The organism is Paracoccaceae bacterium (assembly GCA_012103375.1).
Taxonomy (GTDB): domain Bacteria; phylum Pseudomonadota; class Alphaproteobacteria; order Rhodobacterales; family Rhodobacteraceae; genus WLWX01.
The window spans coordinates 672,501-785,834 of the sequence record WLWX01000001.1 but is presented as its reverse complement, the minus strand read 5'-3'; the positions used below and the strand labels follow the sequence as shown (position 1 = coordinate 785,834).

Annotated in this window: 109 protein-coding genes, 4 tRNA genes, 2 rRNA genes, 1 other RNA gene and 9 pseudogenes (2 of these 125 running past the window's edge); 71 read left to right on the top strand and 54 right to left on the bottom strand. The window is 60.7% G+C overall.

Annotation, left to right across the window (positions count from 1 at the left end; all coding sequences use genetic code 11):
• Together GKR99_04095 and GKR99_04090 are read right to left on the bottom strand one after the other, a co-directional pair.
• Positions 1–443: the 5' portion of an IS6 family transposase gene (locus GKR99_04095; GenBank protein ID NKB26768.1), read on the bottom strand. The gene continues 256 nt to the left of window position 1, outside the view; the window shows 443 of its 699 coding nt (coding positions 1–443); the start codon lies at positions 441–443; its stop codon lies off the left edge, out of view.
• An 840-nt stretch (positions 444–1,283) separates the two neighbouring features.
• Positions 1,284–1,373 (bottom strand) — tRNA-Ser (locus tag GKR99_04090).
• 269 nt (positions 1,374–1,642) lie between these two features.
• Here GKR99_04090 and GKR99_04085 point away from each other — a divergent pair.
• The 7 genes from GKR99_04085 (at position 1,643) to GKR99_04055 (ending at position 8,249) form a co-directional block, all read left to right on the top strand.
• Positions 1,643–2,476: an SPOR domain-containing protein gene (locus tag GKR99_04085; GenBank protein NKB26767.1), complete on the top strand. Its 834-nt coding sequence runs from the start codon at positions 1,643–1,645 to the stop codon at positions 2,474–2,476.
• 28 nt (positions 2,477–2,504) lie between these two features.
• Entirely contained in the window at positions 2,505–3,665 is a 1,161-nt protein-coding gene (locus GKR99_04080; protein NKB26766.1) for a D-alanyl-D-alanine carboxypeptidase, read from the top strand.
• On the top strand, positions 3,665–4,291 hold the full coding sequence (gene tmk, locus GKR99_04075) for a dTMP kinase (protein ID NKB26765.1): 627 nt from the start codon (positions 3,665–3,667) through the stop codon (positions 4,289–4,291). Before GKR99_04080 ends, tmk begins: the two co-directional genes overlap by 1 nt.
• A complete protein-coding gene (locus GKR99_04070) occupies positions 4,291–5,424 on the top strand; it encodes a DNA polymerase III subunit delta' (protein ID NKB26764.1) in 1,134 nt (377 codons plus the stop codon). Before tmk ends, GKR99_04070 begins: the two co-directional genes overlap by 1 nt.
• 456 nt (positions 5,425–5,880) lie before the next feature.
• Positions 5,881–6,687: a YchF/TatD family DNA exonuclease gene (locus tag GKR99_04065; GenBank protein ID NKB26763.1), complete on the top strand. Its 807-nt coding sequence runs from the start codon at positions 5,881–5,883 to the stop codon at positions 6,685–6,687.
• Positions 6,687–7,484, top strand: a complete 798-nt coding sequence (locus GKR99_04060; GenBank protein ID NKB26762.1) for an MBL fold metallo-hydrolase — start codon at positions 6,687–6,689, stop codon at positions 7,482–7,484. Before GKR99_04065 ends, GKR99_04060 begins: the two co-directional genes overlap by 1 nt.
• A gap of 3 nt (positions 7,485–7,487) precedes the next feature.
• Complete coding sequence (locus GKR99_04055) at positions 7,488–8,249, top strand: AEC family transporter (GenBank protein NKB26761.1); 762 nt, start codon at positions 7,488–7,490, stop codon at positions 8,247–8,249.
• Positions 8,250–8,376: 127 nt separating this feature from the next.
• Here GKR99_04055 and GKR99_04050 read toward each other — a convergent pair whose 3' ends face one another.
• From GKR99_04050 to GKR99_04030, 5 genes are all read right to left on the bottom strand, one after another.
• Positions 8,377–9,312, bottom strand: a complete 936-nt coding sequence (locus tag GKR99_04050) for an ABC transporter permease subunit (protein NKB26760.1) — start codon at positions 9,310–9,312, stop codon at positions 8,377–8,379.
• Positions 9,313–9,315: 3 nt separating this feature from the next.
• On the bottom strand, positions 9,316–10,611 hold the full coding sequence (locus tag GKR99_04045) for an ABC transporter permease subunit (GenBank protein ID NKB26759.1): 1,296 nt from the start codon (positions 10,609–10,611) through the stop codon (positions 9,316–9,318).
• Between the two features lie 101 nt (positions 10,612–10,712).
• Complete coding sequence (locus tag GKR99_04040) at positions 10,713–11,801, bottom strand: extracellular solute-binding protein (GenBank protein ID NKB26758.1); 1,089 nt, start codon at positions 11,799–11,801, stop codon at positions 10,713–10,715.
• A gap of 53 nt (positions 11,802–11,854) precedes the next feature.
• Positions 11,855–12,949 (bottom strand): polyamine ABC transporter ATP-binding protein, encoded by a 1,095-nt coding sequence (gene potA, locus GKR99_04035; protein ID NKB26757.1) that lies wholly within the window; start codon positions 12,947–12,949, stop codon positions 11,855–11,857.
• A gap of 161 nt (positions 12,950–13,110) precedes the next feature.
• The gene (locus tag GKR99_04030; protein ID NKB26756.1) at positions 13,111–14,622 is read right to left on the bottom strand and encodes an altronate dehydratase; all 1,512 of its coding nucleotides are present in this window, start codon (positions 14,620–14,622) and stop codon (positions 13,111–13,113) included.
• Positions 14,623–14,724: 102 nt separating this feature from the next.
• Here GKR99_04030 and GKR99_04025 point away from each other — a divergent pair, with 102 nt between their 5' ends.
• A complete protein-coding gene (locus tag GKR99_04025) occupies positions 14,725–16,512 on the top strand; it encodes a dihydroxy-acid dehydratase (GenBank protein NKB26755.1) in 1,788 nt (595 codons plus the stop codon).
• Between the two features lie 13 nt (positions 16,513–16,525).
• The gene (locus tag GKR99_04020; protein ID NKB26754.1) at positions 16,526–17,371 is read left to right on the top strand and encodes a 2-hydroxyhepta-2,4-diene-1,7-dioate isomerase; all 846 of its coding nucleotides are present in this window, start codon (positions 16,526–16,528) and stop codon (positions 17,369–17,371) included.
• A 369-nt stretch (positions 17,372–17,740) separates the two neighbouring features.
• Here GKR99_04020 and GKR99_04015 read toward each other — a convergent pair.
• Positions 17,741–17,827: transfer RNA gene (locus GKR99_04015), tRNA-Leu, on the bottom strand.
• Positions 17,828–17,943: 116 nt separating this feature from the next.
• On the opposite strand from GKR99_04015, the gene lipB reads away from it, so the two are divergent.
• On the top strand, positions 17,944–18,594 hold the full coding sequence (gene lipB / locus GKR99_04010; protein ID NKB26753.1) for a lipoyl(octanoyl) transferase LipB: 651 nt from the start codon (positions 17,944–17,946) through the stop codon (positions 18,592–18,594).
• A gap of 46 nt (positions 18,595–18,640) precedes the next feature.
• Here the strand turns inward: lipB and GKR99_04005 are convergent, their stop codons facing one another.
• The 4 genes from GKR99_04005 to GKR99_03990 all read right to left on the bottom strand — a co-directional run bounded on the left by GKR99_04005 (position 18,641) and on the right by GKR99_03990 (position 22,792).
• Positions 18,641–20,077, bottom strand: a complete 1,437-nt coding sequence (locus tag GKR99_04005; protein ID NKB26752.1) for a YdiU family protein — start codon at positions 20,075–20,077, stop codon at positions 18,641–18,643.
• 97 nt (positions 20,078–20,174) lie between these two features.
• Positions 20,175–20,621 carry a GNAT family N-acetyltransferase gene (locus tag GKR99_04000; protein ID NKB26751.1) on the bottom strand — a complete coding sequence of 149 codons (447 nt, stop codon included), beginning with the start codon at positions 20,619–20,621 and terminating at the stop codon, positions 20,175–20,177.
• A complete protein-coding gene (locus GKR99_03995) occupies positions 20,618–21,556 on the bottom strand; it encodes a nucleoside hydrolase (GenBank protein NKB26750.1) in 939 nt (312 codons plus the stop codon). Before GKR99_03995 ends, GKR99_04000 begins: the two co-directional genes overlap by 4 nt.
• A 237-nt stretch (positions 21,557–21,793) precedes the next feature.
• A complete protein-coding gene (locus GKR99_03990) occupies positions 21,794–22,792 on the bottom strand; it encodes an extracellular solute-binding protein (protein NKB26749.1) in 999 nt (332 codons plus the stop codon).
• A gap of 290 nt (positions 22,793–23,082) precedes the next feature.
• Between GKR99_03990 and GKR99_03985 the strand changes: the two genes are divergently transcribed.
• The 5 genes and pseudogenes from GKR99_03985 (at position 23,083) to GKR99_03965 (ending at position 27,863) form a co-directional block, all read left to right on the top strand.
• Positions 23,083–24,984, top strand: coding sequence for a cytochrome c oxidase subunit I (locus GKR99_03985; GenBank protein NKB26748.1), 1,902 nt, complete (start codon positions 23,083–23,085; stop codon positions 24,982–24,984).
• 11 nt (positions 24,985–24,995) lie between these two features.
• On the top strand, positions 24,996–25,541 hold the full coding sequence (locus GKR99_03980; GenBank protein ID NKB26747.1) for a DUF2244 domain-containing protein: 546 nt from the start codon (positions 24,996–24,998) through the stop codon (positions 25,539–25,541).
• Positions 25,542–25,584: 43 nt separating this feature from the next.
• Positions 25,585–25,776 (top strand): annotated as a pseudogene (locus GKR99_03975) (alpha/beta fold hydrolase).
• 70 nt (positions 25,777–25,846) lie between these two features.
• Complete coding sequence (locus GKR99_03970; protein ID NKB26746.1) at positions 25,847–27,217, top strand: transposase; 1,371 nt, start codon at positions 25,847–25,849, stop codon at positions 27,215–27,217.
• A 76-nt stretch (positions 27,218–27,293) separates the two neighbouring features.
• On the top strand, positions 27,294–27,863 hold the full coding sequence (locus GKR99_03965; protein NKB26745.1) for an alpha/beta fold hydrolase: 570 nt from the start codon (positions 27,294–27,296) through the stop codon (positions 27,861–27,863).
• 523 nt (positions 27,864–28,386) lie between these two features.
• Here the strand turns inward: GKR99_03965 and GKR99_03960 are convergent.
• The 6 genes from GKR99_03960 to lepA form a co-directional block, all read right to left on the bottom strand.
• Positions 28,387–28,578: a hypothetical protein gene (locus GKR99_03960; protein NKB26744.1), complete on the bottom strand. Its 192-nt coding sequence runs from the start codon at positions 28,576–28,578 to the stop codon at positions 28,387–28,389.
• A 978-nt stretch (positions 28,579–29,556) separates the two neighbouring features.
• Positions 29,557–30,515, bottom strand: a protein-coding gene (locus tag GKR99_03955) for an IS630 family transposase (GenBank protein NKB26743.1) whose coding sequence is annotated in 2 segments (ribosomal slippage) — positions 29,557–30,171 and positions 30,174–30,515 — 957 coding nt in all. Because the reading frame shifts where the segments join, the coding sequence is not laid out codon by codon here.
• A 393-nt stretch (positions 30,516–30,908) separates the two neighbouring features.
• On the bottom strand, positions 30,909–31,805 hold the full coding sequence (locus GKR99_03950) for an IS3 family transposase (protein NKB26742.1): 897 nt from the start codon (positions 31,803–31,805) through the stop codon (positions 30,909–30,911).
• On the bottom strand, positions 31,751–32,038 hold the full coding sequence (locus GKR99_03945; GenBank protein ID NKB26741.1) for a transposase: 288 nt from the start codon (positions 32,036–32,038) through the stop codon (positions 31,751–31,753). Before GKR99_03945 ends, GKR99_03950 begins: the two co-directional genes overlap by 55 nt.
• Positions 32,039–32,458: 420 nt before the next feature.
• Positions 32,459–33,417 (bottom strand): IS630 family transposase gene (locus GKR99_03940; GenBank protein ID NKB26740.1). Its coding sequence is split into 2 segments (ribosomal slippage): positions 32,459–33,073 and positions 33,076–33,417, totalling 957 coding nucleotides; the frame shifts between segments, so codons are not numbered across the junction.
• Between the two features lie 333 nt (positions 33,418–33,750).
• A complete protein-coding gene (gene lepA, locus GKR99_03935) occupies positions 33,751–35,550 on the bottom strand; it encodes an elongation factor 4 (protein ID NKB26739.1) in 1,800 nt (599 codons plus the stop codon).
• 88 nt (positions 35,551–35,638) lie between these two features.
• On the opposite strand from lepA, the gene GKR99_03930 reads away from it, so the two are divergent.
• The 4 genes and pseudogenes from GKR99_03930 to GKR99_03915 all read left to right on the top strand — a co-directional run bounded on the left by GKR99_03930 (position 35,639) and on the right by GKR99_03915 (position 37,255).
• Complete coding sequence (locus GKR99_03930; protein ID NKB26738.1) at positions 35,639–35,887, top strand: chromosome partitioning protein ParB; 249 nt, start codon at positions 35,639–35,641, stop codon at positions 35,885–35,887.
• 67 nt (positions 35,888–35,954) lie between these two features.
• Positions 35,955–36,242 carry a transposase gene (locus GKR99_03925; GenBank protein NKB26737.1) on the top strand — a complete coding sequence of 96 codons (288 nt, stop codon included), beginning with the start codon at positions 35,955–35,957 and terminating at the stop codon, positions 36,240–36,242.
• Entirely contained in the window at positions 36,188–37,084 is an 897-nt protein-coding gene (locus GKR99_03920) for an IS3 family transposase (GenBank protein ID NKB26736.1), read from the top strand. The genes GKR99_03925 and GKR99_03920 overlap by 55 nt, the downstream gene beginning before the upstream one ends.
• Before the next feature lie 21 nt (positions 37,085–37,105).
• A pseudogene (locus tag GKR99_03915) lies at positions 37,106–37,255 on the top strand (ornithine carbamoyltransferase).
• 95 nt (positions 37,256–37,350) lie between these two features.
• Here the strand turns inward: GKR99_03915 and GKR99_03910 are convergent.
• The gene (locus GKR99_03910) at positions 37,351–37,536 is read right to left on the bottom strand and encodes a hypothetical protein (protein NKB26735.1); all 186 of its coding nucleotides are present in this window, start codon (positions 37,534–37,536) and stop codon (positions 37,351–37,353) included.
• Between GKR99_03910 and GKR99_03905 the strand changes: the two are divergent.
• From GKR99_03905 to GKR99_03880, 6 genes and pseudogenes are all read left to right on the top strand, one after another.
• Positions 37,472–38,047, top strand: a pseudogene (locus tag GKR99_03905) (ornithine carbamoyltransferase). The gene GKR99_03910 and the pseudogene GKR99_03905 sit on opposite strands and share 65 nt — an antisense overlap.
• A gap of 122 nt (positions 38,048–38,169) precedes the next feature.
• On the top strand, positions 38,170–38,760 hold the full coding sequence (locus tag GKR99_03900; protein ID NKB26734.1) for a hypothetical protein: 591 nt from the start codon (positions 38,170–38,172) through the stop codon (positions 38,758–38,760).
• Between the two features lie 118 nt (positions 38,761–38,878).
• On the top strand, positions 38,879–39,166 hold the full coding sequence (locus GKR99_03895; GenBank protein ID NKB26733.1) for a transposase: 288 nt from the start codon (positions 38,879–38,881) through the stop codon (positions 39,164–39,166).
• A 3-nt stretch (positions 39,167–39,169) separates the two neighbouring features.
• The gene (locus tag GKR99_03890) at positions 39,170–40,009 is read left to right on the top strand and encodes an IS3 family transposase (protein ID NKB26732.1); all 840 of its coding nucleotides are present in this window, start codon (positions 39,170–39,172) and stop codon (positions 40,007–40,009) included.
• 125 nt (positions 40,010–40,134) lie between these two features.
• Positions 40,135–41,093, top strand: a pseudogene (locus GKR99_03885) (IS630 family transposase).
• Between the two features lie 46 nt (positions 41,094–41,139).
• Positions 41,140–41,448, top strand: coding sequence for a hypothetical protein (locus GKR99_03880; protein ID NKB26731.1), 309 nt, complete (start codon positions 41,140–41,142; stop codon positions 41,446–41,448).
• 27 nt (positions 41,449–41,475) lie between these two features.
• Here the strand turns inward: GKR99_03880 and GKR99_03875 are convergent, their stop codons facing one another.
• A complete protein-coding gene (locus GKR99_03875; GenBank protein ID NKB26730.1) occupies positions 41,476–41,754 on the bottom strand; it encodes a DUF1467 family protein in 279 nt (92 codons plus the stop codon).
• A complete protein-coding gene (mce, locus tag GKR99_03870; protein NKB26729.1) occupies positions 41,754–42,158 on the bottom strand; it encodes a methylmalonyl-CoA epimerase in 405 nt (134 codons plus the stop codon). Before mce ends, GKR99_03875 begins: the two co-directional genes overlap by 1 nt.
• A gap of 153 nt (positions 42,159–42,311) precedes the next feature.
• On the opposite strand from mce, the gene GKR99_03865 reads away from it, so the two are divergent.
• The gene (locus GKR99_03865; protein ID NKB26728.1) at positions 42,312–43,034 is read left to right on the top strand and encodes a response regulator; all 723 of its coding nucleotides are present in this window, start codon (positions 42,312–42,314) and stop codon (positions 43,032–43,034) included.
• Positions 43,035–43,499: 465 nt separating this feature from the next.
• Here GKR99_03865 and GKR99_03860 read toward each other — a convergent pair whose 3' ends face one another.
• Positions 43,500–44,219 (bottom strand): GNAT family N-acetyltransferase, encoded by a 720-nt coding sequence (locus tag GKR99_03860; protein NKB26727.1) that lies wholly within the window; start codon positions 44,217–44,219, stop codon positions 43,500–43,502.
• Positions 44,220–44,407: 188 nt separating this feature from the next.
• Between GKR99_03860 and GKR99_03855 the strand changes: the two genes are divergently transcribed.
• Positions 44,408–44,587, top strand: a complete 180-nt coding sequence (locus GKR99_03855; GenBank protein NKB26726.1) for a hypothetical protein — start codon at positions 44,408–44,410, stop codon at positions 44,585–44,587.
• A gap of 360 nt (positions 44,588–44,947) precedes the next feature.
• Here GKR99_03855 and aspS read toward each other — a convergent pair whose 3' ends face one another.
• Positions 44,948–46,723: an aspartate--tRNA ligase gene (aspS, locus tag GKR99_03850; protein NKB26725.1), complete on the bottom strand. Its 1,776-nt coding sequence runs from the start codon at positions 46,721–46,723 to the stop codon at positions 44,948–44,950.
• A gap of 253 nt (positions 46,724–46,976) precedes the next feature.
• On the opposite strand from aspS, the gene GKR99_03845 reads away from it, so the two are divergent.
• The 4 genes and pseudogenes from GKR99_03845 to GKR99_03830 all read left to right on the top strand — a co-directional run bounded on the left by GKR99_03845 (position 46,977) and on the right by GKR99_03830 (position 52,339).
• The gene (locus tag GKR99_03845; GenBank protein NKB26724.1) at positions 46,977–48,209 is read left to right on the top strand and encodes a methyltransferase domain-containing protein; all 1,233 of its coding nucleotides are present in this window, start codon (positions 46,977–46,979) and stop codon (positions 48,207–48,209) included.
• Between the two features lie 93 nt (positions 48,210–48,302).
• A complete protein-coding gene (locus GKR99_03840; protein ID NKB26723.1) occupies positions 48,303–49,568 on the top strand; it encodes a DUF2029 domain-containing protein in 1,266 nt (421 codons plus the stop codon).
• A 117-nt stretch (positions 49,569–49,685) separates the two neighbouring features.
• Positions 49,686–50,876, top strand: a pseudogene (gene carB / locus GKR99_03835) (carbamoyl-phosphate synthase large subunit).
• A 77-nt stretch (positions 50,877–50,953) separates the two neighbouring features.
• Positions 50,954–52,339, top strand: a complete 1,386-nt coding sequence (locus GKR99_03830) for an IS1182 family transposase (protein NKB26722.1) — start codon at positions 50,954–50,956, stop codon at positions 52,337–52,339.
• A gap of 151 nt (positions 52,340–52,490) precedes the next feature.
• On the opposite strand, the gene GKR99_03825 is transcribed toward GKR99_03830, so the two are convergent.
• Positions 52,491–53,447: a CoA ester lyase gene (locus GKR99_03825; protein ID NKB26721.1), complete on the bottom strand. Its 957-nt coding sequence runs from the start codon at positions 53,445–53,447 to the stop codon at positions 52,491–52,493.
• An 81-nt stretch (positions 53,448–53,528) separates the two neighbouring features.
• Here GKR99_03825 and GKR99_03820 point away from each other — a divergent pair, with 81 nt between their 5' ends.
• The 4 genes from GKR99_03820 (at position 53,529) to GKR99_03805 (ending at position 57,477) form a co-directional block, all read left to right on the top strand.
• Positions 53,529–54,347, top strand: coding sequence for a sugar phosphate isomerase/epimerase (locus GKR99_03820; protein ID NKB26720.1), 819 nt, complete (start codon positions 53,529–53,531; stop codon positions 54,345–54,347).
• Positions 54,348–54,544: 197 nt separating this feature from the next.
• Positions 54,545–55,546 (top strand): DUF1611 domain-containing protein, encoded by a 1,002-nt coding sequence (locus GKR99_03815; GenBank protein ID NKB26719.1) that lies wholly within the window; start codon positions 54,545–54,547, stop codon positions 55,544–55,546.
• Positions 55,543–56,508: a dipeptide epimerase gene (locus tag GKR99_03810; protein NKB26718.1), complete on the top strand. Its 966-nt coding sequence runs from the start codon at positions 55,543–55,545 to the stop codon at positions 56,506–56,508. The genes GKR99_03815 and GKR99_03810 overlap by 4 nt, the downstream gene beginning before the upstream one ends.
• Before the next feature lie 123 nt (positions 56,509–56,631).
• Positions 56,632–57,477, top strand: a complete 846-nt coding sequence (locus GKR99_03805; GenBank protein NKB26717.1) for a D-amino-acid transaminase — start codon at positions 56,632–56,634, stop codon at positions 57,475–57,477.
• Positions 57,478–57,753: 276 nt separating this feature from the next.
• On the opposite strand, the gene GKR99_03800 is transcribed toward GKR99_03805, so the two are convergent.
• Both GKR99_03800 and GKR99_03795 read right to left on the bottom strand, forming a co-directional pair.
• Positions 57,754–58,050 (bottom strand): DUF1244 domain-containing protein, encoded by a 297-nt coding sequence (locus GKR99_03800; protein NKB26716.1) that lies wholly within the window; start codon positions 58,048–58,050, stop codon positions 57,754–57,756.
• A gap of 1 nt (position 58,051) precedes the next feature.
• Entirely contained in the window at positions 58,052–58,807 is a 756-nt protein-coding gene (locus GKR99_03795; GenBank protein NKB26715.1) for an N-formylglutamate amidohydrolase, read from the bottom strand.
• 113 nt (positions 58,808–58,920) lie between these two features.
• Between GKR99_03795 and pyk the strand changes: the two genes are divergently transcribed.
• The 4 genes from pyk to rplT all read left to right on the top strand — a co-directional run bounded on the left by pyk (position 58,921) and on the right by rplT (position 61,327).
• Entirely contained in the window at positions 58,921–60,366 is a 1,446-nt protein-coding gene (gene pyk, locus GKR99_03790; protein ID NKB26714.1) for a pyruvate kinase, read from the top strand.
• 39 nt (positions 60,367–60,405) lie between these two features.
• Positions 60,406–60,630 (top strand): hypothetical protein, encoded by a 225-nt coding sequence (locus tag GKR99_03785; protein ID NKB26713.1) that lies wholly within the window; start codon positions 60,406–60,408, stop codon positions 60,628–60,630.
• A 115-nt stretch (positions 60,631–60,745) separates the two neighbouring features.
• Positions 60,746–60,946, top strand: a complete 201-nt coding sequence (rpmI, locus tag GKR99_03780; GenBank protein ID NKB26712.1) for a 50S ribosomal protein L35 — start codon at positions 60,746–60,748, stop codon at positions 60,944–60,946.
• 15 nt (positions 60,947–60,961) lie between these two features.
• Positions 60,962–61,327, top strand: a complete 366-nt coding sequence (gene rplT, locus GKR99_03775) for a 50S ribosomal protein L20 (GenBank protein NKB26711.1) — start codon at positions 60,962–60,964, stop codon at positions 61,325–61,327.
• Positions 61,328–61,826: 499 nt separating this feature from the next.
• Here rplT and GKR99_03770 read toward each other — a convergent pair whose 3' ends face one another.
• Entirely contained in the window at positions 61,827–61,988 is a 162-nt protein-coding gene (locus tag GKR99_03770) for a hypothetical protein (GenBank protein NKB26710.1), read from the bottom strand.
• 172 nt (positions 61,989–62,160) lie between these two features.
• On the opposite strand from GKR99_03770, the gene GKR99_03765 reads away from it, so the two are divergent.
• Entirely contained in the window at positions 62,161–62,298 is a 138-nt protein-coding gene (locus GKR99_03765; protein NKB26709.1) for a hypothetical protein, read from the top strand.
• Positions 62,299–62,363: 65 nt separating this feature from the next.
• On the opposite strand, the gene GKR99_03760 is transcribed toward GKR99_03765, so the two are convergent.
• Complete coding sequence (locus tag GKR99_03760; GenBank protein NKB26708.1) at positions 62,364–63,539, bottom strand: hypothetical protein; 1,176 nt, start codon at positions 63,537–63,539, stop codon at positions 62,364–62,366.
• A 59-nt stretch (positions 63,540–63,598) separates the two neighbouring features.
• On the opposite strand from GKR99_03760, the gene pheS reads away from it, so the two are divergent.
• The 5 genes and pseudogenes from pheS (at position 63,599) to mscL (ending at position 69,206) form a co-directional block, all read left to right on the top strand.
• Positions 63,599–64,666 carry a phenylalanine--tRNA ligase subunit alpha gene (pheS, locus tag GKR99_03755; protein ID NKB26707.1) on the top strand — a complete coding sequence of 356 codons (1,068 nt, stop codon included), beginning with the start codon at positions 63,599–63,601 and terminating at the stop codon, positions 64,664–64,666.
• A gap of 233 nt (positions 64,667–64,899) precedes the next feature.
• Positions 64,900–65,295, top strand: a pseudogene (locus tag GKR99_03750) (hypothetical protein).
• Between the two features lie 446 nt (positions 65,296–65,741).
• Positions 65,742–68,141, top strand: coding sequence for a phenylalanine--tRNA ligase subunit beta (locus tag GKR99_03745; protein NKB26706.1), 2,400 nt, complete (start codon positions 65,742–65,744; stop codon positions 68,139–68,141).
• A 75-nt stretch (positions 68,142–68,216) separates the two neighbouring features.
• Positions 68,217–68,660 carry a YtoQ family protein gene (locus tag GKR99_03740; GenBank protein ID NKB26705.1) on the top strand — a complete coding sequence of 148 codons (444 nt, stop codon included), beginning with the start codon at positions 68,217–68,219 and terminating at the stop codon, positions 68,658–68,660.
• Positions 68,661–68,777: 117 nt separating this feature from the next.
• On the top strand, positions 68,778–69,206 hold the full coding sequence (gene mscL, locus GKR99_03735; protein ID NKB26704.1) for a large conductance mechanosensitive channel protein MscL: 429 nt from the start codon (positions 68,778–68,780) through the stop codon (positions 69,204–69,206).
• 16 nt (positions 69,207–69,222) lie between these two features.
• Here mscL and GKR99_03730 read toward each other — a convergent pair whose 3' ends face one another.
• Positions 69,223–69,510 (bottom strand): hypothetical protein, encoded by a 288-nt coding sequence (locus GKR99_03730; GenBank protein ID NKB26703.1) that lies wholly within the window; start codon positions 69,508–69,510, stop codon positions 69,223–69,225.
• 90 nt (positions 69,511–69,600) lie between these two features.
• Between GKR99_03730 and GKR99_03725 the strand changes: the two are divergent.
• Positions 69,601–70,156 (top strand): annotated as a pseudogene (locus GKR99_03725) (redoxin domain-containing protein).
• Positions 70,157–70,173: 17 nt separating this feature from the next.
• Here GKR99_03725 and GKR99_03720 read toward each other — a convergent pair.
• Entirely contained in the window at positions 70,174–71,067 is an 894-nt protein-coding gene (locus GKR99_03720) for a hypothetical protein (GenBank protein NKB26702.1), read from the bottom strand.
• A 137-nt stretch (positions 71,068–71,204) separates the two neighbouring features.
• The gene (gene ald / locus GKR99_03715; GenBank protein NKB26701.1) at positions 71,205–72,323 is read right to left on the bottom strand and encodes an alanine dehydrogenase; all 1,119 of its coding nucleotides are present in this window, start codon (positions 72,321–72,323) and stop codon (positions 71,205–71,207) included.
• A gap of 142 nt (positions 72,324–72,465) precedes the next feature.
• On the opposite strand from ald, the gene GKR99_03710 reads away from it, so the two are divergent.
• The 3 genes from GKR99_03710 to GKR99_03700 all read left to right on the top strand — a co-directional run bounded on the left by GKR99_03710 (position 72,466) and on the right by GKR99_03700 (position 74,100).
• Positions 72,466–72,924 (top strand): winged helix-turn-helix transcriptional regulator, encoded by a 459-nt coding sequence (locus tag GKR99_03710; protein ID NKB26700.1) that lies wholly within the window; start codon positions 72,466–72,468, stop codon positions 72,922–72,924.
• Between the two features lie 80 nt (positions 72,925–73,004).
• On the top strand, positions 73,005–73,505 hold the full coding sequence (locus GKR99_03705) for a copper chaperone PCu(A)C (GenBank protein NKB26699.1): 501 nt from the start codon (positions 73,005–73,007) through the stop codon (positions 73,503–73,505).
• The gene (locus GKR99_03700) at positions 73,483–74,100 is read left to right on the top strand and encodes an SCO family protein (GenBank protein ID NKB26698.1); all 618 of its coding nucleotides are present in this window, start codon (positions 73,483–73,485) and stop codon (positions 74,098–74,100) included. Before GKR99_03705 ends, GKR99_03700 begins: the two co-directional genes overlap by 23 nt.
• Positions 74,101–74,290: 190 nt before the next feature.
• On the opposite strand, the pseudogene rpsU reads toward GKR99_03700, so the two are convergent.
• Positions 74,291–74,509, bottom strand: a pseudogene (gene rpsU, locus GKR99_03695) (30S ribosomal protein S21).
• A 229-nt stretch (positions 74,510–74,738) separates the two neighbouring features.
• On the bottom strand, positions 74,739–75,995 hold the full coding sequence (locus GKR99_03690) for a hypothetical protein (protein NKB26697.1): 1,257 nt from the start codon (positions 75,993–75,995) through the stop codon (positions 74,739–74,741).
• A 163-nt stretch (positions 75,996–76,158) separates the two neighbouring features.
• On the opposite strand from GKR99_03690, the gene GKR99_03685 reads away from it, so the two are divergent.
• Positions 76,159–76,845 (top strand): COQ9 family protein, encoded by a 687-nt coding sequence (locus GKR99_03685; GenBank protein NKB26696.1) that lies wholly within the window; start codon positions 76,159–76,161, stop codon positions 76,843–76,845.
• On the top strand, positions 76,842–77,822 hold the full coding sequence (locus GKR99_03680; GenBank protein ID NKB26695.1) for a zinc-binding dehydrogenase: 981 nt from the start codon (positions 76,842–76,844) through the stop codon (positions 77,820–77,822). The genes GKR99_03685 and GKR99_03680 overlap by 4 nt, the downstream gene beginning before the upstream one ends.
• A gap of 42 nt (positions 77,823–77,864) precedes the next feature.
• On the opposite strand, the gene GKR99_03675 is transcribed toward GKR99_03680, so the two are convergent.
• On the bottom strand, positions 77,865–78,230 hold the full coding sequence (locus GKR99_03675) for a DUF202 domain-containing protein (GenBank protein ID NKB26694.1): 366 nt from the start codon (positions 78,228–78,230) through the stop codon (positions 77,865–77,867).
• Positions 78,231–78,368: 138 nt separating this feature from the next.
• On the opposite strand from GKR99_03675, the gene GKR99_03670 reads away from it, so the two are divergent.
• The 3 genes from GKR99_03670 to GKR99_03660 are packed head-to-tail and all read left to right on the top strand — an operon-like array spanning position 78,369 to position 79,297.
• Positions 78,369–78,899 carry a protein phosphatase gene (locus GKR99_03670; GenBank protein NKB26693.1) on the top strand — a complete coding sequence of 177 codons (531 nt, stop codon included), beginning with the start codon at positions 78,369–78,371 and terminating at the stop codon, positions 78,897–78,899.
• On the top strand, positions 78,896–79,063 hold the full coding sequence (locus tag GKR99_03665) for a hypothetical protein (GenBank protein ID NKB26692.1): 168 nt from the start codon (positions 78,896–78,898) through the stop codon (positions 79,061–79,063). The genes GKR99_03670 and GKR99_03665 overlap by 4 nt, the downstream gene beginning before the upstream one ends.
• Before the next feature lie 24 nt (positions 79,064–79,087).
• The gene (locus GKR99_03660; protein ID NKB26691.1) at positions 79,088–79,297 is read left to right on the top strand and encodes a hypothetical protein; all 210 of its coding nucleotides are present in this window, start codon (positions 79,088–79,090) and stop codon (positions 79,295–79,297) included.
• Positions 79,298–79,299: 2 nt separating this feature from the next.
• Here GKR99_03660 and rsgA read toward each other — a convergent pair whose 3' ends face one another.
• Both rsgA and ffs read right to left on the bottom strand, forming a co-directional pair.
• Entirely contained in the window at positions 79,300–80,328 is a 1,029-nt protein-coding gene (gene rsgA / locus GKR99_03655) for a ribosome small subunit-dependent GTPase A (GenBank protein ID NKB26690.1), read from the bottom strand.
• 171 nt (positions 80,329–80,499) lie between these two features.
• Positions 80,500–80,598, bottom strand: an RNA gene (gene ffs, locus GKR99_03650) — signal recognition particle sRNA small type.
• A gap of 304 nt (positions 80,599–80,902) precedes the next feature.
• Between ffs and GKR99_03645 the strand changes: the two are divergent.
• Positions 80,903–81,861, top strand: a pseudogene (locus GKR99_03645) (IS630 family transposase).
• A 27-nt stretch (positions 81,862–81,888) separates the two neighbouring features.
• Positions 81,889–82,701, top strand: a complete 813-nt coding sequence (locus tag GKR99_03640) for a peptidase T4 (GenBank protein ID NKB26689.1) — start codon at positions 81,889–81,891, stop codon at positions 82,699–82,701.
• Positions 82,702–83,038: 337 nt separating this feature from the next.
• Here GKR99_03640 and GKR99_03635 read toward each other — a convergent pair whose 3' ends face one another.
• Positions 83,039–83,836, bottom strand: a complete 798-nt coding sequence (locus tag GKR99_03635; GenBank protein ID NKB26688.1) for an alpha/beta hydrolase fold domain-containing protein — start codon at positions 83,834–83,836, stop codon at positions 83,039–83,041.
• An 86-nt stretch (positions 83,837–83,922) separates the two neighbouring features.
• On the opposite strand from GKR99_03635, the gene GKR99_03630 reads away from it, so the two are divergent.
• Together GKR99_03630 and GKR99_03625 are read left to right on the top strand one after the other, a co-directional pair.
• Positions 83,923–85,398 (top strand): succinate-semialdehyde dehydrogenase, encoded by a 1,476-nt coding sequence (locus GKR99_03630; protein NKB26687.1) that lies wholly within the window; start codon positions 83,923–83,925, stop codon positions 85,396–85,398.
• A gap of 5 nt (positions 85,399–85,403) precedes the next feature.
• Positions 85,404–86,459: a zinc-binding dehydrogenase gene (locus GKR99_03625; protein ID NKB26686.1), complete on the top strand. Its 1,056-nt coding sequence runs from the start codon at positions 85,404–85,406 to the stop codon at positions 86,457–86,459.
• A gap of 107 nt (positions 86,460–86,566) precedes the next feature.
• Here GKR99_03625 and GKR99_03620 read toward each other — a convergent pair whose 3' ends face one another.
• Genes GKR99_03620 through GKR99_03600 form a run of 5 tightly spaced genes read right to left on the bottom strand, consistent with a single transcriptional unit; the run spans position 86,567 to position 89,963 of the window.
• A complete protein-coding gene (locus GKR99_03620) occupies positions 86,567–87,307 on the bottom strand; it encodes a hypothetical protein (GenBank protein NKB26685.1) in 741 nt (246 codons plus the stop codon).
• Positions 87,304–88,332: a hypothetical protein gene (locus tag GKR99_03615; protein ID NKB26684.1), complete on the bottom strand. Its 1,029-nt coding sequence runs from the start codon at positions 88,330–88,332 to the stop codon at positions 87,304–87,306. Before GKR99_03615 ends, GKR99_03620 begins: the two co-directional genes overlap by 4 nt.
• Positions 88,329–88,532, bottom strand: coding sequence for a DUF1737 domain-containing protein (locus GKR99_03610; GenBank protein NKB26683.1), 204 nt, complete (start codon positions 88,530–88,532; stop codon positions 88,329–88,331). Before GKR99_03610 ends, GKR99_03615 begins: the two co-directional genes overlap by 4 nt.
• A gap of 4 nt (positions 88,533–88,536) precedes the next feature.
• Positions 88,537–89,097, bottom strand: a complete 561-nt coding sequence (locus GKR99_03605) for a hypothetical protein (protein NKB26682.1) — start codon at positions 89,095–89,097, stop codon at positions 88,537–88,539.
• Positions 89,094–89,963, bottom strand: a complete 870-nt coding sequence (locus GKR99_03600; protein NKB26681.1) for a CoA ester lyase — start codon at positions 89,961–89,963, stop codon at positions 89,094–89,096. The genes GKR99_03605 and GKR99_03600 overlap by 4 nt, the downstream gene beginning before the upstream one ends.
• A 177-nt stretch (positions 89,964–90,140) precedes the next feature.
• Between GKR99_03600 and GKR99_03595 the strand changes: the two genes are divergently transcribed.
• From GKR99_03595 to lpdA, 9 genes are all read left to right on the top strand, one after another.
• Positions 90,141–90,464: a hypothetical protein gene (locus GKR99_03595; protein ID NKB26680.1), complete on the top strand. Its 324-nt coding sequence runs from the start codon at positions 90,141–90,143 to the stop codon at positions 90,462–90,464.
• 139 nt (positions 90,465–90,603) lie between these two features.
• Positions 90,604–91,566, top strand: a complete 963-nt coding sequence (gene mdh / locus GKR99_03590) for a malate dehydrogenase (GenBank protein ID NKB26679.1) — start codon at positions 90,604–90,606, stop codon at positions 91,564–91,566.
• Between the two features lie 9 nt (positions 91,567–91,575).
• On the top strand, positions 91,576–92,244 hold the full coding sequence (locus GKR99_03585) for a hypothetical protein (protein NKB26678.1): 669 nt from the start codon (positions 91,576–91,578) through the stop codon (positions 92,242–92,244).
• 160 nt (positions 92,245–92,404) lie between these two features.
• Positions 92,405–93,598, top strand: a complete 1,194-nt coding sequence (gene sucC, locus GKR99_03580; GenBank protein NKB26677.1) for an ADP-forming succinate--CoA ligase subunit beta — start codon at positions 92,405–92,407, stop codon at positions 93,596–93,598.
• Between the two features lie 70 nt (positions 93,599–93,668).
• Entirely contained in the window at positions 93,669–94,550 is an 882-nt protein-coding gene (sucD, locus tag GKR99_03575; GenBank protein ID NKB26676.1) for a succinate--CoA ligase subunit alpha, read from the top strand.
• 208 nt (positions 94,551–94,758) lie between these two features.
• A complete protein-coding gene (locus GKR99_03570) occupies positions 94,759–95,274 on the top strand; it encodes a hypothetical protein (GenBank protein ID NKB26675.1) in 516 nt (171 codons plus the stop codon).
• A gap of 9 nt (positions 95,275–95,283) precedes the next feature.
• The gene (locus GKR99_03565; GenBank protein NKB26674.1) at positions 95,284–98,247 is read left to right on the top strand and encodes a 2-oxoglutarate dehydrogenase E1 component; all 2,964 of its coding nucleotides are present in this window, start codon (positions 95,284–95,286) and stop codon (positions 98,245–98,247) included.
• A gap of 13 nt (positions 98,248–98,260) precedes the next feature.
• Entirely contained in the window at positions 98,261–99,754 is a 1,494-nt protein-coding gene (gene odhB, locus GKR99_03560; protein ID NKB26673.1) for a 2-oxoglutarate dehydrogenase complex dihydrolipoyllysine-residue succinyltransferase, read from the top strand.
• A gap of 667 nt (positions 99,755–100,421) precedes the next feature.
• Entirely contained in the window at positions 100,422–101,810 is a 1,389-nt protein-coding gene (gene lpdA, locus GKR99_03555) for a dihydrolipoyl dehydrogenase (protein NKB26672.1), read from the top strand.
• Here lpdA and GKR99_03550 read toward each other — a convergent pair.
• The 3 genes from GKR99_03550 to GKR99_03540 are packed head-to-tail and all read right to left on the bottom strand — an operon-like array spanning position 101,801 to position 103,658.
• Positions 101,801–102,292, bottom strand: coding sequence for a GNAT family N-acetyltransferase (locus GKR99_03550; GenBank protein NKB26671.1), 492 nt, complete (start codon positions 102,290–102,292; stop codon positions 101,801–101,803). The genes lpdA and GKR99_03550 overlap by 10 nt on opposite strands.
• Positions 102,289–102,936 (bottom strand): FCD domain-containing protein, encoded by a 648-nt coding sequence (locus tag GKR99_03545; GenBank protein ID NKB26670.1) that lies wholly within the window; start codon positions 102,934–102,936, stop codon positions 102,289–102,291. The genes GKR99_03550 and GKR99_03545 overlap by 4 nt, the downstream gene beginning before the upstream one ends.
• A 32-nt stretch (positions 102,937–102,968) precedes the next feature.
• Positions 102,969–103,658 (bottom strand): DUF45 domain-containing protein, encoded by a 690-nt coding sequence (locus GKR99_03540; protein NKB26669.1) that lies wholly within the window; start codon positions 103,656–103,658, stop codon positions 102,969–102,971.
• 108 nt (positions 103,659–103,766) lie between these two features.
• On the opposite strand from GKR99_03540, the gene GKR99_03535 reads away from it, so the two are divergent.
• The 4 genes from GKR99_03535 (at position 103,767) to GKR99_03520 (ending at position 106,235) form a co-directional block, all read left to right on the top strand.
• Entirely contained in the window at positions 103,767–104,105 is a 339-nt protein-coding gene (locus GKR99_03535) for a TIGR02300 family protein (protein NKB26668.1), read from the top strand.
• A gap of 96 nt (positions 104,106–104,201) precedes the next feature.
• A tRNA-Ala gene (locus GKR99_03530) sits at positions 104,202–104,277 on the top strand.
• Between the two features lie 271 nt (positions 104,278–104,548).
• Positions 104,549–105,412: an MBL fold metallo-hydrolase gene (locus GKR99_03525; protein NKB26667.1), complete on the top strand. Its 864-nt coding sequence runs from the start codon at positions 104,549–104,551 to the stop codon at positions 105,410–105,412.
• Between the two features lie 28 nt (positions 105,413–105,440).
• The gene (locus GKR99_03520) at positions 105,441–106,235 is read left to right on the top strand and encodes a DUF2189 domain-containing protein (protein ID NKB26666.1); all 795 of its coding nucleotides are present in this window, start codon (positions 105,441–105,443) and stop codon (positions 106,233–106,235) included.
• Positions 106,236–106,367: 132 nt separating this feature from the next.
• On the opposite strand, the gene GKR99_03515 is transcribed toward GKR99_03520, so the two are convergent.
• From GKR99_03515 to GKR99_03475, 9 genes are all read right to left on the bottom strand, one after another.
• A complete protein-coding gene (locus GKR99_03515; protein NKB26665.1) occupies positions 106,368–107,336 on the bottom strand; it encodes a 2-hydroxyacid dehydrogenase in 969 nt (322 codons plus the stop codon).
• A gap of 158 nt (positions 107,337–107,494) precedes the next feature.
• Positions 107,495–108,070 (bottom strand): hypothetical protein, encoded by a 576-nt coding sequence (locus GKR99_03510; protein NKB26664.1) that lies wholly within the window; start codon positions 108,068–108,070, stop codon positions 107,495–107,497.
• 104 nt (positions 108,071–108,174) lie between these two features.
• Positions 108,175–108,333 carry a hypothetical protein gene (locus tag GKR99_03505; protein NKB26663.1) on the bottom strand — a complete coding sequence of 53 codons (159 nt, stop codon included), beginning with the start codon at positions 108,331–108,333 and terminating at the stop codon, positions 108,175–108,177.
• 96 nt (positions 108,334–108,429) lie between these two features.
• Complete coding sequence (locus tag GKR99_03500; GenBank protein NKB26662.1) at positions 108,430–109,413, bottom strand: nucleoside-diphosphate sugar epimerase; 984 nt, start codon at positions 109,411–109,413, stop codon at positions 108,430–108,432.
• The gene (locus tag GKR99_03495) at positions 109,389–109,802 is read right to left on the bottom strand and encodes a glycosyltransferase (protein NKB26661.1); all 414 of its coding nucleotides are present in this window, start codon (positions 109,800–109,802) and stop codon (positions 109,389–109,391) included. The genes GKR99_03500 and GKR99_03495 overlap by 25 nt, the downstream gene beginning before the upstream one ends.
• 165 nt (positions 109,803–109,967) lie before the next feature.
• Positions 109,968–111,050 carry a glycosyltransferase gene (locus tag GKR99_03490; protein ID NKB26660.1) on the bottom strand — a complete coding sequence of 361 codons (1,083 nt, stop codon included), beginning with the start codon at positions 111,048–111,050 and terminating at the stop codon, positions 109,968–109,970.
• 52 nt (positions 111,051–111,102) lie between these two features.
• Positions 111,103–111,179, bottom strand: a tRNA-Met gene (locus tag GKR99_03485).
• A gap of 50 nt (positions 111,180–111,229) precedes the next feature.
• Positions 111,230–111,344: ribosomal RNA gene (gene rrf / locus GKR99_03480) — 5S ribosomal RNA — on the bottom strand.
• 119 nt (positions 111,345–111,463) lie between these two features.
• A 23S ribosomal RNA gene (locus GKR99_03475) occupies positions 111,464–113,334 on the bottom strand (it continues 971 nt past the right edge of the window).

Sequence of the window (113,334 nt, the reverse complement as noted above, 5' to 3'; positions counted from 1 at the left end):
TTCATTGCGGCGCCGTAGGAGCGGAGCATGTCGGTCACTATGATCTCTGGATTGCCGTAGCGCTTCATTGATTTCCTTAGGAGAATCAACGCTGCTTTGCGATCCCGCCGTTTTGTCACATAACTTTCCAGGACCTCGCCTTCGTGATCCACAGCCCGCCACAAGTAGTGCGTCTCGCCATTGATTTTCACGAAAACCTCATCAAGGTGCCACTGCCAGTTCGAATAAGACCGCATCCGACTGGCCCGCTTTCGGCGGATTTCAGCGGCGAACATCGGGCCAAATCTGTTCCACCAATGTCGAACTGTTTCGTGACTGATTTCGACGCCGCGCTCATCCAGCAGGTCCTCGACATTGCGAAGTGACAGCGGAAACCGAACGTACATCATCACAGCAAGTCGGATGATCTCGGGGCTGGTTTTGAAGTAACGAAATGGGCCGATTGTGTTGAAAAACTCCGTTTTAGGGCCTGAACGATGATTTTTCTTTCCATGCAGCCCGATCCTAAATTTTTGGCGCGGGGGTCGGCCCAAATCGCCTACATGCGCTCACGCGCAGCCATGCGCTGTCTCGTGGTCAAAGCTTTCCGACTATTTCGCTTCATAGGTTTTCGCAAGAAATCCGCGACGCTCTGATTTCGGAGTTTTTCAACACAATCGGCTGAGTTTTGTCATTCCGCGAGGCTACGAGACCAACCTGCCCGCCTCAAGCCAGTTTCTTCTGACAGTGCCTGTTCCGCCTATTGCCTGGCCGCGCAAGTGAAGTCTGGAACGGCACCTGAACCCAAATTTATTGAGACAGAGGCAGTCAAGATGTGGCGACAGATCAACTCGGAGTTTGTCGCAAACTACGCGGATGCGGGTCCCATGACCTCCCTGGAAGATCAAAAACGCCTCCTGAACTGGGTGTTTGGAATAGCACGAATACAACACGTCTTGCAGCCATAATCACACTTCCGGTGGGCAATTGCTGCATCAGCAAAGGTTCGACGTCGAATGGCGGTAATGCGGGTTGCGACCGCAGCATTTCGACTGCGGGTCCAAGCTCCGTATTGGGCCGAAAGTCTCAAAACGCCTTCAAGCCTTGGCATCCTTTGCGAATAAAAACATCCTCGATCTAATGGCAAAGCACCGGTGCGCTTCTTCCGACCCGGCGTGGATCTCTTTCCGCTCAGCAACCGACACCGTGATGGGTTAACCGCGAGCTTGTGGGGGACCTTGTGGGGGATAATTTTTATTGTTTCAAAAATTATGTATAATAAACATGTAGTTAAACCATAAATTTGGCGGAGGAGGTGGGATTCGAACCCACGGTACGCTTTCACGCACGCCGGTTTTCAAGACCGGTGCATTCGACCACTCTGCCACTCCTCCGAAGCGCCGGAACCTGCGTTGGCATGTTCCGCTCGGCTGGTCGGGTGCGGCTTTAGCGGGCCGCGCGGGAATTTGAAAGTGCAGAGTTTGCCTGCGGATTTGATCCCTGTGGGTTGGCCGTAGGCTGCGCATCGCGCGACAGACTCTTTTCATGCCCCCTCACAGCCGTTACAGTCCCGCGAACAGGGCGCCAAATCGGGGCGTGGATCAGGCAGCAACACCGCAAAGCGGTAACAGCGCGGTAACGTCTGCGCATCAAGGGGGCGGTTATGGGCGTAACGCTAACATTTCGGACAGTTCTGGTTCTGGGCGGGCTGTCTGTCCTGACGGCTTGCAGCGGCGATGGCCCGTTGGGGTTCAAGCTTCCGTTTGGTGGCGGCGAAAAGGCCGCCACGTCGACCACACTGGTCGAACGGGACGTTGAAGCGCCCGAGGTTTTTCAGGCATCCGACAATGGTCTGTGGGACGGGCGGCCCTCGCTGGGTGGCATCTGGGTGGCGCACCCGGACGTTTCCGATCCCGAGCGCGCGATCGTGCGCAACGAAGACAACGGAAAATTCGTGATCGGGGCGTTGTTCCGGCGCGAATCCGACAATCCCGGACCGACGATCCAGGTGTCATCGGAAGCAGCCGAGGCGCTGGGGATGCTGGCGGGGCAGCCTGCATCGCTGAATGTGACGGCCCTGCGCAAGGCCGAGGCCCCGGCCGAACCTGAGACTGACCCGGTTCTGAACGCGCCCGAAGATATCGCGGCAACCTCGCTTGACGACGCTGATGTTATTCCGGCGGCGGCAACCATTGCCGCAACACCCGCGCCGACGGCCCCCGCGGCCAGCCCGGCACCGGCCGCGACGGCGGCTTCTTCGACGCTGTCCAAGCCGTTCATCCAGGTCGCCTTGTTCCGCGATGAATCCAACGCGAACAATGCCGCTGCCGGTCTGCGCAGCGTCGGCGCCATTCCGGTTGTGCGGCGCGGCGTCAGCAACAAAAAGACCACTTGGCGAGTCCTTGTCGGCCCCGCACCGACATCCGATGACCGCGCCGCGATGCTGTCAAAGATCAAGGCGCTCGGCTATTCCGATGCCTATTTCGTGTCAGGCTGATCCCCAAAACTATCGGAGCTTGCTGCCCATGTTCCTGCGCCCCCTTGCCTTTCTGATCGTTGCCATCGGCGCGCTTCCCGTCGCGGCACAGACTTTCGAAACGGCGGCCAAGGCGGCCTATGTCTATGACGTGACAACGGACACAGAGCTGTTGGTCAAGAATGCAGACACGGCCTTGCCGCCTGCCTCGATGTCCAAACTGATGACGCTCAACATGCTGTTTGAGGCGTTGCGCGATGGCCGTGTCGAACTGACCACCCGGTTCGGGGTATCGGCGCGCGCCAAGGCGATGGGCGGCTCGACCATGTTCCTGAACGAGCGGGATCGCCCCACGGTCGAGGAGCTGATTCAAGGCATTGTCGTGCAATCAGGCAACGATGCCACCGTAGTGGTGGTCGAGGGGCTGGCCGGGTCCGAAGATGGGTTCGCGCAACAGATGACACAACGCGCCAAGGCGCTGGGGATGGCGAATTCGAACTTTGCCAATGCATCAGGCTGGCCGCATCCGAACCACCGGATGTCGGTGCGTGACCTTGGGATACTGGCCAAGCGGCTGATCACTGAATTCCCGGAATACTATGGCTATTTCGCCCAGACCGAGTTTCCATATGACGGACGGGCACCCAAGAACCGGTTTAATCGCAACCCATTGCTGAAACTTGGCATCGGGGCTGACGGATTGAAAACCGGTCACACCTCCGAAGCGGGCTATGGTCTGGTCGGTTCTGCCCGACAGGGCGAGCGGCGCGTGATCTTCGTCCTCAGCGGTTTGACCAGCGAGGCTGCGCGCGCCGACGAAAGTCAGCGGCTGGTCAACTGGGCGTTCCGGCAATTTGTCGAAAAGACCATCGTGAACGAAGGCAATCGCTTCGCCAATGTCCCGGTCTGGATGGGGGAACACAAAAGCGTCGGGCTGATCTCGGGCGAGGCGCTGACGCTTCTGCTGCCTGCCTTGGCACAGGACGGGATCGAGGCAAGTGTGACCTATGACAGCCCGGTCGAGGCGCCGGTGTCCAAGGGCCAGAAGCTGGGCGAGATGCTGATCAAACTTCCCGGTTTGCCTGACCGGCAGGTGCCGTTGGTGGCGCATCGCGCCGTGGCGCGCGGCGGGTTTGCACCGCGCCTGCGCACCGCTGCCGAGGTGCTGTTGCGCAACTATCTTGGGGATGCGGTTGCGGACCGGTTGTGATGGGCAACTGGCCCGGTCTGTTTATCACCCTCGAAGGTATCGACGGGTCCGGGAAATCCACTCAAAGCCGCCTGCTGGCCGACGCGCTGGACACGGCAGGGCATGACGTGGTCCAGACCCGTGAACCGGGTGGCGCGCCGGGCGCAGAGGAAATTCGCCGACTGCTGGTCGAAGGCGCGCCCGACCGCTGGTCGCCGAAAACCGAGATGCTGCTGTTCACTGCGGCGCGTCGCGATCACTGGGAAAAGACCATTCAACCCGCGCTGATGGCCGGGAAGATCGTGGTCTGTGACCGTTTCGCCGACAGCACGCGGGTCTATCAGGGGGCCACGCGCGGCGATTTGCGCGCCACTGTCGACGCATTGCACGCCCTTATGATCGGCGTCGAACCGGACCTGACCCTCGTCATCGACATGGACCCGCAACTTGCCTTGTCGCGCGGGCTGGCCCGCAAAAGCGGCGACGACCGGTTTGAGGATTTCGGCGCGGACTTCCAGATCGCCTTGCGCGATGGGTTTCGCGCATTGGTGACGCAGAATCCAGATCGCTGCCAGACTGTCGACGGCGGGCGTGATACGGCCCTGGTTGCTGCTGATATACTGGCAATTGTGAAGACGCGAACCTGATGTGCGCCGCACGCGCAACCCAGGTGGCCGAAGCCGAAGAGGTGCCCGAGGCTGACAAGCTGGACGGTGCACCGCATCCGCGTGACACGATGGACCTGCTGGGTCACGGCGCGCAACAGGCTGCATTTCTTGAGGCTGCCAAAGACGGAAGGCTCCACCACGCCTGGTTGCTGACCGGGCCGCGCGGTGTGGGCAAGGCGACCTTCGCCTGGCGCGCCGCCCGCTATCTGCGCGCCCTGCCCGCCCCCGGTGACATGCTGGCCGAACCAGCCCCTGCGGATATGGCCATGGCCGACGATCACCCCGTCGCGCGGCGCATTTCGGCCCTGTCCGACCCGGGCGTCTTCCTGCTTCGCCGCGCCTGGGATCAAAAACTCAAGCGGCTGAAGACGGTTATCACCGTCGACGAAGCCCGCCGCCTGACGCCCTTTTTCGGCATGGCGCTGGCCGACGGCGGGTACCGCGCCGTGATCGTCGACAGCGCGGATGAGATGAACCCCAACGCCGCCAACGCATTGCTAAAACTGCTGGAAGAACCGCCCGAACGCTGCGTGCTGTTCCTGATCAGCCACCGCCCCGCGCGCCTGTTGCCAACGATCCGGTCACGCTGTCGCACCCTGCGGTTCGATCCGCTGTCGCCCGAGAACCTGATCGCCGCTTTGGCCGCAACCGGCCACCAGGCGGACGACGCCCTGGCGGAACTGTCCGCAGGCTCGGTCGGAGAGGCGATCCGCCAGGCGCAAAATGACGGTACGGCGCTCTATGCCGGTTTGATCGGGTTGCTCGACACCGCACCTAACATGGACCGCACGCGCGCGCGTGCGCTGGCCGACGCCTGTGCAGGGCGCGGGTCCGAAGCGCGATATGATCTGATCCTGCGATTGATCGACCTGTTGCTGGCACGATTGGCCCGCGCTGGTGTCGGCATGGCGCTGCCCGAAGCCGCGCCGGGGGAACCGAGCGTTCTGGCGCGCCTGTCGCAATCGCCAGCGGCGGCGCGGCGATGGGCCGAGCTGGCCGAAACACTGGCTGAACGCGCCCGTCACGGACGCGCCGTGAACCTTGATCCCGCAGTTCTGGTGCTGGATTTGTTGTTGGCGATCAACGGCGTTGCGGGGGATGTGTTGCGATAGATGTTTCACCCTGGTTATCTGAATTGCTACCAGAATTGCGCGCGCCCGGTGCGCGCCAAAGGCGCAGGGCGCACGCCGGACCGGCCCCACCGGTCTGGCGTCGGTTCGAGGTGGGCGTTTCCGTCAGATTTGACGGCTAACCCGGCGCCATAAATCATGCCCACGCACCGTTGCTACGCCAACCCGCCGGTCCGCCGCGCGCCCTGCTTAGGACGGGATTTCGGTTTCGCGCATTGTCGTAGATTGAGTGGACGATACTTTGGGGGAAATCTCGTGTTTGGATCAAAGCACCGGTCGCGATGACGTAGTTTTTTTTTCTAACCTTGGCCCGGCATCACGCATGAAGGGCTTGCCCGGCTTTTGCGTCGCTCTGTGCCCCTCACTACACCGCCCAGCCATCCCAACCTTGACGCCCCCGCCCCCTTCCCGGATACGGATGTTCACCCAGTCAGGACGATATTTCCCGTGCCACCACTCATCACCGACAGCCATTGCCACCTCGATTTTCCGGATTTCGACGACGAACGCGCCGCCGTGGTCGCCCGCGCGGTCGAGGCTGGCGTGCACCGCATGGTCACAATCTGCACCCGCCTGAAAAACGAACCCGCCGTGCGCGCCATAGCCGAGGCACACGCCCCGGTCTTCTATGCCGCAGGCACGCACCCGATGTCGGTCGCCGATGAACCGATGGCCGAATTGGAGGGGCTGATCGCGCTGTCTGACCACCCGAAGTTTGTCGGGATCGGCGAAACCGGCCTGGATTACCACTACACCCGCGAAAGTGCCGCGGCGCAGCAAACTTCGCTGCGCATCCACATTGCCGCCGCGCGCCACACCGGCCTGCCGCTGATTATCCACGCACGGGACGCCGACGACGACATGGCGCGTATCCTGACTGAAGAATACCGCGCAGGCCCCTATTCCTGCGTCATGCACTGCTTTTCTTCGGGCGCGGAATTGGCGAAGGCGGCGCTCGACCTCGGGTTCTATCTTTCGATGTCCGGTATCGCCGCATTCCCGAAATCGCAGGATTTGCGCGACATCTTCGCCGCCGCCCCGCTGGACCGCATCCTGCTGGAAACCGACAGCCCCTACCTCGCCCCGCCACCGCATCGGGGCCGGCGCAATGAACCAGCCTATACCGCTCACACCGCCGCCGTCGCGGCCGAGGTCTTTGGGCTGCCTCTGCCCGACCTTGCCGCGGCGACCGAAGCCAATTTCGACCGCCTGTTTTCCAAAGCCGCCGATTGGAGCGCCGCCTGATGGCCCAATTGCGCTTTACCATCCTGGGCTGCGGGTCCAGCGCCGGGGTGCCGCGCATTGGCAACAACTGGGGCGATTGCGATCCGGCAAATCCGAAGAACGCCCGCCGCCGCTGTTCCTTGCTGATCGAGCGGATCGACGGCGACGGAACCACGCGCATCCTGATCGACAGTACCCCGGATGTGCGTCAACAACTGATTGACGCAGGCGTCGGCGCGCTGGATGGCGTCGTCTATACCCACCCCCATGCCGATCATATCCATGGTATCGACGATCTGCGGGTTGTCGTTCTGAACATGCAGCAACGCCTGCCGGTCTGGGCCGACGCCAATACCCGGGCCGAATTGCTGGCCCGGTTCGCCTATTGCTTTGCGCAACCCAAAGGGTCGGCCTATCCGCCGATCCTTGAAATGAACCTGCTGGACGGCCCGGTGACGATCAGCGGAGCGGGCGGCGCAGTAACGCTGACGCCATTCGCGGCCATCCACGGCCGGATCGAGGCGCTGGGGTTTCGCATAAACGATCTGGCCTACCTGCCGGATGTGTCCGAGATGACCGATGCAGCCTGGCAGGCGTGTCGCGATCTCGATTGCTGGATCATCGACGCCCTGCGCCGCACCCCACACCCCAGCCACACGCATCTTGCCCGAACGTTGGAATGGATCGACCACGCAGCGCCAAGGCGCGCAGTGCTGACCAACATGCACATCGACCTCGACTATGAAACAGTGCGCGCCGAAACCCCCGACAACGTCACCCCGGGTTTTGACGGGATGCAGGTCAGCTATGAAGTCTGACGGGTGAGCGCGCTGCTGACCGTGATCCTGCCGGTATTTCTGGTGGTCGGGGCCGGGTATCTTTGTGTCTGGCGCCAGTATTTTGCCCCCGCGGTGGTCGACGGGCTGATGAAGTTCACCCAAGGCTTCGCGATCCCCTGTCTGTTATTTCGTGCCATTGCCCGGATTGACCTGTCCAGCGGATTCGACCCGGCCCTTCTGGGCACTTTTTATGCAGGCGCACTCTGCGGTTTCATCGCCGGGATCCTTGGCGCGCGGCTGATCTTCAAACGTGATTGGGAGGCCGCGGTCGCCATCGGTTTTGCGTGCCTGTTCTCGAACTCGGTCCTGTTGGGGCTGCCGATCACCGAACAGGCCTTCGGCCCCGACGCGCTGGTTGGCAATTTTGCGATCGTCGCACTGCATGCGCCGTTCTGCTATGCCGTCGATCTGATCGCACGCGCCGCCCTGCCCGCCGCATTGTTCGGATTGGGAGGGATGCTTGTCCGTTACCGCCCCGAAGGCGACATGCGCACAATCCTGTTCATCTGCGCCGTGTCGCTGATCCTGCACCCGGCCATCGTCTTCGGCTTGGGCGTTACGGCCGGGCTTGACCGCGATGCCTTCCGCTCTGCCGTTCTGACTGCGGCAATGGCGCCCGGCGTCAACGCCTATGTTTTCTCGGACCTCTACGGCGCGGCGCGGCGCGTCGTCGCCTCATCCGTGCTGATCGCCACGGCGCTGACCGTGTTAACCGCCTGGGTTTGGCTGGCGTTGCTGCCCTAGGGGCTACCGCGCAATCCCTCATCTCTGCGCCGAAGGCTATGCTGCAACGGCGGCCACGTTACCGCAGCAGGCTCAGCGTGACGCAAGCGCCAATAACAGGAATGAAGCCGCAAGCTTCGCCGCCGATTTAGCCCGGTGACAACCCGCGCAGACGCTCGGACCGGCGCCGCAGAATCTCGATCGTTGCCAGCAGGAAGATCGAGAATACGACAAGTATCGTCGCCACCGACAGGATCGCCGGGCTGATCTGTTCGCGAATACCGTTCCACATCTGCCGTGGGATGGTCTGTTCATCAATCGCTCCGATGAACAGCACGGCCACAACCTCATCAAACGAGGTTACAAAGGCGAACAATGCGCCCGAGATGACGCCCGGCAGGATCAACGGCATCGTGACCTTGAAGAAAGTGGTGCGGGGGTTTGCCCCAAGGCTGGCCGCTGCGCGGGTCAGCGAATGGTCGAACCCGACAAGCGTCGCAGTGACCGTGATGATGACGAACGGAATGCCCAATGTGGCATGCGCCAGGATGATCCCGAGATATGGGATTTGCCAGCCAAACAGCTCCCACTTGGCGATTTGAATCGTCGAGTAGAAGAAGAACAGACCGGTGGCCGTAATGATGATCGGAACAATCATCGGCGAAATCATGATTGCCATTATCGTGCGGCGGAACGGCATCTCCGGTCTGGACAGGCCCAGCGCGGCCACGGTTCCCAGGATGGTCGACACGATGGTCGAAAATATTCCGATCACGATCGAGTTCTTTGCAGCGTTAACCCAGGCTGCATTGTTCCAGGCATCCGCCCACCAGCTGCCGTCACGCGGCCCATCGGGCGCCTGCATCCCAAAGGTCAGCAGCAGGTCGTACCAGCGCATGGAGTATCCATCCGGGTCCAGCGACAGCATCTTCTTGGTGAATGTGAAGAACGGCTCGGCATTGAACGACAACGGGATCACGATCAGGATCGGCGCAATCAGGAACAGGAATATCAGCGCGCAGATCACCAGGTAGATCTTGTGCCAGACCCGTTCGAGTGTTGAGGCGTGTTTGGGCAAGGCCATCGTCTATCCCAACTTCAGATTGTCTATGCCGATCAACCGGTCATAAAGCCAGTACAACAGCAGAATGCAGGCCAACAACAGCGCCGCCAGTGCCGCGGCAAGCGACCAGTTATGCGACTTCAGCATGTGGAAAGCGATGAAGTTGGTGATCATCTGACCGCTGGCCCCGCCGACAAGCGCCGGCGTGATATAATAACCGACCGCCAGAATGAACACGAGCAACCCCCCTGCCCCCATGCCCGGCACGGTCTGGGGCACGTAAATGCGGCGGAACGCGGTCCAGCTGGTCGCCCCCAGTGAACGCGCGGCACGCACATAACTGGGGTTGATCGGGCGCATCACCGAATAGAGCGGCAGTACCATAAAAGGCAGCAGAATATGCACCATCGCAATGATGGTGCCGGTCTGATTATAGATCATCTGAATACGGTTCTCATCCGCCAGAACACCGGTCGCAACCAGGGTATCATTGACCACACCCTGGCTTTGCAACAGCACGATCCAACTGGTGGTTCGCACCAGAAGGGACGTCCAGAACGGCAGCAACACGAATATCATCAGCAGGTTAGACTGTCGCAGTGGCAGCGTTGCCAGAAGATGTGCGATCGGATAGCCCAGAACCAGACAGGCAAGCGTGATGAACCCCGATAGCAACAGGGTTTTCACAAAATTCCCGACATAAAGCCGTCGGTTTTCCTCGACACGTACGATTTTCCCGTCAGCATCGCGGGTGCGATCCAGCGCTGCAAGATAGAAATTGGCGGTATAACCCGAAGACGCTCCGCGCATGACCTGCCATAGCAGAGGATCGGCCCAGTCCTTGTCAGCGTCCAATACCGCCTCTTTGAACGGGGCTTCCATCCGCCCTGCCTTGCGCGCCGTTGACGTGAATAACGAACGTGTTCCCGCAAGTTCATAGTTGATGCGCGTACCAACGTTGCCCTGCGCCTTGAGTTCGCGAAGAACCCGCAAATCACTGACCAGTGCCGCATAGGCATCTTCGTCAGGTTCGGTGCCTTGCGGATTGGCGTCAAACCAGCTGCGCAGATTGACCATGACCGGTGTTTTTTCGCCGGTTTGGATGTCTTCGTGGACCGAAAAGCGCGGGTCATCAATGGACCGCAGCAACATCTGTCCGATGGGCACTGCGAAAGTCACCAGAATGAATGCCAGCAGTGGCAGTACCAGCAGGAATGCCCGCCGTTTGGCGCGGACCTGGGCGGCCGCCAGCGCTGCCTTCAGCGGTTTGCCGTCTGCGGTCGTCAGGCGACCCGATGTATCGGCTGTGGCGTCACTCATCTGGCACGCGGCCCTCTTGTGTCAGTCGCAATTTGTCAGTTGCAAATCGTCGATTGCAAGTTCGGGGCGCGCCGGTTTCGGCGCGCCCCGTTATCAATGGCTTACTGCGCAAGCCAGGAGTTGAAGCGCTCGTTCAGCTCGGCATCACGATCCGCCCAGAACTCCAGCGAGGACGCCAGCGCGTTCAGCTGGTTCTCAGGGCTGGTCGGCAGGTGCGATGCCATCTCGGTCTCACCGTCGCCTTTGAAGATACCAACCAGAGGTGCCGACGATTTGCGCGGCGGGCCATAGCTGATCCATTCAGCAGCGGCCGCCAGAGGCTTGGTGCTGGTCGAGAACTTGATGAACTCCAACGCACCTTCAAGGTTCGGCGCACCCTTCGGGATCACCCATCCTTCCCACTCAAACACCTGACCATCCCACATCATCGCGAACGGCTGATCTTCGGCCATGGCAGCAGCGAAAATCCGACCGTTCCAGGCCATGGTCATTTCGACTTCGCCATCCGCCAGAAGCTGACCCGGCTGCGAACCCGCTTCCCACCAGACGGCGACATCCTTGACGGCGTCCAGCTTGGCAAATGCCCGGTCCACGCCTTCGTCGGTTTCAAGCATCGCATAGACATCACCGGCGGGGACACCGTCGGCCATCAATGCCATTTCCAACGTGGCTTTGGCGCCCTTCTTCAGGCCGCGCTTGCCGGGAAATTTCTCCAGGTCAAAGAAGTCGGCAATCGATTGCGGGCCACCATCGGGGAACTTCGTGGTGTCATAGGCGATGGCGGTGGCGAACACGTCGGTCGGGATCATGCAGTCGGTCAGAGTCCCGGCAATGAAATCGTCAACGGCGGGCGTGCCGTCGTCACCATCGGGCAATATCGAAGCGTCAATTTCTTCGACAAGTCCTTCGTCGCACAGGCGCACGGCGTCGGCGATTTCAACGCTGGCCACGTCGATTGTGACGTTACCGGCTTCAACCTGCGCCTTGATCGGGTTTGCAGGGTTGTCGGCATCTGCCGAGTTCACGGTGATCCCAGTCGCGGCGTTAAAGGGCTTGTGATAAGCCTCAACCTGGCTGTTGGTGTATGCGCCGCCCCAACCGATCACGGTGATCTCGTTGCTGTGGCTGGCCGCATGGGCTGAAACAGCCATACTGCTGAGGGCCGTGGACAAAATTAGCAGTTTTTTCATGTCATATTCTCCCTGGTTAGTCGTCATTGCCGAAGCTTCGGCGGGTCGTTTCGTCAGAGCGGGTTCAACGCGCGTGCGTCTTCAATCGCCCATGTCACTTGGGTTTTTTCACCGACAACAAGATGCTCATGCCCGGCGGAGTTTGGCACTTTGACCACGAAATCGTCATTGCCATGCATGTTCAACCGGCAGCGGATGTGATCGCCGAGGTAGATCAGTTCCTTCACATCTGCAGTTGTCGAGTTCCCGCCGCCTTTGCCGCCAACCGAAACACGTTCGGGCCGGATCGAGATCAGCGTCTCGGACCCTGCGTCGCCGCAGCTGACCGCCAGCGCCTGGCAGGTTTCGCCATTTGCCAGTTTCACGGTCGCCGTATCGCCGGATTTTGAGATGACCGTACCGGACAGTTTGTTATTTTCGCCGATGAACTGCGCAACGAAGCTGTTTTCGGGGCGTTCATACAGGTCTTCGGGCGGGGCGAGCTGTTGGATGCGGCCGTCATCAAACACTGCCACGCGGTCCGACATCGTCAGGGCTTCGGATTGATCGTGAGTCACATAGACCACTGTGATCCCAAGGCTTTCATGCAGATGCTTGATCTCATACTGCATGTGTTCGCGCAGTTGCTTGTCCAGCGCACCCAGCGGTTCGTCCATCAAGACCAGCTTGGGGTCAAAGACCAATGCACGCGCCAAGGCGATCCGCTGTTGCTGCCCACCGGACAGTTGTGCCGGACGGCGATTGCCGAATTCACCCATCTGCACCATATCCAGCGCGCGGGTGACTTTGGCTTCACGTTCGTCTTTGCCCATCCCGCGCACTTCCAGCGGAAAAGCGAGGTTTTCATTCACCGTCATATGCGGGAACAGGGCGTAGTTCTGGAACACCATGCCGATGCCGCGCTTGTGGGGCGGGATGTTGTTGATCTCGGCCCCGCCAAGGCGAATTTCGCCGTGGGTGGCGGTTTCAAACCCGGCCAGCATCATCAGACATGTCGTCTTGCCGGACCCCGACGGCCCAAGCATTGTTAGAAACTCGCCCTTTGGCATGGAAAGATTCAGGTCTTTGACGACCAGAACCTCGCCGTCATAACTTTTCTGGACGCGGTCAAATTCGACGAACGCGTCATCGGTATTGGTGTCTGCCAAACCGGGCTCCCTGATGTTGGCAGGTTGTCCTGCACTTCTGGATGAAACTTAAATCCAATGCTTGCCTGCAATGCAACAAATGAATCTGCCACTTGCTCTGCAGTTTCTCCCAAGTCTCGCGAATTCTGCCGACCGGTCGAATTGGCATCGCCACCAAATTGCTACATCACCGCACCGATCTGCCAGGGCACGAACTCATAGTCGCCCAGCCCCTGCGCTTCGGATTTCGTGACCCCGCCCGAGGCGACGCTCAGCAGCATCTGATAGATCTCGCGCCCTTTGTCTTCCAGCGACACGCCCCCGGTCAACATGTCACCTGCGTTGATGTCCATGTCTTCGGTCATGCGGGCGTACATTTCAGAGTTCGTCGCAACCTTAATCGTCGGCGCGGGCTTAGAGCCGAAGGCCGATCCGCGCCCGGTTGTGAACACCACCAGATTGCACCCCCCCGCAATCTGCCCCGTCACACTTGCCGGGTCATAGCCGGGGCTGTCCATGAAGGTGAAACCCTTCGCCCTCACCGGTTCGGCGTATTTGAATACCCCGGTCAGGGGCGAGGTTCCCCCCTTTGCTGCCGCGCCCAGCGATTTCTCTAATATCGTCGTCAGACCGCCCTTCTTGTTCCCGGGCGACGGGTTGTTGTCCATCGAGCCCTTGTTGCGTTCAGTGTAATCCTTCCACCAGTCGATCAGCCCGACCAGCCGGTCACCAACCGCCGCGTCCACAGCGCGGCGGGTCAGAAGATGCTCGGCCCCGTAAATCTCGGGCGTTTCGGCCAGAACGCCGGTGCCCCCCTGCGCCGTCAACAGATCGCAGGCGTGGCCCAGCGCCGGGTTCGCGGTGACCCCGCTCCAGGCGTCCGATCCGCCGCACTGCAGGGCAACCATCAGATCCGATGCCGGGCAAGGTTCGCGCTGCGCTTCGTTGGCCAGGGGCAGCATGGCGCGGACCTTCTCAATCCCCAGCTCCACCGTTCGGCGCAGACCGGCGACGCCTTGAATATTCATCGTCTGGAACAGCGGACCCTGCTTTAACCCATAAGCCTCAAGCAGCCAGTCGATCTGGTTCATCTCACACCCAAGGCCCACCATCAGCACGCCAGCGTGGTTCGGATGGCGTGCATAGCCCCACATCACGCGCTGCAGCGCTTCGAACCCGTCGCCGTCACCGGCCATGCCACAGCCTGTGCCGTGAACATATGCGACGACACCGTCGACGTTGGGATAGGCGGCCATCTCTTCGGGGCCGAAGGCATCGGCAATCCGGCGCGCGGCTGTCGCCGAACAATTCACCGAGGTGACAACCGCGATGTAATTGCGCGTTCCCACCCGTCCGCTTTCGCGCCGGAACCCCATGAAGGTATCGCGCTGATCCTCGGGCACCATCGCGACGGGGCGAAGATCGGTTGCGAATTCATACGCTGCCTCGGTCGCGCGAAACTCGACGTTATGCGTGTGCACATGTGCCCCCGCGGCAATCTCGGTCGAGGCCAGCCCGATGAACTGCGCGTATTTCGTGATCTGCTGGCCAGCGCCAATCGGTGCCGTTGCGATCTTGTGGCCGGATGGAATCAGCGTCTGGGTCAAAACGCCTTCGACCTGGTGACCAGCCTCCAGCGCCCGGGTCGCGGTCACGACGTTGTCACTGGAATCGAATCGAATGAAATCGGTCATGCAAACCTCCCTTTTTCCTACCAAAGCACCCTGACCTTGCGTTCACCTGCCACACCTCTGTACGAAGATCGCGGCAACGTCAAAATAGGATGCACCGCGCTCGTGACGCACAAGACCCCGAAACTTCGTTCGCAGCAATGGTTCATGAACCCGGACAACCCGGAAATGACGGCGCTTTATCTGGAACGCTATCTGAATTACGGGCTGACGCGCCCGGAATTGCAATCCGGCAAGCCGATCATCGGCAATGCCCAGACCGGCAGCGACCTGTCGCCCTGCAACCGGCATCATATCGAGCTGTCCAAAAGGGTGCGCGACGGGATTATTGCGGCCGGCGGAACAGCGATCGAATTTCCGGTGCATCCAATCCAGGAAACCGGCAAGCGTCCGACGGCGATGCTGGATCGCAATCTTGCCTATCTGGGTCTGGTCGAAGCCTTGTTCGGGTATCCGCTGGATGGCGTTGTGCTGAACATCGGGTGCGACAAGACGACCCCGGCTCTGCTGATGGCTGCCGCGACCGTGAATATCCCCGCCATCGCCCTGTCTGTCGGGCCAATGCTGAACGGCTGGTACAAGGGCGAACGCGCCGGTTCCGGCACTGTGGTCTGGAAAGCCCGCGAACAGCTGGCCGCCGGAGAGATTGACGACGAGGAGTTCATGGAGATCGCTGCCGCCTCGGCCCCGTCGGTCGGCTATTGCAATACCATGGGCACGGCGACGACGATGAACTCTCTGGCGGAAGCCCTGGGCATGCAGCTTCCCGGTTCTGCTGCGATCCCGGCCCCGTACCGCGAACGCGGGCAAATCAGCTATTGTACCGGGCAACGGATCGTCCAGATGGTGCACGACGACCTGAAGCCAACAGACATCATGACGCGTGAGGCGTTCGAGAATGCCATCGTCATCAACTCGGCCATCGGCGGGTCGACCAATGCGCCGATCCATCTGAACGGCATCGCCCGGCATCTGGGTGTGCCGCTGGACAACGACGACTGGCAGCGCATCGGGCACAAGGTTCCGCTGCTGGTGAACCTGCAACCGGCGGGCACTTACCTGGGCGAAGATTATCATCAGGCCGGTGGTGTCCCCGCCGTAATCGGAGAGCTTCTGGCCAATGGCCTGCTGCCACACCCGGATGCTGTCACCGCCAACGGCAAAACAATGGCCGAGAATTGCGCCACAAGCCGCAGCCTGAACCCGGACGTGATATTCACGGCATCCAGCCCATTGCTGCCGGACGCCGGATTCATCAACCTGTCCGGGAACCTGTTTGACTCGGCCATCATGAAGACCAGCGTGATTTCCGATGAATTCCGCGACCGGTATCTGACCAACTCAGAAGACCCCAATGCCTTCGAAGGCCGCGCCATCGTCTTTGACGGGCCCGAGGATTTTCATCACCGCATCGACGACGAAGCCCTGGGCATCGACGAACACTGCATCCTGATCATGCGTGGCGCTGGCCCCATCGGTTATCCCGGCGGGGCCGAGGTGGTGAACATGCGCCCGCCTGCCTATTTGCTCAAACGCGGTATCCACGCGCTGCCTTGTGTCGGCGACGGGCGGCAATCGGGAACCTCTGGGAGCCCGTCAATCCTCAATGCCTCGCCCGAGGCGGCGGATGGCGGCGGGCTGGCGCTGGTGCGCACAGGCGACAGGGTGCGCATCGACCTCAACACCTGCACCGCGAACATGCTGGTCGACGCAGATGAACTTGACCAGCGCCGCGCAGACCTGCCGGATCGCCCCTTCGCACCCGACAGCCACAGCCCCTGGCAAGAGCTGTTCCGAGAGAAAGTGCGCCCCTTCAGCGAGGGTATGACCCTGAAAGGGGCGGACGCCTACCAAGATATCGCGCACGGCCCGACCCCGCGAGACAACCACTAAAAAGGACGAAAAGATGAAACTCGTAAGATACGGCGACGCAGGATCCGAAAAGCCAGGCCTGATTGATGGCGACGGTCAGTTGCGCGACCTGTCGGGTCATGTCGATGACATCAACGGCGCGATGCTGAGCGAGGCATCGCTGGACCGTCTGCGGGCGCTGGACGTGAACACGCTGAAAATCGTGTCAGGCAGCCCCCGGTTCGGGGCCTGCGTCGGGGGCATCGGCAAATTCATGTGCATCGGCCTGAACTATTCCGACCACGCCGAAGAATCCGGCATGGAGGTTCCCGAACACCCCGTCCTGTTCATGAAGGCAAGCTCGGCCGTGGTTGGCGCGAATGACACCGTCTCGATCCCGCGCGGATCAATCAAATCGGACTGGGAGGTTGAATTGGGCGTCGTCATCGGGACGCCTGCCAAATACGTCTCAGAACAGGACGCATTGAACCATGTTGCCGGGTATTGCGTTATCAACGACCTGTCCGAGCGGGATTTTCAATTTCAGCTGAGCGGTCAGTGGGTCAAGGGAAAATCCTGCGACACATTCGGTCCGACCGGCCCCTGGCTGGTGACTCGGGACGAGGTTCCCGACGTGCAGAATCTGGATATGACGCTGGATGTCTCTGGCGTGCGTCGGCAGACGGGAAATACCAAAACCATGATCTTTTCGGTCGCGCATATCGTCAGCCACCTGAGCCAGCTGATGACGCTCCAACCCGGCGACGTGATCTCAACCGGGACACCACCGGGCGTCGGCCTGGGCCTGAAACCGCCGCAGTTCCTGAAAGTGGGCGATACGATGGAAGTCTGGATCGAAGGGCTGGGACGCCAGAAACAAACCGTGGTGATGGACGCCTGAACAGGAATCGACGCAACACGCCGGATGGGTCGAAACGCCCGGTGTGTTGCGCGAAACCCGCCGCGCCCGGTTCAGTTCTCGGGCATCCGCGAAGCAAGGTGTTTCGAATGTCGTCGTCGCGTTACTTCGGATAGCGACTTTGATGCGGGCGATTAGAATACCCTATAGCGGTTCGCGTTTTACTTGAGACATCGCATATCAGAAATCGCGTTCTAAATCAGCAACTTGCCGATTGAGAGGCGGAGAACTCTGATTCAGGTTAAACGCGAACTGCTTTAAAACAGCGGAATCTCTGGCCGTTTCTGGATACGACTGCCGCCCAGCGCCTTTATGTGAGGTTGGTCGTCGCTTTTCTTCGAAAAGTGAATTTGGTGCGGTCGGAGGGACTCGAACCCTCACTCCTGTTACAGAACAGCGACCTCAACGCTGCGCGTCTACCAATTCCGCCACGACCGCAAGACCCGGCAGGGTGCGGCGCGTATAGCGTGGGCGATTTGGCTTGTGAAGCGGATTTTGACAGTGCGCGCACCGCATGGGACAAGCCGCCTGATGACTGCCAGCAGGACCGCAAAATGGTAGAGTGGATCACCTCTGATAAACCCGTCGAATATGAAGCCGCCGTCGCCTGGATGGAGGCCCGCGCTGCCGACATCCGCGCGGGCACAGCGGACGAGGCGATCTGGCTGCTCGAACACCCGCCCCTTTACACGGCCGGAACCAGCGCGCGCCCGGAAGATCTGACCGCCCCGGACCGGTTCCCGGTTTTCGCCTCGGCGCGAGGCGGGCAATACACCTATCACGGGCCCGGGCAACGGGTTGCTTATGTCATGCTGGATGTCGCCGCACGCGGACGCGATGTGCGCGTATTTGTCCGAGCTCTGGAAGATTGGGTGATCGGCACACTCGCCGAATTCGGTGTCACCGCCGAACGCCGGGCGGGGCGCGTCGGCGTTTGGGTCAGCCGACCTCAAAACCCCCCCTTGCCCAACGGTGACCCACGCGAAGACAAGATTGCCGCCATCGGCATTCGCCTGCGCAAATGGGTCAGCTTTCACGGGGTTTCAATCAATGTGGATCCGGATCTGCAGCATTACGACGGCATAGTCCCCTGCGGCATCGCCGGGCATGGGGTGACCAGCCTGGTGGATCTGGGGCTGCCGGTTACGATGGCGGACGTGGATGTAGCACTGCAAGCCGCATTCACGAGGTGTTTTGATCCATAGCCGTCGCTGTCTGGCGCAACTGCTGATGTGGCGCTGAATTGCCCGATCACGTACCGCAGAAGGTCTGCGTAACCTCCTGATCGACTGTGGGCGGGCGCGCCAGATCGGCGGTGTCGGTCGTGTCATTATACGGCGTTGCCAGCGCCCGGGTCAGCCGTGCGAAAGGGGCCAGATCGCCGCGCAAACCGGCCTGAATGACCTCCTCAATGCGATGATTGCGCGGGATGATCGCCGGGTTTGCCGCGCGCATCGCCTCGGCACGGGCATCCGGGCCGCGTTCTTCACGCGCCAGCCGCGCCTGCCAGTCGGCGTGCCAGGTATCAAACGGGGCCGGATCGGCAAATGACAACCGCGCAGTTCCACCCGCCAACCCCCGGAAGACATTGGTGAAATCCGCACCGCCTTCGGTCATCGCCGCCAGCAACCCCTCGACCAGCGCCTCATCCCCATCCTCGGCCCGCTCCAACCCCAGCTTGGCGCGAAATTGCGTCAGCCAGGCATTCTGAAACAATGGCCCGAACCGATGCACGCTGGCGGTCGCAGCCTCAATCGCCGCGTCACGATCCCCCATCAGCGGCAACAGCGAGGTTGCCAACTGCGCCAGATTCCACGCGGCCACGGCGGGCTGCTGATTGTAGGCATACCGCCCGTGCTGGTCGATCGAACTGAACACCCGCGAGGGCGAAAAAATGTCCTGAAACGCGCAGGGCCCGTAATCAATCGTCTGCCCGCTTACCGCCATGTTGTCGGTGTTCATCACCCCGTGGATGAACCCCAGCGCCATCCACCCCGCCACCAGGCTGGCCTGAGCCGCCACAACCGCATCGAGCAATCCAAGCGGCCCGTCCGCATCAGGATAATGTCGCGCGATAACATGCTCCATCAGCGCCTGCAAAGCTTCGGTATCCCCGCGTGCGACGAAATACTGAAATGTCCCGACACGAATGTGGCTTGCTGCAACTCGGGTCAGAATGGCGCCGGGAAACCCGGCCTCTCGCTGGACGGTTTCGCCTGTCGCCACAGCGGCCAGCGCGCGGGTTGTCGGAATGGCATAGGCATGCATCGCCTCGGACACGATGTATTCACGCAGCACCTGCCCAAGCCAGGCGCGCCCGTCGCCCATGCGGCTGTAAGGCGTCCGCCCCGAGCCCTTTAACTGAACATCCACCCGCACGCCGCCTGACCCGATATGTTCGCCCAGAAGCACCGCGCGCCCGTCGCCCAATTGCGGCGACCAGCCGCCGAACTGATGCCCGGCATAGACCTGCGCCAGCGGATCACCCCCATCCGGCACCGCATTGCCCGCCAAAACAGCGACCCCGGCGTCCGAGCGCAATGCGTCCGTATCCAGCCCCAGATCCGCCGCCAACCCGTCGTTCAACGCCAGCAACTTCGGCGCGCGCACAGCCACCGGTGCCTGCCGCGTAAAAAACCGCGCTGGCAACCGGCCATAGCTGTTGTCAAAGGAAAACCCGAAATCCATCATTCAGATATGGCAACGCGCAGCCAATTTGCCCACCCCGGTGCCATCATTGACCCGGAAATATCCCCGCCGGAGGCATAATTCTCGTTCCCCACGCTCACAGCTTGCGCGTCATCAGCATATAGCGTTCGCGGTCCTCGAACTGCGCGCGGTTGTACATCCGCCGGATCGCCGTGTCGGCGCGGTCGACCTCCAGATGGATGGCCTTGATCCCATGTGCGCCCAGCGCTGCGGGCAATCGCGTCAGAATATCGGTGCCGATACCGCGCCCGCGCACGGCAGGGCGCACCCAGAATTCGTCCAGAAACGCATCCATCCCGCCAAATTCCACCGCCCAGCTAAGCGTCACGATGGCGTAACCCATCGGCGCACGATCTAGACCCACCAGATAGATCATCCCAAAGTGGGATCCTTCCAACAGCGGCTTCAATGCCTCTTCGCGGTCCATCGGATCGCTGGCGATGCCCATCTCGCGATGAAACGCCTCGACCATCGGCATCAACCGGTCGAGGTCATTGGCATTCGCAAGACGCATCGCGGTCATAGCCGGGCCAGTCGCTCGGTCAGCAAATCGAAGAAGCCCGCGTCGTCGATGCCGCCGATGAACAGGGCGTTGGCGGGGCGGTCGGTGACGCCCCACCAGTCGGCAACGGTCATGCCGCGGGTCAGCGCGCTGTCGACCTCGACCTCGACATTGATTTGACGACCGGTGAACAGGTCTGGCTGCAACAGATACGCAATGACGCAAGGATCATGCAGTGGTGCCCCTTCCGAGCCATATTTTTCCTTGTCGAAGCGTTCGAAAAAATCCGTCCATTCGGCAACGGCCCGTCCTACCGGTGTGCCAAGGTTGCGAAACGCCTCGACCCGGGCGCGGCTGGTCAGGGCCTTGTGGGTAACGTCCAGCGAATGGATGACCAGATCGACACCGCTGGCAAAGACGGCCTGCGCCGCTTCGGGGTCGACGTAGATGTTGAATTCCGCCGCCGGGGTGATGTTGCCAACTTCGAAATAGGCGCCCCCCATCAGCACGATCTGCTGAACGCGTTCGATGATATCGGGGGCGCGTTGAAAGGCCGTGGCGATGTTGGTCAAGGGGCCCAACGCGCAGAGGGTCACCGTACCGGCTGGCTCCCGGCGCAGGATCTCGATAATCGCGTCGACGCCATCGCCATCGGTCAATGGCATCGTCGGATCAGGCAGGTCTGGTCCATCAAGGCCGGTCTTACCGTGCACATGCTCGGCCGTGACCAGATCGCGCGCCAGTGGTCGGTCACAGCCTGCGTAAACCGGAACCTCGGTCCGGCCCGCAAGCTCACATATGATCCGCGCGTTCTTCTGCGTCAGATCCAGCGGTACATTGCCTGCAACAGCGGTGATCGCCAGCACCTGCACCTCGGGCGAGGCCAGCGCCAGCAGGATCGCAACCGCGTCATCCTGTCCGGGATCAGTGTCGATGATAATCTTGCGCGCTGCCATTCTATCCGCCTGTTTTCGTGACTAACCCAGACAGTCGCCCCGCCGCCCGCAACTGTCCAGCGCAAAGCGATTTCCGCCCATTGACGCGCGCAACAACGCGCCTACCCCGCCAATTTTACCCCATTTGGCCTGAGATCTGACCGGATTCCTCCGACGTACGCGCGATAGCTGGGGGCCAGCCCCCAGACCCCCGGGATATTTGTGGGTCAATGATGGGCGGCTGTTGGGTGTGTGGCGTCAGCCGTCGAAATCCACGGTTTCCGTCAGGCGCAGCGCTTCGGCGCGGCGGGCGGCGATGTCGGCCAGTGGCGTGGTGTCCGGGGTCAGGCTGCCCCAATTGGCCACAGTGTCAGAAGGGGCGACGCCGGGGGTGACCGGGTACTCGAAGTTCGTTGCACCGTAGATCTGCTGAGGCTCAGCCGAGGCCAGGAATTCCATCAGGGCCAGCGCTTCGTCGCGGTGCGGTGCGGCGGCCGTCATCGCCATGCCTGACAGGTTCACATGGGTGCCGCCGCCCTCAAACACCGGAAAGACGATCCGCACCGCATCCGCCCATGCCTGCTGATCCGGGTCGGACTGCATCAGCCCCATGTAATAGGTGTTACCCAGTGAGATATCGCATTCTCCCGCCCAGATCGCCTTGACCTGTGCACGGTCGTTGCCTTGCGGTTTGCGCGCCAGATTGGCCTTCAGCCCTTCCAGCCAATCCTGCGCCACCTCGGCCCCGTCGCGCGCGATCATGGCCGAGGTCAGCGCGATGTTATAGGCGTGCAGGCCAGAACGGGTACAGATCCGGCCCTTCCATTTGGGATCGGCGAGGTCTTCGTAGGTCGCGATCTCTCCTTCAGCGACGCGGTCGCGGCTGGCGTACACCACGCGGGCGCGGGTCGTCAGGCCGTACCAGTGGTTTTCAGGGTCGCGCAGGTTGGCCGGGATCGCGGCGTTGATTGCCGCACTGTCCACCGGCTGGGTCACGCCGGCCTCGACCGCCTCGGTCAGGCGGGAAATGTCCGACGTCAGGATCACGTCAGCGGGCGAACGCGCGCCCTCGGCCTGCAATCTTTGCACCATGCCCTTGTCCAGAAACGCAATATTCGTTTCAATTCCAGTCGCTTGAGTGAAGGCATCCAGCAGCGGCTGGACCAATTCCGGCTGGCGATAGGAATAGATGTTCACGTCTGCGGCAGCCGGTGCTGCGGCAAGGACCAGGGCGAGAGGGGCGAGGCGAATAGTCATGGTGCAAATAGTCCTGTAGAAGCGTTTCGATGCGCGGACATAAACCCGAGTATTTCAGTCAGGTCAATACCTGATCGAAACAGTCGGGATATTTGCGGCCCGCCGCCGCCAGAACCGCGCAGACCGGTGGCCCGCGAATGGCATGGGCGCCCACCCCGGCCCCGCGACACTTTTTCCCGCCCTGCGGCGCAAAGGTCCATTGCCCGCCCCGGTCAGGCGCACTAAAACCTGTCTCAACCACGCCTGCAATCCGCTTGCAGGGCAGTCATCAGACCATTCAGGAGGCTTCCATGGCCGACGCAACCCTTCACGCCGACGACGGTCATCACGACACGCGCAGCTTCTTCACGCGCTGGTTCATGTCGACCAACCACAAGGATATCGGCATCCTCTATCTGGTGGTTTCGGCGTTTGCCGGGTTCATCTCGGTCGCCTTCACGATCTACATGCGGCTGGAACTGATGGAGCCGGGCGTGCAGTATATGTACCTGCCCTGGGTCGGCAACATGGAGGCGCTGACCGGCGAATTTAGTGAGGCGATTGCGGCACTTACAGCGGATGGAGCGACCTATGGACAGGCCGCACTTGAACGGTTGCAGACCGCCCTGGCCGCGACCCCGGTGGATGCGGCCGGCAATTTCGAGATTACAAGCGGTGCCCGTGCAGATGTGGTCGCCACGCTGAGCGAATTTGCCAAGGGCGGCACGGATGCGCAGGCGTCAACCATCTATGGCCTGATGAATACGCTGGACGGCGATCCCAATGGTCACCTGTGGAATGTTCTGATCACCGGCCACGGCATCCTGATGATGTTCTTCGTCGTGATTCCCGGCCTGTTCGGCGGCTTTGGCAACTATTTCATGCCCTTGCAGATCGGCGCGCCGGACATGGCGTTTCCGCGTCTGAACAACCTGTCGTTCTGGATGTATGTCGCTGGCACCTCGCTGGCGGTGGCCTCGGTCTTGTCGCCAGGGGGGAACGGTCAGGCGGGCTCGGGCGTGGGCTGGGTGCTTTATCCGCCGCTCAGCACGTCTGAGGGCGGCTGGTCGATGGATCTGGCGATCTTCGCGGTGCACGTCTCGGGCGCGTCCTCGATCCTTGGCGCGATCAACATGATCACCACCTTTCTGAACATGCGCGCGCCGGGGATGACCCTGTTCAAAGTGCCGCTGTTCAGTTGGTCGATCTTCGTCACCGCCTGGCTGATCCTGCTGTCCCTGCCGGTTCTGGCGGGCGCAATCACCATGCTGCTGACCGACCGGAACTTTGGCACGACCTTCTTCCAGCCCGAAGGCGGCGGCGATCCGATCCTCTATCAGCACATCCTGTGGTTCTTTGGCCACCCAGAGGTTTACATCGTTATCCTGCCCGGTTTTGGCATCATCAGCCATGTGGTCGCCACCTTCAGCCGGAAGCCGGTCTTCGGCTATCTGCCGATGGTCTGGGCGCTGATCGGCATTGGCGGCCTCGGCTTCGTCGTCTGGGCGCACCACATGTACACGGTGGGGATGAGCCTGACGCAGCAGTCCTATTTCATGCTGGCGACCATGGTGATCGCCGTGCCCACCGGCGTGAAAATCTTCAGTTGGATCGCGACGATGTGGGGCGGATCGGTCGAATTCAAGACGCCGATGCTGTTCGCCATGGGCTTCATCTTCCTGTTCACGCTGGGCGGCGTAACCGGCATCGTTCTGTCGCAGGCCGGGATCGACCGCGCCTATCACGACACCTACTACGTGGTCGCCCACTTCCACTATGTGATGAGCCTTGGCGCCGTCTTCGCGATCTTCGCAGGCTTCTATTACTGGATCGGCAAGATGAGCGGGCGCCAGTACCCGGAGTGGGCGGGCAAAATCCAGTTCTGGATGATGTTCATCGGGGCCAACATCACCTTCTTCCCGCAGCACTTCCTGGGTCGTCAGGGCATGCCGCGCCGCTACATCGATTATCCGGAGGCCTTCGCCTACTGGAACAAGATCTCCAGCTATGGCGCGTTCCTGTCGTTCGCCTCGTTCATCCTGTTCTTCGCGATCATGATCTACACGGTACGGGCCGGTAAGAAGATCACCGAGAACAACTACTGGAACGAGCATGCGGACACGCTGGAATGGACCCTGCCCAGCCCGCCGCCGGAACACACGTTCGAGATCCTGCCCAAGCAGGAAGAATGGGATCATTCGCACAACCATTGATGTAAGCAACAATGCCCTATCAGTGGGACAAGAAACTGACGAAAGCCCCGGCCAGCGCCGGGGCTTTTTCACATGGCGAGGTCGGTGAGCCTCTGGCGATCCTGCGGCTGTGGCCGCACCGCTCGCTGCCGCGCGGTGGCTTTGTGGCCTTCCTGACGATCACCATCCTGTTGCTGTCCCTGCCCCTGTTTGGCCTGCTGGGAACCACCGCCCTGTGGGGCCTGCTGCCGTTTCTTGCGTTGGCCGTCTTTGGCGTCTGGAAAGCGGTCGAACGCAATTATGCCGATGGTCAGATATCGGAGGTTCTGACCCTCTGGCCCGACCGGGTCGAAGTTCACTGCACAGCACCGCGTCAGGCCGCGAAGCACTGGCAGGCGAACCCATATTGGGTGCGCCTAGATCTGCACGAGACGGGCGGCCCGGTGCCGTATTATCTGACCCTGAAGGGCGATGGCCGCCAGGTCGAGCTGGGCGCGTTCCTCAGCCCCGAAGAACGTCAGGCATTGCATCGGGAACTTGAAGCCCTGCTGCGCGATATGCCCGGCGGAATCGGCTGAGCGAACGGCTGGCCAAGGAAGCCGGGGGACGGTATCGAACCGTATGTTAAACACCATCATCCACGGAGAGCCGACCGATCAGCCGCCACTGCTGATCGCCCACGGCCTGTATGGCTCGGCCCGCAACTGGGGCGTGGTCGGCAAGCGGCTGGCGGCGGACCGACAGGTCATCGCCGTCGACATGCGCAACCATGGGGAAAGCGCCTGGCAGGCGACCCACAGCTATGCGGAGATACTGTTGAAAAAGTCCGTTGATTGGCCGCGCACGCTCTGATTCACTTGTTTTGAGGGTGGAGGGTTCGGCGATGATGGGTCCAAGGCAAGTTGCGCAAGGCGCGCTGTTCTATGAGTTCTCGATCGAGAGTTTTGTGCCGAAGGATCATCCCGTCCGGGGAATTGATCGCTTCCTTGATCTGACAGGTGTGCGCCCCTTGCTCGCTTCATACTACAGTGCCAATGGCCGCCCTTCGATTGATCCTGAACTGATGATCCGCATGCTGTTGTTGGGCTATTGTCAGGGCATCCGTTCCGAGCGACGGCTTTGCGAAGAGGTTCATGTCAATCTGGCGTATCGTTGGTTTTGTAAGCTTGATTTGGCTGATCCAGTGCCCGACCATTCGACATTCTCTAAGAACCGGCATGGCCGTTTCCGCGAGAGCGGTTTGTTCCGACATTTGTTCGAGGTCGTTTTGCAGCGCTGCATGGATGAGGGGCTGGTTGGCGGCCACAGCTTTGGTGTTGATGCCAGTCTGATCCCCGCGAATGCAAACCAGACGCGCGGCGTTGAAAGCAAAGACGGACTGCCAGCAGATCTGACGTCCCGTGCCGTCGACGAATATCTCGAGACGCTGGATGATGTGGCCTTCGGTGCTGCGACCAAGGTCGTCCCCAAATACATCTCACCGGCTGATCCAGCAGCGCGTTGGACTGGGGCTGACGGGGGAGCCGCCTACTTTGCCTATTCCACTAACTATATGGTCGATTTGGATAATGCAGTCATCGTGGACGTCGAGCCGACGGCTCCGATCCGGCCTGCAGAGGCGCGGGCAGCAAGGGAGATGATCGATCGTGTACATGAGCGGTTTGGCATCAAACCTGACAAGCTTGTGGGTGATACGGGTTACGGATCAGCCGAGATGTTGGGCTGGCTTGTGGACGAACGTCAAATCGAACCCCACATTCCGGTCTGGGATAAGTCAAAACGAACTGACGGCACATTCTCACGCGAAGACTTTGTCTACGACCCGGCGACCGACAGCTATACTTGCCCGACCGGCAAAGCCTTGCAAACATATCGGCGGAACTTCTCAAAACCGCGAAAGCCCAATGGCAGCAAAGACGGGTTCATCAGATACCGAGCCTCAAAGCACGATTGCGACGCATGCCCTCTGAAGTCGCAATGCTGTCCGAAGGACGACGGCAGACGCCTTATGCGGTCCGTTCACGAAGCCGCCCGAGACGTCGCTCGCGATATCCGAAAAACAGATGCCTACATGACGTCGTTCATCCAAAGGCGGAAGGTTGAAATGCTCTTTGCCCACCTGAAACGATACATCGGCGTGCAGATGATGCGGCTTCGAGGACCCAAAGGCGCAACCGAACAGTTCCAACTCGCAGCAACAGCTCAAAACCTCCGGAAACTGGCGAAGTTGGTGCCAGCAACAGTGCCAACGTGAAAGAAAACGGCGCGCGGCCGCCTCTCGCTCAACAACGCGCCGACCAAAACATCGACTTCTTCAACAGTATCCGGATATGGCGGACGATCTGGCGCAGGTGATCGACGGCGGCACGGTGGACGTGCTGGGACACTCGATGGGTGGGAAGGCGGCGATGGTGCTGGCGGTGTCGCGGCCCGAATTGATCCGGCGGTTGGTCGTCGCGGATATCGCGCCGGTGGCTTATACACATAGCCAGATACGCTATGTCACGGCCATGCAGGCCGCTGATCTGAAAGGCGTTTGCCGACGGTCCGAGGCGGAAGAACGGCTGGCCGAAACTGTCGACGATCCGGCGCTGCGGGCGTTTTTCCTGCAATCGCTGGATCTGAAATCAGATCCGCCGAAATGGCGGCTGAACCTGGATGTTCTGGGGCAAAGCATGGATGCTGTGATGGGGTTCCCGAAGGTGAGCGGCAGGTTTGACGGCCCGGTTCTGATGCTGTCGGGTGCGCAAAGCGACTATGTCCTGACCGCGCATCGCCCCGCCATCAAGGCCCTGTTTCCAAACGCAAAATTTGCAAAGATCCCGGGCGCGGGTCATTGGCTGCATGCCGAAAAGCCGCGTGAGTTCATGGCGGCCGTGGCGGCGTTTCTGAACGGCTGAAATCCGCCGATTGTGTTGAAAAACTCCGTTTTAGGGCCTGAACGATGATTTTTCTTTCCATGCAGCCCGATCCTAAATTTTTGGCGCGGGGGTCGGCCCAAATCGCCTACATGCGCTCACGCGCAGCCATGCGCTGTCTCGTGGTCAAAGCTTTCCGACTATTTCGCTTCATAGGTTTTCGCAAGAAATCCGCGACGCTCTGATTTCGGAGTTTTTCAACACAATCCGCCGTTATCGAACCCAGCCGGATGAAAATGCGAATTCCACTGGCCGCGCCGGATCGCCCTGCCCTATACTAGATGTATTGTAGTTTCTGAGGGAGGCCACCATGGTTCGTGTCATTGCTTTGTTCGCCACGCTTGCAGCGCTTGCGGCGTGCGAGGAAACCGCCAAAGGGATCGAGCGTGATCTGATCGAAGGCGGGCGGGCGATCGACAGCGTCCTTTAGGCCCAGCCACGACTGGCCGCCGGGGTCGCGGAAGCGCGCCCTTAGGCAGATGAAAAATGACCTGATATCAGCAGGTTAGTTGCCGATGTTGCCGGACGCCGCGATCGTACCGCCGATGGCTGCACCGGATGATTTGGCCAACCCAGAAAACCCGCCTGAGGATTTCTGCGACGACATCTGAAACGCGGACTTGCCGCCGCTCAGCCCGCCGTTGGCGACCATGTACCCGCCTGCGGCAAGGATGGCGCACACGATAATTTTCTTCATGTTTATAGCCCTTTGGATATGAACTTACCTTTGGTTAAGCAAACATTTGGGCCGGAGTGCGGCTGTCTGCGGGCAAATGCGCGGAGTGTTTGTGGAGCGGCCCGGTAAACCCCTGCCATATCTGGCTGCGATGCAAAAATGTTGCAGCTGTGCAAGAATTCGACACCAGATGTGGTTGATCCGCCCGAGTCGGTGGGGTATGCGCAAGGCAGGTGCATAGACGCGGCATTCTACTCGCATCCTGACGACGGGGCCCGGGCGTGAAAACGTCCGGGTCTTGCGGTTTTTGGGGTATGATTTGCATATGACCGGCATATGAGCCGCATATGACAAAAACAGGAAAAGACGTCAGGTGCTCAGACGCGGTCCTCGCTTTAGGTCTTGCGACCCACCTGACGCCTTCCTGAAATCGGCTGCCCCTTGCGGGGTGCCCCATCTCATCAGCGATGATCCCGAAGAACCCCCGCCACCACATCCGAACTTACGCCCGTCTGCGGCTGGCCCCGGTCTGTCTTGCGACCCCGTTGACCGATCATGATCCGGACCGAAGCCCTGGCATGACCCGCGATCGACCTGATGAAACTGCCCGGTCCTTACCTGCCCCGAAGGGCCGATCCGATCTGGCCTGCTTCCCCGTTGGTTCCACCGATCTGAAGCCGTGCCCGAAGACCCGTTCCATCCCTGCTTCCCCCCCGAGGGGCTTTCGCGTTCGCTTTGGTTCAGTGAACCGCCGCGATGGGATAAGGGTGCGTCCGTTTGGGTGAGTCGCGTAATGGGAAAATGCGGGGATGGTGAAGATTCATGGGGGTAAAACGGTGGGTTTGTTGGGGGTAAGCGTGTGGATAAGTGGGGATTTTTGAGTGGGGTGAGGGGGTTGTGGAGTGGGGGGGGTCAAACACCGCTTGGTCGGTGGAAAGGCGCGCACAAGTATGCGCCCCTCAGTTCTCCGGCACTCCTGCTTACTAAAGCGTTTCGACATTAACCTGAGACATATCCGGCGGCCTTAAAGTAGTTCCAGCATTCTACTGGGTCGTAGAGATCGCAGATTGCTCCGATTGCTTCGAAGACCTGGGTAAAGGACCTGGCCCCGATCCGTCGCAAATGGGCTTTCAGTTTAGAGAAGGCCTGCTCGATGGGATTCAGGTCGGGCGAGTACGGTGGCAGGTAAAGGAACCAGCAGCCGTGATTGCGTAAAGCCTGCGTCGCCTCCTTATTCCGGTGGGTTGCCAGGTTGTCGAGAATGACGACAGTGCCGGGGTTGATCTCGGGGACCAGCACTTCGCGGATGTAGGCCGCGAAGGCGGGGCCATCTATCGCTCCCTTGATGACCCAAGGTGCGATCAGCGCGCCTTGGGTCAGGCCCGCGATCAAGGTTTGGGTTCCCCAGCTTCCGAAGGGCGCATCCATCGTCAGGCGCTTACCGCGCTTGGCTCTGCCGCGTAGGCGCGTGAGGTTTGTCTTCACTGCGGTTTCGTCAATAAAGACAACGCGCTCAGGAAAGGTCGCAATGGCTGGCGAGCGGTATCTGAACCAGTCGGCCCGTTGCTGCCTTACCTTGGCGCGGCGGCGCTCGGTGGCGACCAGCGACTTTTTTTGTACGTGAAGCCGAGCCGGGACAGAAGGTTGGCGATGGAGGAGTGATGCACCCGCACACCCTCTGCATCGGCCAGCGCATTACGCAACTCAAAGAGCGTGATGTCAGGGTCTTGTGCGATCAACTCCTCAAAGAATTCCCGATGCGGAGCCAGCTTTCCCTTGCCGCGCGGCGGTCCCTGCCGGGCAGGTTCCGCATGACCCTTCATCCTCACCTGACGCGCCCACCGCGCGCCTGTGGCAGGCGACAGCTTCAACCGCAACGCCGCCGCGCGCCCGCTCAACCCTTCTTCAATGTATCTCTGAAACCGTATCCGAAGCGCAGATGGCAAAGGTGCTGACATGATCCATCCTCCCAAACAGGATGAATCACAGATCAGGTCTCAAGGGAATCCCTCGCGATTCAGGTTCAAGCCGAAACGCTTTAAGGCTACGGCAACCGCTGTGCAAATTCGTTCGAAGAAGAGGTACGATCAGCTAGATAGAAGCAAATACCGGGATAACGCATTTGAAGAGATTGCGAAGTACTTTGAGAGGTCACTCAAAGAAATTGGAGCAGTTGAGGGATTGAACACGTTATTTGACCGTTACGAAAGATCGTCTTTTTCGGCAACAATTGCGAATAAGAATATTGGACAAGTGGAGTCAATTACAGTGCACTCTGGTTCCGAAGGAGGAATAGGAGAAATATATTATTCTCACGGCGAGAGGTCGAGCAAGGGCACTTCCAATGGTGTCTAGCCCCCAAGTTCTGGGCCATTTCTGATTAGAGTTTCTGGCATTGGTGGTCGCATGTTCAGAGCCTGGTGCGGACGTGTGTGGTTGTACTGCTTAAGCCAATGATTGATGACGATCTGTGCCTGTTTCGTTGTTGTGAACCATTCAGCGTTGAGGATCTCGTGCCGGAGAGTGCCGTTGAACCTCTCGTTGTATCCGTTTTCCCAAGGGGACCCCGGATAGATTCTAATTGGTCGAACACCAACGCGAACCAACCACTCCTGCATCGCCTTGGCTATGAACTCTGGGCCGTTGTCGGAGCGGATATACTCCGGCGTGCCATGGCAGAGGAGCAGCGGATATAGCGCCTCCAGAACATCTTCGGCGCCCATCCTGCTGCGAACTTCCACGGCCAGGGCCTGCCGGGTGTACTCATCCAGAACGGTCAGCATCTTGTAGCTCCGGCCATTGCTGAGCTTGTCGTGAACGAAGTCGATGCTCCAGATGTGGTTCGGATGCGTCGGCCTGAGGCGAATGATCGAGCTGTCCTTGTGATAAAGCCGTCTGCGCTTCCTGTGCCGCTGCGGGAGTTGCAGTCCTTCTTCCTGCCAGAGACGCTCAACCTTCTTATGATTGACCCGCCAGCCCTCGATGCGCAGGAGTTCCGAAACTTTACGATAGCCGTAGCGCCCATATTGCTTGGCCAGGCGGATCAAAGCGAGCCGTAGAGCATCATCGTCTTTTGGCGCGGGTCGATATTGCAGAGAGCTTCGCGCCAGACCGACGACCCGGCAGGTCCTCCGCTCCGAGGTCGCGAGCTTTTGGCGCGTATGAATAACGGCCTGACGGAGCTCCCCAGTCGTCAGGCCCTGGGCTTTAAGTAGTTCAGGCTTTCTTTGAGGATCAGCTTGTCCAATTCAAGCTCAGCGACGATCTTCTTGAGACGCCCATTCTCCTTTTCCAGGCTGCGCATCTCCGACAACTGCGACCGTCCCATACCACCAAACCGTTTCCGCCAGTTGTAATATGTCGCATCGCTGATGCCGACGCTACGACACGCCGATGCAACGTCACTTCCTCCCGTCAGCTTCAGCTCAATCTCACGCAGCAGCTTCAATACATCTTCGTCCGAATGCCGTTTCCGTGCCATTACATATTCCCCTCTCAAGACCAATGTAGTGGCCCAGTTTTAGGGGGGAAGGACAGATGTTTGGATTTTCTCATTTCGATCAAAATATCAGCAGGTGTTCAGCAAAAGAAGCGGCTGAAATGTTGATGGATGAATTGATGAAGCAAGCGGGGTTAGATTATGCCGACAACTAGAAGATTTACTTGTCTAAATTGCAACGAGAGATTCGAACTGGAAGTCCTTACAGAGGAAGAGAGCAGGGTTAAGCGCGAAAATAGAGAACCCGTAGGACAAATTCACTGCCCGCGATGCAATCGCACTGACTATCGACCAGGCTGGAATTAGGCTACTCATCGGCAATCGGAACTCCAAAAATGGTTTTTGTGGGACTTCATCCTTTCGCAGCTTTTCGGTTGCTGGCTCCCTTAAAGCGTTTCGACATTAACCTGAGACATATCCGGCGGCCTTAAAGTAGTTCCAGCATTCTACTGGGTCGTAGAGATCGCAGATTGCTCCGATTGCTTCGAAGACCTGGGTAAAGGACCTGACCCCGATCCGTCGCAAATGGGCTTTCAGTTTAGAGAAGGCCTGCTCGATGGGATTCAGGTCGGGCGAGTACGGTGGCAGGTAAAGGAACCAGCAGCCGTGATTGCGTAAAGCCTGCGTCGCCTCCTTATTCCGGTGGGTTGCCAGGTTGTCGAGAATGACGACAGTGCCGGGGTTGATCTCGGGGACCAGCACTTCGCGGATGTAGGCCGCGAAGGCGGGGCCATCTATCGCTCCCTTGATGACCCAAGGTGCGATCAGCGCGCCTTGGGTCAGGCCCGCGATCAAGGTTTGGGTTCCCCAGCTTCCGAAGGGCGCATCCATCGTCAGGCGCTTACCGCGCTTGGCTCTGCCGCGTAGGCGCGTGAGGTTTGTCTTCACTGCGGTTTCGTCAATAAAGACAACGCGCTCAGGAAAGGTCGCAATGGCTGGCGAGCGGTATCTGAACCAGTCGGCCCGTTGCTGCCTTACCTTGGCGCGGCGGCGCTCGGTTGCGACCAGCGACTTTTTTTGTACGTGAAGCCGAGCCGGGACAGAAGGTTGGCGATGGAGGAGTGATGCACCCGCACACCCTCTGCATCGGCCAGCGCATTACGCAACTCAAAGAGCGTGATGTCAGGGTCTTGTGCGATCAACTCCTCAAAGAATTCCCGATGCGGAGCCAGCTTTCCCTTGCCGCGCGGCGGTCCCTGCCGGGCAGGTTCCGCATGACCCTTCATCCTCACCTGACGCGCCCACCGCGCGCCTGTGGCAGGCGACAGCTTCAACCGCAACGCCGCCGCGCGCCCGCTCAACCCTTCTTCAATGTATCTCTGAAACCGTATCCGAAGCGCAGATGGCAAAGGTGCTGACATGATCCATCCTCCCAAACAGGATGAATCACAGATCAGGTCTCAAGGGAATCCCTCGCGATTCAGGTTCAAGCCGAAACGCTTTAGGCGCATAGAAGTCCGACGCGCACGACCATCGCCCCCTACACAACACAAGCTGGGCGAGTGCCTGTCTGCGGGCTGGCGCAGCCACGGTGGTTCGGGGCAATTTATCGTGCAGGGTTAACTCTGACCATGATGGGACACGCGACGTCGCAGAAGCGCCTGCCCGGGGGGGCAGACAGGCGCTCGCCCGGCGCCTTTCAGGCTTGATTCCGGGCAGGGTGGGGGTTGTGGGGTGCCGGGGTGAACCCCGGCCTACCCGTCCATCTTCAGGGCGTTTATGAAGGCTTCCTGCGGGATATCCACTTTCCCGAACTGGCGCATCTTCTTTTTCCCGGCCTTCTGCTTGTCCAGCAGCTTCCTTTTCCGCGTCGCGTCGCCGCCGTAGCACTTCGCCGTCACGTCTTTCCGCATCGCGGACAGCGTCTCCCGCGCAATCACCCTGCCCCCAATCGCGGCCTGGATCGGGATTTTGAACATGTGGCGGGGGATCAGCTCTTTCAGTTTCTCGACCATGGCGCGGCCGCGCATCTCGGCGCGATCCCGGTGGACCATCATGGACAGCGCGTCGACGGGTTCCTCGTTCACCAGCACGGACATCTTGACCAGGAAATCCTCACGATAGCCGATCATCTGATAGTCGAAGCTGGCGTAGCCCTTGGTGACGGATTTCAGGCGGTCGTAGAAGTCGAAGACAACCTCGTTCAATGGTAGGTCATAGACGACCATGGCGCGGGTGCCGGCGTAGGTCAGGTCAAGCTGGATACCGCGGCGGTCCTGGCAGAGTTTCAGGACGTCGCCGAGGTACTCATCCGGGACCAGGATCGTGGCCTTGATGCGCGGTTCCTCGATATGGTCGATGGTCGCGGGGTCGGGCATGTCGGCGGGGTTGTGCAGTTCGGTCATGTTCCCGGCGCGGTCGAAGATCTGGTAGATGACGCTGGGGGCGGTGGTAATCAGCTCGATCCCGTATTCGCGTTCCAGGCGGTCGCGGATAACCTCCAGATGCAGCAGGCCGAGGAAGCCGCAGCGGAAGCCGAAGCCGAGCGCGGCGGAGGTTTCCATTTCGTGGCTGAAGGAGGCGTCGTTCAGGGCGAGCTTCTCGATCGCCTCACGCAGGTCTTCGAATTCGGCGGAATCGACGGGGAAGAGGCCGCAGAAGACGACAGGCTGGGCGGGTTTGAAACCGGGCAGTGCCTGGGTCGTGCCTTTCTTTTCAGTGGTGATCGTATCGCCGACACGGGTGTCGCGGACCTGTTTGATGCTGGCGGTGAGGAAGCCGATTTCGCCGGGGCCGAGGCTGGCGATATTCTCCATCTTCGGGCGGAACACGCCGAGGCGTTCGACGTTATAGAGGCCGCCGGTCGCCATCATGCGGATGCGGTCGCCCTTGCGGATCACGCCGTCGATGACGCGGATCAGGACGACGACGCCGAGATAGGCATCGTAATAGCTGTCGACCAGCATCGCCTTCAGCGGCGCGTCGGTGTCGCCCTTGGGGGCCGGCAGGCGGGTGACGATAGCCTCTAGCACGTCGGGGATGCCGACGCCGGTTTTGGCGGAGATCATGCAAGCCTCGGACGCGTCGATGCCGATCACATCCTCGATCTGTTCGCAGACCTTTTCGGGTTCGGACGCGGGCAGGTCGATCTTGTTGAGGACCGGGACGATTTCATGATCGGCGTCGATGGCCTGATAGACGTTGGCGAGGGTCTGCGCCTCGACCCCCTGGGTCGCGTCCACCACCAGCAGCGACCCTTCGACGGCGCGCATGGAGCGGGAAACCTCATAGGCGAAATCGACGTGGCCGGGGGTGTCGATCAGGTTCAGGATGTAGGTCTGCCCGTCCTTCGCCGGATATTCGATCCGCACGGTGTTGGCCTTGATGGTGATGCCGCGTTCGCGTTCGATATCCATCGAGTCAAGCAGCTGTTCCTGCATGTCGCGGGCGGCAACGGTGCCAGTCAGCTGGATCAGCCGGTCGGCAAGCGTGGATTTCCCGTGGTCGATATGGGCGACGATCGAGAAATTGCGGATTTTGTTCAGGTCGGTCATGGTGAGGGGATATGATTTGGAATGGTGGGGCGGTCAATGGGGTGCGCCACTGTGCCCCCTGCCCCTTTGCTTGATTGGACCGAACCGCATGCCCTTCGTCAGCCCCCTGCCCATTGACCAGATCTACGTCCCCGCCAAACGCGCCAAGACGCTGGAGGCCGACAAGGTCCAGGCCCTGGCCGAGGATATCCTTGAGAACGGCCAGCAAGTCCCGATCCGGGTGCGCGAGGGCAAGGGGCGGTATGTGCTGCTCGAGGGGCTGCACCGGCTGGAGGCGATGCGGGCACTGGGGGAGGAGACGGTGGACGGGTTTGTGGTGCATGCGCGGTTGCATTGACCGACGCCGACGTGTCCTTCCCCCCTAAAACTGGGCCACTACATTGGTCTTGAGAGGGGAATATGTAATGGCACGGAAACGGCATTCGGACGAAGATGTATTGAAGCTGCTGCGTGAGATTGAGCTGAAGCTGACGGGAGGAAGTGACGTTGCATCGGCGTGTCGTAGCGTCGGCATCAGCGATGCGACATATTACAACTGGCGGAAACGGTTTGGTGGTATGGGACGGTCGCAGTTGTCGGAGATGCGCAGCCTGGAAAAGGAGAATGGGCGTCTCAAGAAGATCGTCGCTGAGCTTGAATTGGACAAGCTGATCCTCAAAGAAAGCCTGAACTACTTAAAGCCCAGGGCCTGACGACTGGGGAGCTCCGTCAGGCCGTTATTCATACGCGCCAAAAGCTCGCGACCTCGGAGCGGAGGACCTGCCGGGTCGTCGGTATGGCGCGAAGCTCTCTGCAATATCGACCCGCGCCAAAAGACGATGATGCTCTACGGCTCGCTTTGATCCGCCTGGCCAAGCAATATGGGCGCTACGGCTATCGTAAAGTTTCGGAACTCCTGCGCATCGAGGGCTGGCGGGTCAATCATAAGAAGGTTGAGCGTCTCTGGCAGGAAGAAGGACTGCAACTCCCGCAGCGGCACAGGAAGCGCAGACGGCTTTATCACAAGGACAGCTCGATCATTCGCCTCAGGCCGACGCATCCGAACCACATCTGGAGCATCGACTTCGTTCACGACAAGCTCAGCAATGGCCGGAGCTACAAGATGCTGACCGTTCTGGATGAGTACACCCGGCAGGCCCTGGCCGTGGAAGTTCGCAGCAGGATGGGCGCCGAAGATGTTCTGGAGGCGCTATATCCGCTGCTCCTCTGCCATGGCACGCCGGAGTATATCCGCTCCGACAACGGCCCAGAGTTCGTAGCCAAGGCGATGCAGGAGTGGTTGGTTCGCGTTGGTGTTCGACCAATTAGAATCTATCCGGGGTCCCCTTGGGAAAACGGATACAACGAGAGGTTCAACGGCACTCTCCGGCACGAGATCCTCAACGCTGAATGGTTCACAACAACGAAACAGGCACAGATCGTCATCAATCATTGGCTTAAGCAGTACAACCACACACGTCCGCACCAGGCTCTGAACATGCGACCACCAATGCCAGAAACTCTAATCAGAAATGGCCCAGAACTTGGGGGCTAGACAGATGTCGGTGTGCGGCAGATGGGCGGGCAGGTGCTGGTGCTGAACGGCTCGGAAATCCAGCTTGGTCATGGCGAAAGCATCGCTGACACCGCGCGGGTTCTGTCCCGCTTTGTCGATCTGATCATGATCCGCACGTTTGAGGAATGCAAACTGCTGGAATTGGCCGATTGTGTTGAAAAACTCCGTTTTAGGGCCTGAACGATGATTTTTCTTTCCATGCAGCCCGATCCTAAATTTTTGGCGCGGGGGTCGGCCCAAATCGCCTACATGCGCTCACGCGCAGCCATGCGCTGTCTCGTGGTCAAAGCTTTCCGACTATTTCGCTTCATAGGTTTTCGCAAGAAATCCGCGACGCTCTGATTTCGGAGTTTTTCAACACAATCGGCCGAACACGCCACCGTGCCGGTCATCAACGGGCTGACGGATCGCACGCATCCCTGCCAGATCATGGCCGACATTCAAACGTTCGAGGAACATCGCGGCCCGATCCGGGGCAAGAAGGTGGTCTGGGCCGGGGATGGCAACAATGTCTGCGCCAGTTTCCTGCATGCCGCCGGGCGCTTCGGGTTCGACCTGACCTTCACCGGCCCGGAGACCCTGGATCCGGACCCCGCATTTGTCGAACAGGCCCGCGGCGAAGGCGCGACGGTGACCATCGAACGCAACGCGGCGCGTGCCGTCGCAGGGGCCGATCTGGTGGTGGCTGACACCTGGGTCTCAATGCATGACGCGCCCAATGTGGCCGAGCGGCGGCACAACCAGCTGTCGCCCTACCGTGTTGACGAAGCCTTGATGGCCGCCGCGGGGCCGCAGGCCCTGTTCATGCACTGTCTGCCCGCCCACCGCGGCGACGAGGTCACCGACGCGGTGATGGACGGCCCCCAATCGGTGATATTTGACGAGGCGGAAAACCGCCTGCATGCGCAGAAAGCGATTATGCGTTGGTGTCTGGGGGTTTGAGGTTTGCGACCGGCGCAGCCGCCAGGCGCGCCGTTTGCACCGGCCCGGATCAATGCGCTTTTTCTTGCCTTGTGGGCGCGCGCCGTTAATCATAGGGCGGGGCGGGATTTTCAGGTGAGCAGATGGCCGAAAGTGTAACGAGTGTTCCCGACAATACGGGTGCGTCAAGGGTAGCAATTCTGGCCGGGGTCATCTCGGGCGCAGTTGGCACGGCGCTGTTTCAGGCGCTTTTGCCGCTGACCGGTGCCAGCAGTATTCTTGAAATCCTGATCATGGTGATCCCGGTCGGCGTCGTCTTCGGGGTGACAATGGCCTGGCTGGGGCGGCGTTATGGCGGGTTCGGGCCGGTCTGGGCATCACTGATGATCCTGGCCGCTCCGCTGATTTATTACATGGCCGTGATGCTGGCCGCGCAGGTCTATAGCCTGGCGAATGATTTCGGGGTGCGCAACGCCTCGGTCGCGTTGGCGCTTGCGGGGGCCTGTGCCGGGGCTGCGGCGCTGTTGCTGGTAACGATGCTGCGCCGCAGGCGGGTGTTGGCCGGGGCCGCCATGGTGGTCGTGATCTCGGCCATTGCCGGTGCGCTGGCGCTGGTGTTCGGGTTCTCTGATCAAGGCGGCAGCGTGATCGGCTATTTCATCATCCACGTGGTCTGGCGGGCCGCGTTTCTAAGCACGTTCCTGTTCACCCTGACGTCAAGCGAGCAGCGTTGATGTAACTGTCACCGCCCGGAGGGTGCTCGCGGCAAGCCGCGTGATCTCTCGCACGCTCGCCCCTGTCCTTCCCCCCTAAAACTGGGCCACTACATTGGTCTTGAGAGGGGAATATGTAATGGCACGGAAACGGCATTCGGACGAAGATGTATTGAAGCTGCTGCGTGAGATTGAGCTGAAGCTGACGGGAGGAAGTGACGTTGCATCGGCGTGTCGTAGCGTCGGCATCAGCGATGCGACATATTACAACTGGCGGAAACGGTTTGGTGGTATGGGACGGTCGCAGTTGTCGGAGATGCGCAGCCTGGAAAAGGAGAATGGGCGTCTCAAGAAGATCGTCGCTGAGCTTGAATTGGACAAGCTGATCCTCAAAGAAAGCCTGAACTACTTAAAGCCCAGGGCCTGACGACTGGGGAGCTCCGTCAGGCCGTTATTCATACGCGCCAAAAGCTCGCGACCTCGGAGCGGAGGACCTGCCGGGTCGTCGGTCTTGGCGCGAAGCTCTCTGCAATATCGACCCGCGCCAAAAGACGATGATGCTCTACGGCTCGCTTTGATCCGCCTGGCCAAGCAATATGGGCGCTACGGCTATCGTAAAGTTTCGGAACTCCTGCGCATCGAGGGCTGGCGGGTCAATCATAAGAAGGTTGAGCGTCTCTGGCAGGAAGAAGGACTGCAACTCCCGCAGCGGCACAGGAAGCGCAGACGGCTTTATCACAAGGACAGCTCGATCATTCGCCTCAGGCCGACGCATCCGAACCACATCTGGAGCATCGACTTCGTTCACGACAAGCTCAGCAATGGCCGGAGCTACAAGATGCTGACCGTTCTGGATGAGTACACCCGGCAGGCCCTGGCCGTGGAAGTTCGCAGCAGGATGGGCGCCGAAGATGTTCTGGAGGCGCTATATCCGCTGCTCCTCTGCCATGGCACGCCGGAGTATATCCGCTCCGACAACGGCCCAGAGTTCGTAGCCAAGGCGATGCAGGAGTGGTTGGTTCGCGTTGGTGTTCGACCAATTAGAATCTATCCGGGGTCCCCTTGGGAAAACGGATACAACGAGAGGTTCAACGGCACTCTCCGGCACGAGATCCTCAACGCTGAATGGTTCACAACAACGAAACAGGCACAGATCGTCATCAATCATTGGCTTAAGCAGTACAACCACACACGTCCGCACCAGGCTCTGAACATGCGACCACCAATGCCAGAAACTCTAATCAGAAATGGCCCAGAACTTGGGGGCTAGACACCCCCCCTCAGACGTCATAGATTTGTCCAATTGCAGGCCTAAAGCGTTTCGGCTTGAACCTGAATCGCGAGGGATTCCCTTGAGACCTGATCTGTGATTCATCCTGTTTGGGAGGATGGATCATGTCAGCACCTTTGCCATCTGCGCTTCGGATACGGTTTCAGAGATACATTGAAGAAGGGTTGAGCGGGCGCGCGGCGGCGTTGCGGTTGAAGCTGTCGCCTGCCACAGGCGCGCGGTGGGCGCGTCAGGTGAGGATGAAGGGTCATGCGGAACCTGCCCGGCAGGGACCGCCGCGCGGCAAGGGAAAGCTGGCTCCGCATCGGGAATTCTTTGAGGAGTTGATCGCACAAGACCCTGACATCACGCTCTTTGAGTTGCGTAATGCGCTGGCCGATGCAGAGGGTGTGCGGGTGCATCACTCCTCCATCGCCAACCTTCTGTCCCGGCTCGGCTTCACGTACAAAAAAAGTCGCTGGTCGCAACCGAGCGCCGCCGCGCCAAGGTAAGGCAGCAACGGGCCGACTGGTTCAGATACCGCTCGCCAGCCATTGCGACCTTTCCTGAGCGCGTTGTCTTTATTGACGAAACCGCAGTGAAGACAAACCTCACGCGCCTACGCGGCAGAGCCAAGCGCGGTAAGCGCCTGACGATGGATGCGCCCTTCGGAAGCTGGGGAACCCAAACCTTGATCGCGGGCCTGACCCAAGGCGCGCTGATCGCACCTTGGGTCATCAAGGGAGCGATAGATGGCCCCGCCTTCGCGGCCTACATCCGCGAAGTGCTGGTCCCCGAGATCAACCCCGGCACTGTCGTCATTCTCGACAACCTGGCAACCCACCGGAATAAGGAGGCGACGCAGGCTTTACGCAATCACGGCTGCTGGTTCCTTTACCTGCCACCGTACTCGCCCGACCTGAATCCCATCGAGCAGGCCTTCTCTAAACTGAAAGCCCATTTGCGACGGATCGGGGCCAGGTCCTTTACCCAGGTCTTCGAAGCAATCGGAGCAATCTGCGATCTCTACGACCCAGTAGAATGCTGGAACTACTTTAAGGCCGCCGGATATGTCTCAGGTTAATGTCGAAACGCTTTAGAACAGGGGAACGGCAATATGGGCGCTCCGAATGCTAACCACAGGCGACTGCAATGAAACTATCAGTATCGTCGAGGCCGTGTTTTTCGGCGCCGATGGGGCCTGCGTTGATATTGGAATGCCCTCGCTACTGGCGGGCGTCGCACTTTTTGTAGCGATGGTTGTCGCCCTCCGCTTTCTGGGAACAGCGGCCCTCAGCCGTATTCTTCCGTCACGCCGCCGCGAAAGGGAGCTGCCTGCGGCTGCCGAGATGGACCAGGCCAAGCGCGAAACATTGCAGCCTATGCCCTATGAGAGTCCCATTCAGTCCACAGGGGCCTGGGGCAACAAACCGCGCTAGAGGCGATTGCCATTGGGGTGTCGGAGGTTACCCCGCCCCCGGGCGCATCCGGTCGAACCAGTCCAGATCGCGCACCGAAATAACGCCCGAGACGATGATCCCGGCCACCACGGCCCAGACGACGAACGCGATTATGCTGACCAACAGCGCCTTCTTCTTCATGTTCAGGTTCGCCGGCGATCCGGCGTGGGTGCCGATCAGTCGTTTGCCGGCGTCACCTTGGGTTTCCAGCCGAATCGGCAGCACGACGAACAGAACGACAAACCAGATCACCGCATAGAGGACGAGGCCCGAGGCGATACCCATCAGGCTTCCTCCAACTCGATCAGGGTGCCGGTGAAGTCTTTCGGGTGCAGGAACAGGACGGGCTTGCCGTGGGCGCCTGTCCGGGGCTCTCCGCCGCCCAGAATGCGTGCGCCTGTCGCGACCAGCTGGTCGCGCGCGGCGATGATGTCGTCAACCTCGTAACAGATATGATGGATACCCCCCGAGGGGGATTTTTCGAGGAACCCTGCAATAGGGCTGGCGTCGCCCAGCGGTTCGAGCAATTCAATCTTGGTGTTGGGCAGGGTGATGAAGATCACCGTGACACCGTGGTCGGGCTGCGGCAGGGGCGGGCCAACCTTGGCCCCCAGACGGGTGCGGTAATCTTCGGCCGCGGCCGCAAGGTCCGGCACGGCAATGGCGACGTGGTTGAGGCGGCCGATCATGGCGTAGGCTCCGCAAGTTGGGTTACGGGCGTTATGGGCGGGGCACGCGGGCCTCGCAAGGGTGCTTGGCGTCGCAGGGGCAGCCTTAACGCGCGATTCATCAATTGCGCGCAGCATCGCCTCGACACCCGCAAAACCCGAAAAGGGGCAAGCATGAATTTCGGCGATATGAACACGGGCCAGCGCCCCACGACCGAGCGGCCATTGCTGGGCCACACCGTTCTTCTGGTCGAAGACAGCCGCTTTGCCAGCGAAGCGGTGCGCCTGATGTGCCTGCGCAGCGGCGCGCGCATTCGGCGTGCCGACCGCCTGGCCAGTGCCGAGCGGCATTTGCGCAGCTATTGCCCCACGGTCGCGATTGTCGATCTTGGGTTGCCCGACGGATCGGGGGCAGAGTTGATCGAAACATTGATGAAGGCCACGCCGCGCGTTTCGGTCCTGCTGGGAACCTCGGGCGATGATGGAGCGGCAGAATTGGCGATGGACGCAGGTGCCGACGGGTTTCTGGCCAAACCGATCGCAAGCCTGGTCGCGTTTCAGCAGATCATCCTGTCGCATTTGCCCCAGGCCATGCAGCCCGCAGGTTTGTTCGCGCTGCCGTCCAACCCGCTTGCCGAACCGCCGGATGATCTGGCGTTTCGCGATGACATCGCCCATATCGCCACGCTGCTGGCGCAGGACAATGATGGGCCAACGCTGGATTATGTCGCGCAGTTTCTGGGCGGGCTGGCGCGGGTTGCGGAAGATCATCCGCTGGAAGCGGCGGCCGCCGCGCTGGCACGCGCGCGCGATTCCGGGGCAGACCCGTTGCCCGATGTCAGCGACCTGTCGAATCTGGTGCAGGATCGGCTGAGAGACCGGCGCATGGTCGGATAACTGGAGGCGCGCCAAACTGTCAGATGTAGAGCCCCCCGAAACAGCGCTGGAAAAGGAAGGATGCCTCCGGCGGGGATATTTCCGACGAGAAGATGCGCAGGACGACGTCTGATTGACTGGGTGGCGGCGTGTCAGGTGCTTTTGGGCACTGGGCGACAGTCGGGCATTTCGCCGGGACGGTGCCTGTGCTTGCGGCGGGACCTAGGGTCAGGACCCATTAATCCGACACCGCTGGCGCCAAATCCGCGAAATATCAGTGGTTTGGGACGCGCGGGGAAGTGTGGTTCACTTTTCAAGCGGCCTAAACCGCTGAGATGAAGCGGATTTGACGTCCTTCGGATTTGACGGATTTCCAGCCTGACATCGCCTTAGGTCTTTGAAATAGAACCACTATTCCGTCAGACCTAATCCTTGTCAGACAGAAAATCTGTCAAACCAGCGGTGTCGGATTAATGGGTCCTGACCCTAGGGGGTGGCGGTCGGGTCGTGTGCTGCCAGAACTGGCCGGGTCAGATCTGCGAGGCGCGTTTTTTGACGCCCATCGGTGCCGAAATTGTCCGGCGACAACCAGGATTCAAATGCGGATTTGAATGCGGGCCATTCCGCGTCGATGGCGGCGAACCAGGCGGTATCGCGGTTGCGCCCCTTGATGACGGCGGCTTGCCGAAAGACCCCCTCATAGCTGAGGCCCAGCCGCCCAGCGGCGCGGCGCGAGCCTGCGTTGGTGGCGTTGCACTTCCATTCATAGCGGCGATACCCGGCCTCAAACGCCCATTTCATCAGCAGGAACATCGCTTCGGTCGCGGCGCGGGTGCGTTGCAGTTCGGGCGCAAGGTTTATGTGCCCGACTTCGATGGACCCGGCTTCGGGCGCGATGCGCAAATAGCTGGCGACACCTGCGTAGCGGCCAGTTTCAAGATCCTGAATGGCGTGGAAGCGTGGGTCTTCACCGGGCGCGACCGAGGTGAGCCAGTCGGCAAAGGCATCTGGGTGCGCAAACGGGCCGTAAGGCAGGTAGTCCCAGATTGCATCCGACGCGCGGTTGGCATCGAACAGATTGGCAGCGTGGCGGGCGGGGTCCAGACGCTCGACCCGCGCCCAGCGACCTTCCAGAACGTCGAAATCCGGGCGCTGCGGCGGCGACCAGTTGGGGACCGGTGCGTTGGGGTCGCGATTTTCGGGCATAGTTCGGGTCCAGGCGACTGAAGTCATAGCCTGCGTAGCGGGCAGCCGGAACAGCGACAAGCGGCAAAGGAACATCGAATACGCGCAAAATGGCACGGAAATGCCCGTATCCGCGCCCTGCCCTTTTCGCAATTTCGTCCCATTTCACCGCGATACAGGACTGACAGAGACGACCGGAAGGCTGCCAAATGCTAGAAAACCTGCTTCTGAAAGTGCCCGCTGGTAAGGCCCGGATGCGCAGCGGCGCGTTGGACTGGGCGGTGCTGACGCTGGGCGCGGTGTTGTTGAGCGTGGCATTGATCACTGCGGTGACCGGATCGGCCGAGCGGGCAGATGTGGTACCGGGCGTCGCCGCCGCCAACCTTTAAGAGCACTCGAACCGTGGCGTTTGGCGCTGCCGGAACCGGTTGCGCACGCGTTGCTGCGTAGCTGCATCCGATGCAGCGAAACTCTGTCAACCAAGGTGGCTGCGAGTGGCGTGGAGGGGACTTTGACGACCAATCACCAAGCAGGGCGCGCGCCGGGCCGGTGGGCTGGCGCTGCGCCATTGAGTTTGCATGATTTATGGCTCAGGCTTGGCAATCAACTCGCTTGGACGCGCTAAGTTCAGACCAGCGCCTGACCGGCGGGACCGGTCCGGCGCGCGCCCTGCGCCTTGCGGCGCGCACCGGGCGCGGGGACAATCCGCCAATATCTGCCTCAGGCCATCATAGCCCACCGCGCACCGCTCAGTCCTTCGGCAGCACCCGTAGCCCCAGCTCGCGCAGTTGTTCGTTCATCGGCTCGGACGGGGCGCCCATCATCAGGTCTTCGGCGCGCTGGTTCATCGGGAACATGATGACCTCACGAATGTTCGCCTCATCCGCCAGCAGCATGACCATGCGGTCGATGCCTGCCGCGCAGCCGCCGTGGGGCGGGGCGCCGTATTGGAAGGCTTTGACCATGCCGCCAAAGCGGGCTTCGACCTCGGATTTCGGGTATCCGGCCAGTTCGAAGGCTTTGAACATGATCTCGGGCCGGTGGTTCCGGATCGCGCCGCTGATGAGTTCATAGCCGTTGCAGGCGAGGTCATACTGGAAGCCGAGGACCTCCAGCGGGTCGCCCTCCAGCGCATCCAACCCGCCCTGTGGCATCGAGAACGGGTTGTGGGAAAAATCGATCTTGCCGGTTTCCTCGTCCGCCTCGTACATTGGGAAGTCGACGATCCAGGCGAAGGCGAAGCGGTCGGTGTCGGTGAGGCCGAGCTCATTGCCAATCTCGACCCGCGCGCGGCCTGCGACAGCTTCGAAATGCGCCGGCTTGCCGCCGAGGAAGAAGGCTGCATCGCCGACCTTCAGCCCCAGTTGCTGGCGGATCGCCTCGGTGCGTTCCGGGCCGATGTTTTTGGCGAGGGGGCCTGCGGCTTCCATGCCCTCGCCCTGATCGCGCCAGAAAATATACCCCATCCCCGGCAGGCCCTGTGCCTGGGCAAAGCTGTTCATGCGGTCGCAGAACTTGCGCGACCCGCCGCCCGGTGCCGGGATGGCGCGGATTTCGGTGCCCTCGTTTTCCAGCAGTTTGGCGAAGATCGCGAAGCCGGATCCGCGGAAGTGCTCGCTGACGACCTGCATCTTGATCGGGTTGCGCAGGTCCGGCTTGTCGGTGCCGTACCAGAGGGCGCTGTCGGCGTAGGAGATACGCTCCCACGTCTGATCCACGCTTCGCCCCTTGCCGAAACGTTCAAAACAGCCGCGAATCACCGGCTCGATACAAGCGAAGACATCGTCCTGGGTGAAGAAGCTCATCTCCATATCAAGCTGGTAGAAATCGGTGGGCGAGCGATCCGCGCGCGGGTCTTCGTCGCGGAAACAAGGCGCGATCTGGAAGTATTTGTCGTAGCCGCTGACCATGATCAGCTGTTTGAACTGCTGAGGGGCCTGCGGCAGGGCGTAGAATTTGCCGGGGTGCAGGCGGGACGGCACCAGAAAATCGCGCGCGCCTTCGGGGCTGCTGGCGGTCAGGATTGGCGTCTGGAATTCGTTGAAGTCCTGCGCCCACATGCGTTCGCGCAGGTCGCGCACCACGTCGCTGCGCAGCTTCATGTTGGCCTGCAACTGGTCACGCCTGAGGTCGAGGAACCGGTATTTCAGGCGCGTTTCTTCCGGGTATTCCTGATCGCCAAACACCATAAGCGGCAGTTCATCTGCGGCGCCTAACACCTCAATATCTCTAACGAAAACCTCGACCGCGCCGGTGGGGATCTTGTCGTTCACCAGCGACGCGTCGCGCGCCTTGACGACGCCGTCGATGCGGATGCACCATTCTGAGCGCACCTTCTCAACCTCGGCGAAAACCGGGCTGTCGGGATCGGCGAGGACCTGCGTCATGCCATAGTGATCGCGCAGATCGATGAACAGCACACCGCCGTGGTCGCGGACCCGGTGGACCCATCCCGAAAGGCGCACGGTGTCGCCGACATGTTCGGCGCGCAGGTCGGCGCAGGTGTGGGTGCGATAGGCGTGCATGGCATGGTTCTCCGGGCGCGAAAGGACTTGGCGGATACACACCGCCACCCCCTTGAAGTCAAGCGTTACAGGCCCGCGGAACGCTGTGGCGGCGTTTTGCCACGAGGGGGCGCAGATCACGCGCAGGCTTTACATGGGCTTAACCTTGAACCAGAATATCGCCCGTCAGATGTTAACGCCTTGGAAAGGCAAGGAATTCACTGGCCAAAATGACCGCACTGGCCTGCCCCAACCGGGGCAAAGGGGGTGACCTATGTGGGACAGACTGTTTGATGCGATGTTGCGGGCGATGATCCGCGAGGGACATCTGAGCGTTCAGATGCCTGATGGGACGTGCCGCACCTATGGCGATACGCGCGCTGACCCGGTGGAGGTTCGGCTGCACGATCCGGCCCTGCCCCGGAAAATTCTGCTGAGCCGTGACCTTGCCGTGGGCGAGGCCTATATGGACGGCACGCTGAGCATCGCAGGCGACGATATCCGTGGCTTTCTGGCGCTGGTGACACGCAATGTGGGGGCGAAAAACGGCGCGGCCTGGCAGGTGCCTGTGCAGATCCTGCGCAATGCGACACGGCGGTTGAAGCAGTTCAATCCGGCCCCGCGCGCGCGGCGCAATGTGGCGCATCACTATGACCTGTCGGCGGACCTTTATGATCTGTTTCTGGATGCGGACAAGCAATACTCCTGCGCGTATTTCCGCGATCCCGACATGTCGCTGGAGGACGCGCAGGCGGCGAAGAAGGCGCATATTGCCGAAAAGCTGTTGATCCGGCCCGGTATGCGGGTGCTGGATATCGGCTGTGGCTGGGGTGGCATGGGGCTAACGCTGGCGCGCGATTACGGCGCGCGCGTCGTTGGCGTGACGCTGTCCGAAGAACAGCACAAAATCGCAACCCGCCGCGCAGAGGAAGCCGGGTTGTCCGGGCAGGTCGATTTCCGACTGATGGATTATCGGCATGTGTCCGAACGGTTCGACCGCATCGTCTCGGTCGGGATGTTCGAACACGTCGGTGTGCCGCATTACCGCGAGTATTTCCGCACCGTGCGCAGCCTGCTGGCGGATGATGGTGTCGCGCTGATCCATACCATCGGGCGCAGCGACCCGCCGGGGGCAAGTGGCGCCTGGCTAGATCGGTACATCTTTCCGGGCGGGTACACCCCGGCAATGTCGGAAACCATGGCAGCGGTCGAAAAGGAGCGTCTGGTCAGCACCGATGTCGAGGTCTGGCGCCTGCATTACGCCGAAACGTTGAAGCACTGGTTCGACCGGTTTTCGGCGCAGGAGGCCGCAGCGCGGGCGATTTATGACGAACGCTTCGTGCGGATGTGGCGGTTCTATCTGGCGGGGTCAGAAATGGGCTTCCGGCACAACGGACAGGTGGTGTTCCAGTTCCAGCTGGCGCGCGATCAGGCGGCGGTGCCGTTGACGCGGGAATATCTGTTCGACCACCCACAGCAGCAGCCGATGCATCACGCGGCGGAATAGTCCCGCAGGGTCGGGTTTGCGCCTGACGGCTTAGCGGTTCCCCTCAAATCGTTCTCGCACTAGCCTGCGCGAAACGGAGTGAAGGGGTCGGGCGTGGCCGGTCTGGGGCAGCAAGTTCAGGAACGATCCGGCGTTTTGGCGGTGCTGGGTGCGGCGCTCGCCGTCGTCTGTCTGATCGGGCTGCATTGGAATATCTGGGCGGTGGATTTCAGCGCGCTTTATTTCGCGGGGTATTTCTTCTGTGCGGGCGATCTGGCGCAAGTCTATGCCGCCCCGCCCGAGGTGATCGGCAGCCAGATGCCGCCCGCCTGGGTCGCGGCAGTGGCGGCGACCGGGCATGGCGACGAACAGACCTATCCGTTCATCTACCCGCCGTGGGTTGCGGTTCTGATGGCCCCGGTGGCCCGGTTTGATCCGCAATCGGCGATGAACGCGAACCTGTTGATCAATGTCGTCCTGACGCTGGGCAGTATTGGCTTGGCGTGGCGGATTATCGGGGTCAGCGCCATGTCGTTCCCGATCTGGGTACTAATCAGCCTCGCGCTGGTGGTGCCGGGGGTGCCGTTGATCTCGGCAGTGTTGCTGGGGCAAACGCAGATTCTCGTCTTCTTCCTGTGTCTGCTGGCGTTCGAGCGATACATCGCGGGCTGGTTCATTGCCGCTGGCATCGCCCTTGCCCTGGCGGCTTGCATCAAGATCACGCCTGCCGCGTTTGTGCTGATCTTCCTGTTTGATCGCAACCGGCGGGCGTTGGCGGCGTTTCTGCTGACCGGCGCGGCCATGCTGGCGATCAGTATCGCGGTTGCAGGCGTCGGGCTGCATCAAACCTACCTTGCCCACCTCGGCACGATCAACGCCCATATTTACGCCAGCTTCTTTGCCTTTTCGTTCGAGACGTTCCTGTTTGAAACCCTCAACGCCCTGCGCGGAACTGCGCCGCTGCATGTGGAGAACGAGTATATCTTTGCCAAACCGGGCTGGATCTCGGCCGTGTCAAAGTTGGGATTGCTGATCGCGACGGGGGTTCTGTGGCGCGTGACGCGGGGCGACGGGGCGCATCGACGCACCGCCGCGCGGCTGCTGGGGCTTGCCCTGATCGTCGCGCTTTTTGCGCCGCTGGGCTGGGCGCATTACTATTTGTTGGCACTGTTTTTGTTGCCCGGCGTGTTGACCTGGATGCCCCTGCGGCGCGCGATGGTTCTGCTGTTGAGTGTCGCCGTAACACTCAGCTTGCCGTTCCAATCGGCGTTCTTTGACCTTGCACTGCCCGTTTATCCACAAATCCTGATCATGGTGCCGGTCTTTCTTGCCACCCTGATCGCCCTGCTGGTCGCTTTTCGCCAGGCGAATCCGGCCTGACGCAGACGCCAGCGCCAAGAATACCGCGCGGTGGTATTGTGCACGCGCGCGCCATGGCTATAACCCGCAAGAATTTTGCGCCGGGTCGCCCTGCCCCCGGCCGATCGGGGGTCGCATATGCCGAAACGAACCGACATCAAATCCATCATGATCATCGGGGCCGGTCCCATTGTCATCGGACAGGCGTGCGAGTTCGACTATTCCGGCGCACAGGCCTGCAAGGCCCTGCGCGAGGAAGGGTATCGGGTGATCCTCGTGAACTCGAACCCCGCAACGATCATGACCGATCCCGACATGGCCGACGCTACCTATATCGAGCCGATCACACCCGAGGTTGTGGCCAAGATCATCGAGATCGAACGACCCGACGCGTTACTGCCGACGATGGGCGGGCAGACGGGGCTGAATACCGCGCTGGCAGTGGAAGAGATGGGCGTTTTGGCGAAGTTCGGGGTCGAGATGATCGGCGCCAAGCGCGACGCCATCGAGATGGCCGAGGACAGAAAGCTGTTTCGCGAGGCGATGGACCGGATCGGGCTGGAAAACCCGCGCGCGACCATCGCCAATTCGATGGACGAATGCATGGCGGCGCTGGACGACATCGGCCTGCCCGCGATCATCCGGCCTGCTTTCACGCTGGGCGGTACAGGCGGCGGCGTCGCCTACAACCGCAGCGAATATGAACATTTCTGTCGCACCGGGCTGGACGCCAGCCCGGTCAATCAGATCCTGATCGACGAATCTCTGCTGGGATGGAAAGAATATGAGATGGAGGTCGTGCGCGACAAAGCCGACAACGCGATCATCATCTGTTCGATCGAGAACGTCGATCCGATGGGGGTACACACCGGTGACTCGATCACCGTCGCTCCGGCCCTGACCCTGACCGACAAGGAATACCAGCGGATGCGCGCGGCCTCGATTGCCGTTTTGCGTGAGATCGGCGTCGAGACCGGCGGGTCAAACGTGCAATGGGCGGTGAACCCGGAAGACGGGCGCATGGTGGTGATCGAGATGAACCCGCGGGTCAGCCGCTCGTCCGCGCTGGCATCAAAAGCGACAGGTTTCCCGATTGCCAAGATCGCGGCGAAACTGGCCGTGGGTTACACGCTGGATGAGTTGGATAACGACATCACCAAGGTCACGCCGGCCAGCTTTGAGCCGACGATTGACTATGTCGTGACCAAAATCCCCCGCTTTGCATTCGAGAAATTCCCCGACGCCGAACCGCTGCTGTCGACGGCGATGAAATCCGTGGGTGAGGCGATGGCCATTGGCCGGACCATCCATGAAAGCCTGCAAAAGGCGAATTTTGTTGAAAAACTCCTGCTTGATCGAGGGCTATGGCGCTGATTCAATCCTCTCAACAAGCGGGAGGATCAGCCATGATGGGACCGAGGCAGGAAGCACAGGCGGCGCTGTTCTATGAGTTCTCGCTGGAAGACCATGTCCCGCAAGATCACCTGCTGCGATCGATTGATCGTTTCGTCGATCTGAGCAGCATCCGCGCCCATCTTGCCGATTTCTACAGCCACACCGGTCGTCCTTCGATCGATCCTGAACTGCTGATCCGGATGCTGATCGTCGGTTACTGCTTCGGCATCCGGTCCGAGCGGCGGCTCTGTGAAGAGGTACACTTGAACCTCGCGTACAGGTGGTTTTGTCGGCTCGACCTGGCCGATCGGGTGCCGGATCACTCGACCTTTTCAAAGAACCGGCATGGTCGGTTCCGCGAGAGTGAGCTGCTGCGCCATCTCTTCGAGACCACGGTCGCGCGATGCATCGCCGAAGGTCTCGTCAGCGGTCAGCGCCTGGCCGTCGATGCCAGCTTGATCGAGGCGGATGCCAACAAGCAGTACTCTGCGCCAAAGGAAGAATGGGACATTGCGCGGATCGATGCAGACGCTGCACCCCGCGCGGTCCGCGAGTATCTCGACACTCTGGATGAGGCCGCATTCGGAGCAGCGACACCGGTCGAGCCAAAGTTCACGTCCTATTCCGACCCAGCCAGCCAGTGGACGGCGGCGCGTAAGGGTCCCGCATTTTTTGCCTACTCCGACAACTATCTCATCGATACCGATCATGGTGTCATCGTCGACGTGGAAGCGACACGGTCGATCCGTCAAGCCGAGGTGGGGTCAACCAAGACGATGCTGAAGCGGGCCAAAGAGCGCTTCGATCTTCATCCCGAACGGCTGATCGCCGACACCGCCTACGGATCGGGACCCATGCTCGGATGGCTGGTGGGTGAAAAGATCGCACCGCACATCCCGGTCTTCGACAAAGCCGGGCGCACCGATGGCACCTGGTCCCGAGCTGACTTCGAATGGGATGCCGAGAACAATCAATACATCTGCCCGGAAGGCGAGGCTCTGAAGCAGTTCCGCCGAAACTACTCCGACCCCAATCGCGGCCCAACCGGCAAGGGCGTGGCCAAGTACCAAGCGCTGAAGCACACCTGCCAATCCTGTCCTTCCAAGCCGAAGTGCTGCCCGAATGCCGACGCCCGTAAGATCACCCGTGAGGAACATGAGGACGCTCGCGACATCGCCCGCGCAATCGCCAAAACGCCGCAATACAAGATCTCGGTGAAGCTCCGGAAGAAGGTCGAAATGCTCTTTGCCCACCTCAAGCGCATTCTCGGCCTGGGACGGCTCCGATTACGTGGACCATGCGGCGCAAATGACGAATTCCTGCTCGCCGCCACTGCCCAAAACCTTCGCAAACTGGCAAAGATCTTTCCTGCACCGCAGCAAACGCGCAAAGCCTGATCAGAAAGGCGCTCGCGCTATGTTCAAATCGCTACTTTCTGCGCCCGCAACACGTTGTTTTTCCACAGAATCGGCGGGAAGCGGACGTTGGCGGCTTGTCCCTGCTTGCGGTGCACTGCTGATGTCCACTCCCGCCTGCGCATCACCGGTCTCACCCACCAATCATTTCGGCCTGCGTCACGATCACCTCGGCCTGCCGGACACTGGCCAGATCAACCAGTCGCCCCTTGTAGACCGCCGCACCCGCGCCGCTTGCATCGGCCTCGGCCATCGCGGCCAGGATCTCTCGTGCCTCGGCCACGGCTGCGTCAGAGGGTGTGAACACTTCGTTCGCAAGTGCAATCTGCTTCGGGTGGATCGCCCATTTCCCGACCATGCCCAGCGTCGCCGACCGCCGCGCCTGCGCCCGGAACCCGTCGTCATCCGAAAAATCCCCGAACGGCCCGTCCACCGGTAGCACGCCATGGGTCCGGCAGGCCGCGACAATTGCCGTTTGCGCCCAATGCCAGGGGTCCGACCAATGCTTCGCCCCGTCATGCAGCATGTAGTAATCTTCCTGCGTCCCGCCGATCCCGGTTGTCTGCATCCCCATGGAGGCGGCGAAATCCGCCGCCCCCAGGCTCATCGCCTGAAGGCGGGGGGAGCTCGCCGCAATCTCTTCCACATGGGCAATTCCGGCGGCGGTTTCGATGATAACCTCAAGCCCGATCCGCTTGGTGCGACCGGCCGCCGCCTCGGCCGCGGTGACCAGCGCGTCCACCGCATAGACATCCGCCGCGCAGCCGACCTTGGGGATCATGATCTGGTCCAACCGCTCACCCGCCTGTTCCAGCACATCGATCACATCGCGATACCAATAGGGCGTGTCGAGGCCGTTGATCCGCACGCTCAGGTGTTTGGACCCCCAGTCCACATCGTTGATCGCCGCGATCACATTGCCCCGCGCCGTTGCCTTGTCGGCGGGGGCCACGCTGTCTTCCAGATCCAGGTTGATGACGTCCGCGGCACTTGCCGCCATCTTTTCGAACAGTTTTACGTTCGATCCCGGGCCGAACAGCTGACAGCGGTTCGGGCGGGCGACGGGGGCGGGTTGAACGCGGAACGACATGGGTGGCCTCGTAAGTAAATTTCGTGTCTGCTGCCCTTTGGGGTAGATTATTGCTGCGCCAGCAACAAGGAGTTTTCTGCAATGCGGCAATTGAAGGTCTATACGTCGCTGTGGGCGATGCAGCCACATGACCAGACGGGTGTGAAACTGCCCTTCGATCAGGTGGCCGAAATGGTGGCTGCGGCAGGTTTTGACGGGCTGGCCATCGATCTTGGCGCATCCGATGTGGCCACGGCGCATGAAGTTCGCCCGCATCTTGAAGCCAACGGCCTGACGCCGCTGATCGTCGCCTTCCCGAAAGAGGTTGACGGCTTCCGCGACACCCTTGAGATGGCCAAGGACTTCGGATCGCCATTCGTCGACATCATCGGCCAGGTGATGCCGCTGACCATCCCCGAGATGGCGCCGATCATCCGCCGTTGGATCGACATGAGCGACGAGGTCGGCGTGCCCGTCCAATTCGAAACCCACCGTAATTGCATCACCAATGACCTGTTCGTGACGCTGCAACTGCTCGACCTCATCCCCCAGATGCGCATTTGTGCCGATCTGTCCCATTACGTTGTCGACCGCGAGTTCTGGTTTCCACTGTCAGACCATGACCGTGGCCTGATCAGCCGCATCCTGCGGCGTTCCGACAGCTTGCAGGGGCGCGTCGCCAGCCGGCAGCAAATCCAGCTGCAGCTTGGCTTCCCCCAGCATCAGAAATGGGTCGATCTGTTCAAAGGCTGGTGGCGCGAAGGACTGGCCGACTGGCGGTCGTGGAACCAATCTGGCGATTGCATCTTCCTGTGTGAGCTTGGTCCGCCCGAATACGCCATGACCGGCCCGGACGGGAAAGAGATGTCAAACCGCTGGGAAGAGGCTTTGCAGATCAAACAATGGGTGCAAAAGATTTAGGACGATCTGGGTGGTGATGCTTAGCACGATCATCCGGGATCTGGTGCAATCATCGAAGGAAAGATAGGGTTTTCGAAGAATTGCGCAACATTCTTCGCAAATCCGCGAAACCGGCGCTTAAAGAACAATGAAATCCCATATCGTTTCTGGCATTTTCGCGCGACTCGACCCCGATACGACAATGCAAAGAGGCTGCCATGATCCAGACCCCCTATCTGCTTTTCCTGGGCGACGCGCCCGATCAACTGGCCGCCAAGGTGGCGCAGGGTATCAGGGACTGGCGCCCTGAAAACGCCGTCGGTCAGATCCGCCTTCCGGGCTGTGGTGCCGATGTGGGGCTGGAGGACATGACGCTGGAACAGGCCCAGGCCGCCGGGGCAAAGACCCTTGTGATTGGCGTTGCCAATCGGGGTGGTGTGATCAGCGATGCCTGGAAAGAGGTTCTGGTCAAGGCGCTCAAAATGGGGTTCGACCTTGCCTCGGGGTTGCACAATCTGCTGCGGGATGAAGATGATCTGGTTGCGGCCGCGCGCGTTGCAGGGATGACGCTGCACGACGTGCGCATCCCGTCGGTTGCCTATCCGATCGCCAATGGCGTCAAGCGCACCGGCAAGCGGTGTCTGGCGATTGGCACGGACTGTTCGGTCGGCAAGATGTACACCGGCCTGTCGATCGACGCGGAAATGCAGGCGCGCGGGATGAAAACCACGTTCCGTCCCACCGGTCAGACCGGCATCCTGATCACCGGCGGAGGCGTCCCGCTGGACGCCGTGATCGCGGATTTCATGGCCGGTTCGGTCGAATATCTGACCCCCGACAACGACTCCGATCACTGGGATCATATCGAAGGGCAGGGCAGCCTGTTCCACGTCAGCTATTCCGGCGTCACCATGGCGCTGATCCACGGTGGTCAGCCCGACGCGCTGATCCTGTGCCACGAACCCAGCCGCACCCATATGCGCGGACTGCCGGGCTACGACCTGCCGTCGCTGGAAGCGCTGCGTGACACGGCCTTGCCGCTAGCGCGGATCGCCAACCCGGCGTGTCAGGTGGCAGGTATCTCGATCAATACCAAGGCATTGGGCGAGGATGAGGCCAAGAGGTTGCTGGAGGATACGGGTACCCGCATGGGCCTGCCCGCCACCGATCCGTTCCGCTTTGGCGCCGGTCCGCTGGTCGATGCGCTGGCCGCAATATGAGCCTGACGGTCACCCGCGATACATTCCAGCTGGCGCAGGCGTTCACGATCTCTCGTGGGACGCGGACCGAGGCGCAGGTGCTGACGGTGACGGCGCGGGACGGCGACCATCAGGGCTGGGGCGAATGCGTGCCCTATGCACGCTATGGCGAGTCGCTCGAATCGGTTACGGCCCAGATCGACAGTCTTGGCGGATCGCTGGACCGGGACGCGCTTCAGACCGCCTTGCCTGCGGGCGCGGCGCGCAATGCTGTAGATTGCGCCTTGTGGGATCTTGAAGCGAAGCGCGCCGGGAGACGGGTCTGGGAACTGGCGGGCCTGACCGCGCCGGGGCCCGAGATCACGGCCTATACATTGTCGCTGGACACGCCCGAGAATATGCGCGCCGCGGCGGCGAAGAATACGCACCGACCGATCCTGAAAATCAAACTCGGCACGCCTGACGACATGGCGCGGCTGGAAGCGGTGCGCGCAGGCGCGCCGGATCCGGTGATCATCGTGGACGCAAACGAAGGCTGGTCGGCCGAGGTCTATGCCGATCTTGCCCCGCATCTGTTGCGGCTGGGTGTGGCGATGGTCGAACAGCCGATGCCAGCCGGGCAGGACGACATGCTGGGCGAGATTGACCGCCCGCTGCCGGGTTGCGCTGACGAATCCTGCCATGACCGGACCAGCCTGCCCGCACTGGCGGGCAAATATGACATCGTGAACATCAAGCTGGACAAGACCGGCGGACTGACCGAGGCGTTGGCGCTGAAAACCGACGCTCGGGATGCAGGGTTCGGCGTCATGGTGGGGTGCATGGTGGGCAGTTCACTGGCAATGGCTCCGGCGGTTCTGCTGGCCCAGGGCGTGGCGTTCACCGACCTCGACGGACCGCTGTTGTTGGCCGAAGATCGCACAACGCCGCTTCGCTTTGACCAGCTGGGCGTTCACCCGAGCGAGGCCGCGCTTTGGGGATAACATCATCCGTCACCTGACCAGCGCCAAGCGATCCTGGCGACGCCCCGCCCCGTCCCCTTGACGCAGCGCAAGAAGCCTCGCATCACGCTCGCAAACGCCAAAACCAATCCGGAGACCCGCCCCATGACCCGCACCGTCTATGTAAACGGCAACTATGTACCTGAAGATCAGGCCACAATCTCGGTCTTTGACAGGGGCTTTCTGTTCGCCGATGCGGTGTATGAAGTGACGAGCGTGCTGGACGGCAAGCTGATTGATTTCGACGGCCACGGGCAGCGGCTGGCGCGGTCGCTGGGCGAGCTCAACATGGCCATGCCAGAGGCTGACTTGCTTGAAATTCATCGAGAACTTGTTGCGCGCAATAACGTGACCGAGGGGCTGGTCTATCTGCAAGTCTCGCGCGGCGCGGCAGATCGGGATTTCCAGTATCCGGTCGACACGCCCCCGACGCTGGTGATGTTCACGCAAAGCAAGGCATTGATCGACTCTCCGGCGGCGAAGTCCGGCATCAAGGTGATTGCAATCGACGATCTGCGCTGGGCGCGACGGGACATCAAGACGGTTCAGCTGCTCTATCCGTCGATGGGCAAAATGATGGCCAAGGCGGCGGGTGTTGATGACGCCTGGATGGTCGAAGATGGGCTGGTGACGGAAGGCACATCGAACAACGCCTATATCGTCAAAAACGGCAAAATCATCACGCGCCAGCTTGGCCAGGATATTCTGGCCGGAATTACACGGAACGCCGTGCTGAAAATGGCGCGTGAGGCGCAGATGGAGATCGAAGAACGCGCGTTTTCAATCCGTGAGGCGCAAGACGCGGACGAGGCATTCTATACTTCGGCTTCGGCCTTCGTGATGCCGGTGGTCGAAGTGGATGGGGCAACCGTCGGCGCGGGCGTGCCGGGTCCGGTGTCGCAGCGCCTGCGCGAGATCTATATTGATGAAAGCCGCCGCGTGGCGGTCTAGCGTCTGGTGTCCGGTGGGCGCCCGCGCTCAGGGCAGCGATGCTGCCGTCGCTTAGGCGCTGCGCCATTCGGCGCGGCATGCGTTGTCCGGTTTGTTGGCGTGTCCTCGCAGGGGCAGATTGCTGAGAGGCGGTTGACGGGGCAGGCTGCCCGTCAACGCGCCTGATCAAGCCTTGGTGCGATTCGGGGCCGCGTCAAGGACAGGCCGCGCAACCGCGCGGTGCCTTCGGCATCCTTGACCCGGCCCCGAATCACGAGAATCAGCGCATCACGAAGGTCAGTGATCTTTCGGCGTATTGGCGAAGATTTCCTGCTGCTGCGCGGTAGCTTCGGTCTGGTATTTCGCTTTCCAGTCGTCGAACTGCATGCCGTAAATCACCTCGCGCGCGGCCGCCTTGTCGATGGTGATATCCCGTTCGGCAGCCGCTTCCTGATACCAGCGTGACAGACAGTTGCGGCAAAATCCGGACAGATTCATCAGATCGATGTTCTGTACGTCGCTACGTTCGCGCAGATGATCGCGCAGCCGGCGGAACGCGGCGGCTTCGAGTTCGGTTTGGGTTTGTGCGTCCATGTCAGGTCTCCGTCAGGGCGGTGGTAAGCATTGGTGCCAAGCGGTCTGCCCAGGCGGCCTGTTGCGTGGCTGTGCGGATCAGGTCGTTGCGGATTTCGATCAGCGTGTTGTGCCGGTCATGGGCACAGGCGTGGGTGTCGATCGTGTCACCCGGAAGATGACCGCCATAGGGTTCATTGTCGCCAACACACAGATCGGGTTCGGCGCGCAAAAGGGCCAGCAACGGTTCGGTCAGGCGACGGTCGGCGGCGGACAGCATGGATATATGCCAGGGGCGCGGCGGGCGACCGGCCAGTTGCGGTGTGAAGCTGTGAATCGACAGGATCACGGTGTCGTCGCGGCGCGCCGCCAGCTCGGCCACTTTGCGATGGTAAGGGAGATAACACAGGTCCAGCCGGCGTTCGACCTCGGCCCCGTCAGCGCGCCTGTTTGCCGGAATGACCGACCCGTCATAAAGCCGCATCAGAAGTGTCGGGTCGTCTTCACCGCGGTTCGGGTCAATCACCAGGCGTGAGAAATTGGACAGCACGCAGGGCGCATCCAGTCGTTCCGCCAGATGTCGTGCGACCCCTTCAGAACCGACATCATAGGCAATGTGGCGCGCCATATCGCTGGCCGGAAGCCCAAGGTCACCATCTGCCACGCATTGGGGGACCGTGTTGCGGGCATGGTCACAAAGGATCAGCCAGCGCGACGCGCGATCTTCGCCAAAAACCTCAACCGGTGCGAATACGTCTGGTGCAGAATCCCTGGGCATGGCGCTTTCTTAGGCCTCTGCGCGGCAAAGCGCCAGTTGTCAGCGCGCCGCAATTGCGCAATAGAAGCGCGCGGCCGATGTTAGCGGTCACGTAAGCCAACCGGAGACACTTGATGAGACGAATGCGCAACGTAAAGATCGTCGCGACGCTGGGGCCTGCCTCGAACGATTACGAAACGATCCGTGCGCTGTTCGAAGCCGGGGCCGATGTATTTCGCCTGAACATGAGCCATGGCGATCACGAAGAGATCCGCGCGCGCCACGCAATCATTCGCAAGATCGAGGCGGATCTGGGGCGTCCGATTGCCATTCTTGCCGACCTTCAGGGGCCGAAACTGCGCGTTGGTGTGTTTGCCAACGATGAGGAGGAGCTTGTTGAAGGGGCCACCTTCCGGCTGGACCTTGATGAGGCCGAGGGCGACGTGACCCGCATGCAATTGCCCCATACCGAGATTTTTGCCGCCCTCGAACCCGGTGCAAGTCTGCTGGTGAATGACGGCAAGATCCGCCTGAAAGTGATTGAATGCGGCAAGGATTACGCCAACTGCGAGGTGATTGCCGGTGGCACGATTTCGAACCGCAAGGGCGTCAACGTGCCCGATGTGCTGCTGCCACTGACGGCTTTGTCGGAAAAGGACCTGCGCGATCTGGAATTTGTCTGCGAACTGGGCGTTGACTGGCTGGCGCTGTCCTTCGTTCAGCGGGTCGCGGATGTGACCGAGGCACAGGCCCTGGTTAAGGGGCGCGCCGCGATCATGGTGAAGATCGAAAAGCCGCAAGGCGTCGCAAATTTCGACGAAATTCTGAAAGTCACAGACGGGGTGATGGTGGCGCGTGGCGATCTGGGCGTCGAACTTCCGGTGCAGAACGTGCCTCCGATCCAGAAGCGTCTGGTGCGCAAATGCCGCGCCGCAGCCAAGCCGGTGATTGTCGCGACGCAGATGCTCGAATCGATGATCGAAAGCCCGATGCCGACACGTGCCGAAGTCTCGGACGTGGCCGCGGCGATCTATGAAGGGGCAGATGCCGTCATGCTGAGTGCCGAGAGCGCGGCGGGCGAGTACCCGGTCGAGGCGGTCGAGACCATGCATAATGTCGCGTTGGAGGTTGAAAGTGACAGCACCTACCGCGCCGTGATCGAAGCCAGTCGCGCCGGTGCCAAGGAAACCGTTGCCGATGCGATCGTTTCTGCATCACGCGAAATTGCCGAGACGACGGATATCAAGGCGATCTGCTGCTATTCGCAATCCGGCACTACCGCGGTTCTGGTCGCACGCGAAAAGCCAGCGGTGCCGATCATTGCGCTGACCGCGCTGGAAAAGACAGCGCGCCGATTGTGCCTGACCTGGGGGTTGCATTGCGTGATCACCGGGCGAGTGGATCGGTTCAAGGATGCGGTGGTGAATGCGGTACGTTCGGCCCGGGGCGAAGGGTTCGGCGGCAAGGATGATTTCGTCGTCGTCACCGCCGGTGTGCCGTTCAATGTGCCCGGTTCGACGAATATCCTGCGGGTCGCCCCGTGTGAGGAAAGGTTGATTTTCGCGTCCGAGCCTGAATAGACTTGTCGCACAGACCCTGAAACCGATGGGGCGACAATTATGGACAGCGACTATCTTCTTGTTCTTGGGTTCATCATCGTGGCGCTGGCATTCCCGGCGCTGATAAACTCGTTTTCATCGAATGGCTCTGCACGGTTAACGATTGCGCTGCTGTTCATTGGTGCCGCTCTGATCGTGGCTGCAATCGCCGGTCAACCCGGTGGGTACGCCTTTGCTGACATATCACGTGCATTTGTTCGGGTTGTCGCCGAAATCATCAACTGAATCCGCTTGCCAGCCGCGGTTCGCCCTTTTATACGGCGGCCTTCGACGTGCGTGACGGGCCAAGTGGCTTGCCTTGTGACGCCTTAAGCTGAACCCAAGACCTTCGGAGATGCAAATGCCCAAGATGAAGACGAAAAGCAGCGCCAAGAAGCGCTTCAAAGTGACGGCGACCGGCAAGGTCCTGTCCGCCCAGGCCGGCAAGCGGCACGGCATGATCAAACGCAGCAAGAAGTTCATCCGCGACGCGCGCGGGACCACCACGCTGAGTGCGCCTGACGCGAAGATCGTCAAGCAATTCATGCCCTACGACCGCTGAAGGAGGATCGAATAGATGTCACGTACCAAAGGCGGAACCGTTACCCACGCACGCCACAAGAAAGTTCTGGATCAGGCCAAAGGCTATTACGGTCGGCGCAAAAGCACCTTCAAGGTTGCGCGCCAGGCGGTCGACAAGGCCAACCAGTATGCCACCCGCGACCGCAAGAACCGCAAGCGCACCTTCCGCGCCCTGTGGATTCAGCGGATCAACGCCGCCGTGCGCGCCCATGACGAAGGCCTGGCCTATAGCAAGTTCATCAATGGTCTGGCGCTTGCCGGGATCGAGGTGGACCGCAAAGTCCTCGCCGATATCGCGGTGCACGAGCCTGAGGCTTTTGGCGCCATCGTCGATCAGGCGAAAGCTGCGCTGCCTGCGTAACGCCCGCAACAGGAAAATTCAGGAAAAGCCGTCGGAGCAATCCGGCGGCTTTTTTCGTGTGATAAACAAGGGTCACAGCCAATTGGCGCTCAACTGATTGGTGCAGGGCGACGCGTAAGGGTCGCGCAAGGCAACAAAAGCTAGATCTTCGCCGTTCTCGGCAACCAGGACAACATTGGTTGATGTCAGGTATGTCTGCACCACATCGCCACCAAACTGCGCCGCGTCGTAAAGCGGCAGGCCCCAGGTCCGCGCCTGATTGCCAAGGCGCGTCAGGCGCGATGTCGTCCGGGCGGCGGCGCGATAACGGATCAGGTAACTGTCCAGAAAGCGGGTCGTTTCCGGGTGGTTTGCAACATCATCGCCGAAAGACGCGGCAAGAGCCTTGCGCGCTGCCCGCGCGGGCGCGGTGTAGGCGCGGTGTAAAGGCCAAACCCTCCCGCAGACAGGACGGCTGCGGATAGCCCCGCGACAACAAGCTGACGTCTGTTGAAACGCATCACACTGACCTTCCGGCCAGAAGGGACAATGCGGACAGGGTCAATGTGGGGTTCGCGACGCCGCTGGTGGGAAATGCGCCTGCACCAAGGGCATAGAGGCCGGATACGGAATGGCATTGCAGCGATCTGTTCACCACGGATTCGGCCGGATCGGATCCCATTCGGTGGGTGCCCTGAATATGCGCCTCAGTATCGCTGTTTTCGCGGTGGACAATGCCGTCAATTTCGAACGGCAGGATGCTTTGCAGATCCGCCTCAGCCCGGTCCAATCCCGCCACGCCATAATTGGAATGACCGGTCCAGGTGACACGCGGCACCCCTGCGGCATCCAACGTGACCCGGTTATCGGCTGATTGTGTTGAAAAACTCCGAAATCAGAGCGTCGCGGATTTCTTGCGAAAACCTATGAAGCGAAATAGTCGGAAAGCTTTGACCACGAGACAGCGCATGGCTGCGCGTGAGCGCATGTAGGCGATTTGGGCCGACCCCCGCGCCAAAAATTTAGGATCGGGCTGCATGGAAAGAAAAATCATCGTTCAGGCCCTAAAACGGAGTTTTTCAACACAATCGGCTTGCGGCAGATCTTCGGCGATCAGCTTCAGCCGCATCCTGTGAGTCCAGCGGTCACGCTCGGCCCGCAGCGCCGAGGGCACGTTGTAATTTTCAACCAAAACAGCCCCGGATGTCGCCCGATGCGGTCCATCGTAATACCCATAGCAATGCTCGGTAATGGATGTGCCGCCGAAATAATTCGGCTGGGCGATGTCGAGGAACAACAATCTCGAGGTTTGTTCGTGCAGGTAACGCCCAAGTGCGGCGTCGGTCATGCCCGAACGCAACATGATCGCGGCGTTGAAAATCGCGTTGGTGCCAAGCGCCACCAGGTCTGTCGCTAGGCGGTGTGTCTGCCCGGCGCTGTCGCGCAAAACTACCCCGGTTGCGCGCTGGTTGGTGATATCGACCTGGTGCAGTTCGGTGTCCATCAACAGCGCAACGCCCGGACGCTCAAAAGCAGAAATACCGTTCAAAATGGTGTATTTTGCATCAATCGGGCACAGGTGGCAGACTCCGTTGGCGCAACAGGTCGCGCGGTTGCCGCCGTTGGACCGCGCCGTCGGCACCGGCACCCAGATATCCGGGCGCGCCGCGACAGCGGCGGCACCCGCGCGGGTCAGCGCATGGGCCGGGAAGGGAAACGGGGTGCTGCGATGCAGGATATGGCCGTTGTCGGCGCCGGCAACCTCCATGATGGCCTCAATCTCGGCATAGGCGGGTTCGATGTCGTCATAGGTGATCGGCCAGGGCGCGCTGGGTTGATGCAGTTCTGACAGGCGGAAATCACTGGGGTGAAACCGCGGCACCTGCCCCCACCAGCAGGTTGAATTGCCGCCGAATTTCGTGTGTGCCACCCAGGTCTTGCGGTCCCCGACAGGGGCCGATATCGCAAAATCCTCGAGATCGCGATCCGTCCCATGGATCAGATCATCTTCAAGGCTGTGCAGCGGGCCTTTTTCGACGATCAACACCCGCAGATCATCTGGCAGGCCGCGCAGAAAAAACATCGCGGCGAAACTGCTGCCCGCAATGATGACATCCCAGGTTTGCGCCTGCGCAGTGTCCAGCGTGATGGTGTTCAGCACGTCATTTGCCCCGCGCAGCGTCCTGTGCGGGATCATAGGCGGCGCATCCGGCAGGGCAAGGGGCGCTCCCACGTCTTGCACCGCCCGCCAGCGGGCGGTAACTGCGAGGCCGAACAGCCGGGGATCGGGTCATGGACCAGTTGAGACAGAAATATCTGACCGCCATCGCGGATGCCGCTGATGAAAACGCGCTTGAGGCGCTGCGCGTGCAGGCCGTGGGCAAGAAGGGCGAGGTCAGCGCCCAGATGCGCGAACTGGGCAAGATGACGCCCGAGGAACGCCAGGTGGCCGGGCCCAAGCTGAATGCGCTGAAGGACGAGATTAACTCGGCACTGGCCGCCCGCAAGGCCGCCCTTGGCGATGCCGCGCTCGAGGAACGCCTGAAGGGTGAATGGCTGGATGTGACGCTGCCGTCGCGCACCCATCAGCAGGGGACGATCCATCCGGTGTCTCAGGTGACCGAGGAGGTCAGCGCGATCTTCGCCGACATGGGCTTTGCCGTGGCCGAAGGCCCGCAGATCGAAAGTGACTGGTACAATTTCGACGCGCTGAACATCCCCGACCACCATCCCGCACGCGGAGAGATGGACACATTCTATATGGCGCGCGAAGACGGCGACAATCGCCCGCCCCACGTGCTGCGCACCCACACCAGCCCGGTGCAGATCCGATCCATGATGGATCAGGGCGCGCCGATCCGGATCATTGCTCCGGGGCGGGTGTATCGCGCGGATTATGACCAGACCCACACGCCGATGTTCCATCAGGTAGAGGGGTTGGCGATTGACCGCGATATCTCCATGGCGAACTTGAAATGGGTGCTGGAACAATTCTTCACGGCGTTTTTCGGCACCGAGGTCAAAACCCGGTTCCGCGCCAGCCATTTCCCCTTCACCGAGCCGAGCGCAGAGGTGGATATTCAGTGCAGCTGGGAAGGCGGCACCGTAAAAGTGGGTGAGGGCGACGACTGGCTGGAGGTGCTGGGCAGCGGCATGGTGCATCCGCATGTCCTGCGCTCGGCCAATATCGACCCGGATGAATGGCAGGGTTTCGCCTTCGGGATGGGAATTGATCGGCTGGCGATGCTGAAATACGGGATTCCCGATTTGCGGGCGTTCTTTGATTCAGACCTGCGGTGGCTGCGGCACTATGGGTTTTCGGCGTTGGAGGTGCCTACGCTGCATGGGGGTGTGGGGTGATGGCGCTGCGACAATTAATTTTGCTCGTGTTTTCGCTATATTTGGCAAAACCCATTGCCGCCGCAGAAGTAGAAACCACGATCTGGCGCGATCATCGCGTTCTGTCGCTTACTGGCGAGATAGATAGCGGAACTGCGGACAGAGTTTTGGAGCTTTCATCTGCTATTGCGCCACTTCCCCATGGCCACCCTGTGGTACTACTAAACAGCAATGGCGGATCAGTATCAGAAGCATTGGCAATAGCTTCAATACTGAGTTCGAGAGATTATCATACTGTGGTGCCAAACGGATCAAGTTGCGCATCAGCGTGCGCTTCGATCGTTTTTGTTTCCGGCGCGCTAAGAACAATCGAAACAAAGGGCGCACTTGGGCAGCACTCATGCTCGCGGAACGGCATTCCTGACCAAGCTTGCAATGACCTGCTCGCACAACATGCAATGAAACACGGTGTTTCTCACGGAAGTGTTGCCGCTTTTGTGACATACTCCAGGCCAGACGAGATGGTTTGGTTTTCACGAGAAGATGCAGACGGTTGAGGGTTAACTCGATATCCCGGAGAACGAGAAAGTGGGTTCAAGAAAAGTGAACCAAGAGTTTTAACGATGTTAGGCGGAAGCAAGCCCGCTGCCCAATCTGCATGGCGTCTAGATTTTCGAGAAGATGGTTACGAAGCATTCTTGCGGCCAGGAGCCGATGATGAACGTGAATTTGAGCTCAATTTATTCTGCGACGAGTTGCAGCCTGGCAGGCTATTCATGAGTGTTGAAATCCATGGTCCGGCATTGGCTGTGCAAAGCGCTATTTCGAACGCAATAATTCGTACCGACCTTTTTTCGTGGACTGATTTCACGCCGATAGTTCGACAGCTTGATGAACTCGTTACGGAAGTTGTCCATGAAATACCATCGCATCGCATTCGCAGCTTTCTTTCTGACGCTAGAACGCTTTCTTGGACAGCATACATCAGGCCGCCGTATCAAACGATGTCGGCCGAAACTTTTCTATCTGGTAGTCGAAAGAACTTGATCTTCGCAGCCAATAACTGCATCAACCAACGTTAGCCGCGAGTGTACCCATGAAATTCACCCTGAACTGGCTGCGCGATCATCTGGAAACGGATGCGAGCCTCGATGAAATTACCGAGGCCCTGACCGACCTTGGCCTGGAGGTTGAGGGGGTCGAGAACCCCGCCGCCGCGCTGTCCGCTTTTACCACCGGCCATGTGATCGCCGCCCAACAGCACCCGGACGCTGATCGCCTGCGCGTCTGCCGGGTCGCCACCGATCAGGGTGAAAAGCAGATCATTTGCGGCGCGCCAAACGCGCGCGAGGGGATCGACGTGGTGATCGCCTACGCCGGCGCCTATATCCCCGGCATCGACACCACCATTCAGGTCGGGAAAATCCGCGGCGTCGAAAGCCACGGCATGATGTGTTCTGAGCGTGAGATGGGTCTGTCCGATCAACACGACGGGATCATCGAACTCTCCGGCAGTCCTGAGGTCGGCACCCCCTTCACCGACTGGCTGGCCGAGCATGACCCGGCCAAGACCGATCCTGTGATCGAGATTGCGATAACCCCGAACCGCCCCGATGCGCTGGGCGTCGAAGGGATCGCGCGCGATCTGGCGGCGCGCGGACTGGGCAAGAAGGTCGCGCGGGAGACCGACCCGGTGCCGGGGACCTTCCCGTCGCCGATCTCCGTTTCGATTGACGACGATACGCTGGACGGTTGCCCGCTGTTCACGGGCCGTTTGATCCGGGGCGTGAAGAACGGGCCGTCGCCGGCTTGGTTGCAGGATGTGCTGAAGGCCATCGGCCTCAGGCCAATCTCGACCCTTGTCGACATCACCAATTTCTTCACCTTCGATCGCAACCGCCCGCTGCACGTCTTCGACGCCGACAAGGTGGCCGGGAACCTGCGGGTGCATCGCGCCAAGGGCGGCGAACAGATCGTCGCGCTGGATGACAAAACTTACACGTTTCAGCCCGGCATGATGGTGATTTCCGACGACACCGGTGCCGAAAGCATCGCCGGGGTCATGGGCGGGGCCGAAACAGGCGTGACCGAGGACACTGTGAATGTCTTCGTCGAAAGCGCTTATTGGGATCCGGTGACGATTGCCCGGATGGGCCGGGCGCTGAAGGTGAACTCGGACGCGAAATACCGCTTTGAACGCGGTGTGGACCCTGCCTTCACGCCAGTCGGGCTGGAACATGCCACGCGGATGATCCTGGACCTTTGTGGGGGCGAGCCGAGCGAGGTTGTGACCGCCGGGGCGATGCCGGATGTCACGCGCAGCTATAAGCTGAACCCGAAGCGCACCGCCTCTCTGGTCGGGATGGAGATCTCGGAGGCCGAGCAGAGGAAGACGCTGACGGCGCTGGGCTTCACGCTGGACGGGTTGGACGTGACTCCGCCCAGCTGGCGTCCCGATGTGCGCGGTGAGGCGGATCTGGTAGAGGAGGTGGCGCGGATTGCGTCGCTCACCAACCTCAAAAGTCAGCCGCTGGCGCGCGCCGAGCCTGGCGTGCCGAAGCCGATCCTGACGGCTGGCCAGAAGCGAGAGGCGATCGCCCGGCGCACCTGCGCGGCGCTGGGGATGAATGAATGTGTGGCCTATTCGTTCATTGATGCGGCCAGCGCGGCGCTGTTCGGGGGCGGCACCGATGCGACCCGTCTGGAAAACCCGATCAGCCAGGACATGAGCCATATGCGCCCCGCCCTGCTGCCCGGTCTTCTGGCGGCAGCGGCGCGCAATCAGGCACGCGGACGCGCCGATCTGGCGCTGTTCGAAGTTGGCCCGGCCTTCCAAGGTGGTGAACCGGGCGAACAGCACACCCTGGTCACTGGCCTGCGGGTCGGGCGTACCGGGGCCAAGGATGTGCACGGCGCGTCACGCGCGCTGGACCTCTATGACGTCAAGGCCGATGCCGAGGCGGTTCTGGCCGCAATGGGCGCGCCCGCAAAAGTACAGATCCTGCGCGGCGCCGCGGACTGGTGGCATCCCGGACGGCATGGCATGATCTGTCTTGGTCCGAAAAAGGTGCTGGGCGTCTTCGGCGAGATCCATCCCAAAATACTGGCGGCAATGGACGTGAAGGGCCCGGCGATGGGCTTCACGCTTTGGCCCGATGAAATCCCGCTGCCGCGCAAGGCAAGTTCGGGCAAGGGCGCGTTGGTTCTGAACGATCTGCAGGCCGTGGATCGGGATTTTGCCTTCGTCGTCGATGCGGATGTCGAGGCTTTGACCCTGGTCAACGCCGCCGCCGGGGCCGACAAGGCGATGATCGGGGGGGTGCGGGTGTTTGATGAGTTCATCGGCGGATCGCTGGGTGAGGGCAAGAAATCACTTGCCGTCACGGTGCGCATTGAACCCCAGGACAAGACCCTGACCGAGGCTGAGATCGAGGCCGTGGGTGCGAAGGTGGTCGAGAAGGTGGCGAAGGCCACAGGTGGGGTCCTGCGCGGCTAGCGCGGGCGGGGGCCAGCCCCCATCGCCTTGCGGCGACTCCCCCCGGAGTATTTTTGGCGAAAAGAGGGGAAAGAGATGCAGGTTTACCTTTCGGGTGAAATTCACACGGATTGGCGCGCGCAGATTATGGCGGGGGCGGAAGGGCTGGATGTGGAGTTCTTCGCGCCGGTCACGGATCACGCGGCCTCGGACGATTGCGGCGTTGCAATCCTGGGGGCCGAAGCGGATAAATTCTGGCATGATCACAAGGGCGCCAAGGTCAACGCGATCCGCACCCGGACGCTGATTGAGGCAGCAGATGTGGTCGTCGTGCGGTTTGGCGACAAGTACAAGCAGTGGAACGCGGCGTTTGATGCAGGCTATGCGGCGGCGCTGGGCAAGGCGCTGATCGTGATACATGGGGCCGATCATCAGCATGCCCTGAAAGAGGTCGGCGCCGCCGCACTGGCAGTCGCGGAAACCCCTGAACAGGTGGTCGCGATCCTGCGATACGTGCTGACCGGCGGGCTGCCTGCCTGAAGGCGGGCCAATTGCCGGGCAAGCAACGCGGAATCATCGAGTCTTCACTTGACTATGTGGCAAGCGACCACGCTATAAGCCACAAGTGACAGTGATGGTGCGTGGAGGGCACACAACATGATGAAAGAGTTCAAGGATTTTATCGCCAAAGGCAATGTCATGGACATGGCCGTGGGTATCATTATCGGGGCGGCGTTTACGGCAATCGTTGCGTCCCTGGTGGCCGACCTGATCAATCCGATTATTGGCCTGTTCACGGGCGGCGTGGATTTCACCAACAATTACGCAGTCCTCTCAGGCGAAGTTGCGGCCGGTGCATCGCTGGAAGCGGCGCGCGAAACGGGCGCTTCGGTGTTTGCCTATGGCTCGTTCATCATGGCGGTCATCAACTTCCTGATCATCGCCTGGGTGGTGTTTATGCTGGTCAAATCGGTCAACAAGATCAAAGCCGCCGCAGAAGCGCCGAAAGAAGAAGCGCCGGCAGCAGATCCCGGCCCGTCCGAGAAGGACATTCTGATCCAGATCCGGGATTCGCTGGCCAAATAATCTGGCGTTAGCCCGATTATTCGATCAAACGACCGAATGGCCCGCTGTCAACGGCGGGCCGTTCCTGTTTCCGGGGGGGTGATATGGTCGGCCTGCGCATCTTTTGCAACTGTCGATACAGGACCAGCGTCACCAGTGGCCCGATGTGAACGACTGCAACGGCCAGCATGGGCCAGCCGCCGCCAAGCAGGCGCTGGGCCACATCGCCGTAGACGTCCGGGCCGATGCCGACCAATCCAATGGTCAGCGCAATGACCGGGACTGTCGCCAATGCCAGCAACAGACCCGAGGTCGCGGGATGCATTTGGAAACGCCTCCGATATTCTGTATTTTGTCAGCACACACCTGTGGCGCGGATCCACGTGATCCGGCCCAATTGAATTGGACTGCTCCGATGGCTGCAATACCACCCGTCTGCGACTTTGGTGCGCCTGCAAGCGATTTCCTGCTGAAAGCCACGGATGGATGGCGGTCGGCGTAATCTGGCCAGTGTTGCCGGGCCGAACGGCCTGGTGATCGCCTTTATCTGCAACCACTGCCCATACGTTCTGGCCGTCATGGATCGGATCGTACGCGATGCGCATGATCTTGCGCCATTGGGGGTCGGGTTTGCGGCGATCTGCTCAAACGATGCGACAGCCTATCCCGACGATAGTTTCGAAAACATGGTCCGCATGGCTGAACAGCAGGCGTTCCCCTTCCCCTATCTGCATGATGAGGACCAGTCAGTCGCCCACGCATATGGCGCGGCCTGCACGCCGGATTTCTTCGGCTATAACGACGATCTGGAATTGCAGTATCGCGGGCGGCTTGATGCCTCGACCCGCAGCGCCGGGCCGGGTGATCTGCGGCGCGACTTGTTCGAGGGTATGAAGCAAGTTGCCGAGACGGGCCAAGGCCCGCGCGATCAGATCGCGTCGATGGGCTGTTCGATCAAATGGGCGGGTTGAGATCGGCCGACTGAGCGCTAGTAGTATCCGAAACCGCTGATCTCTTCCTTGTTGGCCTTGCGCTCAAAGAGGTGCGGCGCTGCATTTCCAAACGGAATGTTCAGTCTCAGTTCAACACTTTCCAAGTCAGCATTTACGTTGTTGAGATACTCAAAACTAAGTGTGGCGGGGCCGAACGACGTGGGTTCGCCGCCGAATTCGTACCAGGCTGCCAGACCATAGCTATCCAGCTCTGCGTCGCCGTCGATGGCCAAATGTCCGGCAATGCGGAATGCATCGTTGATGTCGTAAAGCAAGGTACCACCAAGCTGTTGCGATGTTGCAGAGTTTGAATCAAAGTCCCGGTGAAGTACAACATGATACCCCCAGTCGCCCACGTCGCGACCGACGGCGATCTGAAAGTCCTCATCATCGTCTTCATAGCCGATTCGGACAAAATGGTTCGCAATCGATGTTGCCAGCCCAAGTTCATAGTCGCCCGAATCTTCGCGCGATACCGCCAGATGGAAATTGTCCAGGGCGACATCAATGCGTGTCGATGGCGAATCTTCACTCGTTGTGTCGCTCAAACCAAAGTAGTCTTCGCTCACCATGTTTCCGGCGCCATATCCGAACCCGTGCGAAATGGTGACTGGCCCGATGGTCGCGAAATAAAATTCGTTCTCATCTTCAATTTCGAAGTCGTCATGGCTTTCACGGAAGCGCGTACCGACACCGAAGGCAAAATCGCCAGTATCGTAACCGATTACAAGCTCACCGCGAATATTAGTATTGGTATCAATCCCGCCTCCGCCGTTCTCCTCAATGTCGCGTTCGAGTGTTAGTTCACCGCCAAAGATAAACTCGGCATTGGCCGGTGCGGCGACAAGCGTGGCAAGCGACGCGCAGGCAAGAAGGTTGGAACGGATCATGGCAGTGTCCTGAATGAATGTGACTCAATGGATGCGACCACGTTAAGGCCACCGGGCAAAATGTCCAGCGTGGCTTGGCAGTATTCTCCGCGATGATGCGGCCTGGCGACACCGGGGGGCCAGTGTCGCCAGGCCGATCATTTTTTCAAGGCAAGCGACGGTGCAAGAACATCAAGGCCAAGCGCCTTGCCAACGGCGTAATAGGTCAGTTGCCCGGCATGAACGTTCAGGCCCGCCAACAGATGCGGGTCATCCTCGCACGCCTGCCGCCAGCCCTTGTCGGCCAGCGCCAGCATGAATGGCATCGTCGCATTGCCCAGCGCGATGGTCGAGGTACGCGCAACCGCGCCCGGCATGTTGGCCACACAGTAATGCATGATCCCGTCGACGTCATAGATCGGATCCCTGTGGGTCGTCGCTTTCGAGGTTTCAAAACATCCGCCCTGGTCAATGGCCACATCCACCAGCGCCGCACCGGGTTTCAACTCGGCCAGTTGGGCGCGGCTGATCAGCTTGGGTGCCTCGGCGCCCGGAATAAGCACTGCACCGATGATCATGTCAGCGGCCTGCGCCAGTTCGAGCGTATTGCCCGCACTGGCATAGCTGGTTTTGAAGGTGCCGCCGAAGACGTCGTCAAGGTAACGCAGGCGCGGCAGCGAACGATCCAGCACGGTCACATCCGCGCCCATCCCGGCAGCAATCTTGGCCGCATGGGTGCCGACAACGCCGCCACCGATCACCACAACCCGCGCCGGGCCGACACCGGGAACGCCGCCCATCAGCACGCCGCGCCCGCCGTTGGCTTTTTGCAGCGTCCAGGCCCCCACCTGAGGGGCCAGTCGCCCGGCAACCTCGGACATTGGCGCCAGCAGGGGCAGGCCGCCGCGATCATCAGTCACCGTTTCATAGGCAATCGCCGTGCAGCCGCTGGCCAGCAGGTCTTTGGTCTGCGCCGGATCCGGTGCCAGATGCAGATAGGTGAACAGCAACTGCCCTTCGCGCAGCATCTTGCGCTCACCCGCCTGGGGTTCCTTTACCTTCACGATCATGTCGGCCTCGGCGAAGACCTGTTCGGCTGTGTCAAGGATCACCGCCCCCGCATCAAGATAATCCTGATCAGGAAACCCCGAACCCGCGCCGGCCTCGGTCTCGACCACCACGTCGTGGCCATGGTTCACGGCCTCGCGGGCGGCATTTGGCGTCAGGCCAACGCGAAATTCCTGCGGTTTGATCTCTTTCGGGCATCCGATCTTCATGGGTCCAGCTCCGTGGCTTGCGTGTGCCGTATGACTACGCGGGATTGCACGAAATGTGGTTGAATTTTCGCGTGATGTTTGCGGTCAACATAGATAGGAATGTGCGCAGATTCCCGATTTTTGCGAAGGTTCTGCGAAGCATATGGATATCGACGACACAGACCGCCGCCTTTTAACAGTCCTGCAAAAACGCGGACGGATCTCAAACGCCGAATTGTCCGAGGCGGTGAACCTGTCGCCTTCGGCCTGTCACCGGCGTGTGCGGCGGCTGGAGGCGGACGGCTACATCCGCGACTATGTGGCGCTGCTGGACCCGCGGCGCGTTGGTCGGCCCACCACTGTGTTCGTCGAAATCACCTTGTCGGGCCAGGCTGACGAGGTTCTGGATGCGTTCGAGCGTGAGGTCGCGCTGATTCCCGATGTCCTGGAATGCCACCTGATGGCTGGAACCGCAGATTACATCCTGAAGGTCGTCGCCGAAGATACCGAGGATTTCGCCCGCATTCACCGCCGCCACCTTGCCCGCCTGCCCGGTGTGGCGCAGATGCAAAGCTCTTTCGCCCTCAGAACAGTGTTCAAGACAACGGCGCTGCCAGTCTAGCATCGCCTGACAATCGGTCGCATGTTGGCGGGCGCGGGCGGACCTATGCTGTGCCCGCATCCCGGACCACAGGAGTCGTCATGGTCAATATTCTTCGGATCGTCGCGATTGCCGTCTGCCTCGGCACCGCCGCGCAGGCCCAAGAAAAGACGCTGCCCAGCATGTGGGTCGGCGACCTTCTGATTCACGCACCGGTCTTGCGCGTCACACCCGCAGGGGCACCGGTTGCGGGCGGCTACCTTGCGGTCGAGAATACCGGCGACACAGAAGAGGTGCTGCTGAGCGCACGTGCCGATATTTCGCCCGATGTGCAGTTGCACGAAATGGTCATGTCTGGCGACGTGATGAAGATGCGCGCCATCGACGGCGGCATCACGGTCCCCGCCGGTGAAACCGTGCGGCTCATGCCGGGCGGTTATCACCTTATGCTGATGAAACCTTCAACAGAACTGGTTGCGGGCGAAACACATGATGTCTCGCTGGAGTTTCTGAACGCCGGTACGGTGACCCTGCCCTTCACGGTCGCGCCGCTGGATGTGATCCGGGACCTCGGCAAAGATGCCCACGGCCATGGCAACTAGTCGCGCATATCTCTGGGTGGTTTGGGCGGTTGCCATCGCGCTGGCCATCGGCGCAGGGCTGGGTGGCCGCATGTTCTGGGAGGGTCGCTCGGACAATAGCGCGCTGGGTGCCGCCCAACTTGGCGGTCCGTTCTCCCTGGTCACCCACACCGGCGCGCCAATAACCGAGGCGGATCTGCTTGGCAGCCCCAGCGCGCTGTTTTTCGGCTTTACCCATTGCCCCGAAATCTGTCCGACCACGATATTCGACATAAACGCCTGGCTGGAAGAGCTTGGGCCCCAGGCCGATGCCCTCAAAGTCTATTTCGTCACCATTGATCCGGAACGCGACCCGCCCGAGGTTCTGGGCGACTACGTGACGGCCCAGTCGGACCGCGTCACCGGCATCTCCGGCCCGCCAGACGCGGTGCGCGCCATGGCCGATATCTGGCGCGTCTATTACAAGTCTGTCCCGCTCGACGGTGACGACTACACAATGGACCACACTTCGCTGATCTATCTGCTGGATGATCAGGGGCAATACGCCGAACTGATCCGCTATGGCGAAGCGCATGACAGAGCCATTGCGAAACTGCGCAGGCTTCTGAACGGCTGACCGCCGCTTTTTTCATACATCATTGACCCGAAAATATCCCGGGGAGGTCTGGAGGGGCTGGCCCCTCCAGCCACCGCCGCCGGCAAGCAACCGCGCGATTTTACATCGCGCGGCCCGTCCCGCCGCCGCCAAGAAAAAACCCCCGAAGCCATGGGCTGCGGGGGTTCACTGACGGCTTGCCGCCACGTTCTTGAGGGCTGACTTTCATCATCCCTTCGCGCTGGGCCTTCTTACGGGCCAGCTTGCGGGCACGCCGAATGGCTTCGGCCTTCTGGCGTGCTTTTTTCTCGGACGGTTTTTCGAAATGCTGCTTGAGCTTCATTTCACGAAACACGCCTTCACGCTGAAGTTTCTTCTTCAGCGCACGCAGTGCCTGATCAACGTTGTTATCACGAACACTTACCTGCATGTGGTTGTCACCACCTTCCTAGGTTAGATTTGCAAAAGTCGCAGGAGCGGCGCGTATAGCAGCGGATTTTTGGGCTGTAAACCGTCGTGCAGGGCTGGCCCTAAAACCTGCAGTATTTGTCCAGATGCGCCTGCAAGATACCGATCCCGGCGCGATAGGCTTTCAATTCGTCCACGGCAGCATTGTAGGCGTTTGTCATATGGGCCTCATAGGTCAGACACTGGCTGACCTATGAGGCCAGGGCGGCCTGCTCGGCCTGTCTACGAGACAGGCCCGGGACTTTAGCGCCGCTGAGCGCGGCATCAATCTCGGCCTTGGCGACCTGGGCGCGGCCATTGTGATCGAGGCACGCGCGGCGGTGAACCTCTTCGTGCATCATCATTGATTCCCACTCTACTTCGGCATTGACGCACAAATCCGACTCCGGCGGTGTGATCGCGCAACTGGCCGCGTTTGTTTCGGCGCCGGTCGAAGCACGTCCCGCGCCGCCGGACTCCTGCCCGTTCAGGGTGGCCATGATCTTGCCGAACTCCTGTTTGAAATCGGCCCTCAGCTGCACCTGTGTTGGCTTGCCCGACAGGTCCATCTGATCGCTGGTCAAACAGGGCCAGTTTCCGGCGTCGCCCTCGGTTGGTTTGACAATGGGTGCGCCCGGATCGAACCGTTCGTTCTGCATGATCCCGTCGTCTGCCGTCAGGTCATAGCCGACGCGCCGCTTCTGTCTGTTCTTATGCAGCTCGATCAGTTCCTGCTGCAACCGCGTGCCCAAACTGGCGCTTTCCAGCGCAACAGTCACATCGCGGCAGCGGCAGTGTTCAAAGATATAGGCGCGCGCGGCGTCACTGTCGCCGACCCACGCGAACTGCGCCTTGCCGGTGCGCATCCAAAGGGTGATCCCCTGATAGGGGCCCATGCGCATGGTCATGCTGACGTCACCATGGGTTTGCGCCCGCCCCGGCACCCCGTCATAGCCCAGAAGCATGGTCGCGATTACCGGTGTCTGATCGAAATAGTAAATCGTCTCACCAAAATAGAACTCGTTGGCATTCGTGAACTCGCCCAATTCGGGGCTGACTGCACTGAAGTCATCCCAGATGGCTGTGTCGATCTGAGGCACAAAATGTTCGGATGCGGCAGCGATGTTTGGCGCGGCGGCGCTGTCGGGTGATGCGACGCCCTGATTGACGCGTGTCAGTTCCCATTCGATCCGACCAAGCTCCTCATCTTGCCATGCCATGAGCAGCGTGCCGTCGCAGTTGCTGATCAGATCCAACGGTCCTTCGGCGGTGTTCAACTCGAACACCCGGCCGTTGCTTGCGGCTACTTGCCCCGGCTCTATCTGCACATGCCACAGCCCGTCGCGCAGGTTGCTTGCTGATGCCGCGCATTCACAATCAGACTGGCTGTAACAGGCTTTCTGGGCAAATGCGGGATTGGCCAGAAACAGGGCCGTGGTCAGCGCGACGACTGATAGGCGTTGGGTCATGGGCCCCTCCGATAGTGAACAATGATCCGCCATTGTCCCGCCATTGGCCGCCATTGGGTCCCTTGCGTCAACAGCGCCGCCCCGGGGGCCTGAGGCATCCTGACCACTGGCAGCCCGCGTATTTTGTCGTCAGTATGCACCAGCGGCATTTGGCCCGCGGAGCATGACGATGACGGATGCAAACCCCCATGATGCGCTGCTTGACGCGGCCTTGCCCCATGTCGCTTTCGATGGCTGGTCGCAGGTGACATTTGACGCGGCGGTCCGCGATGCGGGGGTTGCGCCAGCGCTGGCCACTGGCCTTTTTCCACGCGGTGGCGTCGATCTGGCGCTGGCCTATCACGCGCGCGGCGATGCCCTTATGCGCAAGCGGATCGCGGGAGCGGACCTGACCGGGATGCGGTTTCGCGACAAGGTCACCCACGCGGTGCGCTGGCGCATCGAGGCGGCTAGCAACCGCGAATTCGTGCGGCGGGGTGCGACGCTGTTCGCCCTGCCACGCTGGGCCCCCGTTGGGGCGCGCGCGATCTGGGGCACGGCGGATGCAATCTGGACCGCGCTTGGCGATACGTCTGAAGACATCAACTGGTACACAAAACGCGCCACGCTCAGCGCGGTATACAGTTCGACGGTGTTGTTCTGGCTGGGCGACGACAGCCCGGGACATGCCGCAACCTGGGCGTTCCTGGATCGCCGGATCGAGGATGTGATGCGGTTTGAAAAGGCCAAGGCGACCCTGCGCGAGAATAAGTTGGCCAGCGCTTTGATGGCGGGGCCGAACCGGTTGTTGGCAGGCGTTCGCCCGCCACCGGCGCGGCGCGGATATCCGGGACAGGAAGGTACCAGATGACCAAAACAATGCGAACCGTTGAGATCAGTGAGCCCGGCGGGCCAGAGGTTCTGAAACCAGCCGAGCGACCGATCCCCGTACCGCGCCATGGCGAGGTCGTCATCAAAGTCGCCTTCGCCGGGGTCAACCGCCCCGACGCCCTGCAACGCGCCGGGTCCTACAGGCCCCCGGCCACCGCCAGCGACCTGCCGGGGCTGGAAGCCGCCGGTGAGGTTGCTGCCATCGGTGACGGGGTGACCGGCTGGGCCATTGGCGACCAGGTCTGTGCGCTGCTGCCCGGCGGCGGCTATGCCGAATACGTTGCCACACCAGCGGCCCACGCCCTGCCGGTGCCCAAGGGCATGGACCTGCGCCGCGCTGCCTGCCTGCCGGAAACTTTCTTCACCGTCTGGTCCAACGTTTTCATGCGCGGCGGATTGAAGGCGGGCGAGGCATTTCTGGTCCACGGAGGCTCTTCCGGGATCGGCACCACGGCGATCCAACTGGCCAGCGTGTTCGGGGCACGGGTTTTCACCACTGCCGGATCGGATGAAAAATGCGCCGTCTGTACCGACCTGGGTGCGGAACGGGCGATCAACTACCGGGATGAGGATTTCGTGGAGGTGGTGAAAGCCGAAGGCGGCATTGACCTGATCCTTGACATGGTCGGCGGCAGCTATCTGCCGCGCAATGTGAAGGCGCTGAAGGACGATGGGCGGTTGGTGCAGATCGCCTTTCTGCAAGGCCCGAAGGTCGAACTGAACTTCGCGCAAGTCATGATGCGTCGTCTGACGATCACCGGATCAACCCTGCGTCCGCAATCGGACGCCGCCAAGGCCCGCATTGCCGAGGCCCTGCTGGCCAACGTCTGGCCGCTGCTGGACGCGGGCCGCGTGGCCCCGGTGATGGATCAGGAGTTTGCGCTGGATGACGCCTCCGAAGCGCATGCGCGGATGGAGGCCGGGGATCACATCGGAAAGATCGTTCTGCGGGTCTAGTTGTCGGGGACACCCCGCCATCGGTCGTCAGTTCAGCGGGCGTTACAGAAACCACAGGATCAGTCCGGTCGCGGCGGCCCCGGCGCTAAGGACAACGGTGATAATCGTCATTCGCGTGGTCGAGGCCGATTCGGCCACGTGGCTGTTCAGCCGTTGCATCATCTTGGCGGCATTGCGCCGCGCAGCCCAGAAAATCAGCACGGCCACCAGAATGAAGATCGAGGCCACAAGGCGCGGTACCCAGGTCGGCTCAAAAGCTGCGAAAACGGCCTTCAGGCCAAGCGCCACACCGACCGAGGCCATGCCGGTGCGCATCCAGCCGCCAAACGTCCTTTCGTTGGCAAGCATTGTGCGGTCCTCGGCCCAATCGGTCCGCTCTTCCGCCATGTCCTGTTCGTGATCGCTCATCATGTCGATCTAGCGGGTTCAGGGCGTTCGGGCGACTGAAATCTCGTCTGAATACGCCAAAGAGTCCGGCGGTGAACTTGCCTTCGCGTCCCGGACCCGCGATGCCTGATGGTGAAGGACCTGACCGAGACAATGCGCATGGGTGTGGCTGACATTGAGATTTTTCCCGTTAACGTATCGAACGGTACCCTCGGGATGTCGCAAATGCCGGGGCGGAACGGTCGATTGGCGGATGATCTTTCGGCGATCGAAGACTGGCGCCCGGCGCTTGTCATCTCGATGACGACCGGCGCGGAATTTGCTGAGGCTGGCCAGGCTGACATGGGTGCACTAATCCAGGCGATGGGCATTGACTGGTGCCATTTTCCGGTTGCCGACTATGCGACACCGACGGCGCAGCAGGCGCGGGATTGGCACGCGGTGTCGGGCAGGGCGCTGGCGGTGCTGAAGAATGGCGGGCGCGTCCTGATCCACTGCATGGGCGGATGCGGTCGTTCGGGGATGGCGGTGTTGCGCCTGATGGTCGAGGTGGGGGAGCGCCCGTCCGAAGCGTTGGACAGGCTTCGCGCAGTGCGCCCCTGTGCGGTGGAAACCGACGCCCAGTTTGCCTGGGCGGCGGGGGCTGCTAACATCGCCGGATCGGAACTGAGACGAAATAAGGCGACATGAGGGATCGGACGACAAGCTCTGCTTTGCTTCGCATGCTGCTGATCCTTGGTGCGGCCTGGATCATTGCGTACCTCTGGTCGATTTCGATCCTGATCTGGTCAGAACCCACCGGCGATGGCTTCACCCGCGGCCTGAACCGGGTTGCCGGGTTCTTCGGGTGGTAGCTGGCGGCAGGGGGCGTTGCGCTGGTGATATTCCTGCTGGGACGACGCCTGCCAAAAGGCGGCGCGCGGTGGCTGAGCCGGGTGCCGATCCTGCTGGCAATGCTGCCTGTTTTGGCCATCGCCGGGCTGCTGATCTATTCCTGGGTGATCCAGATGCTCTATCCGCCCGAGGGCTATGTTCCGCCGACAAAACCGGCGACGACCGTGCCGGCGGAACCAGTCCCTGCGGACTGACGTTAGCGCCCTTTGCGCTGATCCGCCGCCGACATCGCGCCTTTGACCATCTTGCCGAAAGATTTGCCGCGGGCCCGGGACTGGGCCAGGGTTTCGGAGTTGCGGGTGTCTTCGCGCGCGAGTTTTTGCCAGCGGTGCAGGCGCGCTGGGTCAATCGTGCCTGCGGCAATGGCTGCCTGGATGGCACAGCCGGGTTCTGTGTCATGGGCGCAATCGCGGAATTTGCAGCTCACGGCGAGGTCTTCGAGATCCGAGAATACCGTTTCAATCCCGTCACTTGCATCCAGAAGGCGCAACGCGCGCATCCCCGGCGTGTCGATCAACCAACCGCCGTGGGTTGCGCGGTGCAGCGAGCGGGCGGTGGTCGTGTGGCGGCCCTTGGCATCGTCTTCGCGGATCGCTGCCGTCGCGACGTCCTGCCCGGTCAGCGTCGTCGCCAGCGTCGATTTGCCGACACCTGACGACCCGACCATCGCCGCCGTACGTCCCTTTCCCCACCAATCCGTTAACGCAGCGGCCTGATCCGGGTTGCGGGCATCGACGGCCAGCACGCTGAGCATCGGTTGCAGACCCTCGGCCTGGCGGATGTAATCCTCTGCCTCGGCCATGTCGGACTTGGTCAGCACGATCACGGGATGGCATCCGGCGCTATGCGCCAGCACCAGATAACGTTCCAGCCGGGCCGGATTAAAGTCGGCATTGCAAGAGGTTACGATGAACAGCGTATCGACATTGGCGGCGATCAGCTGGGTGCGGGCGTCTTCACCCGAGGCGCGCCGTTCGAGGGCGGAGGATCGTTCCAGCCGCCGGTCGATCTGATCCCCGTCCAGCAGCACCCAATCGCCGACAGCGTAGTCGCCGGTTGAGGTCTTCTCGGTCCCGACGGTCAGCGGGCCGCCTGTGGTCAGGACCGACAGGGTGGTCCGGTGAACCTCGGACACGCGCGCAGGCGTCAGGTTTTCGAGGTCTTCGATGGAGAGTTGCTGTGAAAAATTGGCCGACCATCCGAGGTCAGCAAGCGTATAGGTCATTGTTCTGCCTTGCAAAAAGAGGTCACGACATCACCGCGCCGGTCGTCCGGGCGCGCCGATCGGGCTGGTCAAGGCAGTGGGGTTGCAGGGCGGTTGGCCCTGTCACACGCCCCCGCCCGACGGGGATATCAAGACAGTCATGGACACCCTCCTATGCAGGCGTGGCAGTTCGAGTGAGAGGCTGGACAACGACCCAAGCGGGGCTCGTTACGGTTGCTTCCTTCCGGACCTGGCCGGGTTGGCGAGGCGCCTGCCCGCGCCAACCTCTCAAGATCCCAGATAAGCGGTGAATTACGGATTCGCAAGGTCGGCGTTGCGTCTGCGAAGCGTCGGCAAAACGTATGGCAGGGGCGTTCGGTCGGATCAGGGGCGGTTAACCCCGGTTGGGCAGGGTCGGGGCATGAGCAGATATCCGATCAAGCGCCTTGCCACAGACAAGGTCACCAGCAAGGTGCCGCAGACCCGCACCGCCCGTTTGGCGCGGGCGCGCCTAAAGCGTTTCGGCTTGAACCTGAATCGCGAGGGATTCCCTTGAGACCTGATCTGTGATTCATCCTGTTTGGGAGGATGGATCATGTCAGCACCTTTGCCATCTGCGCTTCGGATACGGTTTCAGAGATACATTGAAGAAGGGTTGAGCGGGCGCGCGGCGGCGTTGCGGTTGAAGCTGTCGCCTGCCACAGGCGCGCGGTGGGCGCGTCAGGTGAGGATGAAGGGTCATGCGGAACCTGCCCGGCAGGGACCGCCGCGCGGCAAGGGAAAGCTGGCTCCGCATCGGGAATTCTTTGAGGAGTTGATCGCACAAGACCCTGACATCACGCTCTTTGAGTTGCGTAATGCGCTGGCCGATGCAGAGGGTGTGCGGGTGCATCACTCCTCCATCGCCAACCTTCTGTCCCGGCTCGGCTTCACGTACAAAAAAAGTCGCTGGTCGCAACCGAGCGCCGCCGCGCCAAGGTAAGGCAGCAACGGGCCGACTGGTTCAGATACCGCTCGCCAGCCATTGCGACCTTTCCTGAGCGCGTTGTCTTTATTGACGAAACCGCAGTGAAGACAAACCTCACGCGCCTACGCGGCAGAGCCAAGCGCGGTAAGCGCCTGACGATGGATGCGCCCTTCGGAAGCTGGGGAACCCAAACCTTGATCGCGGGCCTGACCCAAGGCGCGCTGATCGCACCTTGGGTCATCAAGGGAGCGATAGATGGCCCCGCCTTCGCGGCCTACATCCGCGAAGTGCTGGTCCCCGAGATCAACCCCGGCACTGTCGTCATTCTCGACAACCTGGCAACCCACCGGAATAAGGAGGCGACGCAGGCTTTACGCAATCACGGCTGCTGGTTCCTTTACCTGCCACCGTACTCGCCCGACCTGAATCCCATCGAGCAGGCCTTCTCTAAACTGAAAGCCCATTTGCGACGGATCGGGGCCAGGTCCTTTACCCAGGTCTTCGAAGCAATCGGAGCAATCTGCGATCTCTACGACCCAGTAGAATGCTGGAACTACTTTAAGGCCGCCGGATATGTCTCAGGTTAATGTCGAAACGCTTTAGGCCCCGGCACACTGGTCGACCGGGTGGATGCGCTGGTTCTGTCGGGTGGGTCGGCCTTCGGCCTTGATGCCGCGTCGGGCGTGGCCGAGGCTTTGCGGGACGCCCGACGCGGGGTGCAAACACCGGGGCCAAAAATCCCGATTGTGCCCGCCGCAATCCTGTATGATCTGCTGAGCGGGGGCCAGAAGGACTGGGCCACCAATCCCTATGGGCCGTTGGGGCGACAGGCTTTCGACGCCGCAGGCACTGAATTCACGCTCGGCACAGCCGGGGCGGGAAGCGGGGCGACAACGGCCGGATTGAAGGGTGGCATCGGCTCCGCCTCCTGGGTGCTGGAATCCGGCGTGACGGTTGGCGCGCTGGTCGCGGTCAATGCCATCGGCGGGGTCGCCGATCCCGAAACCGGGCAGTTCTGGGCCGCATCGTTCGAGGAAGACGGTGAGTTTGGGGGGCGTGGTGTTGCCCCGGTGGCAACGCCACGGATGAAGCACGATCCAACGGTTCTTCAGGCCACCACGCTGGCGATTGTCGCCACCGACGCCGCCCTGGACAAGGCACAGGCCGGTCAGGTCGCGATGGTGGCGCAAGACGGCATGGCCCGCGCGATCCTGCCATCACACACGATGTTCGATGGCGATCTTGTCTTTGCAGCCTCAACCGGCGCGCGTGCCCTGACAAATCCGCCCGACGACCTGACCCAGATCGGCCACGCCGCCGCGACCTGTCTAACCCGCGCCATCGCGCGCGGCGTGTACGAGGCGACCCCGGCCGAGGGAGATCCGTTCCCGACATGGGGTGACATGTTCGGCACCGGGGGCGGTTAAGTCTGAGACTGAGCTGAACGACGATCTTTGTCTGCAGCCGACCTTGGCGGCTCTGCCTGCGCCCGGTGCGCGCCGCAAGGCGCAGGGCGCGCGCCGGACCGGTCCCGCCGGTCAGGCGCTGGTCTGAGCTTGGCGCGTCCAAGCGTGGTGGCGGCCAGACCTGCGCCATAAATCATGCAAACTCAATGGCGCAGCGCCAGCCCACCGGTCCGGCGCGCGCCCTGCTTACGATGTAACTGCCAACCCCCGCTTCAGGCCAAACGTGTCCACATGTTGTCGGGTTCGCTGTGCGAGCTTCAGGGCTTTTTGGCCGATTCCCGGTCAGACGCACAATCCGCTACGCAGCCAGCAGCGCCCGCATCAGCGGACTATCCGCCTGTTCCAACTCGTCAATCACATCGAAATGATGCCGCCCCGGCGCGACCTTCAGCTCCGCACGCGGCCAGGCCTCGGCCAGCCAACGCGCCTGATCCAGGAACACAGGCCGTTCCTCGGCCCCGACCCAGACCGTCACGGGGGCTGGCCCTTGCTCCTGCAACAGCGCGCTTTCCGCTTCGGCCTCTGCCGCGTCCAGACCCAGTGTCTCGTTTATGGTCAGGCCCAGAAACGGGCGCAGGTCTGACAAGGGCGAAATCGGCATCACCCGCTGCAATCGCCCCGCCACGCCAGCGCCTAGCGGCCCGGTGGTGCTGGCCATGCGCGCGACCAGATGCCCGCCTGCGGAATGCCCGGCCAGAACAATCGGCCCTGGCACCTGATCCGCCGCCGCACTAACCGCTGCGCCGATCTGCGCGGTCATCCGGGAAATCCGCGCCTCGGGCGCCAGCGTGTAACTTGGCATCGCGACGGCCCAGCCCGCCTCGGTCGCGCCACGCGCGAAATGTGACCAGCCAGACCGGTCGAAGGCCATCCAGTATCCGCCGTGAAAGAAGACAAACAGCCCCTTGGGCCGGCCGGCGGGGTAGAACAGGTCGAACTGTTCGCGCGCGCCGTTTCCATAGGGCTGGTTCAGCCGTGCGCGCCCCACGTCATGCTCAACCTCGCGCCACGCCCGCGCCGCTTCGGCCCAGCGCGGCGCATAGGCTTCGGCGCCCGGTATGAACGTCCCGTTCTCATAATCGCGATCTGTCACCATGGCTTGCACCTCTGCCCTTGCTCCGCCATCAAGACTTAACCTTCCCCCCGGCGACTGCCCAGCCGTACATGATAAGGACCCATGCCATGCTTGACGCGACAACCGATCTGAAATCCCTGCTGAAAGACCCCGAACTTCTGGCCACCCGCGCCTATCTGGCCGGAGAGTGGACCGATGGCACCGGCGGTCGCAGTTTCGAAGTGACCAACCCGGCGCGGGGCGATGTGATCTGCGAGGTTGCCGATATCGACCGTGCGCAAACCGCAACAGCGATCGACAAAGCCTACACCGCGCAAAAGGAATGGGCCGCGCGCACCGCCAAGGACCGCGCCGGCATATTGCGCAAATGGTTCAACCTGATGGTCGAACACGCCGACGATCTTGGCACCATTCTGACCGCCGAGATGGGCAAACCGCTGGCCGAAGCGAAGGGTGAGGTCCTCTATGGCGCCTCCTTTGTCGAGTGGTTCGCCGAAGAGGCCAAGCGCGTTTACGGCGAAACCATCCCCGGCCACGCGCCTGACAAACGCATCACGGTGCTGAAACAACCCATCGGTGTCGCCGCCGCGATTACGCCGTGGAATTTCCCCAACGCGATGATCACCCGCAAGGCCGCCCCGGCGCTGGCTGCGGGGTGTTCGTTCATCTGCCGCCCTGCCTCGCTGACGCCGCTCAGCGCGCTGGCGCTTTGGGTATTGGCCGACCGCGCGGGAATACCCAAAGGCGTCTTCTCGATCATTCCGTCAAATTCGGCGTCCGAGATCGGCAAGGAGTTCACGTCGAATTCAAAGGTGCGCAAGCTGACCTTCACCGGCTCGACCGAAGTGGGGCGCATTCTGCTGCGCCAAGCCGCCGATCAGGTGATGAAATGCTCGATGGAATTGGGCGGCAATGCGCCGTTCATCGTCTTTGATGACGCCGATGTGGATGCTGCCGTCGAAGGCGCGATCATGTGCAAATTCCGCAATAACGGCCAGACCTGCGTTTGCGCCAACCGGATCTACGTGCAGGATGGCGTGTACGAGGAGTTTTCAGAAAAGCTGATCAAGGCGATCGCGGCGAAATCCATCGGCGATGGGTTGAAAGGGTCCGACTTTGGCCCGCTGATCAACGAAGACGCCGTTGAAAAGGTCGAAGAACATATCGCCGACGCCGTCGCAAAGGGCGGCAAGATTAGCCTGGGCGGCAGCCGGCACGAACTCGGCGGGTTATTCTTCGAACCGACGATCATCACCGACGCCACACCCGACATGCTGGTCTCGACGGACGAGACATTCGGGCCCTTCGCGCCGCTGTTCCGCTTCAAGGACGAAGATGAGGTGATCGCCTTGGCCAATGACACGATCTTCGGGCTCGCCAGTTATTTCTACGCCAAGGATATCAGCCGCGTCACCAAAGTGTCCGAGGCGCTGGAATACGGCATCGTGGGTGTGAACACCGGCATCATCTCGACCGAATCCGCCCCCTTCGGCGGCGTCAAACAGTCGGGTCTGGGCCGCGAAGGCAGCCACCACGGGATCGACGATTTCCTGGAGCTGAAGTACGTCTGCACCTCGGTCTGAACCAAATGGCACATCCCGGCGGCATGATGCGGGCGCTGATCCTGAAGCAAGACGGACTTGCGCGTGATGCGGGCACGATGCGCGGCCTTGACGCGCCGCATGACCTGTTGGAACTGGCCGAAATTCCGGTGCCGACACCCGGCCCCGGTCAGGTGCTGATCAGGGTGCGCCGCAGCACGGTCAACCCTTCGGACCTGGCGTATGTGACCGGCACCTACGGCCAGTCCCGCGTCGCGGGCACCCCGGCGGGGTTCGAAGGTGTCGGCACGGTCGTCGCAACGGGAGGTGGCCTGATGGCGCGGATGATGAAGGGGCGCAACGTCGCCTTCTATGTCAGCGCGCGCGGGTCAGGGGCCTGGGCGGACTATGCCGTCACGGATGCAAAGTCGGTGATCCCGCTAAAGAAAGGCATGCAAGACTGCGACGCCGCCGCGATGCTGGTCAACCCGATCTCGGTCGCGGCGATGCTGGACCTGGTGCAGCCGGGCGCAGCCTTCGTATTCACAGCCGCCGCCAGCCAGCTGGGCAAGCTTGCCGCGTCGCTGGCCGGTGATCAGGGCAAGCGGATGATCGGGATCGTGCGCCGGGATGCACCGATCGCGGCGTTAAAGACGCTTGGCGCGACCCATGTTTTGAACGCGACGTCGCCAGAGTTTGCACAGGATCTGGCGTCGGTTCTTCGCCGCGAAAAACCGGTGATCTTTCTGGATGCGGTCGGCGGTGGCCCGGTGTCGTCGCAGATATTCGACAGCATGGGCAAAGGCGCGCGCTGGGTGATCTATGGCGGGTTGGGCCAAGGTTCGGCGGAAATTCTCAATCCCGGCGGGATAATCTTCATGACCAAATCTGTCGAGGCATTCTGGGCCACCAACTGGGCGGCCAAGGCCACATTGCTTAAGCAGGTACAGATCAGCGGGCTGGTCCAGAAACGGTTCCTCAGCGGGGCGTGGGTGACAGATGTGGCGGCTGAATTGCCGCTGGATCAAGCGCTGGATGGCTTGCCCGAGGCGTTGAAGCTGACCGATGGCAAAGTGCAGATCGTTATGGCGGCACACGGCTAAAGCGCCAGAACCGTTCGACAATTGCGGCCCGGAACGGACAATGGCCAAGCGTGCAACTAACGCCCGGAAACTAACCCGTCATTACCCGCCTAAGACCAAGGCCAACCCTACTCCGCCCCTTGCGCGTTCAGGTGATCCACCAACTCCTCGCAAAGCGTAATCGCCGTGCTGGCACCGTTGTAATAGGCATTCGCTTCGCCGCATTCCTCGACCCGGACGGTGATCGGCGGTTCCAGTGAATAGAGCCTGTTCAAGGCGCCGATCTCGGCCCGGGCCAGATCGCGCAGGAACGAAGGCTCTCCGTCCAGCAGCTCAAGCAACGCACCCTCGCCCCCTTCCACTTCGGCCAATGCGCCGCCCCAGCTGTCGGCGGCAACCTCGAATTCTTCTTCGCAGGTCTCGGCGCGGTCCTCGGGCAGATCGAATTCCTCGATCAGGTCGCCGCGCGTTTCAGGCGACGCCCCATAGGCCAGGCACACGGTGTTATAAAGCCGCTGCAGATCCGGGCCGTGAACGTCCCAGAACGCCACCTCGACCCCCTCGGCCGCGCGCGCCTCGTCATCCATCAGAAAGCTCCACGCCGTGTCCGACAGGATCGCGCTGGCGGCGTCATCTTCAAAATGCGCGTCCATCATCAGAACCGACAGGGTGTCGGCGGCGTCCTCTTCCTGTCCGAAGACGGGCAGAAGAAGGATGTCGATCAGCGCATGCCCCAATTCGTGATACAGGATCGCGATCACGTTAGACGCGACAAAATCTGCGTTTTCAGGCACTTGGGTCCGGTCAGCCTGTGCCGATACCGGCGCGGCAACCAGACAGGCGGACAGGATCAGCGCAAGCGGTTTCATGTCGGGATCAAAGCCCAGTAGTCGAGGTCGAGCAAGACATCAGGCGCATATTTTCCGTCCGCGCCACGCAGGGCGAACGCCTCCGCACCCGCTTTCACAGCGACCAGCCGCAGCCGCAGCGCGCCGACATCAGGTGCCGAGGTTTCGGCCCGGTCCAGAACCTCGGACCACGCCGTCACCGTGTCGCCCGCAAAGGCCGGATTTGCATGCGCGCCCCCGTTCAGCCCGACAACCAGCGCCGCATTCGCCAACCCGTTGAACGACAGCGCGCGCGCCAGGCTGATGATATGCCCGCCATAGATCAGGCGCCGCCCGTCTTCGCGATGGGTCGCATCGAAATGCACCTTCGCCGTGTTCTGCCACAGGCGCGTGGCCAGCATATGCTCGGCCTCTTCCAGCGTCACAGCGTCCACATGATCAATCTTCTCGCCAACCGCATAGTCGCCCCAGCGATGTGCCTCGCCCGCAGCGGCAAAATCATAGGCGGTGAGATCAAGGCCTGGCGGGATCGTCAGGTCGCGCGCGTCCACCGCACCATTCAACGCCGGGATCACCGGTTCCGCGTCGCCCCCACCATCGCGCGTACGCACCATGACCCAGCGGACATAGCTCAGCACATCTTCACCGCGCTGGTTGCGACCCGTCGTGCGCACCCAAACCACACCGGATTTCCCGTTCGAGTTTCGCTTCAGCCCGATCACCAGTGATGTCGCGCTCAGCGTATCGCCCGGCCAGACCGGTGCCAGCCAGCGCCCCTCGCCATAGCCAAGGTTTGCGACCGCGTTCAGCGAAATATCGGGCACCGTTTTGCCGAACACGGTATGAAACGCGATCAGCGGGTCCAGCGGGGCCGCATCCAATCCGCAATCGCGGGCGAATTCATCCGAACTCAGGATCGCGTGGCGGCTGGGATATAGCGCGGTGTATAGCGTACGCTCGCCCTGCCCCAGGGTTCGCGGAACCGCATGGGCAATCACCTCGCCCAACGCGTAATCCTCGAAAAACCGACCCGGATTTGTCTTCATTGCTGACCCAGTTTGAGGTCGGGGGAATAGTCGCCTGCAACCTCTTTGACCACCGCCTGCCCGCAGCGCATCACGCCGCTGGTGGCGTCATGGGCATAGGTGGGTTCGCCATAAAGCTCCCAGCCTTTGTTCAGCGCAGCACTGACCTTGTGACAGAAGGCGGAAGTGTCGTCCTCGCTGAGGAATCTGTAAAGTTTCATGCGCTTACCCCGGGAATGGCCAGACGCCGAGCCATGTGTGAATTCCCGTATTCACTGCGAACACCACTGCCGAGATTACAAGCAGCCGGATATCCCCGACCAGCGATCCCCCAGTAAAAGGATCCGGCGCCGGTTCGGCCCGGTTCACGATCTGCATCTGGATCAGCGCCCAAAGCCCGATGCCGCCAAACAGCAGAACCGCCGCCAGATGGCCGTTCACCAGCAAATGCGCAACCGACCAGACAACCACACCCGCCAGCATCGGATGGCGCAGCTTGCCGCGCAGCCGGCTTTTCGATGACCCCGCGCCCAGCAGAATTACCGCGATCAGCATCAGCAGGTTGTTGATGTGAATGACAAAGGGCGGCAGGAACCACAGATCGACAAAGGGCGCGCTGCGCATGCCGATCACCATCAGCACGATTGAAGCCACCAGAACAAGCGCGATCACACCCCTGGAGGCATTGCCCATGCGATCCGTCATCGCCGCCCGCGCCCCCGGCGCGAGGCGCTTGAAAAAATGCGTAAAGCTCCACAGCAGCACGCCAAGTATGATCCAGATCATGTGCAGGTCTCCGCAATTGCTTCTGCCTTGGCCAAGGTGGCCCGCGCCGTGGCGACATGCAAGTTCTCGACGATTTTGCCATCCAGCACCGCGACGCCCTGCCCGGCGGCCTCGGCCTGCGCGAAAGCCTCAATCTGACGCCGGGCCAGCGCGACCTCGTCTTCAGAGGGGGCGAAGGCGGTATTGGCGATGTCCAATTGCGCGGGATGGATCAGGCTTTTGCCGTCCATGCCCAGCGCGCGGCCATCCGCACACTCATCCCGCAGCCCAGCATCATCCTTGAACGCATTGTACACCCCATCAACGCAGGCAATCCCTGCGGCCCGCGCCGCCAGAACGCAGGCCTGCAACGCCATCCGCATTGAGGGCCGTCCGCCCCCCTCTGGCAGGTGCAGATCCTTGGCCAGATCGTTGGTTCCGATCACAAATCCTTGCATCCCCGGCGCATCAGCAATCGCCAGCGCGTTCAGTATCCCACGCGGCGTCTCCATCATTGCCCAGATCGCCGCGCCGCCAAGACCAGCCGCATCCATCAGATCAGTCAGCGCCGTGATATCTTCGGCCCCATTCACCTTGGGCAACAAAATGGCATCCGGCGCCGCCCCGGCCAGTGCCGCCAGATCATCGCGCGCCCATGGCGTGTCGAGCGCATTGATCCGCACGACACGCGCACGATTGCCGTAACCACCCGCGCCCAGCGCCCCGGTCAAAGCGGCGCGGGCGTCCGCCTTGGCATCGGGTGCGACCGCGTCCTCCAGATCGAAGATGATCGCATCGCAGGGCAGGCTGCGCGCCTTGTCCAGTGCGCGCGCATTCGAACCGGGAATATACAGCATGGACCGCCAAAGATGTCGTTCGCTGCCCATGTCGTCATTCCCCCGCGCTGAATTTCGCTGCTATGCAGCATATTCTCGGGGCCTTGTTCAAGGCGGTTCCTGCGTGCCGTCGCTTTGATGCCATTAACGCGGGCACGCACCGTTAAGGAATTGGTGGCCACGATTGGACAGACCGCCCGGCGCATTTAACACCAAAAAGGACACTCCATGACCCGATCCTGCCTTGCCGCCGCGCTTGTCGCATCTTTCGCATTTGTCGCTTTGCCCGCCGCAACCCTCGCCCAGTCCAACCCGCGCAATTGTGGCCCCCGCGACGCCGTTCTGGCCCGCCTGTCCGAGGGCTACGGCGAATCGCGTCAGTCCGCCGGGCTGGCCGCACAGGGCCAGATGGTCGAAGTTTTCGCCGCTTCCGGAACCGGCACCTGGACCATCACGGTGACAAATGCGGCGGGCCTGATGTGCCTTGTCGCCTCGGGCGAGGCCTTTGAGAGGTTTGATGAAATTGCCCCCGTGCCGGGGTCCGATTCGTAAAGGGGTGCACCCTCGGGTCCGGCACCTGCAACCCGGCGCACTGCGCTGGGCTGCTTGCGCTGCCCGGCAAGGTTGGCTAGGCACGGCCCCGAAATCGACATCACATGACACAACGTCATCGACATCGGAGCATCCCCACATGGCCAGACCCAAAATCGCGCTTATCGGCGCCGGACAAATCGGCGGAACCCTGGCGCACCTCGCGTCCCTCAAGGAAATGGGCGATGTCGTCCTGTTCGACATTGCCGACGGCACACCCCAGGGCAAGGCGCTGGATATCGCCGAAAGCGGCCCGGTCGAAGGGTTTGATGCCAAACTGAAGGGCACCACAGATTACGCCGATATCGCAGGCGCGGACGTTTGCATCGTCACCGCCGGTGTTCCACGCAAACCGGGGATGAGCCGGGATGACCTGCTGGGCATCAACCTCAAAGTCATGAAGTCGGTTGGTCAGGGCATCGCCGCCAATGCGCCGAATGCCTTTGTGATCTGCATCACCAATCCGCTGGACGCGATGGTCTGGGCGCTGCGCGAATATTCGGGCCTGCCCCACGCCAAGGTGGTTGGCATGGCCGGTATCCTTGATTCGGCGCGCTTCCGGCATTTCCTCAGCCTGGAATTCGACGTCTCGATGCGCGACGTCAGCGCCTTTGTTCTGGGCGGCCACGGCGACACGATGGTGCCGCTGGCGCGGTACTCCACCGTTGGCGGCATCCCGCTGCCCGATCTGGTTGAGATGGGCTGGACCACGCAGGAAAAACTGGACGCGATCATCCAGCGCACCCGCGATGGCGGTGCCGAGATTGTTGGCCTGCTGGGCAACGGCTCGGCCTTCTACGCGCCCGCTTCCAGCGCGATCGAAATGGCGCAGGCCTACCTCAACGATCAGCGGCGCCTGCTGCCCTGCGCGGCCTGGGTCGACGGCGCGCTTGGCCTGAAGGGCATGTATGTCGGCGTGCCAACCGTGATCGGCGCCAATGGCATCGAACGCGTGGTGGATATCAACCTCAACAAGGCCGAACAGGCGATGTTCGACAAATCGGTCGACGCCGTAAAAGGCCTGGTCGAGGCTTGCCGCGCCATCGACAGCAACTTGGGCTAAGGCCCCCGATTGCCCGTTATTCTGAAGGACCATGGACTGGCGTATTTCGGCATCCCGAAAATCGCCAGTTCATCAATGAAACGGGTCCTGTTCGCACTGGAATGCGGCGAACCTTTCGAAAAGCGTACCGAGGCATCAGCCCACAAACCCAAAGCATTGCACGAAATCTATCCGTCGCGCCCGCTTGCGCGTGGCGATTTCAAGGCCTGCGCGGATTTGTGGAATTTCGCGGTCGTGCGCGACCCGGTCGACAGGATCCTGTCAGCCTATGGTCATCGCGTTGTCGGCCTGCGGGATCTTGAAAAACGCGATACCGCAAAGCGCAAAGCCCGCTTGCTGCGCATCAGCCTGCGCCCGGACCTGGAAGAATTCTGCCTGAAGCTTGATCGCTATCGCCTGATGTCAGGCCTGATTCGCCACCACGTCGATGCCCAGACCCGCTTTCTTGGCCGCGATCCCGCACGGCTTGACGCGATTTTTCCGATCGAAAAAATGGCCGACCTGACACAGGCCCTCAGCGAACGCACCGGCCAGCAAATCACCATGCCGACCAATTCCGGCACCGGGCCGCGATTTTCCCGCAGTGAACTGTCGCCAAAAGCAACCCGGGTGATCCTGCGCAAGTTCGCAGCCGATTACCGGTTCCTGAACGGTATTTACACGCCCCCCACCACCTGAACGCGCGCCAATTGCTGCTTCCGCTGCGCTTATGTGATCACGCAAAAGATGCTGTGATCACATATGTCGCTTTTTGCCTGCACATCGGGATATTGCCGTTTCAACCCGCAAATATTCATGCAACCGTCGCCCCAACTCATCAGCGAAGGATACGCCGCCCATGAATATCCACGAGTATCAGGCCAAATCCCTGTTGCGCAGCTATGGCGCGCCTGTCAGCGAAGGCCGCGCGATCACGCGCGCCGAAGAGGCGAAATCGGCGGCAGGCGAACTGGATGGTCCGGTCTGGGTCGTCAAGGCGCAGATCCACGCCGGCGGGCGCGGCAAGGGCAGCTTCGCAGAAGCCGACGCAGGCGACAAAGGCGGCGTGCGGATCACCAAATCGGTGGGCGAAGCTGCGGCCGAGGCCGAAAAGATGCTGGGCCGCACGCTGGTCACCCATCAGACCGGCCCGGCGGGAAAGCAGGTCAACCGCATCTACATCGAAGACGGCGCGGCCATCGCGAAGGAATTCTACCTCGCCCTGCTGGTCGACCGGGGTTCCAGCCGCGTGTCCTTCGTCTGCTCGACCGAAGGCGGCATGGACATCGAAGAAGTCGCCGCCAGCACGCCGGAAAAGATCGTCAGCTTCTCGGTCGACCCCGCGACCGGCTATATGCCCTACCACGGCCGCCGCATCGCCTTCGCGCTGGGTCTGGAAGGCAAGGCGGTCAAGCAATGCGTCGGCCTGATGGGCACGCTCTATAAGCTGTTCAACGAGAAAGACGCCGAAATGGTCGAGATCAACCCCCTGATCCTGACCGAGGGCGGAGAGCTCGTCTGCCTCGACGCGAAAATGGGGTTCGACTCCAACGCCATGTACCGCCAGCGCGATGTCGCCGCGCTGCGGGACGAGACCGAGGAAGACCCAAAGGAACTCGCCGCATCCAAGTTCGATCTGAACTACATCGCGCTGGACGGCGAAATCGGCTGCATGGTCAACGGTGCCGGGCTGGCCATGGCGACGATGGACATCATCAAGCTTTATGGCTCGGAACCGGCCAACTTCCTTGACGTCGGCGGCGGCGCCACCACCGAAAAGGTGACCGAGGCGTTCAAGATCATCACCAGCGACCCGAACGTCAAAGGCATCCTGGTCAACATCTTCGGCGGCATCATGCGCTGCGACGTGATCGCCGAAGGCGTGGTCAGCGCGGTGAAAGAGGTCGGGTTGCAAGTCCCCCTGGTCGTCCGGCTGGAAGGCACCAACGTCGAAAAGGGCAAAGAGATCATCAACCAAAGCGGCTTGAACGTGATCGCGGCGGATGACCTGGGCGACGCGGCCGAGAAGATCGTGAAAGCGGTCAAAGGATAATCGTAGGCCGGGCGTCTGCCCGGCACGCATCGGAATGCCGGGCAGACGCCCGGCCTACGGAGACAATTGAATGGCAATCCTCATAGACGAAACCACCAAGGTCATCTGTCAGGGCTTCACCGGCTCTCAGGGCACCTTCCATTCCGAACAGGCGATTGCCTACGGCACGCAGATGGTTGGCGGCGTGACGCCGGGCAAGGGCGGGCAGAGCCATCTGGACCTGCCGGTCTTCAACTCCTGCCACGAAGCGGTGGCGGCAACGGGCGCGAACGCCAGCGTGATCTACGTCCCGCCGCCCTTCGCCGCGGATTCGATCCTCGAAGCGCTGGACGCGGAAATCCCGCTAATCTGCTGCATTACCGAAGGCATCCCGGTCCTCGACATGATGCGGGTCAAACGGGCGCTGGAAGGGACCAGCAGCATCCTGGTCGGTCCGAACTGCCCCGGCATCATCACGCCGGATGCGTGCAAAATGGGCATCATGCCCGGCCATATCCACAAACGAGGCTCGGTTGGCGTCGTCTCGCGCTCGGGCACGCTGACATATGAGGCCGTCAAGCAAACCACCGACTCCGGCCTTGGTCAATCGACGGCGGTTGGTATCGGCGGCGACCCGATCAAGGGGACCGAGCATATCGACGTGCTGGAATGGTTCCTGGCCGACGACGAAACCCAGTCGATCATCATGATCGGCGAGATTGGCGGCTCGGCCGAAGAAGAGGCCGCGCAGTTCCTGAAAGACGAAGCCAAGAAGGGCCGCAAGAAGCCGGTCGCCGGTTTCATCGCGGGCCGCACCGCCCCTCCGGGCCGTCGCATGGGCCACGCAGGCGCGATCGTTGCCGGCGGCAAAGGCGGCGCGGATGACAAGATCGAGGCGATGAAATCCGCCGGCATCGTCGTCGCCGACAGCCCCGCCACCCTTGGCAAGGCGGTGCTGGATGCAATTGGGTAGAGTGACAAAAAGGGCTTGAGATAGCGCCATGCGCCGCGCCTTACATTTGCGAACCAATTGGTTCCTACGGGCTTTGCTGGCGTCATTCGTGATTGCCACCGCTGCCAGCACTCCAAGAATCGTGGCGGCACAAAGCAGTGACCCCGCTGACGCCCCACCTACCCCGCTTGAGGCGATGTTCCTGGCTTGCCTTGCGCCCAATGTACCCATGGCATTGCGCAGCAAGACGGTGCTGGAGTCCGGCTGGCAGGCGGCGGAAAGTGCCCCGTCAGCACGCAGCATTGTCGAACAGTTGGCGGTGCGCGCAGATCGCGGTGATCCGCCGAAATCCTGGGATATGGTTCTGGCCGACGCAGCCGGGCAGGTGGCCACGCTCGGCCCGGAAACGCAGTTGTTTTCCATTGGCGGCGATGTCCCCAGCCTGCTGATCATGCAACCAACCCCTGGCGGCATGACCTGCGGCTATTCCGCATCCGACAGCAGCCGCGAGGCTTTGCAACTTCTGCTTGGCGTGGGCAAGGACCCGTCCGAACAAGCCGCCGGAACCCTGACCATCCGCGCCGCTGTCAGCGTGCGCGCCATCGTGCAGGACGATCAGTCCCGCGACTGGCAGGTCGAAGCCGCGTCCCACTTTGCCGATCCTGCCGAAATCACCGCCGAAACCGGCCAGCCGTTTTCCACCGCCTTCGCGCTGACCATCGCGCTAGAACCCGCCGAGAGCTGAGGTAGCCCAATGACCGAGCAATCCCCCAACGACCAGTTCCATGCCTCCTCCTTCCTACAGGGGCACAACGCGGAATATGTCGAGGCGCTGCATGCACGCTATGCCGACAACCCGTCGGCCGTGGATGAAGCGTGGCAAAGCTTTTTCCGGCAGTTGGGTGATGCCGGCGGTGATGCCAAGGCCGAGGCGACCGGCCCCTCCTGGGCGCGCGCCGACTGGCCGCCCGCCGCCGATGATGAAATAACCGCCGCGCTCGATGGCCAATGGGGCAGCCTTGGCGCGCCCGAGGCACAGGCCGCCGGTGACAAGATCAAAGCCAAAGCGGCCGAGAAGGGCGTCGAAATATCCGAAGGCATGGTGCGCCGCGCTGTCACTGACAGCTTGCGCGCGCTGATGCTGATCCGCGCCTATCGCATCCGCGGCCACCTGATTGCCGACCTTGATCCGCTGGGCATGCGTGATCAGACCGAACACCCCGAGCTTAGCCCCGCGTCTTATGGCTTCACCGCCGCCGACATGGATCGCCCGATCTTTCTGGACAATGTGCTGGGGATGGAGGTCGCGACGCTGTCCGAAATCCTCGCCCTGGTGAAACGCACATATTGCGGCACCTTTGCGCTGCAATACATGCATATCTCGAACCCGGAGGAGGCTGGCTGGCTGAAAGAACGGATCGAGGGGTTGGGCAAAGAGGTGACCTTCACCGAAAACGGCCGCCGCGCGATCCTCAACAAGATGGTCGAGGCTGAGGGCTTCGAAAAATTCCTCCATGTCAAATACATGGGCACCAAGCGTTTCGGACTGGATGGCGGCGAAAGCCTGATCCCGGCGATGGAACAGATTATCAAACGCGGCGGCGCGCTGGGCGTGGAAGAGATTGTCATCGGCATGCCGCACCGGGGACGCCTCAGCGTGCTCGCCAATGTCATGCAGAAACCCTACAAGGCGATTTTCAACGAATTCCAGGGCGGCAGTTTCAAACCCGAAGACGTCGATGGGTCCGGCGATGTGAAATACCATCTGGGTGCATCATCTGACCGCGAATTCGACGGCAATTCGGTCCACCTGTCGCTGACCGCCAACCCCAGCCACCTGGAGGCCGTGAACCCCGTCGTGATCGGCAAGGTCCGTGCCAAGCAGGCACAATTGGGCGACAAGGCGCGCACCCGCGTCCTGCCGCTTCTGCTTCATGGCGATGCGGCCTTTGCAGGCCAGGGCGTCATCGCCGAGTGCTTTGGTCTGTCAGGTCTGCACGGTCACATGACCGGCGGTACGGTCCACGTCATCGTCAACAACCAGATCGGCTTTACCACCGCACCGCATTTCAGCCGCTCCAGCCCCTATCCGACCGACATCGCGATGATGGTGGAAGCACCGATTTTCCACGTGAACGGCGACGATCCCGAAGCCGTGGTTCACGCCGCAAAGGTCGCGACCGAGTTCCGCCAGAAGTTCCACAAGGACGTGGTGATCGACATCTTCTGCTATCGCCGCTTCGGCCATAACGAGGGGGACGAACCGATGTTCACCAACCCCCTGATGTACAAGAAGATCAAGACCCAGAAGACCACGCTGACGCTCTACACCGAACGATTGGCCCGTGACGGTCTGATCCCGGCTGCCGAGATCGAGGATATGAAGGCCGCGTTCCAGTCCTATCTGAACGAGGAGTTCGAGGCCGGAAAAGCCTATAAGCCCAACAAGGCCGACTGGCTGGATGGGCGCTGGTCGCATCTGGACCGTCGGGGCGAAGAATACCAACGCGGCCAGACCGCAATTTCGCCCGAAACCATGGCCGAAGTCGGCAAAGCGCTCAGCACGGCACCGGATGGCTATCCGCTGCATAAGACCGTCGGGCGCCTGCTGGATACCAAGGCGCAAATGTTCCAAAGCGGCGCAGGCTTCGACTGGGCCACGGGCGAAGCGCTGGCCTTCGGATCGCTGCTGACCGAAGGCTACCCGGTGCGCCTGTCCGGGCAGGACAGCACGCGCGGCACGTTCTCGCAGCGCCACTCGGGCCTCGTCAATCAGGATACCGAAGAACGGTACTATCCGCTGAACCACGTCCGCGAGGGCCAGGCCCCTTACGAGGTTATCGACTCGATGCTGTCCGAATACGCGGTCCTTGGCTTCGAATACGGTTATTCACTGGCCGACCCGAATTCGCTGGTCATGTGGGAAGCGCAGTTCGGCGATTTCGCCAATGGCGCGCAGATCATGTTCGACCAGTTCATCAGCTCGGGCGAAAGCAAATGGCTGCGGATGTCCGGCCTTGTCTGCCTGCTTCCGCACGGGTTCGAAGGGCAAGGCCCGGAACACTCCAGCGCGCGCCTGGAACGGTTTCTGCAAATGTGCGGGCAGGACAACTGGATCGTCGCCAACTGCACCACACCTGCGAACTACTTCCACATTCTGCGCCGCCAGATCCACCGCGATTTCCGCAAACCGCTGGTGCTGATGACCCCGAAATCCCTGCTGCGCCACAAAGGTGCCGTCAGCAATGCCGAGGATTTCACCACCGGATCGTCCTTCCACCGCCTGCTGTGGGACGACGCGCAGAAGGGGAATTCGGATACCAAGCTGGTTGCCGACAAGAAGATGAAGCGCGTCGTGCTGTGTTCCGGCAAGGTCTATTTCGACCTGCTGGAAGAACGCGACGCACGCGGGATCAAAGACATCTACCTGCTGCGGTGCGAACAATTCTATCCCTTCCCTGCCAAGTCGATGATCGACGAACTTGGGCGTTTTCCCAACGCCGATGTAGTCTGGTGCCAGGAAGAGCCCAAGAACCAGGGCGCCTGGACCTTCATGGACCCGAACATCGAATGGGTTCTGACCCGCATCAACGCCAAGACCACGCGCGCCGCCTATGTCGGACGACAGGCCAGTGCCTCGCCCGCGACGGGTCTGGCCAGCCAGCACAAAACCCAACAAGCAGCGCTGGTCGACGAAGCGCTGACGCTTTCCGAATAAAGGAACCTGCCCCATGTCCACCGAAGTCCGCGTGCCCACCTTAGGCGAAAGCGTCACCGAAGCCACCGTTGCCACCTGGTTCAAGAAGCCCGGCGATGCCGTCGCCGTTGACGAAATGCTGTGTGAGCTGGAAACCGACAAGGTCACCGTCGAAGTCCCCAGCCCCGTCGCCGGAACATTGGGCGAGATTATCGCCGCCGAAGGCGAAACCGTCGGCGTCGATGCACTGCTCGCCACAATCTCGGAAGGCGCAGGGGCCACAGCACCCGAACCGGCAAAGGACGACACGCCCGCCCCGAAGGCCGCGGCCTCGGGCGGCGGATCAGTCGACGTCATGGTCCCAACCCTTGGCGAAAGCGTGACCGAGGCGACTGTCGCCAGCTGGTTCAAGAAAGTCGGTGACACCGTCGCCGCCGACGAAATGCTGTGTGAGCTTGAGACAGACAAAGTCAGCGTCGAGGTTCCCGCCCCTGCCGCAGGCACCCTGACCGAAATCCTCGCCGAAGAAGGCGCGACGGTGGCCGCCGGCGGCAAACTGGCGGTGATGGGATCAACCGACGCGGCGACCGCCGCCGCCCCGAAAGACGAAGCTCCGGCACCGGCCGCCGCTGGCGGAAAGGACGTCGAAGACGCCCCCTCGGCCAAGAAGATGATGGCCGAGAATGACCTGAAACCCGGCGATGTCACCGGTACGGGCCGCGATGGCCGGGTGATGAAGGAAGACGTGCAAAAGGCACTGTCCACCAGCGCGTCACCCGCCCCGCCCCCCGCCGAAACCCCGCGCGCCCCCGTCGCCGCCAGCGACGAATCCCGCGAGGAACGCGTCAAGATGACCCGCCTGCGCCAGACCATCGCGCGGCGTTTGAAAGACGCCCAAAACACCGCCGCCATGCTGACCACCTATAACGAGGTCGACATGTCCGCCGTCATGGGCCTCAGGAAAGAATACAAGGAGCTGTTCGAGAAAAAGCACGGCGTCAAACTCGGCTTCATGAGCTTCTTCACCAAGGCCTGCTGCCACGCGCTGATGGAAGTGCCGGACGTGAACGCCGAAATTGACGGCACCGACGTCGTCTACAAACGCTTCGTCCACATGGGCGTCGCCGTCGGCACCCCGACCGGCCTCGTCGTGCCAGTGATCCGCGACGCCGACCAGATGAGCTTTGCCGAGATCGAAAAATCCATCTCGGCCATGGGCCTGAAAGCCCGCGACGGCAAGCTCTCCATGGCCGACATGCAGGGCGGCACCTTCACGATCTCCAACGGCGGCGTCTATGGCAGCCTGATGAGCAGCCCGATCCTGAACCCGCCGCAATCCGGCATCCTCGGCATGCACAAAATCCAGGACCGCCCCGTGGTGGAAGGCGGAGAGGTCGTCATCCGCCCGATGATGTACCTGGCGCTGAGCTATGACCACCGGGTGGTGGACGGGAAAGGGGCGGTGACGTTCCTGGTGCGGGTGAAAGAGGCGCTGGAAGATCCGAGGCGGTTGCTGATGGATTTGTGAGGGAGAGCGACTTGTTTGATTTCACGTGGAAGGATTTTCTGGCAATCTACGCTGCAATTCTTTCGACCCTAGTTTTCCTTTGGAATGTCAGAAAGTCTCGATCCAAATTCAAAGTAATCGTTGTTCATGGAAATTCAGAAATTGATGAAAAAATTAAATTTGGAGTCTACGTATCGGTACAAAATACGTCGCACAATGTTGTCTTTATCAATGCCGCCTCCGTTCTGTACCCGTATCGTCGAAGCACGTTCTGGTCCAAATTGTGGCATCTTGTTAGATTCAGAAATTCTCCAATCTCTGTTGGTTGGATTCATACTTCACCATCCTATGAAAACATCGAGACCGGACTCCCCATAGTGATTCAACCAGGAGACTCGCACGGGTTCCTCTTGCCCGCAGCCGCCCTGAACGAATTAACAAAGGACCGGAGTCGGTCAGAGATCAGGTTGGCCATTCAAAACGCACATGGTCAAAATACTTACTCAAAGAAATTCTCGATCGATTGGTTGGATGACAGCAGGCAAAAAGTGCAGACAGCCCCCCAACCTCACCACTAGCCCAACCCCCACCAATATGCCAAAACACTGACAACACACGTTTGCCATACGTTTTGCCGACACTTTGCAGACGCTTTGCAGACCACGAAATCTAACCGAAAGGCCGCCCCATGCCCGCCTACGACGTCATCATCATCGGCTCCGGCCCCGGCGGCTATGTGTGCGCCATCCGCTGCGCCCAACTGGGCCTGAAAACCGCTTGCGTCGAAGGGCGAGAGACGTTGGGCGGCACCTGCCTGAACGTCGGTTGCATCCCGTCCAAGGCGCTGCTCCACGCCAGCCACATGCTGCACGAAGCCGAGGAGAATTTCGCCAAGATGGGCCTCAAGGGCAAGGCGCCCTCGGTCGACTGGAAAGCGATGCTCGCCTACAAGGACGAGGTCATCGGGCAGAACACCAAGGGCATCGAATTTCTGTTCAAAAAGAACAAGGTATACTGGATCAAAGGCTGGGCGAGCATCCCCGAGGCCGGCAAGGTCAAGGTCGGAGATGAGGTGCATGAGGCCAAGCATATCGTCATCGCCAGCGGCTCGGCCCCCGCGTCGCTGAAGGGTGTCGAGGTTGACGAGAAAACAATCGTCACCTCCACCGGCGCGCTGGAATTGGGCAAGATCCCGAAACGCCTGACCGTGATCGGGGCCGGGGTGATCGGCCTCGAAATGGGCTCGGTCTATGCGCGGCTGGGGTCCGAGGTCACGGTGGTTGAATTCCTCGACCACATCACGCCGGGGATGGACGCCGAAGTTTCGAAGGTCTTCCAGAGAACGATGAAAAAACAAGGACTTAAGTTTATCCTGAAATCCGCCGTCCAAGGCGTCGCGGTCAAGAACAACAAAGCCACCGTCACCTACAAATCCCGCAAGGATGACTCGGAATCGACGATCGAGGCCGACACCGTCCTGCTCGCCACTGGGCGTGTTCCCTTCATAGACGGGCTGGGTCTGGACGCGCTGGGCGTCAAAACCACCGACCGGGGCATGATTGAAACCGACGCCAAGTGGGCCACCAACATCCCCGGCATCCACGCCATCGGCGACGCTATCCAGGGGCCGATGCTGGCCCATAAGGCCGAAGACGAAGGAATGGCCGTGGCCGAACATCTGGCCGGTCAGCATGGCCACGTGAACTACGGCGTCATTCCCGGCGTGGTTTACACCCATCCAGAGGTTGCGACCGTGGGCGAAACCGAAGAAACCTTAAATAAATCAGGGTGTTCCTACAAGGTCGGCAAATTCTCATTCATGGGCAACGGACGCGCCAAGGCGGTCTTCTCAGGCGACGGCTTCGTGAAAATCCTCGCCGATGCAGACACCGACCGCGTGCTCGGCTGCCACATCATCGGCCCCGCCGCGGGCGACCTGATCCACGAGGTTTGCGTCGCGATGGAGTTCGGCGCCTCTGCCGAGGATATCGCCCGGACATGCCACGCCCACCCGACTTTCAGCGAGGCCGTCCGCGAAGCTGCGCTCGCCTGCGGTGACGGGGCCATTCACGCCTGAAGATCCAGCGCGAAGTACCGCATCCCCGCCACCGGACTGTCGTTATAGGGCGGTATCTCAACGAAACCGTAACTTTGATAGAGCGATACCGCCGCGTCCAGAAATTCCCCGGTGTCGAGGATAATCCGGCGATACCCGTTTGCCTGCGCAGACGTCAGCAACGCATCGATTAGTTGCCTGCCCAAGGCGTGACCGCGGGCGTCCGGAACCACGTACAGACGCTTCATTTCGCAGCTGTCCGCGTCATGGCGACGGTATGCGATGCAGCCAACACAGGCACCGCCCACGGCGCGCGCCAACAGAATCTCACCATCGGGTGGGGCGTATTTGCCCGGTAAACCGGCAAGCTCTTCAGAAAAATTCTGGAACGCCAGATCAATGCCAAAGTCATCTTCAAGGAACTGCGCATAGGCCAAGAACAGCGCGCCCGCATCTGCGATATCGGCATGTGAACGCGCCGCCGAAATCGTGACGTCCTTCATTGCGCCAGAACCCGCAGGCCCCGTGTCATATCCTCGGTCACGGCGCCGCGCAATGCAGCTTCGTCGCCCGCGCGCAGGGCCGCGATGATCCGGCCGTGGCCATTGTGGTTGTTGCCCGCGTCCAGGCGATCGTAAAGCTGCCGCATTGTCGGCCCAAGCTGTAGCCAGACGTTTTCAACCGTCGCCAACATCGCCGGGGCCTGCGCGCGCAGGTACAGCGCGCGGTGAAAATCAAGGTTGGCGCGGATATAGCTGACGGCATCCCGGCGCCAGATGGCCTTGTTCGCCTGATCATTGATCGCGGCCATGCGGTCGATCAATGCAATGTGGGCGCGCGGCAGGGCGCGCGCGGCCAGCTCCGCCTCGATCAGGGCGCGCAGCACGGCAAGTTCTTCGACACGCTCGGCACCCGGTTCCGGTGTCGCCACCCGGCCTGAGGTTGACAGCGTCAGCGCGCCTTCGGCCACAAGACGGCGAACAGCCTCTCGGGCGGGGGTCATGGAGACGCCGAATTCCGCGCCGATGCCCCGCAGTGTCATGGCCCTGCCTGGCTGAACCTCGCCCAGCATGATCCGGCTTCTGAGCGCCCGATACACCTGTTCGTGCGATGGGGTCTTTGGTTCTGGTCTGGGTGGTTTGCTCATGCGAAAAATGTGATCACAACATCTGCTGTGGGTCAATCCTTGAACTGAAACCGCTGTATTTCGGCCCCGTTGTCGCGCAGCCATTTCCGGTGCGCCCTGAACTCAGGGCACAACTCCTCGGTCACGGCCCAGAATGCGGGTGAATGGTTCATCTCGGCCAGATGCGCGACCTCATGGGCGGCGACATAATCCAGCACCTCTGGCGGGGCCATCACCAGCCGCCAGGAATACATCAGGTCGCCATTGGGCGCGCACGACCCCCAGCGAGAGCGTGTGTCCCGCAGGCTGATCTTGCCGTGGCTCAGGCCCAGTTGCGCCGCATACCGCCCTGAGGCTGCGACCAGCCGGTCGCGTGCCAACAGCTTCAGCGCCGCAGCGACACGCGGTCCCGGGCGATCCGGGGCAACCTCGACCCGGTCGGCCAGCAGACGCGCACCGCGCTGCCGTTCGGTGGCGACAATGGGCACTGCAACCCCCTCAACAAGCAACGTGGCCCCCGGTGCGACGATCACCTGCGCGGGTTGTCGGTCCAGTGTCCGGCGCAGCCAATCCTGTTTGTCAGCTGCGAACCCCCGGGCGACGGCCATCGACACGCCGCGCGGCACCGTCAGCGTCACCCCGCCGCCGTTCTGCGCCACCCGCAGGCTTAGCCGGCGCGCCCGCGCGCTGCGCCGCAGCTGCACCCGGATTGCCGGTTCGCCCACCCAGAAGTCTTCGGTCATTCACGTCCCACCCGACGATTTCGTGCGAAAGGCTTTGACAGCCCCCGGCGATCATGGCAACTGGCGCAGATTCAAACATGACCCGCAAAGAAGCAGAGTGAGATATCCATGCCCAAAGAGGAATGGGGAACCAAGCGGATTTGCCCGACCACCGGCAAGCCCTTTTATGACCTGAACGCGACCCCGATCGTCAGCCCCTATACGGGCGAGGCGGTCGTGCTGGAAACCGGCAAGAACGGGCGCACCATGGTGGCCGACAAGGCCGACAAGGACGCCAAGGTCGACGAAGCGGCTGATGCGTCAGACGATGATGAAGACGTGATCCTGGACGACACCGACGATGATGACGCCGATGTGGACCTGGGCGATGACGTTCTGGAAGACGACGACAACGACGATGTTTCCCTGGACGAGATTGCGGACGTCGCAACGGACGACGACGACTAGGCCGGTTTGCGGCCGGAGCTTGCGGGTTTTCCCCTTGATCCGGCCCCGCCCATCCCCTAGGAACCATCCGTCAGCGCCAGCGCGCGCTGCACACTCGGGGCCTTAGCTCAGTTGGGAGAGCGCTTGCATGGCATGCAAGAGGTCAGGGGTTCGACCCCCCTAGGCTCCACCAAACCATTACAACCCTCATCAATATCGCCGACCTGCGGTCGTGCGCTGCACGGTTCACCCTTTGCGGCCCATGATGCCCGGTCATCCCGCACATTGTTGCGACGATGATACCGGCGGCGGTCACCGGCCTGGCGATCCGTATTTGCACAAGTAATCGCCGCGATCTGTACCGCGCGCGGGGATCCGCACAGCTAATCGGGCAGGTATTGAGGCCGATCAATGACGCCGACACATTTGGCGCTATACCGGCAAAAAATACCAAGGAGATCGTGATGACACCCGAAGTGAAAGCCTTCTTTGACGAAGCCACCAACACCGTGTCCTACGTCGTCAAGGATCCGGACAGCAGATGCTGCGCCATCATTGATTCGGTGCTGGATTATGACCCCAAGTCGGGCCGCACGAATACCAGGTCTGCCGATGCCATAGTCGAGTATGTGCAGACGAACGACCTGACGGTCGAATGGCTGCTGGAGACGCACGCCCACGCCGACCATCTGAGCGCGGCCCCTTACCTCAAATCAAAAATCGGCGGGACCACCGCAGTCGGCGCGCATATCAGGGAAGTTCAGGACGTCTTTGCCAGGGTTTTCAATGTTGAAAAGGGCTTCCAGACCGATGGCAGCCAGTTCGACCATCTGTTCGAAGACGGAGAGGTATTTGCCGTCGGCCAACTGGAATTCCGCGCAATGCACACGCCGGGCCACACCCCGGCATGCATGACCTATATCGCCGCAGATACAGCGTTTGTGGGCGACACGCTGTTCATGCCCGACTACGGCACCGCAAGGGCCGATTTTCCCGGCGGCGATGCGCGTGTGATGTATCGCTCGATCCAGAAAATCCTCGCCCTGCCGGATGAAACAACGCTTTTCATGTGCCACGATTACAAGGCGCCGGGCCGCGATGTGTTCAAGTGGGAAACCACCGTGGCCGAAGGAAAGGCCAACAATGTCCATGTTGGTCTGGACCGGACCGAAGATGAATTCGTCGCCATGCGCGAAGCCCGCGACGCGACGCTGGATATGCCGACGCTGATATTGCCGTCTGTGCAGGTCAACATCCGGGCGGGTGAATTGCCCCCTCCCGAAGACAACGGCGTGCGTTATCTGAAAGTCCCGATAAACCAGCTTTGAGTATTCACCGCCACAATCGGGAACGCCCATGTCTGCCAATCACAACACAGATCGCCCACCGCTTCCCGGAGCACCCGAATTCGGACCGGTTTCCGGCATTCTGATCAAGCAGGCGCTTCGGCGGGGATGGGCGGATACAGTCCGCACGCCGCTATTTGGCTTTGCCTTCTCAGCGGTTTATGTCTTTGGTGGATGGTTGATGGCTTGGATTACGGTCCAGACAGGAACCACCTTCTGGCTGGTCCTTGCCGCGTTCGGCTTCCCGCTGATTGGCCCATTCGCGGCCGTGGGGCTTTACGAAATCTCGCGCAGGCGCGAACGTGGCAGGCCGTTGAATTGGCGCACCGTGGCCAGCGTGGTCATTAACCAGAGAAAACGCCAATTGCCAATGCTTTGCGCAATTATCATCGTCATGTTTCTGTTCTGGTTCTTCCTGGGCCATATGATCTTTGCGTTATTCCTGGGCCTTTCGCAAATGACCAATATTTCAAACTCACTCGCCGTATTTGCGACGCCAAACGGGATGGCGATGATTGCAGCCGGCTCAATTGTGGGGGCCGTTTTTGCACTGATCCTGTATATGATCACCGTATTGGCGATCCCCATGTTGCTTGACCGAGAGGTTGATTTTGTCACAGCAATGATCGCCAGTTTCAGCTATGTCCAAAAACACCCGGTGCCAATGATCGTCTGGGCCGTATTCATAGCGGTTCTGACGTTTGCCGCGCTCGTTCCGCTCTTTATCGGGCTGTTCCTGGTCCTGCCCTGGCTGGGCCATTCCACCTGGCATTTGTACAGCATGTTGATCGTGGAGGAAGCCTAACGCCACGGCCTGCATGGCTGAGCAGAGGCAATGCTTTCGCCGACCGATCAATTACACCCGGCCGCCTGTTCACCGAAATTCGGCATTTATGTCCGATTAAGGCGCCGCCCTTGTTGCCCGAAGATTTGGCTATTACGCAGACCCCAGATTCGCGCATTCGGGCACTGGCGTCAGCACCGTTCCCGTCCGGAAAAACTGGCTGAGGTTGTCGCAGGCCAGATCGCCCATTGCGCGGCGAACCTCAACCGTCGCGCTGCCGACGTGTGGTTGAAGGATCACGTTGTCCATCCCAAAAAAAGCTTCGGGCACAACGGGTTCCGCCTCGAACACATCAAGGCCCGCACCACCCAGCCGCCCGTTCTGCAATGCCTGAAGCAAAGCCCCCTCATCCACGACAGACCCGCGAGAGACGTTGATCAGAATCCCGTTTGCACCCAACGCCTCCAGCACTGGCCCGTTGATCAGATGCCGGGTTTCAGGACCACCCGGCGTGATGCAAATCAGGGCATCCGACACCTGCGCCATTTGTTCCAGATCCGCGAAAAATTCAAACTCAACCGGCTTCTTGCTGCGTGAATGATAGATAATATTGCAGCCAAACACCCCGAGCTTTGCGGCAATTTCCCCTCCAATCCGGCCCAGGCCAAGTATCCCCACGGTCAAACCGCGAATGGACCGGCTGAGCGGCGCATTCCCGTCTGAGGTCCATCGCCCGGCGCGAATATATCTGTCATTAGCCACGAAATCCCGCGCAACGCCCAGCAGTAACATGATGGCCGTATTGGCAACTTCGTCATTCAACACGTCAGGCGTGTGGGTCACGACTATCCCGCGTTGTGCCGCCGATTTCGCGTCTATCTGTTCATAACCGACGCCATAGCAGGAAATAACTCTCAGGTTCGGCAATGCGGTCATGATTTCCGGATCAATCCCGTCATGCCCATTTGCCATCACGGCCTCAATCTTTTCAGAATGATTGTTCAGGATCTCAGCCACACCAATTTCCGCAACATCCAAAACCGAGAATTCAGTTGAAAGCCGCGCCCGCATTCGATCCGTCACCTCGGTAATCAAAAGCAGTCCTCGCGCCGATTTTTGCATCACACGTCCTTCTGAAGAATTTCGACTTTGCATTGCCGTGGTTGATTTCACGCTCAACGCCTGAACTGAAAATGCTAGTTTACCGGAATACAACCAGAGTTCACTCGCATTGGAAACCCACACTCACGATCGCAGTATGGCCTTGCTTGCCACAAAACCTAGCGCCAATGATCCAGCAACCAGGGCGCTGGTCGTACAAATTTGTAAAGTCGTTTGTACCAGCGCGTCACCGGCCACTCACCGCGGGCATCCTCATCAATGTCAGGCTTTCCGGTGAAGGCAATGACCCGCGCATTCGTGGGCAATTCTGGCGACTTGAAAAAATTCAACGGCCAACGCGGGATGATCGAGTGCTTGTAGCTGAGGCACCATTCCGGTGGAAAATAATCAAATTCTCCCAATGTTCTGGAAATATACGTTTGGCTATTTCCATATTTGGCACGCATTCCAAGTGGATCCGCGCGAAAACCATTCCAAATTTCCGGAAGTTCCCCGATATTGAATCGGAAAACAGAAATATTTCCAATGCCTTGCCCCATCTGATTCCAATTCTCAATTGTCAGAAATTTGCTATCCGGCATGTAATCAAACAGCTCATCAATCGGACCGGTTATCAATAGATCAAGGTCAAAACTCATGACGGCACCAGATAAATCAGACACAGCTTCCTGAAATAGGAAAAGTCTTCGCCACGGCAGATACCGCATCTCCTCAGGTAAATCGAACTCAGGCATCGGGCGGATTGTGTTGAAAAACTCCGTTTTAGGGCCTGAACGATGATTTTTCTTTCCATGCAGCCCGATCCTAAATTTTTGGCGCGGGGGTCGGCCCAAATCGCCTACATGCGCTCACGCGCAGCCATGCGCTGTCTCGTGGTCAAAGCTTTCCGACTATTTCGCTTCATAGGTTTTCGCAAGAAATCCGCGACGCTCTGATTTCGGAGTTTTTCAACACAATCGGCGAATATCAACACCTTGCTCAATTCCGGTTGGATCATCTGTCAGACAGACAAACCACAAAGGCCGATTGGTATTGCGAGAGATCATGCATATTCGAATTGAATTACTCAGCCAGATACCAAAATGAATGGGTTTCACCCGACAGATCTGGATTGCACCTGATATCTTTCAACGATCTCTTCCGCAATCCCAGCCGTACAATCGAGCGGTTCATAGGGTGTTCCCCCCAAGGTGCCGTCCAGTGGCCGGATTGTCGCGATTTTTGACAGTTCACCAAGAAAGACGTCAAATTTCGGGTGTGACCCGGTCGGGTGAAACAGGTGGATTGGTTTTCCGGTTGATGCCGCTTCGCCCACCATGTTGATCGAATCAGATGTCACGACAATGGCGTCTGACAGGGCGAGGTACTGAACTAACGGGTTCGGTTCCTGACCGTCCCAGACCAGGACATTCCCCAGGTCGCGAAGCGCAAAAATGGCGTCCTGCAACGCCAGCGGGGTGCGGCGCGAGATCGTGATCATCAGGCTGGCGCCGTCACGGCGCAACGCCCGCAAATGCGCCAACAATTCCCGAATATTGGTTTCGTCGAACAGATGATGGCGGCTGTTACCGCCAATCAGGACGGCCACACGGGGGCCAGGCAGGGCGTTTAAATCGGCCCATGGCTCGGATCTGGCCGCTTCAAGGGCGGCAGGCGACATCCGGTGGGGCGAAGTCTTTGTCGCGTAGACATTGGGCCCGTCCATGCGGTCGTGGACCATCGTGACCAGCATGTCCGCGCCAGAGCGACGCGTGCGCGGATCCTTGAAATAAACGCAGAACGTTTGGGGTGAGCGCGCTTTCAGACGTCGCAAATAGGGGACGGTCCGCCTGCCGGATGCCAAACAAATATCCGGAAATGGCCCCTCGAGCACCCCAGTCGACCCCCTGTCACGAGGGTCAATTGGCCCCCAGGGCGCAAGGGCCGCAAATAGCCGACGTGGACGCACGCGGCGCAGCTCATACCGCGCATTTATCGCGTCGGCGACCCCGATAAGCGGCGCTTCGTGGCCGGTCTTTCCGTCACTCAGCAGCCATATGGAACGTGGGAAAGTCACGCGTTTCCAACCTGTTGCAATAGAATGTCATAGGCCGCAGCCTCTTTCGTCGTGGCCACCTCGATCGAAAAGTTCTCTTCCACGTGAACACGCGCATTCTGCCCTGCATGCGCCAATGCTGCCGGATCGTTCAGGGCATCGGCGATCACACGTGACAGAGCCACAGGATCGTTTGGCGCCACCAACCAACCCGTTTTTCCGTCGATGACCGTTTCCAGTGACCCACCATGGCGGCTTGCAATCACCGGAACGCCACAGGCACCGGCTTCGATTGGTGCGCGGCCGAATGCCTCGGGTGCGGTTGCCATCGAAAAGGCCAGATCGGCCGTGTCGAGGTGTGCCGGAACCTGATCGACACTGCCTGCAAAATGTATCCGCCCATGCGCCGGCCCGGCCGCAACCTTTGCAATTAGCTGATTGTGTTGAAAAACTCCGTTTTAGGGCCTGAACGATGATTTTTCTTTCCATGCAGCCCGATCCTAAATTTTTGGCGCGGGGGTCGGCCCAAATCGCCTACATGCGCTCACGCGCAGCCATGCGCTGTCTCGTGGTCAAAGCTTTCCGACTATTTCGCTTCATAGGTTTTCGCAAGAAATCCGCGACGCTCTGATTTCGGAGTTTTTCAACACAATCAGCTCATCACGTAAATTCGGCGAATCGTGGCCGCCCAAAAAGACCATCGTCCAAGGGCGGTCCGCCAAAGCCTCCAGCGCCTCAATGACGACGCTGTGCCCCTTCCAGCGGGATACGTGCGCGACCATCATTAGCAACGGGCCATCCTCTGCCCCGAAACTTGCCCGGATCTGGTGCTTCTGTTCATTGGTCGCGGCACCGGGCGAGAATTTTTCAACATCTACGCCACGCTGCGCAACATGGATGCGCGCAGATGGGTGGCCGTAGATTGAGGCAATATGCGCGGCGATGAACTTTGAATTTGCAATGACGAGTGGTCCTCGCAACATTACCCGGTTGTACCAGCGCTTCACAGCGGATCCGTGCCCATAAAGGCCGTGAAATGTCGTGATGAAGGCCGGGTGCCCCTTGGCCTTTCGGCAAGCAAACCACGCGGCCCAGGCAGGCGCGCGGCTGCGGGCGTGCATTATCGAGATCTTGTTCTCATCCGCGAAATCCGCAAGTTGGCGCGCCGCGCGCCGAACACCAAATGGCAATTTGGATCCAACATCCATCATCACATGGGTGCTTCCGGCGTCGGTGATCTGCGGGACCAGGCGCCCACCAGAACTGACAACCCAGTTCTCAATCCCTCGGGAACTCAGGTGCCGCGCCATATCGACGGTACTGCGTTCGACGCCGCCGTCATTCAGGGCCGGTAGAATCTGTGCCACCCGCATTGCGCAATCACCATTAAGACATTCGACTTGATGCATCGCGCACAATGACATCCGGCGTGCGTAAACATCAAGGCGTCGAGTGGTCTTGGGTCGTGAATTTGGTGAAGCATAGGAAACACCGTGCACGTGGACCGGTGTTGGGCGGCTAAGCGCACCTGGCCTGACAGTGTCCCCGCTCTGCGCGCAGGCATCGTCCTTTGCATCAAGGAGAAACGCACAGGGCCGATGATTTGGTCGACTGCTAACAGACCGTCTGGTCCATCCGAACAACCATAGATTTCCACGGGCGGACGCATTTTCCTGCATGCAAACGAAAAAGCCGCCGGGCAAACGCCTGACGACCTTCTAAAAGTTCCGTTGGTTGCGGGAGTAGGATTTGAACCTACGACCTTCAGGTTATGAGCCTGACGAGCTACCGGGCTGCTCCATCCCGCGCCAAAGGCGTTTTGTCATCGTTTCAGAGAGATTGAAAAGCGGCTTACTAGGTTTGGCGGTGACCTACTCTCCCACGTCTTAAGACGCAGTACCATCGGCGCGACGGCACTTAACTGCCGAGTTCGGGATGGGATCGGGTGTTTTGCTCGCGCTATGACCACCAAACCAAGAAAGACGCTTTTCTAACATCAGTCGTCGCCCTGGCCGATGGCCAAGACAACGTAATCCAAGTCGCATACGGTGTGTGTATGCTTTTGATATGTCTCGTAAAAGACTAGCTTCTACTGGATCAAATCAAGCCTATCGAGCAATTAGTACCGGTCAACTGAATGCATTGCTGCACTTACATCTCCGGCCTATCGACGTAGTGGTCTACTACGGCTCTCAGGGATACCTTGTTTTGAGGGGGGCTTCCCGCTTAGATGCTTTCAGCGGTTATCCTGTCCGATCATAGCTACCCAGCACTGCCATTGGCATGACAACTGGTCCACCAGTGGATCGTTCACCCCGGTCCTCTCGTACTAGGGGCAACTCCTCTCAAGTATCCTACACCCACGGCAGATAGGGACCGAACTGTCTCACGACGTTCTAAACCCAGCTCACGTACCTCTTTAAATGGCGAACAGCCATACCCTTGGGACCTGCTCCAGCCCCAGGATGAGATGAGCCGACATCGAGGTGCCAAACGGTGCCGTCGATATGGACTCTTGGGCACCATCAGCCTGTTATCCCCGGCGTACCTTTTATCCGTTGAGCGATGGCCCTTCCACTCGGGACCACCGGATCACTATGGCCGTCTTTCGACTCTGCTCGACTTGTCAGTCTCGCAGTCAGGCTGGCTTCTGCCATTGTACTCAACGAGCGATTTCCGACCGCTCTGAGCCAACCTTCGCACGCCTCCGTTACTCTTTGGGAGGCGACCGCCCCAGTCAAACTACCCACCACACAGGGTCCCGGATCCGGATAACGGACCGCGGTTAGGCATCAAGCAGAACAAGGGTGGTATCTCAAAGGAGGCTCCACCGAAACTAGCGTTCCGGCTTCAAAGCCTACCACCTATTCTGCACATGTTCGGCCTAATGCCAGTGTGAAGTTGTAGTAAAGGTGCACGGGGTCTTTCCGTCTAACCGCGGGAAGCCTGCATCTTGACAGGCAATTCAATTTCGCTGAGTCGATGTTGGAGACAGCGGGGAAGTCGTTACGCCATTCGTGCAGGTCGGAACTTACCCGACAAGGAATTTCGCTACCTTAGGACCGTTATAGTTACGGCCGCCGTTTACCTGGGCTTCAATTCAAGGCTTGCACCTCTCCTTTTAACCTTCAGGCACCGGGCAGGCGTCAGACCCTATACGTCGTCTTGCGACTTCGCAGAGCCCTGTGTTTTTAGTAAACAGTCGCCACCCCCTGGTTTGTGCCCCCGGATCCCACTTGCGTGAAACCCGGGCCTCCTTCTCGCGAACTTACGGAGGTATTTTGCCGAGTTCCTTCAACATCGTTCTCTCAAGCGCCTTGGTATTCTCTACCAGTCCACCTGTGTCGGTTTAGGGTACGATCTAATGGAGGGCTATTTCCTGGAACCTCTAAGCAGCCTGTTCAATCCGATAAGGACAAACTACCTTCGAGATCCGTCACATCCTCCTGGCCCAGGAATATTAACCTGGTTCCCATCGACTACGCCTTTCGGCCTCGCCTTAGGGGTCGGCTTACCCTGCTCAGATTAGCTTTAAGCAGGAACCCTTGGACTTTCGGCGACAGGGTCTCTCACCCTGTTTGTCGCTACTCATGTCATCATTCTCACTAGTGATCTCTCCACCGGATGGCTCACGCCCCGGCTTTACAGAAAACTCCGCGTCTCCGAAACCACCTAAGTGGCTGAAGAGACATGGAATTATGTCACACTACGCTCCGCTACCATGCACGCAAGCGTGCATCCTCAGCTTCGGCTCATGGCTTGAGCCCCGTTACATCTTCGCCGCAAGACAACTTATCTAGACCAGTGAGCTGTTACGCTATCTTTAAAGGATGGCTGCTTCTAAGCCAACCTCCTGGTTGTTTTGGTCGTCTCACCTGCTTTCCCACTTAGCCATGAATTAGGGGCCTTAGCTGGAGGTAAGGGTTGTTTCCCTTTTCACGCCGGACGTTAGCACCCGACGTG

Excerpts from the sequence above, each read along its gene's own strand:
- GKR99_04085 (NKB26767.1), top strand. The coding sequence starts at position 1,643 with ATGGGCGTAACGCTAACATTTCGGACAGTTCTGGTTCTGGGCGGGCTG.
- GKR99_04080 (NKB26766.1), top strand. The coding sequence starts at position 2,505 with ATGTTCCTGCGCCCCCTTGCCTTTCTGATCGTTGCCATCGGCGCGCTT.
- tmk (NKB26765.1), top strand. The coding sequence starts at position 3,665 with ATGGGCAACTGGCCCGGTCTGTTTATCACCCTCGAAGGTATCGACGGG.
- GKR99_04070 (NKB26764.1), top strand. The coding sequence starts at position 4,291 with ATGTGCGCCGCACGCGCAACCCAGGTGGCCGAAGCCGAAGAGGTGCCC.
- GKR99_04060 (NKB26762.1), top strand. The coding sequence starts at position 6,687 with ATGGCCCAATTGCGCTTTACCATCCTGGGCTGCGGGTCCAGCGCCGGG.
- GKR99_04050 (NKB26760.1), bottom strand. The coding sequence starts at position 9,312 with ATGGCCTTGCCCAAACACGCCTCAACACTCGAACGGGTCTGGCACAAG.
- GKR99_04045 (NKB26759.1), bottom strand. The coding sequence starts at position 10,611 with ATGAGTGACGCCACAGCCGATACATCGGGTCGCCTGACGACCGCAGAC.
- GKR99_04040 (NKB26758.1), bottom strand. The coding sequence starts at position 11,801 with ATGAAAAAACTGCTAATTTTGTCCACGGCCCTCAGCAGTATGGCTGTT.
- GKR99_04030 (NKB26756.1), bottom strand. The coding sequence starts at position 14,622 with ATGACCGATTTCATTCGATTCGATTCCAGTGACAACGTCGTGACCGCG.
- GKR99_04020 (NKB26754.1), top strand. The coding sequence starts at position 16,526 with ATGAAACTCGTAAGATACGGCGACGCAGGATCCGAAAAGCCAGGCCTG.
- lipB (NKB26753.1), top strand. The coding sequence starts at position 17,944 with ATGGTAGAGTGGATCACCTCTGATAAACCCGTCGAATATGAAGCCGCC.
- GKR99_04005 (NKB26752.1), bottom strand. The coding sequence starts at position 20,077 with ATGGATTTCGGGTTTTCCTTTGACAACAGCTATGGCCGGTTGCCAGCG.
- GKR99_04000 (NKB26751.1), bottom strand. The coding sequence starts at position 20,621 with ATGACCGCGATGCGTCTTGCGAATGCCAATGACCTCGACCGGTTGATG.
- GKR99_03995 (NKB26750.1), bottom strand. The coding sequence starts at position 21,556 with ATGGCAGCGCGCAAGATTATCATCGACACTGATCCCGGACAGGATGAC.
- GKR99_03990 (NKB26749.1), bottom strand. The coding sequence starts at position 22,792 with ATGACTATTCGCCTCGCCCCTCTCGCCCTGGTCCTTGCCGCAGCACCG.
- GKR99_03985 (NKB26748.1), top strand. The coding sequence starts at position 23,083 with ATGGCCGACGCAACCCTTCACGCCGACGACGGTCATCACGACACGCGC.
- GKR99_03980 (NKB26747.1), top strand. The coding sequence starts at position 24,996 with ATGCCCTATCAGTGGGACAAGAAACTGACGAAAGCCCCGGCCAGCGCC.
- GKR99_03970 (NKB26746.1), top strand. The coding sequence starts at position 25,847 with ATGATGGGTCCAAGGCAAGTTGCGCAAGGCGCGCTGTTCTATGAGTTC.
- GKR99_03965 (NKB26745.1), top strand. The coding sequence starts at position 27,294 with ATGGCGGACGATCTGGCGCAGGTGATCGACGGCGGCACGGTGGACGTG.
- GKR99_03960 (NKB26744.1), bottom strand. The coding sequence starts at position 28,578 with ATGAAGAAAATTATCGTGTGCGCCATCCTTGCCGCAGGCGGGTACATG.
- GKR99_03945 (NKB26741.1), bottom strand. The coding sequence starts at position 32,038 with ATGGCACGGAAACGGCATTCGGACGAAGATGTATTGAAGCTGCTGCGT.
- lepA (NKB26739.1), bottom strand. The coding sequence starts at position 35,550 with ATGACCGACCTGAACAAAATCCGCAATTTCTCGATCGTCGCCCATATC.
- GKR99_03930 (NKB26738.1), top strand. The coding sequence starts at position 35,639 with ATGCCCTTCGTCAGCCCCCTGCCCATTGACCAGATCTACGTCCCCGCC.
- GKR99_03925 (NKB26737.1), top strand. The coding sequence starts at position 35,955 with ATGGCACGGAAACGGCATTCGGACGAAGATGTATTGAAGCTGCTGCGT.
- GKR99_03910 (NKB26735.1), bottom strand. The coding sequence starts at position 37,536 with ATGATCTGGCAGGGATGCGTGCGATCCGTCAGCCCGTTGATGACCGGC.
- GKR99_03900 (NKB26734.1), top strand. The coding sequence starts at position 38,170 with ATGGCCGAAAGTGTAACGAGTGTTCCCGACAATACGGGTGCGTCAAGG.
- GKR99_03895 (NKB26733.1), top strand. The coding sequence starts at position 38,879 with ATGGCACGGAAACGGCATTCGGACGAAGATGTATTGAAGCTGCTGCGT.
- GKR99_03880 (NKB26731.1), top strand. The coding sequence starts at position 41,140 with ATGCTAACCACAGGCGACTGCAATGAAACTATCAGTATCGTCGAGGCC.
- GKR99_03875 (NKB26730.1), bottom strand. The coding sequence starts at position 41,754 with ATGGGTATCGCCTCGGGCCTCGTCCTCTATGCGGTGATCTGGTTTGTC.
- mce (NKB26729.1), bottom strand. The coding sequence starts at position 42,158 with ATGATCGGCCGCCTCAACCACGTCGCCATTGCCGTGCCGGACCTTGCG.
- GKR99_03865 (NKB26728.1), top strand. The coding sequence starts at position 42,312 with ATGAATTTCGGCGATATGAACACGGGCCAGCGCCCCACGACCGAGCGG.
- GKR99_03860 (NKB26727.1), bottom strand. The coding sequence starts at position 44,219 with ATGCCCGAAAATCGCGACCCCAACGCACCGGTCCCCAACTGGTCGCCG.
- GKR99_03855 (NKB26726.1), top strand. The coding sequence starts at position 44,408 with ATGCTAGAAAACCTGCTTCTGAAAGTGCCCGCTGGTAAGGCCCGGATG.
- aspS (NKB26725.1), bottom strand. The coding sequence starts at position 46,723 with ATGCACGCCTATCGCACCCACACCTGCGCCGACCTGCGCGCCGAACAT.
- GKR99_03845 (NKB26724.1), top strand. The coding sequence starts at position 46,977 with ATGTGGGACAGACTGTTTGATGCGATGTTGCGGGCGATGATCCGCGAG.
- GKR99_03830 (NKB26722.1), top strand. The coding sequence starts at position 50,954 with ATGATGGGACCGAGGCAGGAAGCACAGGCGGCGCTGTTCTATGAGTTC.
- GKR99_03825 (NKB26721.1), bottom strand. The coding sequence starts at position 53,447 with ATGTCGTTCCGCGTTCAACCCGCCCCCGTCGCCCGCCCGAACCGCTGT.
- GKR99_03820 (NKB26720.1), top strand. The coding sequence starts at position 53,529 with ATGCGGCAATTGAAGGTCTATACGTCGCTGTGGGCGATGCAGCCACAT.
- GKR99_03815 (NKB26719.1), top strand. The coding sequence starts at position 54,545 with ATGATCCAGACCCCCTATCTGCTTTTCCTGGGCGACGCGCCCGATCAA.
- GKR99_03810 (NKB26718.1), top strand. The coding sequence starts at position 55,543 with ATGAGCCTGACGGTCACCCGCGATACATTCCAGCTGGCGCAGGCGTTC.
- GKR99_03805 (NKB26717.1), top strand. The coding sequence starts at position 56,632 with ATGACCCGCACCGTCTATGTAAACGGCAACTATGTACCTGAAGATCAG.
- GKR99_03800 (NKB26716.1), bottom strand. The coding sequence starts at position 58,050 with ATGGACGCACAAACCCAAACCGAACTCGAAGCCGCCGCGTTCCGCCGG.
- GKR99_03795 (NKB26715.1), bottom strand. The coding sequence starts at position 58,807 with ATGCCCAGGGATTCTGCACCAGACGTATTCGCACCGGTTGAGGTTTTT.
- pyk (NKB26714.1), top strand. The coding sequence starts at position 58,921 with ATGAGACGAATGCGCAACGTAAAGATCGTCGCGACGCTGGGGCCTGCC.
- GKR99_03785 (NKB26713.1), top strand. The coding sequence starts at position 60,406 with ATGGACAGCGACTATCTTCTTGTTCTTGGGTTCATCATCGTGGCGCTG.
- rpmI (NKB26712.1), top strand. The coding sequence starts at position 60,746 with ATGCCCAAGATGAAGACGAAAAGCAGCGCCAAGAAGCGCTTCAAAGTG.
- rplT (NKB26711.1), top strand. The coding sequence starts at position 60,962 with ATGTCACGTACCAAAGGCGGAACCGTTACCCACGCACGCCACAAGAAA.
- GKR99_03770 (NKB26710.1), bottom strand. The coding sequence starts at position 61,988 with ATGGGATCCGATCCGGCCGAATCCGTGGTGAACAGATCGCTGCAATGC.
- pheS (NKB26707.1), top strand. The coding sequence starts at position 63,599 with ATGGACCAGTTGAGACAGAAATATCTGACCGCCATCGCGGATGCCGCT.
- GKR99_03745 (NKB26706.1), top strand. The coding sequence starts at position 65,742 with ATGAAATTCACCCTGAACTGGCTGCGCGATCATCTGGAAACGGATGCG.
- GKR99_03740 (NKB26705.1), top strand. The coding sequence starts at position 68,217 with ATGCAGGTTTACCTTTCGGGTGAAATTCACACGGATTGGCGCGCGCAG.
- mscL (NKB26704.1), top strand. The coding sequence starts at position 68,778 with ATGATGAAAGAGTTCAAGGATTTTATCGCCAAAGGCAATGTCATGGAC.
- GKR99_03730 (NKB26703.1), bottom strand. The coding sequence starts at position 69,510 with ATGCATCCCGCGACCTCGGGTCTGTTGCTGGCATTGGCGACAGTCCCG.
- GKR99_03720 (NKB26702.1), bottom strand. The coding sequence starts at position 71,067 with ATGATCCGTTCCAACCTTCTTGCCTGCGCGTCGCTTGCCACGCTTGTC.
- ald (NKB26701.1), bottom strand. The coding sequence starts at position 72,323 with ATGAAGATCGGATGCCCGAAAGAGATCAAACCGCAGGAATTTCGCGTT.
- GKR99_03710 (NKB26700.1), top strand. The coding sequence starts at position 72,466 with ATGGATATCGACGACACAGACCGCCGCCTTTTAACAGTCCTGCAAAAA.
- GKR99_03705 (NKB26699.1), top strand. The coding sequence starts at position 73,005 with ATGGTCAATATTCTTCGGATCGTCGCGATTGCCGTCTGCCTCGGCACC.
- GKR99_03700 (NKB26698.1), top strand. The coding sequence starts at position 73,483 with ATGCCCACGGCCATGGCAACTAGTCGCGCATATCTCTGGGTGGTTTGG.
- GKR99_03690 (NKB26697.1), bottom strand. The coding sequence starts at position 75,995 with ATGACCCAACGCCTATCAGTCGTCGCGCTGACCACGGCCCTGTTTCTG.
- GKR99_03685 (NKB26696.1), top strand. The coding sequence starts at position 76,159 with ATGACGATGACGGATGCAAACCCCCATGATGCGCTGCTTGACGCGGCC.
- GKR99_03680 (NKB26695.1), top strand. The coding sequence starts at position 76,842 with ATGACCAAAACAATGCGAACCGTTGAGATCAGTGAGCCCGGCGGGCCA.
- GKR99_03675 (NKB26694.1), bottom strand. The coding sequence starts at position 78,230 with ATGAGCGATCACGAACAGGACATGGCGGAAGAGCGGACCGATTGGGCC.
- GKR99_03670 (NKB26693.1), top strand. The coding sequence starts at position 78,369 with ATGGGTGTGGCTGACATTGAGATTTTTCCCGTTAACGTATCGAACGGT.
- GKR99_03665 (NKB26692.1), top strand. The coding sequence starts at position 78,896 with ATGAGGGATCGGACGACAAGCTCTGCTTTGCTTCGCATGCTGCTGATC.
- rsgA (NKB26690.1), bottom strand. The coding sequence starts at position 80,328 with ATGACCTATACGCTTGCTGACCTCGGATGGTCGGCCAATTTTTCACAG.
- GKR99_03635 (NKB26688.1), bottom strand. The coding sequence starts at position 83,836 with ATGGTGACAGATCGCGATTATGAGAACGGGACGTTCATACCGGGCGCC.
- GKR99_03630 (NKB26687.1), top strand. The coding sequence starts at position 83,923 with ATGCTTGACGCGACAACCGATCTGAAATCCCTGCTGAAAGACCCCGAA.
- GKR99_03625 (NKB26686.1), top strand. The coding sequence starts at position 85,404 with ATGGCACATCCCGGCGGCATGATGCGGGCGCTGATCCTGAAGCAAGAC.
- GKR99_03620 (NKB26685.1), bottom strand. The coding sequence starts at position 87,307 with ATGAAACCGCTTGCGCTGATCCTGTCCGCCTGTCTGGTTGCCGCGCCG.
- GKR99_03615 (NKB26684.1), bottom strand. The coding sequence starts at position 88,332 with ATGAAGACAAATCCGGGTCGGTTTTTCGAGGATTACGCGTTGGGCGAG.
- GKR99_03610 (NKB26683.1), bottom strand. The coding sequence starts at position 88,532 with ATGAAACTTTACAGATTCCTCAGCGAGGACGACACTTCCGCCTTCTGT.
- GKR99_03605 (NKB26682.1), bottom strand. The coding sequence starts at position 89,097 with ATGATCTGGATCATACTTGGCGTGCTGCTGTGGAGCTTTACGCATTTT.
- GKR99_03600 (NKB26681.1), bottom strand. The coding sequence starts at position 89,963 with ATGGGCAGCGAACGACATCTTTGGCGGTCCATGCTGTATATTCCCGGT.
- GKR99_03595 (NKB26680.1), top strand. The coding sequence starts at position 90,141 with ATGACCCGATCCTGCCTTGCCGCCGCGCTTGTCGCATCTTTCGCATTT.
- mdh (NKB26679.1), top strand. The coding sequence starts at position 90,604 with ATGGCCAGACCCAAAATCGCGCTTATCGGCGCCGGACAAATCGGCGGA.
- sucC (NKB26677.1), top strand. The coding sequence starts at position 92,405 with ATGAATATCCACGAGTATCAGGCCAAATCCCTGTTGCGCAGCTATGGC.
- sucD (NKB26676.1), top strand. The coding sequence starts at position 93,669 with ATGGCAATCCTCATAGACGAAACCACCAAGGTCATCTGTCAGGGCTTC.
- GKR99_03570 (NKB26675.1), top strand. The coding sequence starts at position 94,759 with ATGGCATTGCGCAGCAAGACGGTGCTGGAGTCCGGCTGGCAGGCGGCG.
- GKR99_03565 (NKB26674.1), top strand. The coding sequence starts at position 95,284 with ATGACCGAGCAATCCCCCAACGACCAGTTCCATGCCTCCTCCTTCCTA.
- odhB (NKB26673.1), top strand. The coding sequence starts at position 98,261 with ATGTCCACCGAAGTCCGCGTGCCCACCTTAGGCGAAAGCGTCACCGAA.
- lpdA (NKB26672.1), top strand. The coding sequence starts at position 100,422 with ATGCCCGCCTACGACGTCATCATCATCGGCTCCGGCCCCGGCGGCTAT.
- GKR99_03550 (NKB26671.1), bottom strand. The coding sequence starts at position 102,292 with ATGAAGGACGTCACGATTTCGGCGGCGCGTTCACATGCCGATATCGCA.
- GKR99_03545 (NKB26670.1), bottom strand. The coding sequence starts at position 102,936 with ATGAGCAAACCACCCAGACCAGAACCAAAGACCCCATCGCACGAACAG.
- GKR99_03540 (NKB26669.1), bottom strand. The coding sequence starts at position 103,658 with ATGACCGAAGACTTCTGGGTGGGCGAACCGGCAATCCGGGTGCAGCTG.
- GKR99_03535 (NKB26668.1), top strand. The coding sequence starts at position 103,767 with ATGCCCAAAGAGGAATGGGGAACCAAGCGGATTTGCCCGACCACCGGC.
- GKR99_03525 (NKB26667.1), top strand. The coding sequence starts at position 104,549 with ATGACACCCGAAGTGAAAGCCTTCTTTGACGAAGCCACCAACACCGTG.
- GKR99_03520 (NKB26666.1), top strand. The coding sequence starts at position 105,441 with ATGTCTGCCAATCACAACACAGATCGCCCACCGCTTCCCGGAGCACCC.
- GKR99_03515 (NKB26665.1), bottom strand. The coding sequence starts at position 107,336 with ATGCAAAAATCGGCGCGAGGACTGCTTTTGATTACCGAGGTGACGGAT.
- GKR99_03510 (NKB26664.1), bottom strand. The coding sequence starts at position 108,070 with ATGCCTGAGTTCGATTTACCTGAGGAGATGCGGTATCTGCCGTGGCGA.
- GKR99_03505 (NKB26663.1), bottom strand. The coding sequence starts at position 108,333 with ATGATCCAACCGGAATTGAGCAAGGTGTTGATATTCGCCGATTGTGTT.
- GKR99_03490 (NKB26660.1), bottom strand. The coding sequence starts at position 111,050 with ATGCAGGAAAATGCGTCCGCCCGTGGAAATCTATGGTTGTTCGGATGG.